107 protein-coding genes and 4 tRNA genes (1 of these 111 running past the window's edge) are annotated in these 115343 nt (G+C 39.9%); 53 read left to right on the forward strand and 58 right to left on the reverse strand.

Annotation, left to right across the window (positions count from 1 at the left end):
• The 11 genes from ACZ1GV_RS07295 to dnaQ form a co-directional block, all read right to left on the reverse strand.
• Positions 1 to 1032, reverse strand: the 5' portion of a protein-coding gene (locus tag ACZ1GV_RS07295; RefSeq protein ID WP_472673603.1) for a hypothetical protein. Its footprint begins 312 nt before the window's first position; only the first 1032 of its 1344 coding nucleotides appear in the window; it begins with the start codon at positions 1030 to 1032; its stop codon lies off the left edge, out of view.
• A gap of 16 nt (positions 1033 to 1048) precedes the next feature.
• Positions 1049 to 1894: an outer membrane lipoprotein-sorting protein gene (locus ACZ1GV_RS07300; protein WP_472673604.1), complete on the reverse strand. Its 846-nt coding sequence runs from the start codon at positions 1892 to 1894 to the stop codon at positions 1049 to 1051.
• Positions 1891 to 4452, reverse strand: a complete 2562-nt coding sequence (locus tag ACZ1GV_RS07305; protein WP_472673605.1) for an efflux RND transporter permease subunit — start codon at positions 4450 to 4452, stop codon at positions 1891 to 1893. The genes ACZ1GV_RS07300 and ACZ1GV_RS07305 overlap by 4 nt, the downstream gene beginning before the upstream one ends.
• Before the next feature lie 181 nt (positions 4453 to 4633).
• Positions 4634 to 5878: an amidohydrolase family protein gene (locus tag ACZ1GV_RS07310; RefSeq protein WP_472673606.1), complete on the reverse strand. Its 1245-nt coding sequence runs from the start codon at positions 5876 to 5878 to the stop codon at positions 4634 to 4636.
• Between the two features lie 10 nt (positions 5879 to 5888).
• Positions 5889 to 7268, reverse strand: coding sequence for an amidohydrolase (locus tag ACZ1GV_RS07315; RefSeq protein ID WP_472673607.1), 1380 nt, complete (start codon positions 7266 to 7268; stop codon positions 5889 to 5891).
• Between the two features lie 298 nt (positions 7269 to 7566).
• Positions 7567 to 7643 (reverse strand) — tRNA-Asp (locus ACZ1GV_RS07320).
• A 20-nt stretch (positions 7644 to 7663) separates the two neighbouring features.
• Positions 7664 to 7740: transfer RNA gene (locus ACZ1GV_RS07325), tRNA-Asp, on the reverse strand.
• 25 nt (positions 7741 to 7765) lie between these two features.
• Positions 7766 to 7842, reverse strand: a tRNA-Asp gene (locus ACZ1GV_RS07330).
• Between the two features lie 37 nt (positions 7843 to 7879).
• A tRNA-Asp gene (locus tag ACZ1GV_RS07335) sits at positions 7880 to 7956 on the reverse strand.
• A gap of 109 nt (positions 7957 to 8065) precedes the next feature.
• On the reverse strand, positions 8066 to 9481 hold the full coding sequence (locus ACZ1GV_RS07340; protein ID WP_472673608.1) for a TIGR03503 family protein: 1416 nt from the start codon (positions 9479 to 9481) through the stop codon (positions 8066 to 8068).
• A gap of 62 nt (positions 9482 to 9543) precedes the next feature.
• The gene (dnaQ, locus tag ACZ1GV_RS07345; RefSeq protein ID WP_472673609.1) at positions 9544 to 10254 is read right to left on the reverse strand and encodes a DNA polymerase III subunit epsilon; all 711 of its coding nucleotides are present in this window, start codon (positions 10252 to 10254) and stop codon (positions 9544 to 9546) included.
• Between the two features lie 82 nt (positions 10255 to 10336).
• Here dnaQ and rnhA point away from each other — a divergent pair, with 82 nt between their 5' ends.
• Complete coding sequence (gene rnhA, locus ACZ1GV_RS07350) at positions 10337 to 10798, forward strand: ribonuclease HI (RefSeq protein ID WP_472673610.1); 462 nt, start codon at positions 10337 to 10339, stop codon at positions 10796 to 10798.
• A gap of 117 nt (positions 10799 to 10915) precedes the next feature.
• Here rnhA and ACZ1GV_RS07355 read toward each other — a convergent pair whose 3' ends face one another.
• The 8 genes from ACZ1GV_RS07355 to ACZ1GV_RS07390 all read right to left on the reverse strand — a co-directional run bounded on the left by ACZ1GV_RS07355 (position 10916) and on the right by ACZ1GV_RS07390 (position 19318).
• A complete protein-coding gene (locus ACZ1GV_RS07355; RefSeq protein ID WP_472673611.1) occupies positions 10916 to 11776 on the reverse strand; it encodes a DMT family transporter in 861 nt (286 codons plus the stop codon).
• Between the two features lie 103 nt (positions 11777 to 11879).
• Positions 11880 to 13118 carry an ABC transporter permease gene (locus tag ACZ1GV_RS07360; protein WP_472673612.1) on the reverse strand — a complete coding sequence of 413 codons (1239 nt, stop codon included), beginning with the start codon at positions 13116 to 13118 and terminating at the stop codon, positions 11880 to 11882.
• Positions 13111 to 14301, reverse strand: coding sequence for an efflux RND transporter periplasmic adaptor subunit (locus tag ACZ1GV_RS07365; protein ID WP_472673613.1), 1191 nt, complete (start codon positions 14299 to 14301; stop codon positions 13111 to 13113). The genes ACZ1GV_RS07360 and ACZ1GV_RS07365 overlap by 8 nt, the downstream gene beginning before the upstream one ends.
• Complete coding sequence (locus ACZ1GV_RS07370) at positions 14301 to 15305, reverse strand: HlyD family secretion protein (RefSeq protein ID WP_472673614.1); 1005 nt, start codon at positions 15303 to 15305, stop codon at positions 14301 to 14303. Before ACZ1GV_RS07370 ends, ACZ1GV_RS07365 begins: the two co-directional genes overlap by 1 nt.
• A complete protein-coding gene (locus tag ACZ1GV_RS07375) occupies positions 15302 to 16261 on the reverse strand; it encodes an HlyD family secretion protein (RefSeq protein WP_472673615.1) in 960 nt (319 codons plus the stop codon). The genes ACZ1GV_RS07370 and ACZ1GV_RS07375 overlap by 4 nt, the downstream gene beginning before the upstream one ends.
• Positions 16254 to 16949, reverse strand: a complete 696-nt coding sequence (locus ACZ1GV_RS07380; protein WP_472673616.1) for an ABC transporter ATP-binding protein — start codon at positions 16947 to 16949, stop codon at positions 16254 to 16256. The genes ACZ1GV_RS07375 and ACZ1GV_RS07380 overlap by 8 nt, the downstream gene beginning before the upstream one ends.
• A gap of 65 nt (positions 16950 to 17014) precedes the next feature.
• The gene (locus ACZ1GV_RS07385) at positions 17015 to 17683 is read right to left on the reverse strand and encodes an SRPBCC family protein (protein ID WP_472673617.1); all 669 of its coding nucleotides are present in this window, start codon (positions 17681 to 17683) and stop codon (positions 17015 to 17017) included.
• A 114-nt stretch (positions 17684 to 17797) separates the two neighbouring features.
• The gene (locus ACZ1GV_RS07390) at positions 17798 to 19318 is read right to left on the reverse strand and encodes a fumarate hydratase (RefSeq protein ID WP_472673618.1); all 1521 of its coding nucleotides are present in this window, start codon (positions 19316 to 19318) and stop codon (positions 17798 to 17800) included.
• 227 nt (positions 19319 to 19545) lie between these two features.
• Here ACZ1GV_RS07390 and pabB point away from each other — a divergent pair, with 227 nt between their 5' ends.
• The 5 genes from pabB to ACZ1GV_RS07415 all read left to right on the forward strand — a co-directional run bounded on the left by pabB (position 19546) and on the right by ACZ1GV_RS07415 (position 24757).
• A complete protein-coding gene (pabB, locus tag ACZ1GV_RS07395) occupies positions 19546 to 20943 on the forward strand; it encodes an aminodeoxychorismate synthase component I (protein ID WP_472673619.1) in 1398 nt (465 codons plus the stop codon).
• Between the two features lie 22 nt (positions 20944 to 20965).
• Positions 20966 to 21562, forward strand: coding sequence for a CoA pyrophosphatase (locus tag ACZ1GV_RS07400; RefSeq protein WP_472673620.1), 597 nt, complete (start codon positions 20966 to 20968; stop codon positions 21560 to 21562).
• Positions 21563 to 21645: 83 nt separating this feature from the next.
• A complete protein-coding gene (locus tag ACZ1GV_RS07405) occupies positions 21646 to 23022 on the forward strand; it encodes an L-serine ammonia-lyase (RefSeq protein ID WP_472673621.1) in 1377 nt (458 codons plus the stop codon).
• 70 nt (positions 23023 to 23092) lie between these two features.
• On the forward strand, positions 23093 to 24292 hold the full coding sequence (locus tag ACZ1GV_RS07410) for an aminotransferase class V-fold PLP-dependent enzyme (protein WP_472673622.1): 1200 nt from the start codon (positions 23093 to 23095) through the stop codon (positions 24290 to 24292).
• Between the two features lie 15 nt (positions 24293 to 24307).
• Positions 24308 to 24757 carry a SufE family protein gene (locus tag ACZ1GV_RS07415; protein ID WP_472673623.1) on the forward strand — a complete coding sequence of 150 codons (450 nt, stop codon included), beginning with the start codon at positions 24308 to 24310 and terminating at the stop codon, positions 24755 to 24757.
• Here the strand turns inward: ACZ1GV_RS07415 and ACZ1GV_RS07420 are convergent.
• Complete coding sequence (locus ACZ1GV_RS07420; RefSeq protein WP_472673624.1) at positions 24725 to 25783, reverse strand: DUF3549 family protein; 1059 nt, start codon at positions 25781 to 25783, stop codon at positions 24725 to 24727. The two genes, ACZ1GV_RS07415 and ACZ1GV_RS07420, sit on opposite strands and share 33 nt — an antisense overlap.
• Before the next feature lie 93 nt (positions 25784 to 25876).
• Here ACZ1GV_RS07420 and truC point away from each other — a divergent pair, with 93 nt between their 5' ends.
• Together truC and ACZ1GV_RS07430 are read left to right on the forward strand one after the other, a co-directional pair.
• Entirely contained in the window at positions 25877 to 26626 is a 750-nt protein-coding gene (gene truC, locus ACZ1GV_RS07425) for a tRNA pseudouridine(65) synthase TruC (protein WP_472673625.1), read from the forward strand.
• A gap of 96 nt (positions 26627 to 26722) precedes the next feature.
• Positions 26723 to 27172 carry a flavodoxin domain-containing protein gene (locus ACZ1GV_RS07430; protein ID WP_472673626.1) on the forward strand — a complete coding sequence of 150 codons (450 nt, stop codon included), beginning with the start codon at positions 26723 to 26725 and terminating at the stop codon, positions 27170 to 27172.
• 77 nt (positions 27173 to 27249) lie between these two features.
• Here the strand turns inward: ACZ1GV_RS07430 and ACZ1GV_RS07435 are convergent, their stop codons facing one another.
• The 3 genes from ACZ1GV_RS07435 to topA form a co-directional block, all read right to left on the reverse strand.
• The gene (locus tag ACZ1GV_RS07435) at positions 27250 to 28539 is read right to left on the reverse strand and encodes an OmpP1/FadL family transporter (protein WP_472673627.1); all 1290 of its coding nucleotides are present in this window, start codon (positions 28537 to 28539) and stop codon (positions 27250 to 27252) included.
• 198 nt (positions 28540 to 28737) lie between these two features.
• A complete protein-coding gene (locus ACZ1GV_RS07440; protein ID WP_472673628.1) occupies positions 28738 to 29637 on the reverse strand; it encodes a LysR family transcriptional regulator in 900 nt (299 codons plus the stop codon).
• A gap of 137 nt (positions 29638 to 29774) precedes the next feature.
• Entirely contained in the window at positions 29775 to 32447 is a 2673-nt protein-coding gene (gene topA / locus ACZ1GV_RS07445; RefSeq protein ID WP_472673629.1) for a type I DNA topoisomerase, read from the reverse strand.
• A gap of 392 nt (positions 32448 to 32839) precedes the next feature.
• On the opposite strand from topA, the gene astB reads away from it, so the two are divergent.
• Entirely contained in the window at positions 32840 to 34186 is a 1347-nt protein-coding gene (astB, locus tag ACZ1GV_RS07450) for an N-succinylarginine dihydrolase (protein WP_472673630.1), read from the forward strand.
• Positions 34187 to 34279: 93 nt separating this feature from the next.
• Here astB and ACZ1GV_RS07455 read toward each other — a convergent pair whose 3' ends face one another.
• Positions 34280 to 37024 carry a hypothetical protein gene (locus ACZ1GV_RS07455; RefSeq protein WP_472673631.1) on the reverse strand — a complete coding sequence of 915 codons (2745 nt, stop codon included), beginning with the start codon at positions 37022 to 37024 and terminating at the stop codon, positions 34280 to 34282.
• A gap of 191 nt (positions 37025 to 37215) precedes the next feature.
• On the opposite strand from ACZ1GV_RS07455, the gene ACZ1GV_RS07460 reads away from it, so the two are divergent.
• A complete protein-coding gene (locus ACZ1GV_RS07460; protein ID WP_472673632.1) occupies positions 37216 to 38580 on the forward strand; it encodes a dicarboxylate/amino acid:cation symporter in 1365 nt (454 codons plus the stop codon).
• A gap of 108 nt (positions 38581 to 38688) precedes the next feature.
• On the opposite strand, the gene ACZ1GV_RS07465 is transcribed toward ACZ1GV_RS07460, so the two are convergent.
• Positions 38689 to 39081 (reverse strand): DUF3192 domain-containing protein, encoded by a 393-nt coding sequence (locus ACZ1GV_RS07465; RefSeq protein WP_472673633.1) that lies wholly within the window; start codon positions 39079 to 39081, stop codon positions 38689 to 38691.
• 157 nt (positions 39082 to 39238) lie between these two features.
• Here ACZ1GV_RS07465 and ACZ1GV_RS07470 point away from each other — a divergent pair, with 157 nt between their 5' ends.
• Positions 39239 to 39514: a hypothetical protein gene (locus tag ACZ1GV_RS07470; RefSeq protein ID WP_472673634.1), complete on the forward strand. Its 276-nt coding sequence runs from the start codon at positions 39239 to 39241 to the stop codon at positions 39512 to 39514.
• A gap of 66 nt (positions 39515 to 39580) precedes the next feature.
• On the opposite strand, the gene syd is transcribed toward ACZ1GV_RS07470, so the two are convergent.
• A complete protein-coding gene (syd, locus tag ACZ1GV_RS07475; RefSeq protein WP_472673635.1) occupies positions 39581 to 40135 on the reverse strand; it encodes a SecY-interacting protein in 555 nt (184 codons plus the stop codon).
• Positions 40136 to 40200: 65 nt separating this feature from the next.
• On the opposite strand from syd, the gene queF reads away from it, so the two are divergent.
• Together queF and ACZ1GV_RS07485 are read left to right on the forward strand one after the other, a co-directional pair.
• Entirely contained in the window at positions 40201 to 41049 is an 849-nt protein-coding gene (gene queF, locus ACZ1GV_RS07480; RefSeq protein ID WP_472673636.1) for an NADPH-dependent 7-cyano-7-deazaguanine reductase QueF, read from the forward strand.
• An 11-nt stretch (positions 41050 to 41060) separates the two neighbouring features.
• Positions 41061 to 41450, forward strand: a complete 390-nt coding sequence (locus ACZ1GV_RS07485) for a ribonuclease E inhibitor RraB (RefSeq protein ID WP_210559264.1) — start codon at positions 41061 to 41063, stop codon at positions 41448 to 41450.
• Between the two features lie 143 nt (positions 41451 to 41593).
• On the opposite strand, the gene ACZ1GV_RS07490 is transcribed toward ACZ1GV_RS07485, so the two are convergent.
• Positions 41594 to 43015, reverse strand: a complete 1422-nt coding sequence (locus ACZ1GV_RS07490; protein WP_210559263.1) for a sodium-dependent transporter — start codon at positions 43013 to 43015, stop codon at positions 41594 to 41596.
• 152 nt (positions 43016 to 43167) lie between these two features.
• Between ACZ1GV_RS07490 and ACZ1GV_RS07495 the strand changes: the two genes are divergently transcribed.
• Positions 43168 to 43467: a YciI family protein gene (locus ACZ1GV_RS07495; RefSeq protein ID WP_472673637.1), complete on the forward strand. Its 300-nt coding sequence runs from the start codon at positions 43168 to 43170 to the stop codon at positions 43465 to 43467.
• Between the two features lie 200 nt (positions 43468 to 43667).
• Entirely contained in the window at positions 43668 to 43919 is a 252-nt protein-coding gene (locus ACZ1GV_RS07500) for a hypothetical protein (RefSeq protein WP_472673638.1), read from the forward strand.
• Here the strand turns inward: ACZ1GV_RS07500 and ACZ1GV_RS07505 are convergent.
• Genes ACZ1GV_RS07505 through ACZ1GV_RS07515 form a run of 3 tightly spaced genes read right to left on the reverse strand, consistent with a single transcriptional unit; the run spans position 43909 to position 45600 of the window.
• On the reverse strand, positions 43909 to 44346 hold the full coding sequence (locus tag ACZ1GV_RS07505; protein ID WP_472673639.1) for a hypothetical protein: 438 nt from the start codon (positions 44344 to 44346) through the stop codon (positions 43909 to 43911). The two genes, ACZ1GV_RS07500 and ACZ1GV_RS07505, sit on opposite strands and share 11 nt — an antisense overlap.
• Positions 44347 to 44349: 3 nt before the next feature.
• Positions 44350 to 44583 (reverse strand): hypothetical protein, encoded by a 234-nt coding sequence (locus ACZ1GV_RS07510; RefSeq protein WP_472673640.1) that lies wholly within the window; start codon positions 44581 to 44583, stop codon positions 44350 to 44352.
• 3 nt (positions 44584 to 44586) lie between these two features.
• A complete protein-coding gene (locus ACZ1GV_RS07515; RefSeq protein WP_210559258.1) occupies positions 44587 to 45600 on the reverse strand; it encodes a nucleoid-associated protein in 1014 nt (337 codons plus the stop codon).
• A gap of 63 nt (positions 45601 to 45663) precedes the next feature.
• On the opposite strand from ACZ1GV_RS07515, the gene ACZ1GV_RS07520 reads away from it, so the two are divergent.
• Both ACZ1GV_RS07520 and ACZ1GV_RS07525 read left to right on the forward strand, forming a co-directional pair.
• Positions 45664 to 45888 carry a YejL family protein gene (locus ACZ1GV_RS07520; protein ID WP_210559257.1) on the forward strand — a complete coding sequence of 75 codons (225 nt, stop codon included), beginning with the start codon at positions 45664 to 45666 and terminating at the stop codon, positions 45886 to 45888.
• A gap of 30 nt (positions 45889 to 45918) precedes the next feature.
• Positions 45919 to 47388, forward strand: coding sequence for a DUF3413 domain-containing protein (locus ACZ1GV_RS07525; protein ID WP_472673641.1), 1470 nt, complete (start codon positions 45919 to 45921; stop codon positions 47386 to 47388).
• On the opposite strand, the gene nosR is transcribed toward ACZ1GV_RS07525, so the two are convergent.
• Positions 47385 to 48671 carry a response regulator c-di-GMP phosphodiesterase, NosR family gene (gene nosR / locus ACZ1GV_RS07530; RefSeq protein WP_472673642.1) on the reverse strand — a complete coding sequence of 429 codons (1287 nt, stop codon included), beginning with the start codon at positions 48669 to 48671 and terminating at the stop codon, positions 47385 to 47387. The two genes, ACZ1GV_RS07525 and nosR, sit on opposite strands and share 4 nt — an antisense overlap.
• 89 nt (positions 48672 to 48760) lie before the next feature.
• Here nosR and ACZ1GV_RS07535 point away from each other — a divergent pair, with 89 nt between their 5' ends.
• Entirely contained in the window at positions 48761 to 50299 is a 1539-nt protein-coding gene (locus ACZ1GV_RS07535; protein ID WP_472673643.1) for a sensor histidine kinase, read from the forward strand.
• Here the strand turns inward: ACZ1GV_RS07535 and acnA are convergent.
• The 14 genes from acnA to yceD form a co-directional block, all read right to left on the reverse strand.
• Complete coding sequence (acnA, locus tag ACZ1GV_RS07540) at positions 50268 to 52931, reverse strand: aconitate hydratase AcnA (protein ID WP_472673644.1); 2664 nt, start codon at positions 52929 to 52931, stop codon at positions 50268 to 50270. The two genes, ACZ1GV_RS07535 and acnA, sit on opposite strands and share 32 nt — an antisense overlap.
• Positions 52932 to 53066: 135 nt before the next feature.
• Positions 53067 to 53393 (reverse strand): PilZ domain-containing protein, encoded by a 327-nt coding sequence (locus tag ACZ1GV_RS07545; RefSeq protein ID WP_210559252.1) that lies wholly within the window; start codon positions 53391 to 53393, stop codon positions 53067 to 53069.
• A complete protein-coding gene (locus tag ACZ1GV_RS07550) occupies positions 53394 to 54290 on the reverse strand; it encodes a hypothetical protein (protein ID WP_472673645.1) in 897 nt (298 codons plus the stop codon).
• Positions 54290 to 54922: a dTMP kinase gene (gene tmk, locus ACZ1GV_RS07555; RefSeq protein WP_472673646.1), complete on the reverse strand. Its 633-nt coding sequence runs from the start codon at positions 54920 to 54922 to the stop codon at positions 54290 to 54292. Before tmk ends, ACZ1GV_RS07550 begins: the two co-directional genes overlap by 1 nt.
• Before the next feature lie 15 nt (positions 54923 to 54937).
• Positions 54938 to 55972, reverse strand: a complete 1035-nt coding sequence (gene mltG, locus ACZ1GV_RS07560) for an endolytic transglycosylase MltG (RefSeq protein WP_472673647.1) — start codon at positions 55970 to 55972, stop codon at positions 54938 to 54940.
• Positions 55965 to 56777, reverse strand: coding sequence for an aminodeoxychorismate lyase (gene pabC / locus ACZ1GV_RS07565; protein WP_472673648.1), 813 nt, complete (start codon positions 56775 to 56777; stop codon positions 55965 to 55967). Before pabC ends, mltG begins: the two co-directional genes overlap by 8 nt.
• A gap of 74 nt (positions 56778 to 56851) precedes the next feature.
• Entirely contained in the window at positions 56852 to 58090 is a 1239-nt protein-coding gene (gene fabF / locus ACZ1GV_RS07570; RefSeq protein ID WP_472673649.1) for a beta-ketoacyl-ACP synthase II, read from the reverse strand.
• Positions 58091 to 58184: 94 nt separating this feature from the next.
• Entirely contained in the window at positions 58185 to 58418 is a 234-nt protein-coding gene (gene acpP / locus ACZ1GV_RS07575; protein ID WP_210559246.1) for an acyl carrier protein, read from the reverse strand.
• 156 nt (positions 58419 to 58574) lie between these two features.
• Positions 58575 to 59318 carry a 3-oxoacyl-ACP reductase FabG gene (gene fabG / locus ACZ1GV_RS07580; protein ID WP_472673650.1) on the reverse strand — a complete coding sequence of 248 codons (744 nt, stop codon included), beginning with the start codon at positions 59316 to 59318 and terminating at the stop codon, positions 58575 to 58577.
• A gap of 15 nt (positions 59319 to 59333) precedes the next feature.
• The gene (gene fabD / locus ACZ1GV_RS07585; protein WP_472673651.1) at positions 59334 to 60260 is read right to left on the reverse strand and encodes an ACP S-malonyltransferase; all 927 of its coding nucleotides are present in this window, start codon (positions 60258 to 60260) and stop codon (positions 59334 to 59336) included.
• 28 nt (positions 60261 to 60288) lie between these two features.
• Entirely contained in the window at positions 60289 to 61251 is a 963-nt protein-coding gene (locus tag ACZ1GV_RS07590; protein WP_210559243.1) for a beta-ketoacyl-ACP synthase III, read from the reverse strand.
• Between the two features lie 34 nt (positions 61252 to 61285).
• Complete coding sequence (plsX, locus tag ACZ1GV_RS07595) at positions 61286 to 62311, reverse strand: phosphate acyltransferase PlsX (RefSeq protein ID WP_472673652.1); 1026 nt, start codon at positions 62309 to 62311, stop codon at positions 61286 to 61288.
• A gap of 19 nt (positions 62312 to 62330) precedes the next feature.
• Positions 62331 to 62495 carry a 50S ribosomal protein L32 gene (gene rpmF, locus ACZ1GV_RS07600; RefSeq protein ID WP_208832017.1) on the reverse strand — a complete coding sequence of 55 codons (165 nt, stop codon included), beginning with the start codon at positions 62493 to 62495 and terminating at the stop codon, positions 62331 to 62333.
• Positions 62496 to 62504: 9 nt separating this feature from the next.
• Positions 62505 to 63038 (reverse strand): 23S rRNA accumulation protein YceD, encoded by a 534-nt coding sequence (gene yceD, locus ACZ1GV_RS07605; protein ID WP_472673653.1) that lies wholly within the window; start codon positions 63036 to 63038, stop codon positions 62505 to 62507.
• Between the two features lie 135 nt (positions 63039 to 63173).
• Between yceD and ACZ1GV_RS07610 the strand changes: the two genes are divergently transcribed.
• Positions 63174 to 63785, forward strand: coding sequence for a Maf family protein (locus ACZ1GV_RS07610; RefSeq protein ID WP_472673654.1), 612 nt, complete (start codon positions 63174 to 63176; stop codon positions 63783 to 63785).
• Between the two features lie 60 nt (positions 63786 to 63845).
• Here ACZ1GV_RS07610 and rluC read toward each other — a convergent pair whose 3' ends face one another.
• Complete coding sequence (gene rluC, locus ACZ1GV_RS07615) at positions 63846 to 64817, reverse strand: 23S rRNA pseudouridine(955/2504/2580) synthase RluC (RefSeq protein WP_472675876.1); 972 nt, start codon at positions 64815 to 64817, stop codon at positions 63846 to 63848.
• Between the two features lie 540 nt (positions 64818 to 65357).
• On the opposite strand from rluC, the gene rne reads away from it, so the two are divergent.
• A complete protein-coding gene (gene rne, locus ACZ1GV_RS07620; protein WP_472673655.1) occupies positions 65358 to 68339 on the forward strand; it encodes a ribonuclease E in 2982 nt (993 codons plus the stop codon).
• 104 nt (positions 68340 to 68443) lie between these two features.
• Here rne and ACZ1GV_RS07625 read toward each other — a convergent pair whose 3' ends face one another.
• Together ACZ1GV_RS07625 and ACZ1GV_RS07630 are read right to left on the reverse strand one after the other, a co-directional pair.
• Positions 68444 to 69568, reverse strand: a complete 1125-nt coding sequence (locus ACZ1GV_RS07625) for a PilT/PilU family type 4a pilus ATPase (RefSeq protein WP_472673656.1) — start codon at positions 69566 to 69568, stop codon at positions 68444 to 68446.
• 9 nt (positions 69569 to 69577) lie between these two features.
• Positions 69578 to 70636, reverse strand: a complete 1059-nt coding sequence (locus ACZ1GV_RS07630; protein ID WP_210562309.1) for a type IV pilus twitching motility protein PilT — start codon at positions 70634 to 70636, stop codon at positions 69578 to 69580.
• 33 nt (positions 70637 to 70669) lie between these two features.
• Here ACZ1GV_RS07630 and ACZ1GV_RS07635 point away from each other — a divergent pair, with 33 nt between their 5' ends.
• Genes ACZ1GV_RS07635 through ACZ1GV_RS07650 form a run of 4 tightly spaced genes read left to right on the forward strand, consistent with a single transcriptional unit; the run spans position 70670 to position 73235 of the window.
• Positions 70670 to 71377 (forward strand): YggS family pyridoxal phosphate-dependent enzyme, encoded by a 708-nt coding sequence (locus ACZ1GV_RS07635; RefSeq protein WP_472673657.1) that lies wholly within the window; start codon positions 70670 to 70672, stop codon positions 71375 to 71377.
• A 24-nt stretch (positions 71378 to 71401) separates the two neighbouring features.
• Entirely contained in the window at positions 71402 to 72247 is an 846-nt protein-coding gene (proC, locus tag ACZ1GV_RS07640; protein WP_472673658.1) for a pyrroline-5-carboxylate reductase, read from the forward strand.
• A 1-nt stretch (position 72248) separates the two neighbouring features.
• A complete protein-coding gene (locus ACZ1GV_RS07645; RefSeq protein ID WP_472673659.1) occupies positions 72249 to 72791 on the forward strand; it encodes a YggT family protein in 543 nt (180 codons plus the stop codon).
• Positions 72792 to 72803: 12 nt separating this feature from the next.
• Positions 72804 to 73235 carry a DUF4426 domain-containing protein gene (locus ACZ1GV_RS07650; protein WP_472673660.1) on the forward strand — a complete coding sequence of 144 codons (432 nt, stop codon included), beginning with the start codon at positions 72804 to 72806 and terminating at the stop codon, positions 73233 to 73235.
• A 108-nt stretch (positions 73236 to 73343) separates the two neighbouring features.
• Here ACZ1GV_RS07650 and ACZ1GV_RS07655 read toward each other — a convergent pair whose 3' ends face one another.
• The gene (locus tag ACZ1GV_RS07655) at positions 73344 to 73574 is read right to left on the reverse strand and encodes a DUF2789 domain-containing protein (RefSeq protein ID WP_472673661.1); all 231 of its coding nucleotides are present in this window, start codon (positions 73572 to 73574) and stop codon (positions 73344 to 73346) included.
• A gap of 138 nt (positions 73575 to 73712) precedes the next feature.
• Between ACZ1GV_RS07655 and ACZ1GV_RS07660 the strand changes: the two genes are divergently transcribed.
• The 12 genes from ACZ1GV_RS07660 (at position 73713) to ACZ1GV_RS07715 (ending at position 83578) form a co-directional block, all read left to right on the forward strand.
• Entirely contained in the window at positions 73713 to 74348 is a 636-nt protein-coding gene (locus ACZ1GV_RS07660) for a GNAT family N-acetyltransferase (RefSeq protein ID WP_472673662.1), read from the forward strand.
• Positions 74349 to 74359: 11 nt separating this feature from the next.
• A complete protein-coding gene (locus tag ACZ1GV_RS07665; protein ID WP_472673663.1) occupies positions 74360 to 74686 on the forward strand; it encodes an Mpo1-like protein in 327 nt (108 codons plus the stop codon).
• Positions 74687 to 74766: 80 nt separating this feature from the next.
• The gene (gene rsfS / locus ACZ1GV_RS07670; RefSeq protein ID WP_472673664.1) at positions 74767 to 75087 is read left to right on the forward strand and encodes a ribosome silencing factor; all 321 of its coding nucleotides are present in this window, start codon (positions 74767 to 74769) and stop codon (positions 75085 to 75087) included.
• 15 nt (positions 75088 to 75102) lie between these two features.
• Complete coding sequence (gene rlmH, locus ACZ1GV_RS07675; RefSeq protein ID WP_210562301.1) at positions 75103 to 75573, forward strand: 23S rRNA (pseudouridine(1915)-N(3))-methyltransferase RlmH; 471 nt, start codon at positions 75103 to 75105, stop codon at positions 75571 to 75573.
• A 2-nt stretch (positions 75574 to 75575) separates the two neighbouring features.
• Complete coding sequence (mrdA, locus tag ACZ1GV_RS07680; RefSeq protein WP_472673665.1) at positions 75576 to 77519, forward strand: penicillin-binding protein 2; 1944 nt, start codon at positions 75576 to 75578, stop codon at positions 77517 to 77519.
• Positions 77506 to 78630 carry a rod shape-determining protein RodA gene (gene rodA / locus ACZ1GV_RS07685; RefSeq protein WP_472673666.1) on the forward strand — a complete coding sequence of 375 codons (1125 nt, stop codon included), beginning with the start codon at positions 77506 to 77508 and terminating at the stop codon, positions 78628 to 78630. Before mrdA ends, rodA begins: the two co-directional genes overlap by 14 nt.
• Before the next feature lies 1 nt (position 78631).
• Entirely contained in the window at positions 78632 to 79414 is a 783-nt protein-coding gene (locus ACZ1GV_RS07690; RefSeq protein ID WP_472673667.1) for a septal ring lytic transglycosylase RlpA family protein, read from the forward strand.
• A gap of 80 nt (positions 79415 to 79494) precedes the next feature.
• Positions 79495 to 80649 carry a serine hydrolase gene (locus tag ACZ1GV_RS07695; protein ID WP_210562298.1) on the forward strand — a complete coding sequence of 385 codons (1155 nt, stop codon included), beginning with the start codon at positions 79495 to 79497 and terminating at the stop codon, positions 80647 to 80649.
• A 51-nt stretch (positions 80650 to 80700) separates the two neighbouring features.
• Positions 80701 to 80973 carry a DUF493 family protein YbeD gene (ybeD, locus tag ACZ1GV_RS07700; RefSeq protein ID WP_210562297.1) on the forward strand — a complete coding sequence of 91 codons (273 nt, stop codon included), beginning with the start codon at positions 80701 to 80703 and terminating at the stop codon, positions 80971 to 80973.
• Positions 80974 to 80986: 13 nt separating this feature from the next.
• On the forward strand, positions 80987 to 81670 hold the full coding sequence (gene lipB, locus ACZ1GV_RS07705; protein ID WP_472673668.1) for a lipoyl(octanoyl) transferase LipB: 684 nt from the start codon (positions 80987 to 80989) through the stop codon (positions 81668 to 81670).
• Entirely contained in the window at positions 81667 to 82638 is a 972-nt protein-coding gene (gene lipA, locus ACZ1GV_RS07710) for a lipoyl synthase (protein WP_472673669.1), read from the forward strand. Before lipB ends, lipA begins: the two co-directional genes overlap by 4 nt.
• Before the next feature lies 1 nt (position 82639).
• Entirely contained in the window at positions 82640 to 83578 is a 939-nt protein-coding gene (locus ACZ1GV_RS07715) for a M14 family metallopeptidase (protein WP_472673670.1), read from the forward strand.
• Positions 83579 to 83662: 84 nt separating this feature from the next.
• Here ACZ1GV_RS07715 and ACZ1GV_RS07720 read toward each other — a convergent pair whose 3' ends face one another.
• On the reverse strand, positions 83663 to 85357 hold the full coding sequence (locus ACZ1GV_RS07720; RefSeq protein WP_472673671.1) for an NAD-dependent malic enzyme: 1695 nt from the start codon (positions 85355 to 85357) through the stop codon (positions 83663 to 83665).
• A 204-nt stretch (positions 85358 to 85561) separates the two neighbouring features.
• Positions 85562 to 87352 carry an alpha-amylase family glycosyl hydrolase gene (locus ACZ1GV_RS07725; protein ID WP_472673672.1) on the reverse strand — a complete coding sequence of 597 codons (1791 nt, stop codon included), beginning with the start codon at positions 87350 to 87352 and terminating at the stop codon, positions 85562 to 85564.
• Positions 87353 to 87594: 242 nt separating this feature from the next.
• On the opposite strand from ACZ1GV_RS07725, the gene hisF reads away from it, so the two are divergent.
• Positions 87595 to 88368 carry an imidazole glycerol phosphate synthase subunit HisF gene (gene hisF / locus ACZ1GV_RS07730; RefSeq protein WP_472673673.1) on the forward strand — a complete coding sequence of 258 codons (774 nt, stop codon included), beginning with the start codon at positions 87595 to 87597 and terminating at the stop codon, positions 88366 to 88368.
• Here the strand turns inward: hisF and ACZ1GV_RS07735 are convergent.
• Genes ACZ1GV_RS07735 through ACZ1GV_RS07745 form a run of 3 tightly spaced genes read right to left on the reverse strand, consistent with a single transcriptional unit; the run spans position 88365 to position 90704 of the window.
• A complete protein-coding gene (locus ACZ1GV_RS07735) occupies positions 88365 to 88610 on the reverse strand; it encodes a DUF6868 family protein (RefSeq protein WP_472673674.1) in 246 nt (81 codons plus the stop codon). The genes hisF and ACZ1GV_RS07735 overlap by 4 nt on opposite strands.
• A gap of 9 nt (positions 88611 to 88619) precedes the next feature.
• Positions 88620 to 89849, reverse strand: a complete 1230-nt coding sequence (locus tag ACZ1GV_RS07740; RefSeq protein ID WP_472673675.1) for a PQQ-dependent sugar dehydrogenase — start codon at positions 89847 to 89849, stop codon at positions 88620 to 88622.
• Between the two features lie 24 nt (positions 89850 to 89873).
• The gene (locus tag ACZ1GV_RS07745; RefSeq protein WP_472673676.1) at positions 89874 to 90704 is read right to left on the reverse strand and encodes a DUF3025 domain-containing protein; all 831 of its coding nucleotides are present in this window, start codon (positions 90702 to 90704) and stop codon (positions 89874 to 89876) included.
• A gap of 129 nt (positions 90705 to 90833) precedes the next feature.
• Between ACZ1GV_RS07745 and ACZ1GV_RS07750 the strand changes: the two genes are divergently transcribed.
• Together ACZ1GV_RS07750 and asnB are read left to right on the forward strand one after the other, a co-directional pair.
• Positions 90834 to 92450, forward strand: coding sequence for a M28 family metallopeptidase (locus ACZ1GV_RS07750; protein WP_472673677.1), 1617 nt, complete (start codon positions 90834 to 90836; stop codon positions 92448 to 92450).
• Positions 92451 to 92817: 367 nt separating this feature from the next.
• Positions 92818 to 94590: an asparagine synthase B gene (asnB, locus tag ACZ1GV_RS07755; RefSeq protein ID WP_472673678.1), complete on the forward strand. Its 1773-nt coding sequence runs from the start codon at positions 92818 to 92820 to the stop codon at positions 94588 to 94590.
• Positions 94591 to 94705: 115 nt separating this feature from the next.
• Here asnB and ACZ1GV_RS07760 read toward each other — a convergent pair whose 3' ends face one another.
• A complete protein-coding gene (locus ACZ1GV_RS07760; RefSeq protein ID WP_472673679.1) occupies positions 94706 to 95635 on the reverse strand; it encodes a patatin-like phospholipase family protein in 930 nt (309 codons plus the stop codon).
• 215 nt (positions 95636 to 95850) lie between these two features.
• Here ACZ1GV_RS07760 and ACZ1GV_RS07765 point away from each other — a divergent pair, with 215 nt between their 5' ends.
• Together ACZ1GV_RS07765 and ACZ1GV_RS07770 are read left to right on the forward strand one after the other, a co-directional pair.
• A complete protein-coding gene (locus ACZ1GV_RS07765) occupies positions 95851 to 97662 on the forward strand; it encodes a M1 family metallopeptidase (protein ID WP_472673680.1) in 1812 nt (603 codons plus the stop codon).
• On the forward strand, positions 97662 to 98087 hold the full coding sequence (locus tag ACZ1GV_RS07770; RefSeq protein ID WP_472673681.1) for an MAPEG family protein: 426 nt from the start codon (positions 97662 to 97664) through the stop codon (positions 98085 to 98087). Before ACZ1GV_RS07765 ends, ACZ1GV_RS07770 begins: the two co-directional genes overlap by 1 nt.
• Here ACZ1GV_RS07770 and ACZ1GV_RS07775 read toward each other — a convergent pair.
• On the reverse strand, positions 98046 to 99194 hold the full coding sequence (locus ACZ1GV_RS07775) for a CNNM domain-containing protein (RefSeq protein WP_472673682.1): 1149 nt from the start codon (positions 99192 to 99194) through the stop codon (positions 98046 to 98048). The genes ACZ1GV_RS07770 and ACZ1GV_RS07775 overlap by 42 nt on opposite strands.
• 101 nt (positions 99195 to 99295) lie before the next feature.
• Positions 99296 to 100480: an acetyl-CoA C-acyltransferase gene (locus ACZ1GV_RS07780; protein ID WP_472673683.1), complete on the reverse strand. Its 1185-nt coding sequence runs from the start codon at positions 100478 to 100480 to the stop codon at positions 99296 to 99298.
• Between the two features lie 216 nt (positions 100481 to 100696).
• Between ACZ1GV_RS07780 and ACZ1GV_RS07785 the strand changes: the two genes are divergently transcribed.
• The 9 genes from ACZ1GV_RS07785 to ACZ1GV_RS07825 all read left to right on the forward strand — a co-directional run bounded on the left by ACZ1GV_RS07785 (position 100697) and on the right by ACZ1GV_RS07825 (position 111339).
• Positions 100697 to 101107 (forward strand): MerR family transcriptional regulator, encoded by a 411-nt coding sequence (locus ACZ1GV_RS07785; RefSeq protein ID WP_472673684.1) that lies wholly within the window; start codon positions 100697 to 100699, stop codon positions 101105 to 101107.
• A gap of 145 nt (positions 101108 to 101252) precedes the next feature.
• A complete protein-coding gene (locus ACZ1GV_RS07790) occupies positions 101253 to 102422 on the forward strand; it encodes an isovaleryl-CoA dehydrogenase (RefSeq protein WP_472673685.1) in 1170 nt (389 codons plus the stop codon).
• Between the two features lie 121 nt (positions 102423 to 102543).
• Positions 102544 to 104154, forward strand: coding sequence for a carboxyl transferase domain-containing protein (locus ACZ1GV_RS07795; protein WP_472673686.1), 1611 nt, complete (start codon positions 102544 to 102546; stop codon positions 104152 to 104154).
• Between the two features lie 13 nt (positions 104155 to 104167).
• Entirely contained in the window at positions 104168 to 105049 is an 882-nt protein-coding gene (locus ACZ1GV_RS07800) for an enoyl-CoA hydratase/isomerase family protein (RefSeq protein ID WP_472673687.1), read from the forward strand.
• A gap of 11 nt (positions 105050 to 105060) precedes the next feature.
• A complete protein-coding gene (locus tag ACZ1GV_RS07805) occupies positions 105061 to 107070 on the forward strand; it encodes an acetyl/propionyl/methylcrotonyl-CoA carboxylase subunit alpha (RefSeq protein WP_472673688.1) in 2010 nt (669 codons plus the stop codon).
• 2 nt (positions 107071 to 107072) lie between these two features.
• Complete coding sequence (locus ACZ1GV_RS07810) at positions 107073 to 107984, forward strand: hydroxymethylglutaryl-CoA lyase (RefSeq protein WP_472673689.1); 912 nt, start codon at positions 107073 to 107075, stop codon at positions 107982 to 107984.
• A gap of 166 nt (positions 107985 to 108150) precedes the next feature.
• Positions 108151 to 108675, forward strand: coding sequence for a GNAT family N-acetyltransferase (locus ACZ1GV_RS07815; protein ID WP_472673690.1), 525 nt, complete (start codon positions 108151 to 108153; stop codon positions 108673 to 108675).
• Positions 108676 to 108690: 15 nt separating this feature from the next.
• Positions 108691 to 109959, forward strand: coding sequence for an MFS transporter (locus tag ACZ1GV_RS07820; protein WP_472673691.1), 1269 nt, complete (start codon positions 108691 to 108693; stop codon positions 109957 to 109959).
• 96 nt (positions 109960 to 110055) lie between these two features.
• Entirely contained in the window at positions 110056 to 111339 is a 1284-nt protein-coding gene (locus ACZ1GV_RS07825) for an ABC1 kinase family protein (RefSeq protein WP_472673692.1), read from the forward strand.
• Here the strand turns inward: ACZ1GV_RS07825 and ACZ1GV_RS07830 are convergent.
• Positions 111330 to 112292 (reverse strand): integron integrase, encoded by a 963-nt coding sequence (locus tag ACZ1GV_RS07830; RefSeq protein WP_472673693.1) that lies wholly within the window; start codon positions 112290 to 112292, stop codon positions 111330 to 111332. The two genes, ACZ1GV_RS07825 and ACZ1GV_RS07830, sit on opposite strands and share 10 nt — an antisense overlap.
• Positions 112293 to 112625: 333 nt before the next feature.
• Here ACZ1GV_RS07830 and ACZ1GV_RS07835 point away from each other — a divergent pair, with 333 nt between their 5' ends.
• From ACZ1GV_RS07835 to ACZ1GV_RS07845, 3 genes are all read left to right on the forward strand, one after another.
• On the forward strand, positions 112626 to 113003 hold the full coding sequence (locus ACZ1GV_RS07835) for a hypothetical protein (protein WP_472673694.1): 378 nt from the start codon (positions 112626 to 112628) through the stop codon (positions 113001 to 113003).
• An 88-nt stretch (positions 113004 to 113091) separates the two neighbouring features.
• Positions 113092 to 113448: a hypothetical protein gene (locus ACZ1GV_RS07840; protein ID WP_472673695.1), complete on the forward strand. Its 357-nt coding sequence runs from the start codon at positions 113092 to 113094 to the stop codon at positions 113446 to 113448.
• A 1345-nt stretch (positions 113449 to 114793) separates the two neighbouring features.
• Complete coding sequence (locus tag ACZ1GV_RS07845; protein ID WP_472673696.1) at positions 114794 to 115258, forward strand: hypothetical protein; 465 nt, start codon at positions 114794 to 114796, stop codon at positions 115256 to 115258.
• The last annotated feature ends 85 nt before the right edge of the window (positions 115259 to 115343 follow it).

Here is a 115343-nt window from a genome sequence, read left to right on the forward strand (position 1 = left end):
TTGAAACTGAACAGACCCGGTTAAATTCGAAATTAACTCTTGTTGATAGCCAATTAGAAGTTTATTTTGAGTATTCGGAATTAGCGGATTATCGCCAGATTGATCCGCCGTATTGTGATGCGCCACTTCAACATTTACTAAACCATCGAGCAAAGGCGCGATAACACTAGCACCTACTACATTTAATGCAGTAAAAGTAGGTTGAAAATCTTCCGTCATACTATTGGGGGATTTATCAAAACCTTTATACCCATAAAAGGCGTATTCTGTCGCGCCAACTTGTTTTTTTAGCCTAAATGCGTATTCAGGTTTATCTGGCGTATTGTCATTACTCACATCAAAACCTGGCGCTACATTAACACCACCATTTGCTTGTGCGGCCAATGGATTATAAAAAGAGAAAACGTCACCATTGATATAGCGATCTGGAGTGAACTGTGGCGTTATAACAATATCTATATTAGCGAACTGATAATAGCCTGATGCCTTAAAAGCAAATTGTGGCGCTTTTAAATATTCATCATCGCGACCAGAAAAAAAACTTTGCCAGTCTTTTGCAAACATATCATTAAGGAATAAATAATCGCCGGTTCCCCAGGTTAATATTTGTTGGCCGGCTTTAATATCCCAGTGTTCACTTATTTTTCCTTGCCAATTAAGCTCTCTAATTTGCATTCGCCACTTAGACTGAACGCCATCATAAAAAGCCTGACCTCGCATTTTTATTGCTGAGTTTGATAACTTATAGTCGGCTTGCCCTTGCACTCTAATATCTTGAAGTGTCGAGTCGGTATTAATAACAGGATCATTATTTAATCTTGTTCCCCACGCTAACTCCGCAAACATCACGACATTTGACCAGTTAGACTGTACTTTCTGTGCCCACGGATCATCGCCCCACTCGTCTCCCCAATCATCTTTGCTACCTGTTGTCGCATTGACACTCGCGGTTAGCAACAAAACAGTGCATAACCCTAGATGTAAAAACAGACTTTTACTTTGAGCAACAATATTGCGTGGCGCAAATTTCATATCAATATCTCACACTCTACTTTCTTAACCATTCGACAGGTGGCGTTTTTAGGCTACGTTCGGTAAATATGCTATCTGGTAATCCAATGTCATAGCTAATATTACGAAACTCCATCAAGGTGTAACCTCCCGCCTTCAAATCGGTAATTTTTGACTTAGTAACGGTAACGTGACCTGAAATTGTTTCTGTTTCTAACGTCTCCACGCTGCGGTATTTACTATTGTTTGAGTCATAAAAATCGATCAGCATAGGTAAGTAGGTCTGTTTATCAATTTCGATCTGGTAGTAGGCAAATTCCACTTCATTTGGCTGTTTAGGGATTGCCTTTAATATATATCGAGTATCATTTTGTGATACGAGCTCAAAGTTATCTGCTTTAGTTGAACGTCCTGACACATCCTCATAAAAAAAATGAGAACCAACAAATGATGTGCGCTTATCCCCAGCTGAAATTCGTTTTACTAGATCTAAACCAGGCAAGTACAGCCACCGATCGTCGTCTTCAGATATTTTGTTACGTTTCTCGACACGAAAAACCATGCCACTTACGTCGGCTGGGCGAGAGAAAAAAACAAGCATTTTTTGATCGCCACCATCTTCAACGTCTTTACGCAAAATAGTAAATTGACGGACTTGTCGACGATCTTGCTCATCAATAATCATCATTCTAGCCTGTGTCTTACCATCATTACCGGCGTAATAAGCGGCTAATTCAGCCTTGTTAATAATTTCTTGTGCGCTAATTACGTCTGAACTTTTAATAGCCTCTAATGCCTGCGTATTAAAGCTAAACGGCGCTTGTAGACCCAGTACTAACAAGCCTGTTACTACTGATAGAGAAAGTCGTTTTACATTATTCATGCTTTACCTCGGTTAATAAGAGTGAGTACAGCTGGTAATAATATTAATGTAACCAGAGCTGATACCGCCATTATGCTAGCCAAAAACACACCTACAGTGACATACGGAACTAATGGAGCAAATAGGAGTGGCGTAAACCCTAATGCTACTACCGCTGCATTCTTGGTGATTGCATTGGCCGGTTCGCCGAACATTATATTGATGGTATCTTTTATCGAACCCGTTTCTTTTAATGCACTTCTGGCGCGTTCTAAAAAGTGAATAGCAAAATCTACCGATAAACCTAACGTTAACGCTGATAATACGGCTATTGGCATATCATAATCTTTGCCTATCCAACCAATTAAGCCATAAATAAATGAAATAGTTATCGTCAGTGGCAACATAGCCAACACGCCGTAAACTACTGATCTAAACAATAAAACCATCATAATAAAGACAATAACAAAAGCACTGATTAAACTATCTAACATGCCCGTTACCATCTGCTCTTGCCACGCTACATTTAAGTAAGCCTTGCCAGCCCATCCCGTTGAAATATTTTCCGGTAGTGGATTAGATGCAATATAGCTATTCATTGACTCGATCACTGCTGTCATATGCTGATTGTCGCCACTTGTTAATTGTAACCAAATTAAGCTTTTTCGATAATCTGGCGTTACAAAGTGCCATAGGTCGCCTGGACGATGAGATGATTGATATTGAATTAATGTCTGTGCTACACCATTGGCCGAATTCGGTAGCTGATAATCTTTATTCTCTCCGCTACGCAACTCTCTATTCACCACTTTTACAATATCCGCAAGTGAGTTTGATTTTCCCACCAAACCGGTTGTTGATAAATGCGTTTGTAAGTCCTCTATATATTTGAGCACTTCAGGTGAGGTAAATCGTTTCGCCGACTGCTGAGCCGACTCTATTGTTTTTAATGTAGATTCTAAAAAGCGTACTTCGTCATCATTAGTTGTTTCAAAAAGTTTATCTTCAATTTTGTAGACTAATTGGCTTAATTTATCACTACTGTTTTTGTTAGAACGATCGTTCGCTAAAACGTCACCTAATGCCTCTTGGCTCCAATCTATTAAAGACTTAGGCAATGAAGCTTGATTGAATAGGCTCTCAACGGCAGGTAGTTCACTATTGTCTTCTAGTACAAAATAAGCATCGTATGTGCCTGCAAATTGTTCATTTAACGCTTTATCTGCAACTCGAATAGGATGATCCGCTTTAAACCATCGTACCGGATTATCATTTATTTGTATTTTACCTATACCAATAACAGACCAAACAAACACTAAACCAAAAATGACGATATGCAATAACTGACGTTTTTTCGCAACTTCACCAATGGCATGAACAAAGGCTGACAAACCGCTCTTATTTTCGAGACTATGTTGATGTGATTCTTGTAATTTTTTTAGCGACTCGGTAGACATCCGACTTATGTAAGCCGGAACGAACAAAATAGTAGTTACAAAAGCTAAAATAATGCCAAAGCCAATAAACGCACCGAACACTTGTACTGGCGGTATTGGTGTTAACATTAAAGATAAAAAGCCTACTGTTGACGTTACTGATGTAAAAAGCATAGGTCTAAATAATTCTTCAACAACTGTTTTTATTACTGCTTTTTTGTCTTGCCCGTCTTTATAGCGATCAGCAAACTCAGACATAATGTGCACCGAATCAACGACTGCAATTGGCATAAGAAATATTGCAATCATGGATGACATAATATGCACCGTGAAGCCCATACCAATTAACAAACCCATTGTTATAATTACAGTTGTCATAGCTACGACCATTGCCGCCGTAATAAACTTAAAGTTTCTAAACAATACAAACAATAAAATAAATATCGCGAGTCCAGCTAATGGCGCTGAAATACCCATTTGCACAAACATTTCATAGCCGAATCTATCTTCTGCGACAGGCAGTCCAGTTATATGCCACTGAGCCGTAGTATCAAAACCGTCGATGCTTTGTTGAATTTGCTGCGCAATTGCATAGCTTTTATTTTTGTCGGCAATAGGCACATAAATCGCGACGGCCTTACCATTTTCTGAAGCTAAGGTGTTGTTTAGTAAAGGCAGTTTTTTAATATTATCTAAAACTGCTTGGGAGGATTGTATATTTTCTGGCGCTTGATTCATTAACCATTCAAATCGTATTGCGCTCGCGCCAGAGGGTGTTAATTCTTGAGTAACATTATCTACAACTGATAATGACATCACATCTTTTGATATCACACCGTCTAACGTCATAATACTTTTTGTAAGCGATGCGATCTCATTAAGCGTCGCTGGATTAAAGACGCCGTTTTCTGTTTTCTCTACCGCTCCGATAACGATCGAGTCGTGCATTAAAAAGTCTGTTTTCGTTTGATTATGAAAAATTCTTGCTGCGTTATCCGCCGGTAACATATTCTCGGGATCAGTATCTATCTGGATAGATGGCATCTGCACAAGTGCAACAATGACAAATACCAGCATTAGAGCATAGATTTTTTTTGCATGATCTAAACTCAGCTGAATGGAAGAAGAAATAACGGATTTCATAAAGGTTTCTCATTTTCATATCACGAATACTATAGTCGACAATGCTATATTAGAAAAACCTAATATAAAAGAAAATACCTAGAATTAATATAACCAAAAGACATGTTCGATATAAAAATTTGGAATAAAAAAAGGCCAGCTTACTAGCTGACCTTAAAGTTAACCTAAGTACTTTTATAATTTACTTTATATAAGCACGTGGTTTTTTCTCGTTAGACATATAGCGATCACGTAATTTGTCTTGACGAGATTCGGTTGTTACTTGTTCACCGTCAATCCAAATATTTTCAACTTTTGTACTAATTTCAAACGGGTCGCCGCTCCACAGCACTAGGTTAGCTGGTTGCCCTTCAGCAACAACACCGCCCGGAATACCAAAAACGTCAGCAACGTTTTTAGTCACCGCATTTAATGCGCCTTCTCGTGATAAACCATTCGCTATTGCAACACCAGCGTCTGTGCGCAGGTTATAGCTTAAGTGTGTATCGGGCTGAGTTAGAATTAACTTTACACCGGCACGTTCTAATTCAGCTGCATTTTCTAACGATGCATTTAATGAATCAAAACTGCCGGGAAGGTTTGATAGACTTTCCATAATTACAGGAACACCCGCTTCAGCAATTTGATCTTTTACACGAACAGCGTCTTTGGCACCAGACAAAACAAGGTTTAAACCAAAGCGCTCTTTTAATTTAAGTAAATGAAGAATATCAGTTGCTCGCTCAACGTCAGCAATTAATGGCTTTGAACCATCTAGTAGTGAAGTTAAGATTTGTTCTTCTTTACTTGGAGCTTTGCTGTCTTTTTTATCATCGTCTTTCGACTTTTCTTTTGCTTTTTCTAGCTTATCCAGTTGGTCTTGTAAATCTTTCTCAAACGTTGCTAAGCTAGAAGCGCGTGATCCTCGACGTTCAGAGCCAAAATATGCCAGTGTTGCCGTGTTAGTATCAACGACACTGTCATACTCTCCAGAAAGGCTAGCAGTAAATAGCTGCCCAGCCCAAATCCCTTCACTGCCGCGAGGAGCAATAACGCTGTGAGTAATGCCGCCTTTGCGAGAGAACGGAATCAAGGTGCTATTTGGATTAAAGGCTAAAAATGGTTCAAATGTTATCCCGCCTTTTTTCGCCGACATGTCACGAGAAGCTGATACCGCATCTACCTCAACCAAGCCTAGCTGATTTAAAGAAGAAATGAACCCTGCCGTTAATATGCGACCTTGGCCATCAACTGTTGAGTCAACGTTTAATTCTGCTGGGTTAATTGATACGACTTTACCGTCTTCAATAACAACATTTGCGCCCGTCAGCACACCTTGCTCTGTGCCTGTGTATACTGTTGTATTGGTAATTGCTACTGAGTCCGCTAGCGTAGTAAAGCTTGCAGTTAAGGCAGCAAAAACTAATGATAATTTTAACTTTTTCATGATTATCTCCTTATTGCTGACCTAGTAAAAAGTCGCTCTTCGCTTTATAAGCATCGTCATTTGCGTCAAATACTTTAGCACCATCAACAAATACCTGTTCGGCCATCGCGTATGAGCTGAAAGGACTTTGATTCCAAATAACAACATCGCCGGCTTTGCCTTTTTCTAACGAGCCAGTTTTGCTTTCGATACCTAATGATTTAGCGGCATTGTAAGTTATCCACTTAATCGCATCTGCTTCGGTAAGCTCAAAACCATTTTCATTGGCTCGATACATTACTTTTGCAGCTTCTTGGTTAAGTCGCTGAATACTAGTTCCAGAGTCAGAGTGGACAATTGCACAAGAGTTTTTAAACGAATCAACCACCGCAACATTTTCTAATATCATGTCATATGCTTCCATCTTGAAGCCCCACCAGTCTGGCCACATTGCTGCACAGTTACCGTTCTCAGCCAACAAGTCACCAATTTTGTAAGCTTCAATTGCGTGGTGGAATGTGCCAGAGTGGTAATTAAACTCTTTACCAAGATCAATCATCATCGCCATTTCTTCTGCTTTATAGCAATGGTTATGAATTTTAATATCACCGTCTAATACACCTTTTAGCGTATCTAGTGTTAAGTCTCTAGCGGGCGCTTCTGGGTTTTTACCGGCTTCATAATCGCGATCATATTTTTCCCATGCACGTTTATACTCTTCGGCATCGGCCCAAGCTTGACGATATCCAGCCATGTTACCCATTCGAGTTGATGGAGAAATACTTTTGCTGCCATAAACACGCTTCGGGTTTTCACCACAAGCCATTTTTAAACCATATGGTGCGTCTGGGAATTTCATTCCTTGCATAGTGTGTGAAGGAACATTTTTTAAGGTAACACCTCGACCGCCTATTAAATTGGCAGAGCCTGGTAACAATTGAAGTGTTGTGATACCACCTGCACGTGCAGCTTCAAAACCTGGGTCTTGTGGCCACACTGAGTGTTCTGCCCAAACTTCTGCAGTAACTGGTGCTGTTGCTTCGTTACCATCACTATGCGACTCAACACTTGGCGATGGATATACCCCTAAATGTGAATGAACATCAATAATTCCAGGTGTTACCCATTTACCTTTGCCGTCGATAACGGTGGCACTGCCATGCTCTATATCAGCACCTACGGCAGAAATTTTACCGTCTACTAGTAATACATCTGAGTTTTCTAATAATTCACCTGTGCCGGTTAACACGGTCGCGCCTTTAATTAAGGTCGTCATTTGTGTCATCGGTTGGTAGGTACTTGGATATGGATTCGGATCGATTTCTACTTTCGGATCTTGTGCTTCAATGCCCGTACACCCGGCAAGAATAGCTGAAGCAATCAAGGTCGTACTAAATGCGATTTTACGCATGGCAGTTTCCTCTTGTTATTATTAAATCTAGTTATTTTTATACGTATAACATAATTAATAAATTGATGTAATGAAACAAGAAAAATACGTTCAGTGACGGGTTTTAGCTAACAAAAGTTAAATGTCACATTTAAGGATTTAAGGATTTAAGGATTTAAGGATTTAAGGATTTAAGGATTTAACATAAATTAAATGCTAAGGCATTTAGATAGATATTAAAATTTGAACTGTGGTTTATCAGAAAGTGGAGATGGGTTCTTTATTCGGGGCCAAATAAAGTTTATCGATTTCATCAAAGTGGCGGAACGGACGAGACTCGAACTCGCGACCCCCGGCGTGACAGGCCGGTATTCTAACCAACTGAACTACCGCTCCAGCCTTGATGACATTATAGATGGCGGAACGGACGAGACTCGAACTCGCGACCCCCGGCGTGACAGGCCGGTATTCTAACCAACTGAACTACCGCTCCAATCTATAACATTTTGTAAACTAAGTGGCGGAACGGACGAGACTCGAACTCGCGACCCCCGGCGTGACAGGCCGGTATTCTAACCAACTGAACTACCGCTCCAGCTTAGTTTACTTATTTAGCATTGCACAAGTGATGTTGGCGGAACGGACGAGACTCGAACTCGCGACCCCCGGCGTGACAGGCCGGTATTCTAACCAACTGAACTACCGCTCCGTTGCTTATCACTTGTTGTCAGCTTTGCTAAACAACGGCGCGAATATTAAAGTTTGAAATCACTACCGTCAACACCTTTTTGTAAAAAAGTGATTCTTTTGCTTAGTTTCTAATCATCCGGCAAAGAAAGGTCTAAAATATCATCAGAACCTTCTTGTTTTGGTGCTTTTTCACTCACCTTTTCTTTATTTTCTTTATCGCCTTTTTCCGCATCTTTTACTTTCTTTTTAAATTTTATTAATTTAAGTGGATTTGGAATTGAGTTTTTAAGAACGAAGATCCATATAAATAAGAAGCCGACAATTAAAATAACTAAATTAAGTATTACAATTAGCGCCACTGGCACTGGTTCCTCAACAGGCTCCTGGGGGAGCGAGTCGTTAGACTGGGTAGTCTCGGTTAGTATAGTTTCTGCGGTAGCTGCATTATCCTGTTCGCTACCCGCTCCGCTAGATTCTGCAACTATAGGGTCAGGTATTTCAGTAGCAAAAGTGAAAGATGGCGGCGACAGCACAAACTCTCGGCCCGATTTATCTACACCAAACACATCTGTCTTTACTTCAAACTGACCATAGTCCGCTTGAAACAAACTCAATTCTCGGCTTTGCTTTTCATTTAAATGGAACGTTTCAACATCGCCATTGGGATAAGTTATAGTTCCTTGAAAGACTAGTGAGTCATCATCAAGATAAGTTTCATCTGCTGCTATAGTAACGTAGTGATATTTTTTGTCGCCTTCAGCCTTTACAACGGAAAAGCTAATTGGCGAGGGTAAAACCGTAATATCCTCTTGAACTAATTCCCTAGTGAACAACTCAGCATTTGCTCTGAACTTCGGCGTCCATTGACCAACTTCACAGTGAAAGTCATATTGTACGGTAAATTCTCCATCTCGTGGTCGTTCATCTAAAACACGACCGTCATCGAAAAACTCCCCTAGTGTATATATGCCAGCACCAAAGTTTTCTAGGGTTGAATCATTAGTAGAGTACAAATATGCTCGTAGGCGAACAACATCGCGAAGCGCTGGATCTTTTATTAAGGCGCTCGCATTTGTAATATTTGCTTTGGCCTTAATCCGCTCAGTCTGGAAAACTGTCTTAGGTAGAGATTGAACAACAAGCTGTACGTCTGATAAGACTAGAATTTTACTGGTATCTTCTATTCGACCTAATGCTTGCCAAGGACCTGGCATAGGATTTTTTAGCCTGATTAAGTCGTAGCTAACATCGGCATGCCAGTCTACTTCGCCTGTCTCAGCTGCCGTTACATATATTTTAGAGCCATCCGGTCTAACCAATACAACGGGTGATGACCCGTGTTTTCGAAATAAAAGCAACAATAGCTCGTCAACTTCATAGTCAATTCTAAATCTATTATTTAATAGCTTTATTTGATTTTGCCCTTTGAAGTTTTTTAACATTTCTAGCATTGGTTGGGCTTCGGCCTTTAAGGGGTTAACAACCTTTGGTAGCGCAGCACCTGGCATAGCCGAAACGGTGTAGCTCAGCAAAAAAGTCAACATAAGAAGACATTTCACTTTTTGGAAAATGGACGAAAAGGTAAAGCCTATATGTCTAGTGTTTTTTAATGTTGAGACGTTCGCCACAATGGTGTACCACCTTCTTTTTCTATTATGTCTAACCTTGACTGATGTTCTTGTAATTCTGTGTCTGTAGCCTTTATTACCTTTAGGTGTCTAATCTCAGTCTGCACTGTACCGCTCGCATCAAACTGCTGAGCTTTTAATTGGTGTGCGAGATCCATGGCTACCTGACCACCAGTCATACGTAAATAAACATCAGCAAGTATCTCGGAGTCAAGCAATGCGCCATGTAACATTCGATGTGAGTTATCGATTTCATATCTTCTACATAATGCATCTAAACTGTTTTTTTGGCCTGGGTGCTTATCACGAGCCATTACAAGGGTATCGACTACTGCGCAAAATTCTGAAGTTTGTGTCCAGTCTTGCCACAAAATACCAAACTCATTATCCATATGCCCAATATCAAAAGGTGCATTATGAATAACTAACTCTGCGCCTCGAATATAATCAAAAAATTCATCGGCGATATCTCTGAACAAAGGTTTTCCTCTCAGAAACTCATTAGTAATGCCGTGGACACCTATGGCTTCATCTTCAATTTCACGTTGAGGGTCAATATAAACGTGAAAGTTATTTCCGGTTAATCGACGATTGACCATCTCGATACAACCGATTTCAATAATCCGATGCCCTGCTCTTGGGTCGATACCGGTCGTTTCTGTATCTAAAATAATTTGTCGTTTAGCCATGGTTTTCTATGTTCTATGCAAATGATACTTAGAGTATACTCTGTAATTAAAAATAAAATCACCCATTAGGATCAATGAGTTTATGAAATCCGTACAACTTTTTACAGACGGTTCTTGTCTAGGAAATCCAGGACCCGGCGGATACGGTGCGTTATTAATTTATAATGGCCATAAAAAAGAATTGAAACAAGGCTATAAAAACACGACCAACAACCGCATGGAATTACTTGCAGTTATCAAAGGTTTAGAAGCGTTAAGCCAGCCCTGTAAAATAGATATCACCACAGATAGTAACTATGTTAAAGACGGCATAACAAAGTGGATTAAAAACTGGAAGCGTAACGGCTGGAAAACAGCATCAAAGCAGCCCGTTAAAAATGTAGATTTGTGGAAAGCGTTGGACAACGCGGTTCAGAGTCACACTATTGCGTGGCATTGGGTAAAAGGCCATAGCGGACACACCGAAAATGAAATCGTCGATGACCTAGCAAGAGCCGCCGCTGAGTCTTCAGACTTGTTAGTGGATGAAGGGTTTGTCGGTTAAACGCATATAAGGGTAATGGCTACAATGGTATTAAGGAGCACAGCATTAAACACGTGCTCCAAACTTATGAAAAAACACAATTTTCTAAACAAGAACAATCATTGCTTCTAATCATACCTAACCAAGTTCTTGGTTTTTGCTCAAACTATTACTTACTACGGCACCAAGAACAATCAAGCTAGCCGCAATAACAATGGATAGTGTTAGGTCGCTAAAACCAAACAGAAACAAAGCGAGCGATGCAATAACCGGCGTACCAAAACTAAAAGAGGCAATCCAGGACTGGTTACCTTTTTTCATCCCTATGTCCCATAAATAGAAGGCACCACCTGTCGGTCCAATACCTATCAAAATAACCATTACCAGTTCAGTTGTAGTAAGATCCCAAACACCAGATTCAAATATTAAGTGGCAGGCCAGTGATATTATCGCCACTACTAATGCCACCCATGATATGTCTTCGACGTCACTTGCCGATTTAGATAAGAACCAAGAGTAATTGGCCCAAATAAGCGCGCACGCAGCTGCACAAAGATATCCGACTAAGGCTTGTTCTCTATTAGTTTGAGCTGTTTCCAAACCACCAGCAATCATTACAATAGTACCGGCAAAACCGATGACACCGCCTAGTATTGCAAAACGTTTATTACCTTTGCTGGCAACCATGACACCTAACATTAAAGGCCATAAATAAATTATTAGGGTTGCTTGAATTGGTGGCGCAAACCGAAGTGCCAGAAAGTAAAGAATATGAAAGCCAAATAAGCCTAAGACGCCAACGATCCATTGACTTTTGTTCAGAGAAGGCTTCTTCAATAGCGGCTCCTGATAAGTAAGCCGTTTAAAATAGACTAAGGATGCCGCAATTGAAAAACAGATAAATAATAACTGAAAAGGTGGAATACGATTAGTGAAAACACTTAACGCAGCTAACATACCCCACATAAAAATAGCTATAAAGCCTGCCAACGTCGCCATTTTCACTCCTAACAAAAAATAAGTGCGCATAGTAACGGATGTAAATTAAATTACTATGCTAAATTGAAATCGACCACAACTTTACTGCCGATTTCTCTTACATTTAGTCAGAATGTAGTGCCTCTATCGGATTTAGTCTCGAGGCTTTAATAGCAGGGAACGCACCAAACGACACGCCAACCAACATACAAATACCTAAAGACAATAAAATAGCGGATATAGACCAGGTTACCGCCCATTGGGAGTAAAAGCCGATAATTTCAGAGAGCAACAATCCAAACACGACACCAAGCACGCCCCCTAAAAAAGAAATCACAAAACTTTCGGTAATAAATTGCATTTTAATGTCTTGTTTTGTGGCACCAACGGCTCGCAACAACCCTATTTCTTTTGTCCTTTCTAAAACATTTGCCAACATAATATTCATGATGCCAATACCGCCAACAAGTAATGATATTCCGGCTACACATGCCATTACGATGTTAAAGATTTGTTGAGTTTGCTCTTGCTGGGCAAGTAGCTCTGATGGGATCAACAACTCGTAATCAACCACCCCACTATGACGTGTAGATAACAATTGTGAAATGGCCTTCGAAGCTAAAATTGGGCTATACGTCTTTTCAATGGAAACTTTAATTACATCGAGTTCACTGGCTAACTTGTCGGAGCTAAACTTTTTTAAACTAGTTGATAACGGGATAAAGATACGATTTCGATCGCCACCCAGCTTTACTCCTTGAAATTCGTCTTTGTTTAACTGCGGTGCTTGTAATACACCTATCACTTCTAACCAAACATGATTTAGCTTTAAAAGTTGCCCAACAGCTTGCTCATTTGGAAATAGTGTGTTTGCCACATCTGCACCAAGGACAGCGACTTGTGACACTTTTTTAATATCATTAACATCAATAACTCGGCCTTCACTAAGAGACAGGTTCGCTAACTGAAAGTATGTTTCATTTACTCCCACAGCTGCAGCATCAGACTTACCGTCTTGACTATATAAAGAGTGAGTTTCGATATATTTTTCAACCGTAAAACCAGTTACAAATGGCAAGGTTGCATTAATCGCAGCAACATCTGATATCGTCAAGCCGAGCGAATCTTGGCGAACTTCTTTTAATTCATCTGAGTTAAACTGTTTTCCTTGAATAATTAAATTGTTCACACCCATAGAGTCAATGAGTTTAAGTGCTTCTTTTTCTGCACCATCACCAATATTTAACATGGCGATTACGGCACCAACGCCAAATATCATGCCTAATAAAGTAAGTAATGTTCTTAATTTCTGTGACGCCAACTCCGCAATTGCATCAAGCATCAACACTTTAAACTTATCCATTTTTTTGACCCTCTGGAATACTTAGAGCAATTTCATCCCCTTCTGACAAACCTGATACAACTTCTACGAGATAGAGGTTTTTCACGCCGGTTTCTACTATTTGTTTGATAAAAGTATTTCCTTTTTTCAAGTAGACATAATTGTTGCCATCTTCGTTGTGAATCGCTTGAATGGGGGCCGCAACTAGGGCTGGGTAGTTTTCAACTTTAATACTTGCTTTCATTTTACGACCCGGTCTAAAGATTTCATCTCCAGCCTGTTCCAATTCAACGGTCACTTCAAAATACTTAACCGGACTTCCGCGCTCTATTGTTCGCGCAAAGCCGGATACTTCTATAATGGTTCCGCTAAAACCTCGTTCAGGCACTGCATCAAGCGTCATTTCTACCAGTTGACCTTTTGCTAATCCTATCGCTTCTTTTTCAAGAACAAATAAGCGAGCCTGCATCTTTTCTAAGTTAGGTATTTTGGCAATTGTTCGACCCGGAAAAACCGTATCACCAACATTAGAAGACTCCCCTCGCCAATTTTTTTCGAATACTAAAAGGCCATCAAAGGGAGCTCTAACCTCTAGTAATGCAAGGGCTTGTTGATGCTGTTTAAGCTTAGCGTTATGACCTTGCTTTCGAATATCTAGGACTTCAACGGCACTTTGGTTCTGCGATTGAATGCTGCCCTGCTTCCAGTCTAAAAACTCATCTTTTGCACTTAAGAAGTCGGTGTTTTCCATTGACTCTATGATTTCTAACTGAGAGTAAATACGTAAATCGTCGATAGTGAAACTCTTTGCAAAGTCAAACTCTTGACCAACGAGCTGCTTTTCTGCAGTGAGTTCAGTTTCCAATTGACTTTTCTCGGCAGACTTACGTAATACGTCTTTTTCTATGAGTGCGATATCCAGTTGTTCTTTCCTTGAGTCTATTGCGAGCTGTTCACCGTCAAACTTTGCAATAAGCTCCCCTTTTTTAACTTCTTTGTATTCCTCAGCTAACCAGGCAATTGTCATAGGTTGACGTCCTGGTAAGCTTATTTTCTTTGCTGACGCGGCTTCAAGTTCGCCGCTAGCAGGAACCACAACATCTAATTGTGATTTAACGACTTTGTAGGTGGGTACTGTGTCTTGTTGTTCTGAACAGCCAAAGTTAAGCATCGCCCACATCAGAATTCCAATTCGCCATTTCATCACACTTCTCCTTGTGTGCTAGTGCCTGATGTAAGTTCCACTTTTACTTTCATTCCTGGTCTCATGATTTTTGGATCAACACTTTCAATATCAATAATGACATCAAAAACTATTTTCGGGTTTCTATTTGATTTATTTTTATACGATTGGCCTAAGGTTGTAATTTTGCCCACAAATGGCAACTCGGGATAAGCATCCAACGTTATTTTTACTTCGTTACCAACTCGTACTTTAGTCGTATCAGGCTCATCAAACTGAGCTTGAATCGCGATTTTATCCAGTGATGGTATGGTTAATACTCGTCGCCCCTGCCAAATAGACTCACCGACGGCAGGCTTTTCACCATTTTGTTCAGTGACGTACATAACAATGCCGTCTTTTGGAGCCTTAACATTTAACAATGCTATTTCATCTTTGATTCGATTTACATCAAGAGTAAGTCGATTAATTTGGGCATCGGACACCTCTTGATTAACCACTTTACTCGCGTAATAGTTACTAAGGCGCTGTTCTGCTTGAGCTAATATCGCAGTGGCAATTTCATATTGCTTTATTTGTCGCTCTTTTTCTAATCGGGAACGCGACGCATCGACAATTTCCGCTTTGCGTTTTTCTTTATCGTGGTTCATTTGTGCTTCGGCTTTGGCGAGCTTTAAATCTTGAAGTTCTTGCTCTTGCATCAAGTCTGACTGTTCCCTTTCCTTAATAGCGGCATCAAGTTCACTCTGTTTGCTCATTAAGTCGTTACGTAACTGCATAGGGTCAAATCGAACCACAATATCGCCTCGTTTAACCTTGGTGTTCTCTTTAGCTAAGTACTGAATTTTGTATTGCCACATTCTAGAAACACTTGGCGGTGAAATAGTAGCTGAGTCGGTAGAGACTAAGGTTCCTGTTGCAGATAAAGAGTTAACAACGGTGTTGCTCGGTTCCTTTGTTTGTTGTGAGTCGCATGCAACCAATAAGAATGATGTAATAACCGCAGTAATAGTTAGTCGTTTCATTTGCCTTCCTCACCAACAACAACCTGAACACTCATGCCCGGCAATAGTTCTACTTCTGGCTGTTCATTAAAGCTAAGATATAAACGGTGATACGCGCTATTACTCCACATCTCTTTCTTTTCTGATTGGCTTGCTATAGAAGATATAACGCCTTGATATTTTTTATTAGGAAATGCATCAAGTTTTAAACTTGCCGTATCACCTTCGCTAATTTTATTCACGTCTATTTCATGAACCCAAGCTTGCACTCGATAGCTACCTTGCCCTTGTACCAACATTGCTTTCATCGACTGTTGTAACATCGAACCAGCGGTAATCTTCTCTCCGTTCCAAGGATGCATCATATGGGTAACTTGACCTGTAATTTGAGCAGTAACTGAAGCTCGCTCTAGTGTCTTTTCTTGAAAGGCTAAATTTTCGCGTATTTTAGTGATGGTAATGTTTTGTTTTACTAATTCTAGTTCTTGCTCTTTGATTTTAACGGCGAGGTTTTGTTCTGCGCGAATTTTGCCAAGCAGCGCACGCTCAAGATCAAGTTGGTATTTGCCTTTGTCATATTTGCTAACATCAGTAGACACAACAGAGGCGTTTATCTTAGCTTTTTCAACTTCTAAATTTGCAATTTTTAGTTGGCCTTCGGCATTAACCACAGCTTGCTGCAGATCTAACTTTTTCTTTTTTAGCACTAATTGCTCGGCGGCAAGACGTTCCTCACTTTGTTTAATTTGTGACTTAATCGATCCTGAGTCAAAAACAGCAATCAAATCACCTTCGTTTGCGATGGTTCCTTCCTCGTGCATCCATTGAATTTGAATTTGCCATCGGTCAGTTCTAGGTGCCGACACAATTTGTTTTTCTAGCGAAGCAATCTCTCCAGTAATTAATACCGGTTCAGCTAACAAGCCCTTCGGGAAGAACAAAGACGATAGTAAAATGATGATTAAACCTTTAGGCATTATTTATCTCTCCATCATTTGACTCAATACTTAACACTTGGCCGTCTTTCATTCTAACGACTCGCTGCGCATAAGCAGCAATATCATCTTCGTGAGTCACCATAACGATGGTTTGACCTTGCTTATGTAACTCGGTTAATAGCGACATGATTTCTTCTGACGTTTTGCTGTCTAGGTTGCCCGTAGGTTCATCGGCTAATATAACTGAGGGCTCATTAATAAGTGCTCGGGCAATGGCAACACGTTGACGCTGACCACCAGACATTTCAAATGGTTTATGAAACATTCTGTGTTCCAAACCAACTTTTTTTAATAGCGCTTTGGCTTTATCCGTTGCTTCTTCATCAGAGATATTGGAATAACGTGTGGGTAATTTAACATTTCCTACCGCGTCTAGTTTTGGTAATAAATGAAAGGTTTGAAAAATGAATCCTATGTGTTCATTACGAACTTTAGACAAATTTTCATCGCTCATGAGGGCAACGTTTTCACCGTTTAGATGATATTCGCCATGAGTAGGTGTATCTAAACAGCCAAGAATGTTCATTAGTGTTGATTTACCAGAACCAGAGCTGCCCATGAAGGCTACAAACTCATTTTCTTTAACTTCTAATGATACTCCGTTAAGTGCTTTTACTACTTCATCGCCATTACGAAATGACTTTTCTATATCGTTAATTTTTAGCATGACTTCCTGCTGTCAAAGATGACTTATCTTAGTAAGGCTAAGATATTACGCTATGATCACTAAGTCTACGAAGGTGGTCGCGTTTTCTTGTTAATCAGTTGTAACAAAGCGTTAATGTCTTGGCGTACTGACTTTTCGAGTCGAGTGTTGATCATTGATGGCGATACACTGCCACCAAACTCTGTATGCATATAAATAGAAAGTTGGGTTTGACGCACACTTATCGGCGAAAGAGTGTAGTCAATTGTTGACGTAGCTCTAACGAGATTGCCTTTCTGTATTAATTGTTCTAGTTTTCCCGAGTATGGCTTCAAGGATATTAAGACTTGGTTATTATATTTACTTTCATCAAAACTGTTTTCATTTGAGTCCAAAATTAATCCTGTATCTGTCGCCATCGCGCCTTTTACAACCACGTCAAAAATCAAGTCTCTGTCAGATAATGGCCAAGGCATATTAATGACGGTATACACGATTTGATGTCGCGTATCTAATTTGGCTAACACCTTTGACGATTTACATCTAAGTTGCCATTGCCAACATGTATTACCACCATGAAAAAACGGCAACACATTATGAATTGGAGCATCAATAGTTACAGTAGCTGAAACAGCTAGGAATTCTGAATTATGTGCTGGCTGTGTAACGACTTCTAAACTTTCCGTTTTTGCAGTAAAAGCAATAACCAGAATAACTAAATAAGCGAATAACCTTCCAAACAGCTTAATGTGCATACTTTGTACCCTGCCATAAACAAAAAGCCAGTCACATCGGGGTAACTGGCTTTTTTATTAGACATATCAACTTAACAATAAGATGTTAAAAGTAAGATTGTTTAAACATTTACGTTACTTTTTGTTCATCTCAGCAATTTTACCTTTCCACATCGCAGGGCCAGTCTCATGTACATTATTCCCCGTACTATCAACTGCCACAGATACAGGCATATCCTCTACTTCAAATTCGTATATTGCTTCCATTCCCAAGTCTTCAAACGCCACAACTCTCGACTTTTTAATCGCTTTTGAAACTAAATAGGCAGCGCCACCAACGGCCATTAAATAAACAGAACCGTGTTTCGCTATTGACTCAACAGTAGCTGGACCTCGTTCGGCCTTACCAATCATGCCCATTAAACCAGTTTCGCCTAACATAAGGTCGGTAAACTTATCCATTCGTGTCGCGGTAGTCGGTCCTGCAGGGCCAACGACTTCATTGCCAACAGCATCTACTGGGCCAACGTAATAGATAAATCTGCCATTAAAATCGACACCTTCAGGCAAACCTTCACCTTTATCCAGCATGTCTTTGATGCGCTTATGCGCCGCGTCTCGGCCCGTCAATATTTTTCCGCTTAGTAAAACTGTATCGCCCGCTTTCCACGTCGACACTTCTTCTTTCGTTATGTTATCTACATTAACTCGACGAACGTTTTTGCCCATTTCCCACGTAACTTCCGGCCAATCTTCTAATTTAGGAGGTGTAAGTTTTGCGGGGCCACTGCCGTCTAAATGAAAGTGCACGTGACGAGTTGCTGCACAATTCGGTATCATGACAACAGGCTTTGACGCGGCATGTGTTGGGCAAGATTTAACTTTAATATCAACAACGGTTGTTAATCCACCAAGACCTTGGGCACCGATACCTAAATCATTCACTGCTTTTAATAGGTCTAAACGTAATTGCTCGTCTGACGTTTCCGCACCTTTTTCGATAAGATCTTGAATATCAACTGGATCCATTAAGGATTCTTTAGCCATAACTGCTGCTTTTTCTGCAGTACCGCCAATACCTATTCCTAACATACCTGGTGGACACCAGCCAGCACCCATCGTCGGTAAGGTTTTAGTAACCCATTCAACAATATCGTCAGACGGGTTTAACATTACCATTTTTGATTTATTTTCAGAGCCGCCACCTTTGGCCGCGATCATAACTTCGATACCTGCACCTGGCACCATTTCAACGTGCACAACCGAAGGCGTATTATCTTTTGTATTTTTTCGTGCGCCGTTTGGATCAGCTACAATTGATGCTCTTAACGGATTTTCTGGGTTCAAATACGCACGACGAGTGCCTTCATCAACCATCTCCTGCACTGTCATGTCGGTTTTGTCCCATTGCACAGCCATACCGATTTTTACAAAGCAAGTTACGATTCCAGTATCTTGACAGATAGGACGACGTCCTTCTGCAGACATTCTGGAATTAATTAAAATTTGAGCCATCGCATCTTTAGCAGCTGGATTCTGTTCTTTGTGGTAAGCCTTTTCAACAGCTTGAACATAATCAAGTGGATGGTAATAAGACATGTACTGCAATGAGTCTGCAATACTATCGATTAAGTCTTGTTGGCGAATAACCGTCATAGCGACCTCTAATTATTTTGATATGATTTTGTAAACAAAACGTATTGTTTATTGTCGTCGAGTTTGGCAAAGATTCAATAATTGATCATGATTACTGAAAATTAATATTGATAATGATACTCTTCTGGCCCATTGAAACCAACAAATAAACCAGCAATTTTTAAGTTAACTGTATAATTTTGTTGGCCTATAGTTTAATTGAATTCTAAATAAGTTAATCAAACCTAATGTCGCATTCTCTTTTTCGAAAAAATTTACTTTTGTCTGAGCCTGACTTTCAGCAACTGTTGTCTAGGCTACAACAAAAGCCTTCGTTTATTATTCTGGACAGCGCCAATGCTGAAAAAGGAGCAAAAGCATTTAGTTTGTGTGCTTGGCAACCAAAGGTATTGTTTAAGACTTTCGGTAATACAACTACGATAATTAATCAAAATGGAATATCAAAATCATCTCTAGAGGACCCGTTTGAGCTGATCAACCAAGAGCTAGAGAAGCTGACTGTTGATAGCTCAGAGTATTTACCGTTTTGTGGTGGCGCATTGGGTTATTGGGGTTACGAATTAGGTGGCCGCTTTGAAACTATGCCACAGCCAAAACCTCATGATATTACCTTACCGGATATGTTTGTTGGGATTTACCACAGCGGCATTATATTTAACCACAGCAATGACCAAATTGAGTTTTTTAGTCAATCACAAACAGCCAATAAAGACTTTGCAGAGCTGCAGGAGTTAATTGCTGATATTGCGTCAACAAAGTCGAAAACCAAAATAGAAGCAAGATTTGAATTAACCAGTCCTTGGTTATCAAATATGACGTATGCTGATTATCAACAAAAATTCGTCAAGGTTAAGTCATATTTAACATCTGGTGATTGTTATCAAATTAACCTAGCACAACGTTTTGACGCCAATTATAGTGGCTGTGAATGGCAAGCATATTTAGCACTTAGAGCGTCAAACAAAGCGCCTTTTTCAAGTTTTATTCGATTAGAGGAAGGAGCTGTGCTTAGTCTATCTCCAGAACGTTTTTTGCAGGTCAAAAACCGGGAAGTTGAAACTAAGCCAATTAAAGGCACCCGCCCTCGCAGTAATAATCACTTGCTAGACGAACAAATGTCGATGGACTTAGCAACGGCAGAAAAAGACCGTGCAGAAAACTTGATGATTGTTGATTTGTTACGAAACGATATTGCCAAAGTGTCCAAGCCTGGCACAGTTAAAGTACCTAAAATATTTGAGATTGAAAGTTACCCCGCTGTACATCATTTGGTGAGTACCATAACCTCTACACTAAAAGACTCTGCCAGTTCTTTAGACTTGTTACGTGGAGCGTTTCCTGGTGGCTCTATAACTGGTGCACCAAAGATAAGTGCAATGCGAATCATCCATGAACTCGAACCGCACCCGAGGAGTGTTTACTGTGGCTCGGTAGGCTATATCCGACCAAACGGCGATATGGATACTAATATAACCATTAGAACACTAGTCTGTAACAACAATAAGATATATTGTTGGGCTGGAGGTGGCTTAGTTGCTGATTCTGTCTGTGAAGATGAGTATCAAGAAACATTAGACAAAGTAAATAAAATATTGCCTATTCTCAATAACCTCAAGAACGATTGATTGATAAACGACTAGCAATAAGGTGAATGACAGAAAAATGAGCCCTGAAGAGTTCGCATCTCGCTTATGTTTACGTCCTTTTGAACAAAAGTACGAAGCCGACTATGGTCGATTTGGCCCTGCCGAACCATTAAAAAGAGCGGCGGTGTTAATTCCCGTTATAGAGCGAGCGCAAGGATTACATATCCTACTTACTCAACGTGCAAATCATTTGCGAAACCATCCCGGGCAAATTAGTTTTCCCGGCGGAAAACACGACGAAGCAGATGACACACTGAAAGATACTGCGATTCGAGAAAGTGAAGAAGAAATAGGCTTAGACACTCGAAAAATTCAACCATTAGGTTGGTTACCCGAACTTCATACAGTCAGTCATTTTACTATGTCACCCTTAGTTGCTTTGGTAGATGGAAAACAAGAGTTTGTTGCAAATGAAGGAGAAGTTAGTGATATTTTTGAAATACCGCTTTCGTACCTTTTACAGCGTAAGCATCAATTTTATTTGACACCAAACTGGCAGGGCAAGCCTCATAAAATTCACTTTATACGTTATGAGAACAAGCTTATCTGGGGTGCAACCGCTGCAATCTTACAAAAACTTATCCGCCATATCGAATAAGTTATTCTCATGTGTCGGATGGTGTGAATAATAACAAACTGAGTTACAATCTATTTATCGTTTTCTAAAAATAGAAAAATAAAATGTTAAGTGTTTTTGATATGTTCAGTATCGGCATCGGGCCGAGCAGTTCACATACCGTTGGGCCTATGCGCGCAGCAAAAGAATTTGCCGATTTATTAAAAGAACAAGGTGTGCTTGAAAAAGTAACAAGCATACAAACAGAGTTATTTGGCTCTTTAGGTCAAACTGGAATTGGCCATGGCTCTGGTAAAGCTGTTATTTTAGGTCTTCTTGGTGATGAGCCAGAAAGCATTGACCCAGATACTGTCGCGACAAAGTTAGCTAACATTGAATCGAGTCAAGCCTTGCTTTTGCTAGGCCAACAAACTATCGAGTTTCCTAGCAAAAATGCCATTATTTTTCATCGACGGAAAACATTACCATTGCATTCAAACGGTATGACATTAACGGCTAAAAGTGGCAACAGCATCATATTAAGTCAGACGTATTATTCCATTGGTGGTGGTTTTATTGTTAAACATGAAGACTTTGAACTTCAAAAAGAAACCGCGCAACAGCAAGTCGAATCTCAACCCGTACCTTACCCTTTTTCAACAGGTGCAGAACTGCTAGAAATGTGTCAACGTGATGGCGTTAGCATTCCTGGCTTAATGATGGCCAATGAGAAAGTTTGGCTTGATGAAAAGGTTGTCCGCAAGCAACTGGTTGAACTATGGAACGTAATGGAAGCCTGCATCGATCGCGGTATTCGTACTGAAGGCATATTACCTGGAGGCTTAAAGGTACGCCGTCGAGCTCCGGCTTTGCACAGAAAACTATCTAGCGAACAATCGAACGATCCGTTAACCGTTATGGACTGGGTAAACCTTTTTGCGCTCGCTGTAAATGAAGAAAATGCCGATGGTGGTCGTGTCGTAACTGCGCCAACAAACGGCGCTGCCGGCATTATTCCGGCTGTACTAATGTATTACCATAAATTTGTTAAACCTTTAAACGAAGACTTAATTGTCCGTTATTTATTAACAGCAGGTGCGATTGGCATCTTATACAAAAAGAATGCTTCGATATCAGGTGCTGAAGTAGGTTGTCAGGGAGAAGTTGGCGTAGCTTGTTCAATGGCCGCCGGCGCATTAGCCGAAATTCAAGGCGCCAGCGTTGAACAAGTTGAAAATGCAGCAGAAATTGGTATGGAACATAATTTAGGTTTAACGTGCGATCCAGTTGGTGGATTGGTGCAAGTGCCGTGTATTGAACGTAATGCGATGGGTTCAATCAAAGCCATTAATGCAGCTCGTTTAGCACTTCGTGGTAGTGGTGGACAGAAAGTATCGCTCGATAAAGTCATCAAAACCATGTGGGATACCGGTAACGATATGAAATCCAAATACAAAGAAACCGCCAGAGGTGGTTTAGCTGTTAATATAATCGAGTGTTAATTTTTACGCCCTTCTAAAATTCGGGTAAACTAGGTTCATCTTAGTTTGCCCTTTTTTATGTCTGTTATTTATGAGCCTAAAGAAACATTTTCCTTTTTTTGCAAACAACCCAGATTTGATTTATTTGGACAGTGCTGCCACAACTCAAAAGCCGAAATCTGTTATCGACGCAATGTCAGTTTTTTATGGCTGCAATAACGTCAATGTGCACCGAGGCTCCTACCAGGCTGCTAAAAATACCACGGCTCAATATGAACAGGCTCGAAGTGCGGTTGCAAATTTTATTGGTGCTGTCTCCCCATCTAACATAGTTTGGACTAAAGGTACTACTGACTCTATCAATTTAGTCGCTCAAAGCTGGGCAATGCACCACCTTATGCCTGGCGATGGGATTGTGGTGTTGGCATCTGAACATCACGCCAATTTTGTGCCATGGCAACAATTGGCTATGCAAAAACAGCTTAATTTACACATTATTGAATTAACACCTGGCGGACAAATAGATTTACTGCAGTACCAAGAAGTATTATTAACAAAACCAAAACTTGTTGCTGTTCAACACGTATCAAACGCACTAGGAAGTATTTACCCAGTAGCGAAAATAGTTGAGTTAGCAAATGAAATTGGTGCGACGACCCTAGTTGATGGCGCACAGGCTGTTGCCCATCTACCAATTGATGTGAGCGTATTAAACTGTGATTTTTATGCCTTTTCGGGTCATAAACTTTATGGTCCAACAGGAATTGGCGTTTTATATATTGCCGAACGTAAAAAATCTGAAATGCGCCCAGTAGAGTTTGGCGGTGAAATGATCACCCATGTATCAAGGGATAAAACGTGGTTTAGACCAGTCCCTGCACTACTGGAAACTGGCACCCCGAATATTGCTGGTGTAATTGGCCTTAACGCCGCTCTAGACTTTGTGAATAGCAAGCTTTATCAAGTTCAACATAACCATATTAACGAGTTATATGAAGCGCTCCTTAACGAACTAAAGTCAATCGATAACATAACGCTTTATGGTGATACCAGTGCCAATGTTGGGGTTGTTTCATTTAGCTTACGCGATGAATCAGTCGCAGATGTCGGTATGCTTCTAGATCAACAACAAATTGCAGTTCGTTGTGGCCACCATTGCGCAATGCCACTCATGCAGGCGCTCGGTATAGACGGTACAATCCGAGTGTCATTGGGTGTTTATAATGAACTAAATGACGTAAACCAGTTCGTACAAGCCCTTAAAAGCACCATAGAATTATTAGATATATAAAACAAGTAGAGCAATATGAACCAAGCAATAGCGGACTTTTCAAACTCATTTACCTTGAACGACGCCTCAGTATTATCACTAATGGACAAAGAACATGGCTGGCAAAATAAGTACCGACGCATAATGTTGATGGGTAAAGAGTTACCGGCGTTTGATGAAACGCTTAAGGGAGAGGAAAACCAAGTTGCAGGCTGTGAAAGTCAGGTTTGGTTAGTTGCCTCCTGGCACCAAGATAGACTTATGGTAGCAGCCAGTTCAGACGCTAAAATAGTAAAAGGTTTAGTCGCTATTGTGCTCGCTGCGTTTAATGGTAAATCTCATCACCAAGTACTAGAGTTTGATATGCCGTCTTATCTTGATCAGCTAGGCCTAATGGACCAGTTAAGTCCATCAAGAGGCAACGGCATCAAAGCAATTATTAATCGTATTTTATCATTGGCCGAACAGGGTCCCAATCGCTCTTGATACTGAAGCTGAGCGAGACGGATCTCTAAGTAAACTTAACACACATTTTCGCGTCTCTGGTATTGCAACTAAGTCTGCAAATATACCGGCAAACAATTGTTGATTGGTGTGTTGAGATATTTTATCAAAATACAGATGACGCAGTGAGTCGTCAGTCAAATAACTCCAAAAGCGACCCGCTATTATCAAGTATAACGACTCCTCATTTAGCTCGTCTGATGAAAGTAAAAAAGCTAATTGTTGCTGAACTAATGCCTTAGACTCACTTCCTGCCATACATCGTAATAAATGGAATACTTCTTCGTGGTCTGATGTTTCAAGCGCCAACTTTTGCTGCTCTATCAATTTTTCCGTTAATTTAATACCAATTTGAGAATGCTCCAACGTCGCGCCTAGAACGCTCAGTATTTGAACTGACAATTGGTCTAAATTATTGATCAGCGCTACATCATTTTGATTTTCATTTATACGAGCGGAAAAGTCAGCAATGCCCTGAACCGTCAACTCTTGCCACTTATCAATACTAATCTGATTAGTGAAATAAGCTTGAACATGCTCGTAATACATAGATGCAGGCTGTTTTAAGACAACTTTAATGGTCGCATTAAACGCTGCCTGCCTATTTTGATCCGGTGTAAATGAATAGGGATGGTTATCTAACTTATCCGAGTCGGTAGCACCAACAATTGCTGATCCTAACTCTTTAATAACAATAGAGATAAAATGATCTCTTTGTTGCATTTTTAGTAAACCTAACTCATCAACCTCAAATTGAAGAAACCAAATGAAAGGATTTTTCATGCCACTTTGTTTTGACTCTTTTTGATCCCAAAACAATATGGCAAATCTCGCTTTTTGCTGAAGAGGAAATGGATACGGCTTTTCACCATTCTCAATCGCGGCAAAGTCACTTTTACTAATCGACTGGATACGACGCCCCATATCAAAAACACGCCAATTGGCGTCAGCCTTAAGCATTAAGTCGGCAATTGTTGGGACTGGATTATTTGAGCTCGCGGACGACATTAGTTTTCCTTTTAATTATTTAGCCTGGCAATTATAGGGGCTTGCGACGTTAAGTGGTATCCTTAGCATAAAATATTCATTGAATAGTTAATAATGCGTAATATAGTTTTTGATCAAGCCCCAGAGATTTCTATTCTTTATCAAGATAATGATTTAGTTGCTATTAATAAGCCGTCAGGTTTACTTGTACATCGAAGCGAAATCGACAAACGTGAGACATTGTTTGCACTTCAGCTCACTCGTGATCTCATTGGTCAACACGTTTTTCCAATCCACCGCCTAGACCGACCCACGTCAGGCGTGCTTGTTTTTGCATTAAGCAGTGAAATTGCGGCGACCATGAGTAAAGCCTTTGCTAACGACGAAATACAAAAGACTTACTTGGCTATGGTTCGTGGTCACACACAAGAGCAAATTACAATTGACTATGCTCTATCACGTATCTTTGACAAAATAGCAGATAAAAACCGAGCAACCGATCTAGCTCCACAAGAAGCATTGACCTATTTAAAAACGATTGCCACAGCAGAACTACCCTTTCCATCTGGACGCTATGAAAAAAGTCGTTACTCTTTGGTGGAGCTGAACCCTAAATCGGGGCGTAAACATCAATTACGCCGACACATGGCACATATAAGACACCCGATTATAGGCGATACTAACCACGGTGACGGAAAGCAAAATAAATCTGCTCGTGAGCATTTAGCGCTCAACAGGCTTGCATTACATGCAGCTAGTATTAGCTTTGTACATCCGACTACAAAACAGTGTATCAGTATACATGCACCTCTTGATGAGGCTTTAACCAAGGTTTTTAAACAATGTCGGTGGCCGACAACATAAATTTCGGTACAATGTTTTACCTCAGTTCGTTTAACTATTGTCCGTTTAACTATTTTAGCTAACATGGCTGTTATCAAAGTTTAGGAGATTCACATCATGGCTCGAGTTGCATTAATTATGGGGAGCGTTTACGGCGCCGCGCAAGAACTGTCAAATACAGTTCAAAAAGCACTGCATGATGCTGGGCATACAACCGTTTACAATAGTTCTGCACTAGTTACCGATATTCATGATGTTGACGCTTGTCTAGTCATAACCTCGACAACAGGGCAAGGCGACCTACCCTCAAATTTGGAAAATTTTTACTTTTCAGCTCGTGACACCATGCCAATGCAGCAACAAAAACCATTTGGTGTGATTGCGCTGGGTGACTCAAGTTACCCTACTTTTTGCGGTGCAGGCGAGAAAATGGAAGAGCTATTTTATGAGTTACAAGGCATTGCGCCAGTACCGATGTTGAAAATAGACGCATGTGAAACTTTGGAGCCTGAAACTAAAGCCTTGCCATGGTTAAAGGACTGGATGAAAAGCTTACCAACTGTATAAGTGTAAAAACAAAAGAGTTAAACCACTTTGCTGCGATGCAAAATGATTTAGCTCTTTATTCAATTTAAAACTCGTTTTTAAAACGCATAGTTTATTTGTGCTGATAAAATAGTTGCAGAAGCACTTTGTGTCGCTTCTAATGTCGATGTTAACGGACCAAACGCTGTTTGTTCATTTACTCGAGCATCTTTACCATAAACTTTAACAATACCAGCATCGATAGTTAGTGAGTCGTTCAACGTGTAGCTTGCGCCCGCACTCAACCAACGTCTATCAGTATCTGGAATACCGATACTTCTGTGCTCATCTGAAACAGCACCTTCATCATAGGCAACACCGGTTCGTAAAACCCATTGTGCATTCAGAATATACGTTGCCCCTAAACTGTACTTTTTAGCGTTATGAAATTGCTCTTCTTTTAACAATACATCAACACCGTTTTCTAAATTGGCTTCAAGTACGTCAAAGCTGCTCCATCCAAACCAGTTGATACTAGCTTGGAAAGAAAGTTGTTCTGATACTTTTTGGTTTATTGCTAGCTCTGCAAGCGCAGGTAAATCAATGTCTACTGATCCAGCTTGATTATATGCAGCAACCACATCAGATTTGAAATCGCCCGATAGTGATAGCCCAACTTCTGAGCGGTAACTAAGTCCAATTGTAGTGTTTGGCGTAGGCAACCAGTATGCACCTATGTTCCAACCAAACGACCAGTCATCACCCTGTACTTTAGCAATAGAAGCTAATGGCGGTACAATACCACCAATTGCGCCAGATATAACAGTCGGAACCGAGGTACTAAGTTCAGCTTCGCTGTAAACTGCGTTTAAGCCCAGTCCTAGGCTAACTGTGTCAGACAGGCGGTAAGCGACTGTAGGATTTAGGTTAACGGACTTTATTTCAGCTCGGTCGCCAAAATGTAAAGCCGTGAAACTGTCGTCATAGTCTGATGCCAAGCCATAGTTACTATACATGCCAAGACCAATAGACCACTGATCGTTTAATGGACGAGCATAAAAGGCTGCTGGAATAAAAGCACTGCCAGCAACGTCATTTTGATCCGCTTCTAACGTCAAGTTTTGCCCTTGGTTAGTAAGCGTCACAGAACCTTTAGAGCTAATGCCTGGATCAACATAGCTTAAAAATAGACTCGCAGTTGCAGTATCAAACTGGGTAATGGCCGCAGGGTTTGAATACAGTACCGTTGCATTTTCAGCCAAAGCTGCTTGCCCTGCAAATGCTCTACCTAAACCATTCGCACTGTGCTCATTTAAGTAAAAACCAGCAGCCGTTGCAGCTTCTGACATGAATAATGCGCTTAAAGATAAGGCGATAATAGATTTAGCCGGTATTTGATTTTTTTTCATTGAGTTTATAAACCCTTTTACGTTGAATTTGACCTGGCGCTTTCGCATTGGTGTCGAAATTAAGATAGCGGAGTTTAAAGGCGCATGAGTCTGAGGTGTAATTAAGTTTTTTGACACCCCTAGCAAAGAAATGTCATTAGTCGCAGTAATTTCCATCTAAATGCGACTAATTTAGTCAATCTGAATTAAAAACAGACTTTAAGACGTTTCAACGGGCGACATGTACTGAGAAAATAAGCCAATGACTTCTTGTATCGCTGGAGCAAGACTGCGTTCAGGTTTCACTAAACAGCGGCACTCCCAAATCAAGTCTGACTCTAACTCAAGCTTAACTAGCTGTTCTGAGAGAAATTCATTTCTAAATAGAACTTCTGGACCAGAAGTAACATAATCAGAGTTTAATACTACTCGCTTGGCTATATCGTAACTTTCACAAGCAATAGAAGGCGTAAAGTCACGATCCTTTATCAATAAAGAAGCTTTAAAACTTAAGTTTTTAGGGATGCTTGGAGAAATATTTCTATATTCCATCAATTCACTTAAATGAACCTTTTTATGGCTACTCAAAGCATGACCGCTTCGAACAACACCCACAAAACGGTTGCTATATTTTAATGGCGCTAAACAATTTGTCGGAACGTCCTCTTCGCCAAATGTTCCAATAACTATATCTAACCTGCCATTCAGTAGGTTTTCTAGTAACGCCTCTGATGACAGGGTCACGGTTGAGATTTTAAAATTATATTCGTGCTCTACAAAATCTAGTAACACTTTCGGCAAAATGTCTTGCTCTACTATTGGCCCGACACCAATAGAAATCATATCGCCTTTTAAATTAGCCATTAATTCAAGCTCGCGTTCCAACTGAGCTAATTGTGAAGTCAGTGTTTGGCTACGGTGAGTTAATAGTTTTGCTGCCTCTGTCGGCACCATACCGCCAGTATCTCGATAAAATAAAGCCATCTTAAGCTTTTGTTCGAGTCGACTAATACGTTTACTTAATGTTGGCTGAGATATGTGAAGTAGCTCGGCGGCTTTGGTGATACTGCCTACTTGGCTAACAACTTGTACTAAATGAATATCACTAATATCGATCATGGATGGTTAAACTTATTTTTAGCAGGAGCTATTTTAGTTTTTTACTTACGAAAAGACCCTCAATAGAGTGACTTACTACTGAGGGCCTTTAAATTTTTCATACTGAGCTACATAAACTTAGTTATATACACTTAGCACTATTTGGCTTTACTTTTAGCTTTAGGTTTTGCCTTTGCTTTTGCTTTTGGTTTTTTACGACCATCATCGACAGTCCACTCACCATCAGTAAACCATGCAGCCCAACCTGTTGCTTTGCCCTTATCGTCTTCAGTCATAACGTACTGTTGTTTAGTCTTACGACTAAATCGAACTTTAGACTTATTACCATCTGGGTCTTGCGCTGGCGCGTCTGCCAAATAGTAAAACTTAGGACTAATTCTATCTCTAAATCGCTGTAACTCTTCAACAAATGGTGCTCTAGTCTCTCTCGATTTAGGGAAAGTAGATGCAGCCATGAAAAGACCAGCAGCTCCGTCACGTAATACAAAATAACCGTCGGACTTTTCACACGGCAATTCTGGAAGGTGAGTAGGATCTTCTTTTGGTGGCGCAGCTTCGCCATTTTTCAACAGCTTACGAGTGTTTTTACACTCAGAGTTAGTACAACCAAAGTATTTACCAAAACGACCAGATTTAAGCTCCATGTCTGATTGACACTTATCACATTCGATTAGAGGGCCATCATAGCCTTTAAGCTTAAACTCACCTTTTTCAACAACAAACCCTTCACAAACAGGATTATTACCACAAATATGAATCTTGCGTTTTTCATCAATTAAGTAACTGTCCATGGCCGTAGCACATACTGGACAACGTTTCATGTGACGCAATGCTTCTGCTTCTTGCTCTTCACTAGTGACATTTTCAGCTTCATCACCAGAAGTAAGATTCATGGTATTTGTACAGCGCTCTTTAGGCGGTAAAGCATAACCTGAACAGCCAAGAAATACGCCCGTGCTTGCTGTACGAATATTCATATTTCGTCCGCACTTTCCACACTCGATATCAGTTTCAATTGGTGTATTTTGGCGCATTCCGCCTTCGTCTGACTCTCTAGATGCTACTTCTAAGTTACCTTTAAACTCTTCATAAAAGCTGTCTAGTAATGCTTTCCACTCTAAGTCGCCATGAGCGACTTCATCTAAACGACCTTCCATTCGGGCTGTGAAGTCATAATTGAGGAGGTCAGTGAAATTTTCTACCAAGCGGTCAGTAACAATCTCACCCATCTTTTCTGCATAAAAGCGTCGACTCTCTAAACGAACATACCCTCGGTCTTGAATAGTACCTATAATGGATGCATACGTTGATGGTCGGCCTATACCACGTTTTTCAAGTTCTTTTACAAGACTAGCCTCGGAGAATCTGGCCACTGGCTTAGTGAAGTGTTGTTTTGGTAACAACTCATTTAGATTTAGGTTGTCGCCTACTTTAACATCTGGAAGTTCAATATTATCGTCGTTAACTTTTTTAATTGCTGGCTGAACTCTTGTCCAACCGTCAAATTTTAGAACTCGGCCTTTAGCTCTAAGTTCAAAATCACCTGCACTTACAGTGACATTTGTCACGTCATATTCTGCAGGAACCATTTGACAAGCGACAAACTGATTCCAAATCAGCTCATAAAGGCGCACAGCATCGCGCTCCATGCCATCTAGCTTATCTGCGGTTAATCCTACGTTCGAAGGTCGAATCGCTTCGTGGGCCTCTTGAGCGCCATCTTTACTGCCATACATCATTGGTGATGTTGGCAAGTATTTTTCACCAAACTCACTTTGAATGAACATACGACACGCGCCCACTGCTTCTGAACTTAGGTTCGTCGAATCTGTACGCATGTAAGTAATGTGACCGGCTTCATATAGACGCTGTGCCATCATCATCGTTTTTTTAACGCCAAAGCTTAGTCGAGTACTCGCTGCTTGTTGTAAAGTCGATGTGATAAACGGTGCAGACGGCTTGCTTTTCGAAGGTTTATCTTCTCGGTTACTAACAGTAAATGTCTGCGCTTTTATATCTTCTAAAACAGCATCCATCTGTGCTTTATTAACAGGCTTGAATGTTTTGCCCTGTTGCTTGGCAACTTCAAGCATGATGTTTTGACGGTCAGCTGTACTTGTGTCTGCATGCAAACGCCAAAACTCTTCAGGGATAAACGCTTTGATTTCTCTCTCACGTTCAACAACTAAGCGAACCGCAACAGACTGAACTCGCCCGGCTGATAGTCCTCGAGCAATTTTTTTCCATAGCAATGGCGATACCATAAAGCCAACAACACGATCTAGAAAACGTCTCGCTTGTTGTGCATTAACGCGGTCAATGTTTAGTTCACCTGGCTTTGAGAATGCTTGTTGGATCGCACTCTTGGTTATTTCGTTAAATACAACTCGTTTAAATTTATCGTCGCTACCACCAATAATTTCCCTCAGGTGCCATGCTATTGCTTCCCCTTCACGGTCCAAATCGGTTGCAAGATATATTTGATCTGCATCTTTCGCTAATTTTTTTAATTCGGTTACGACTTTTTCTTTGCCTGGCAATATCTGATACTTGGCTGCCCACCCTTTTTCAGGATTGATACCCATTCGGCCAACTAAAGCTTCTTTATCTTTTTTTGCTTTTAACGCCGCTTTTTCTTCAACAGATAACCCTTTAGTGGAAGTTCGTTCTGCTGCCTTTTTAGGCCCACCAGACGTAGGTAAATCACGAATATGACCAACGCTCGACTTAACAACAAAATCCTTACCCAAGTATTTATTGATTGTTTTTGCTTTTGCTGGTGACTCTACTATTACCAGAGATTTTCCCATAATTCCTCAATCGCTTATAAAACTTGTCCGCCGCTTAATTTTAAAGCCACGGTAGCGTTTTTAGTTTATTTGCGTAGTTATACTAACTTATAAGATATATATGCGATTCTATTCGACTTCAAGCACAAATCGCTATCAATTTCTGTCTTTAACTTAGATTTTTTCACTTAACTGCGTATAATATAAACGTTTTACAGCGTCTTATGCGCAATGTTTATAAGTGTTTCAGCGTTTTTTGAGGTTTATAAAATTTCGCTCAATAAATTTATAAAATTATTTTCCGCCACGCTGAAGCTCGATAAAGCGAAATAATCAGCTTTAATTATAAAAATAATAATTTTTTTTCTGAATAAAAATCTATTTGGAACTAAATATTAAGGAGTGTTGATTTAATGAAGTATTTTGAAGCAAATTTTGATGGTTTAGTTGGCCCTACACATAACTATGCCGGACTGTCAGTCGGCAATGTCGCCTCCTTATCAAATGCAAAAGATGTATCAAACCCAAAATCTGCAGCTAAGCAAGGCCTACAAAAGATGAAAGCTTTGCACGACATGGGACTCAAACAAGGCGTTTTAGCACCGCAAGAACGTCCAGACATGAATGCTTTACGTCGTCTTGGCTTTACGGGTTCTGATGCAAATATTCTTCAACAAGCAAAAAAACATGCTCCACAAATTTTACGAGCTGTGTATTCAGCATCAAGTATGTGGACTGCGAATGCAGCAACGGTATCACCTAGCTCTGACACAGCTGATAAAAAAGTACACTTCACGCCAGCAAACTTAACAAACAAATTTCATCGTTCACTTGAGCCGGAAACAAGTGGCCGAATTTTACAAGCAATGTTTGCGAACGAATCTCACTTCGCACACCATCGTCATCTGCCTGATAATGATCACTTTGGTGATGAAGGTGCCGCAAACCACACTCGTTTTTGTGATAGTTACGGTGAAGGTGGTATAGAGATGTTTGTTTACGGTCGTTACGCTTTTGATCACAACAAGCCAGCACCGGTTAAATACCCAGCTCGTCATACGTTTGAGGCTTGTACTGCTGTTTCTCGTTTGCATCAACTAGATGACTCAGGTGTTGTTTATGTGCAACAGAATCCAGATGTTATTGATCAAGGCGTGTTTCACAACGATGTTATTGCGGTAGGTAATCAAAACGTATTGTTCTATCACGAACAAGCTTTTTTAGATACCGAGCAAAAGTTAGCTGAATTGAATGCTAAGTACTCTGCAAAAAACAAAAAAGATATGCATTTTGTAAAAGTTGGCTCTGATCAAGTTACTGTTGACGAGGCCGTTAAAACTTATTTGTTTAATACTCAGTTAGTCGATATTGGTAATAACGAAATGGCTATTATTGCGCCGATGGAATGTAAAGAAAGCTCTGCGGTTTCTGCTTATCTTGAACAGCTAGTTAGTCAAAACACGCCTATTAAAAAAGTACATTTTTTTGACGTTAAGCAAAGTATGAGAAATGGCGGTGGTCCTGCTTGTCTAAGACTTCGAGTAGCGCTTAGTGAGCAAGAGTTAGCAGCAACAAACCAACATGTCTTAATGTCAGATCAGTTATTCACTACATTAAATACGTGGGTGGATAAGCACTACCGTGATGAGTTGTCAGAAAACGACTTAATCGATCCAAGCTTAGTTATGGAATCTAGAACAGCGTTAGATGAGCTAACACAGATCTTAAACTTAGGTTCGGTTTACGACTTCCAACGATAACCGGTTAAAACTGCGTTGCGAATAGCTAATATCTAGCTAATAAAAAAGGAGGCTATTGCCTCCTTTTTTGTAATTAATCTCATACTTTAAGATTTAGTTTGTCGTGTTGCAGTTCGTATCAGTACCGTAGTTATGTCTGATTGGTGGGAACTTTTCATCAGAGACATCATCTTGCAGTATTGGTAATGTAAAACGCAGTGTACGAGTGTGTTCAGTACCAGCCATTTTAGCCTCAACTGCAAATTCAATATCAACCCAAGCGGCATAAGATTGGGCATAGATTAATGAAATCATCGTTGCACCATTCTCGTCTGTAACAAAGTCACCTAACGTTCTGACTATATTACCTGGGTCTAACACTCCATTGCCATTGGTATCTTCGTTAAAGCCCTCTCCATCAACTTGAACATCTAACACACCATCACGGTCAATATCTTCACTTGGGCAAGTGACAGAGCGTAACGATACCCATTTAATAAACGAGTCGTCCTCTGGGTCAATTTCTTGAACCCAAAAACCTTTTGCATAATGTGTAGAAATGGCTGAAATACTTAACTCTACGCCTGAGATAGGATTTCCATTTACGTCGGTAACATAAACCGGAACGTCATATTGGTACTCTTGATCGGTTGGTTCACCGACAGCATTTCCTAAACCAGCGGTAATAAATAGTTCTCTCTCTGCCACTGTCACTTTAACGCTGTCTGAGACACACTCTTTAGCATTAACGGTACAAGCATATGTATCATCAAGGCTATCATTATTACCATTAGTATTTCTTGTATTAGAACAGTTACTTGCAGCGCCAGTCGTATCTGTACAAGCTGCTATTGCTACGCCATCGCGAGATGACACAGTACTAGAACTATATACGGTCGTTGCTAATCCATTACTGTCAGTTACATTAGTGGCAGGGAAAATAGCGCCACCACTTACGTCATATAATTGGAAATTAACCGGCCTGTTTTTAACTAAGTTACCGTCTATATCTCGGACAACCGCGCTAATTGTTGATTGCTGACCGTTCGGACCAATTGAAAATGGAGAAGCTTGTAGCGTAATTTGATGTGCAGTTTCTGCTACAAACTCAAACTCATAGGTTGCTGAAAGCCCCGGCGCTTTAGCCGTTAATATTGCTGGTCCAGCATTAGATGATACTAACATTACCTCTACATTACCGTCCGCATCGGTCGATACTACATTAGTAATAGGCGTCGCCGTTGAAGTATCTGCTCCTTTAGCAAATATTTGGCCTCGCGTTGTGGAGAACAAAACATCTCCGACAAATGGACTACCATCTTTTTCCCAAACTAGTTTAAATACTCCACCTTGAATCATTGGCACTTCAGCTGTGGTGACTATACTATCGTTTACTTTTAGCTCTTCAATAACGAAAGTATCAGGAGATACTGATATATTAAAGTCACTACTTTCACCTAACGCTGATGCAACAATAGTGTCTGTTCCGCTGGTTGTTGCATTAAACTTAAACTGTGCACTACCGGTGGCATCCGTTTCAACATACGATAAGCCGTTTGAACTATCTATTGGTAATACCGAACCACTCATATCCGTTAGCTCATTACCACTCTCACTTTCCAGATAAACTCTTGTTTGAGCAATACCAACACCATCAGAGTTAAGTAATACAGCACTGAAAACTGCAGCATTTCCAGTAACAATTGAGTCATTGCCGTTAATTTTAATTGTTGTACCAGTAACTGAAATACTTACTGTATCTGATTTGTCACCCACAATAGCTGTTACTTCGATAGCTCGTGTTTGCGGTGCGTTTAGCGTATCTAATACTGCAATTGCTTTACCATCGGCACCTGTAGTCGCTTGATTGACACGTATACCACCAGAAGTTGTAACGAATGAAACCGTCACACCTTCCATTAAATTGTTGTTTTCGTCTTTTACTAGGCCAATTAGATTAACCAATTGCGCACCCGACGAAGCCATTTGGAATGCGTCAGAAAGTAACTCAACAGTACCAATATCTTTTGCAACCTCTTGGTCACCGTCACCTGCCGCGTTAAACACAACATATGCAACAACTTCATCGTTGTAGATAACATTTAATTTACCGGCGCCACTCACGTCTGTTGCTTCTAGAGTTAAAGATGCGTACCCGTCGGCATTTGTCGCAACGCCTCCATTATCAACACTTAAATTTAACAACTCAGTAGAACGCTCATCAAGTTCGACATAAACGATTTCACGAGGAATGGGTTGTAAATTTTCGTCGTTTAGTTGAATAACAATGCGTCCCGGCTGTGCTGATGAAATCGTTGTAATAGTAGACCCAGTTAAATTCGGATATTCAGCGACTGTAGTAGAACTAGGGACTAGATATGCGGTGTGGTTAGAAGTACTCGTCGTGTCACCGAGTGAAGTGTAATTAGTAATTATTTCATCTAACGAGCCTGTGCTAGTAGAGACAGTTACCGTGCCTGTTCCCGCTGCAACGCCACCGGTTAACTGAGTAGTTGCTTGGCCGTTAGAATTTGTTGTTGCCTGAGTGACACTTAATGAAGCTAATGACGCATCACTATTGGCGAAGTTGATAATTGCTCCCTCAACACTCTCATCGTTGAGCGTTAGGGTTGCTGTAATTGTTATTACATCGCCAAAATCAAACGAGCTACTTGAAGTGCCATCCGTGTTTGTATACACAACTGCTAATTTGTAGACATCATTCCCTGAATTTGTTCCTGTTCCGCCAGTGGATGAACCATCTGACAAAGTGCCATCACCACCACAAGCGACAATGAACAATGAAAATAAACCAACTATAAAGCTTTTAAATGAGCCTTTAAATAGCGCTGGTAACATGTAACCTCTCCCTATTATTTTATGCAACTACAGCATTCTCTTTTGCTAAGTTAATAAATATCAATTTATTACACAAACGTTTTCTACTTTTTTTTAGTTTTTATTACCTCAAACGCTGTCCAAGGTGAAATTAATTAAATTTTGTGGTTATATTGTCGCAAAATTGAAACTTAAAAATAAGAATAAGACGAATGACAACTCAACAGGATAATAAAAAAATGGGGTTAACCGCGCGAATACTAATCGGTATGTTTGCCGGCATCGCGGTTGGTATTTTTTTTCAAGTACTGTTTGGCAGCGAAGGAGACTTTAAAATCCCGCTCGGTTTTGCTGAACTCTCTATTAAAGATTTTTTTGTAGAAGGCGTATTTAAAGTCGGTGGCGCAATATTTGTCGCTAGTTTAAAAATGATCGTCGTCCCATTAGTGTTTGTTTCACTAGTGGTTGGCACGTGCAGTTTAAACGATACATCTAAACTTGCCCGCTTAGGTGGTAAATCAATCGCACTATATTTATTTACTACGGCCATTGCCATTACCTTAGCTATTGTTGCTGCATTAGTAATTGCACCTGGTGAGGGAGTTAATATGGCGACCGACGCAAACTATGCTGCAAAAGAAGCACCTGGGTTTGCGCAAGTGCTAATTAACATGTTCCCTACCAATCCAATTGCATCGATGGCAAATGGCAACATGCTTCAAGTTATTGTTTTTGCACTACTGTTTGGTGTTTCAATGGCCCTTGCCGGTAAACCAGGTGAGCGTTTAGCTGCTATATTTGTTGATATTAATGCAGTCATTATGCGCCTAGTAGTAATCCTAATGAATCTAGCGCCATACGGCGTATTTTGTTTACTCGCAAAACTTATGACAACAATGGATTTTGCCATTATCGCTAATTTGGGTAAGTACTTCCTTCTTGTTATCGCTGTTTTACTTATTCATGGCTTAGTGGTTTATGGCGTGCTATTAAAGTCGCTTACCGGACTCAACCCTGTAATGTTTTATAGAAAAATGCGAGATGCCGCTCTTTTTGCATTTAGTACGTCAAGTTCAGGTGCAACGTTACCCGTAACGATGGAAACCGCGACAAAAAAACTGGGTGTCAAAAATTCTATCGCTTCATTCACTTTGCCTATGGGCGCTACTTTAAACATGGATGGCACTGCGATAATGCAGGGCGTTGCGACTGTTTTCATTGCACAGATTTTCGCCGTTGATCTAACTATTGGCGATTATTTAATGGTGGTACTAACTGCGACACTTGCTTCAATAGGTACAGCAGCTGTTCCTGGTGTTGGCTTGGTAATGTTGGCAATGGTATTACAACAAGTTGGTCTGCCGGTTGAAGGTATTGCATTAATTTTAGGTGTTGACCGCCTATTAGATATGACACGAACAGCGGTGAATGTGACTGGCGATTGTATGGTAAGCTGTGTTGTAGCCACCTCAGAAAATGAATTTGATTACGATAAGTTCAACGATCCTAATGCTGGCATTGCTAGTGAAGAAGTTGATTTTCATCATATAAATAGCTCTAGCACTGAGAAAAGTTAAGTCTTTACTACCTTCCATAAAAAAGCCCTTATACGTCTATAAACGTCTAAGGGCTTTTTTGTCGGCCTATACAAAGGCGTCAATTAATAAATTTATATTACGTAAAGGCTACAGCCTTTCATACGCTTTCTGTCCAAATCCAACTAACGAACCATCTTTAAATATTAATGGCGTACATTCATCTTTTGTCGTCTCTCCATCAGAGTGCTTATGACGAGTTCTATAGAATATAACTTGAACCGACTTGCCTTCTGACTCAAAAGCTTCGTTAAACTTAGGCGTTCCCATTATGCCTCGCACCTTTTCGTATTTATCGCCAATTTGTAAACTTGCTATTTTGTCATTATTAACACGTTGCTCTTCTTTCCAGTGAGAGTCAGAATTAGACTTTGAACTTATCCAATCGGCGTCGTGACCATCGTCTGATGCAACAATGATACAACCAGTCATTGAGAGAGCTAATGGCAAAGCGATTAGAAGTTTATAAGCCGAATTTTTCATAATTATTATTCCTTTCTTTTGATTCAAGTTGTTATAATTTACACTCTTAATACAAATTTAATTCCAAGTTTTAAGTCTTTGTAATATAAGGGTTTTGTAAAAACCCCAATAATTGATTTGTAAATTTGACCACTAAATTAGTCTATGAGACCAATTAATGAATACAAATGAGATTGTCGATATCTGTAAACAACTCGTTGCCGAAGGAAAACAACCCTCTGTAGCGTTAGTGAAACCGAGAATGCGCGGACCTAAACAGTTACCTAACATTATTGCTGGGATAAAGCTGTATAACTCAGATCCTAATATGAAAGTTCAAGCTAAAGATACTGAGGAAACGCCAGTTAATTCGCGCTCGGTAGAGGAAAGAATATCAATCTTAGAGAGGCAAGTTCAGTTACTTACTGATGAATTAAAAAAGCTCACTAAATAGTGAGCTAAACTCTGAATATCTTATTTATTAAAATAAGAGTTTAAGACGCAAGTGTAATCTTTTTTCTTATTTTATAACGCTACATTCACTCAAAAAGCTCACTAAATCTGCCGCTAACACCTCATGAGGCTCTTTTCCTACATACTCTAGACAGACTTCGCCAGTGTCATTATTAACAACTAAGTTCAGGTCTTCTTGGTCTGTTAAACCAAAAAACAAAGTTGGCGTTTGTTTTAATTTTTGTTTCATTAACAGGTGCCCCACCAAGTTTTGTTGGAGCCTTTCAAAGTCATCTAACGACCAAGCCTGTAACATCTGAAACTCGCCTTTAACATGACCCATGTTTAAGTTGTCTGAAAAATACGTGGTAAAAAGCGAACTATACTGGGGGTCTATAGTAATATTAAAAGCCTCACCTACATTATCGAAGCTTAATTCACTCTCTATGTGTTGAGATTGCAAAACCGGTTTCCATATCAAACGTTCATTTTGTTCTTGAACGCACGGTGACGGCCAATCTGGATCCTGTTCAACCGTTAAATAACCATTCTTTTCACTTAAGTTGGTCCACTCTGTCACTAAATTAACTAATACTTGTTTTAAATCGGGGTTTTTAGACATTAAACCTTCACTTTTAATGGTTGGCATTTACAATATAGAGCATGTAAATATATAGATTTTTGATCATGACAGCAAAATATAATGATAGCGAAGTATTAGGAAAATTGTCATTAGGGAAAGTGACTGAATATGCAAGCACATACGATGCAACTTTATTGCAGGGTGTGCCACGTAGCTTAAACAGAAATGACTTAGAACTTGGTGAGGAACTACCATTTAAAGGCGTTGACTTATGGACAGGTTACGAAGTCAGTTGGCTGAATAATAAAGGTAAGCCCGTTGTCGCTATCGCAGAGTTTTATGTTCCCATTAACAGTGAAAACTTAATTGAAAGTAAATCTTTTAAGCTTTATTTAAATAGCTTCAATCAAACTCGTTTTAACGACTGGGCTTCGGTCACTGAAACAATGCAGTCTGACCTTTCAAAGTGCGCTGGTAAACCTGTTGAAGTAAATTTATTTGATATAAAAGAAGTGGAGCATTTTCAGATACATGCGCTTCCAGGTGAAAACATTGATGACCTTGATATAGAAGTGGAAAGTTATGAGTTTGATACATCACTTTTAAAATGTAGCTCAGATGAGATTGTTGTTTCAGAAACCTTAAATAGTCATTTGCTAAAGTCAAATTGCTTAATTACAAATCAACCTGATTGGGCAAGTCTTGTTATTGAGTATACTGGACGCAAGATTGATCACGAGTCCATGCTTCGGTATTTAATATCGTTTAGAATGCACAACGAGTTTCATGAACAGTGTGTAGAGCGAATTTTTACTGACATTATGGCACTTTGTTCACCGCAAGAGTTGAGCGTTTATGCTCGCTATACTCGCCGTGGTGGCCTAGACATCAATCCGTTCCGCTCAAGCAAATACGATAAGATACCTTTTGTAACTCGAATAAACCGACAATAAGTAGATTAATAATGAATTTTCCTAACGATGAAACTGGCCAGATATTAAAAGAGATGGCTGATGCAGGTTTTGATTTTACTCCAGAGTATGTAGTTGATTTTTTTGCCCTCTTCCACAAAGAAGAAGATGCGGACAAAGTAGCCAAGATCTTTTTACGTAGGATGGATGAACAAGAACCAATCGTAAAAGTTGAAAGCCGCAATTACGATCATGGTGGAGAAGCTAGTGATGCAATCGAGTTACAAGTGTCAAAAGTTTTACTTGTTAATCACGAGACGATTAGCGAATTTGAAAAAGACTACAAACGTATTGCCGAAAAACATAGTGGTTACTCCGATGGCTGGGGAGTTTATATGGGTGATGAAGACTACGATGATGAAGAGGATAGCTACGTAGAATAAATAGCTACGTAGAATAGATAGCCACATAGAATAAACAGCTACGTTAAAGCCTTAAGAATTAATCGCAACTGCTCACCAGACATAAAAAAACCGCTATCGAAGCGGTTTTTTTTATTTAGAACTAACAAGTGTATTTTACAAATTTAGAATAGTAAATTCACTGCAAAGAACTTCATTGCTACTGTATTAATAAAAATCACAGCTAGTACAAGTGGAATGATGGTGGATAACGCAAAATCGCTATACTTCAATAGGAACTGATGTTTCCCCGGCTCGGCGCCTTCCATTAACTCGTTATTAAAATTAGCTTTTTTCCAGCGATGCGACACAAACAGACATATTAACAAACCGTTTAACGGCAATATAGTGTCGTAAAACACATCGTATATCACATCAAATAGCGACTTATCAGCACCAGCATAACTTACAAACTTAGTGAAAAACTCTGACATACCAAAAGACATAGAAGCAAACACGCTTAACAATACAACCATAACCGCTAGAGTCGATAGAGACTTTTTACGAGAATAGTTTTTCTCTCCCATAATCGCAGAGTTTGGTACTTCAATAATAGATACTAGTGACGTTATAGCTGCGAAGAATACAAGCAAGAAAAACAGTGACGCTATAGCGCTCGCGCCAAAGTAGCCGATATCGGTTTGTAAAGATAAGAAGATTTTAGGAAGTAGAACAAAAATCAAAGAAATAGACGACTCTGATAACTCAGAAGGGTCAACCTGAGGGTCAAAGCTAAATATCGCTGGCATTATTAATAAACCAGCAACAAACGCAACACCAGTGTCAGTTAGAGCAACCAACTTTGATGAGTCAGCAATATCCTGTTTTTTACTCATGTAAGAACCATAAGTAACCAAAATACCCATACCTAGTGATAACGAAAAGAAGGCTTGAGACAAAGCACCGCTAACAACACTTGCGGTTATTTTACTAAAGTCAGGTAATACGTAAAAGGACACTCCAGCTAGCGCATTGTCTAACGTTAAGACATAAATAACGAGTAGTATAAGTAATAAGAATAACGACGGCATCAATACTTTTGCAGCCTTTTCAATTCCCTCTTTTACACCGCTCATTAAAATAAAGCCTGTTATTGCCGCTACAACCGCCATGTAAATAAATAATTGTGAGCCAGTAACAAAGCTCTCAAATGTTGCAGGGTTTGCTAATAACTCTAAGTCACCAGTAACTGCACCAAATAAGTAACCAAATATCCATACGGTAATTACCAGATAAAACACGCCAATCATAAACGGAGTAATAACCCCTAACCAGCCTGCGATTTTCCACTTGCTGTCATTGTCAGACAATTTTGAATAGGCCCCTAGAGGATCTTTATTCGTGTGTCGACCAACGGCCATTTCAGCCATCATGACTGGCAAACATATAATGATGACAAATAACGCATAAATAAATAAAAATGCACCCCCGCCATTTTTTGCTGCCGCAACAGGGAAGCCAACCAGGTTACCAATACCAACAGCAGATCCAGCTGCTGCTAATATAAATCCGAGCTTTGACGAAAAATGCTCTCTATCCGCACTCATACAAACTACCTTTATTATAATTATTTTTAATTGTTTATACCTCATGCTATCAAGTAATTAACATACTGTCTTCCCATTCAACTTGATTTTTCCGTCAATTAAAGCAAGATCCGCCAAATTATTTTACTAAACTTATAATTAGGGACACTAAAATGTATTACATGATCTATTCTGAAGATGTACAGGATTCTCTTTCCACGCGGTTAGCTACAAGAGAAAAGCACTTAGCACGATTAGTTAAACTTAAAGAACAAGGTCGTTTATTGGTTGCCGGCCCACTACCAGCAATTGACAGTGAAAACCCGGGCGAGGCTGGTTTTACAGGCTCACTAGTAATTGCAGAGTTCGATTCACTAAAGGACGCTGAAAAATGGGCTAGTTTAGATCCGTATATTGAAGCTGGTGTTTATGCAAAATCAACGGTAAAACCATACAAAAAAGTTTTACCTTAATTAAAAGATATAAAGGTATTAGATTGTTCATTCGACTTGTTCAGGTATTAATCTTGTTGCCCTTGGCGTTTTCTTTTTCAGCGAACGCCAATTTTTTCTATAACTCTAAAGAAATTGATAATTGTAAAAAAAAGCATAAAAGCCCTATGGACTATAGCTTGTGCCTCGACGCAGCATATGTGCAAGTAGAAAGAGAGCTTATGACTTGGGAAACAAACGTCGAGATAATTCTAAGAGATTTAAATAAAGCAGAAACTGGCAATGATCCAGTCGCCTTATATAAATCATCAGTTAGACTTTTTGAGAAATATAAAAAAGCGACGTGTAAATGGCAATACATTTCTATGTTACCTGATGTTACGGCTTCAATTTCACTGGCAAAAGAGTGTGAAATTTACATGACTAAAGATCGTATAGAAAAATTAAAGGAATTAAGCGAACTTAATTTTTAGCGTCATTATCTTTATCCATTAATAAATCAGCTTCCGACCTTAACTTCGCTTTAGTGCGAATATTGGCAAATGGGTCCGCAGCCTCTTGTGCTTTATTTGTTTTTTTACTCGCTGCAGGCGGTGTTTGTTTTTGAAATTTTCTTAAAAAGCTTAGATTTTCGTGCCCAATTTCAGCCTTTTTTGAAAAACGCGAAAACAAATAAAAATACGAAGCCGTAACTGTTATGTAGGCAATCCATTTCAAAATAAACGAAGTAGCAATAAAATCCTGTCCGTCATTTGACGTTGCTACATAGTCTAAATAATCTTTATGAATCAAAGAAACCAACAGTAGTGCAAGCAAGTAGCCTAATGTTGTTAATAATTGCGCTTTGTATTTTTTCCAAATTGTAATTAAAAAAGTCCATCGGACTACATGTTGAAACATAAACTAGCTCCAAAGCGATAACCCAAGTAGAGATGCCAGCACAAGAAGCCCTTTCTCTTTAGCACTGCCATAGATTTTGTCTTCTTCTTCTTTCACTAGAATCTCTAATTGAGCTTCATTAAAATCACTTGGTGTTTTCCCAGCCAGCATAATGCGAGTTTCAGCTTTTTTTATTGCCTTTTCTCGCACTTTTTCAGCTACTTTTTTCTTAAGGTTCAGTGATTCTTTTACGTTCATTGTTTACTCTAAGCCAAACTCATTTAGTAATACCGCTTTTAAGGAAGCTGGCACACCTTTAATAGTAAGCTCATCTCGTTGAGGGTTATAATTTACTCTATCACCTAATAGGATTCGATCAAAGGATACTGATACCCCCTGCCCACTTCCAGACAGTTTAACCAATTTTCTAACGGTACTTTTATCTAAAGTTACATTATCGTCAAATGAGTAATCTTGCTGGCTAATAAAGTCTTTAAATTCATTATCTGCTGACATTGATAACGTATCATTTAACTCAGCTAGTCGAGCATCTTCTCCACTCGCAATGCGTTCGTTACAATATTCAAAGACTTTTTCTCGAGTTTCAGCTTTTTCATTTGGGTCCATCGTTTCCGATGACATGAAGTCATCAATAGCCGATAAAAGCTCTTTACTTTGCGACTTAGCGTTAATCGTCTCTGTACACCCTAATAGGTCCATAAAAAAGTCATTAACTTGTCTACCGGCACGACCTTTAATAAACGATATCGTTTTTAAATCATCCGCACTGTGCAACAAACTACTCACGTCAATTCGGGCGGCTAATTGAATCTTATTAATGTCTAAATGACGTTCACGTTTAATACCAAATTCATTGTCTACCGAGAAATGATCAGTCAAATTAACAACACCAACCATCACGTAGCGAGTCGCAACATACTCATAATCGATTAATAACAAATAGCCAGTTTCTTCAAACTCATATTTCTCTAACTCGGCTTGAAAAATTTTAAGCACTTCTTTTGACAGGTGGTCAAAAGGCAGTTCTTTGCCCAGATAGCTTTGCAAGCGATGAGAGAATGCGGTATTTTTTTCTTCTGAAAACGCCGCGTAACTTTTACTTGGTTTTGCGTTGTAAATGTTGTGAAGTTGCTCTACAAAAGTGAAAGCCTTGGTTAAGCTTTCGTCGGCCATTACTGCCCATTTAGTTGAAAACTCTGTTTCAGCCTGCTTTTCGTAAAATGCGATAGAAAATTGATTTACTGCTAATGACATGTGTTTTCCTAGTCACCTAATGTGTTAAGATTCGCACTTCGAACCATTAATAAAGATATCGTTATGCCAATCATATCAAAATACTCAAACGATGAGATTAATAATTTAGTTGAAGAATTATTACAAGTTGTACAAAAAAACAAAGTTTCTGTAGATTTAGCTCTAATTGCGCTCGGTAATACTGTTAGTAATGTAATTGACGACAACGTCAAACCTGATGTAAAACAACAAATAGCTAAAAGTTTTGCTGATGCTTTGTTAAATTCATTAAGTGCACCAAAGCATTAATGTAACAAGCAAGGGACTGATTTAAAATCAATGGTAATAAAACTTAAAGATCAATGGGAAACCGAACAACCATTTAACCTTCTATCTTGGGGTCACTGGTTTACATTTGCTAATCTATTTTTAGCTTTGGTATTTTCATTTTTCTACATTGTTGAACATAGCCTACCAGTCACTCTTTCTGGTTGGCTTTATTTTGTCACCACTTGGCTAGGGCATTTTGCGTTCCTGTCGTTAAGTTGTTTCATTATTACCATATTTCCCGTTATTATTTTGTTTCCATACAAACGTCATATTCGCGGAGTTTCTGCCGTTATGGCGTCTTTTTTCCAACTCTATTTGTTCCTAGATGTGCTTGCCTACAGAGGTTTAGGTTACCACTTAACTTCTAGCTCATTTAATCAAATTAGTGAAGTAGAAGATGTATATGTGGGCATTATGGGCGATAGTTACTTTGTTATGGTATTAGCAGTATATGTGTTGATACTTGGCTATCAATTTTTTGCAAGCAACTACACTTGGAAGAAAATTCACGTATTACAGAACTTTTCAAAAAGATATGTAATTGCTGGAACTTTAATCGCTAGTTTCTTCTTTAGCCATCTTATGCACATATGGGCAGATGCTACTCTTAATACAGATATTGCAAAGCAAGGTTCAATGTTTCCAGCGCACTATCCATTAACAGCCAAAACACTATTAGCCCGATACGATCTGCTAGATTTAGAGAAATATAACGACTCAAAATCAAATAGAGCATTGGTAAACAATAGTATCTACAAAGTATCTGATACTAAACCAGTGCAATGTGATGTGACTGCTAGTCCTAATTTGCAGGTGTTTTTGTTACCTCAAAACAATAAATTGCAAGTTGAGAAGTGGTTATCAACAAATAACATTAACTACCAAGCAACAAATCAACTTTCTATTCCTAAAGACTTAAACATCTTGTTGTTCAATTTTACAACAGGATTACCTGGGTTATATGAGTCTGCGGAAATGGACTTAAAAGTGAATAGTCACATTGATTCAAGTAAAATATCTGTTGAACTATCGAGTGCAAATTTTGACGAAACATCTGGTTACCGAGACTTAGCCGCTAAAAAGATATATGTCTTTTACGATACTAGTAAAAAAGATATCTTTTACCGAACTAATGCATTATTGGTAGGTTTTGATAGAGCTCCCGATATGGCGTTTAGCCCGCAAAATCTAGTGGCAAGTTACCTTAACGATGTCCTGCTTTGTCCAGACTATGTTGCTAACAACCTAGTTGACGTGCCACTTAGCGAAATTAACTTAAATAATATCACCACTAACTTTTCTGAAGAGCATTTTTACTTTGTTTACAAAGACAATGCGATACTGTTCAAAAAAGGTCAGTTAATAAAAAATACAGCCTACTCCACAGATAAAAAAGTGAACGACTCCGTTGATATATATGTATTGCAACGCGCCGCTGATAATCTTACAAAACGACGCGTCAAAACAGAATTAAATTAATAGATAAAAATGGTTAGAAAACAGTCGTTATCTTTTTCGTAATTAACTAATTTAGCAATAGCCGTTTCTGTTAGGGTCGTATCCTTTGTTAACATAATACCACCGGTTTTATTTTTGACATCGTCCGACACTATCATCCCAGGCTCTAGTTTATTTGTCGCGACACAATAGTCGGCGTCTAACTCCTCAATATCAGGAATTCGAGTTAGCAAATCTAAATACTGATCCACTATTTTATAATCATACAGTTTGCCGCGTTGTTCCTTCAGTTGAAACGCAGCTCTATCTGGAGACAGTTTATTACCGTCTTTATGACCAAGCAGTAGGTAATCATAATCACTCACCACTTTTAAAATTCTAGACCCTAAGGGTATTTCATCTTTCTTTAAATTATCTGGGTAACCGGAGCCATCATAGTTTTCGTACTGATGTTTTATATTTTCAGCAACTTCTTTAAAGTTTGGCAACTTACTGAGTATTTTAGCTCCGTCTACAGCATGCTTTTTAAATGCAAGATTTTCTTCAGTCGTACGTTCAAACTCCACTGTTTTAAGTAACTTATCGGTAATTGCGACCTTACCAACTTCATGCAGGAGTCCAGTCAAATAGATATTAATTGATTCCGCCCTACTCAAACCAAGTTCTTCAGCCAATACTTTTCCGTGCGCAGCTACGCGCTTACTGTGACCATTTTCGTGACCTGCTCGGTCTTCAATTATTAAGCTGACCATATCGAGAATTTGGCGAAAGAAGCGTCTTTGTTTCATAGTCGAGCGTTTAAGCATCGCCGCTTTATGGTTTAGTTCTTTCGTACGAGCTGCGACTTTTTCTTCTAACTTTGCATTAGCCTCTTTCAACTCTGTATTGACCGCTACTAATTTCCCTGACAGTTCCGTATTTTGAGCTTTGAGCGTGTAGCGGCCTATCGCATTTTTTAAAAGTGCTTTTAAATTGTCGTTGTTCCAAGGCTTGCAAACGTAATTAAAAATATCGCCTTCGTTAATAGCTTTTACTGTACTGTCAATGTCTGCATAGCCGCTTAATAAAATTCTAATTGAATCTGGAGATATCTCTTTTGCCTTGGATAAAAAAGTTGCCCCATCCATATTGGGCATCTTCATATCGGAGATGACGATGGCATATTCATTTTCTTCTAGCGCTTCAAGTGCCAACTCGCCATTTACGAATGTATCTACAACATAATCTTTGCGAAATAGTCGCTTTAGCGAGTTTAATATTTCAACTTCATCATCTAGTAATAATATTTTGTACTTTTCTGACATAAAACGCCTATATTTAATCAATAAAGTCTGTAAAAACGTACTATTCTTAAACTATAGCTCACTTTTCAAGGAACTACAGATAGTTAAATATGGCTGACGAAATACAAAATCGCATTGATGCACTCGAAAAAGCACTAGAACGAGAGAAAGCGGCCAGAAAAATGGCCGAAACCCTTTTGGAACAAAGATCTAGGGAAATATTCGAGTCAAATCAAAGCCTTAAAAACCAAGCAAGTGAAGCGAAGTTGCAGCAGTTACAACTGTCTTTCTTTACCGGGTTGTCGGCTGATATATGGAACGCAGATTCTGTAAATGCGACGGTTCAAGTATATCTTCGTCGGGCCAGTGAGTTCTTGGATAATGCTCAATGTATATTTTTCCAACTTCGTCAAAAGTCTCCAAATAATCAATGGACATTAGCCTCAGTAATGGAACTTGAACAGCCATCTAAAAATAAGAGTGGTGCTAAAAGCGACAAGCGAACCGAAATAAACGAACAATCTTCAGAGATCAGAGATTTGGTAAAAGTTTTTAACTTTGGAACCATATTAGATTCGGTGGAAGGCTCTGGTGGTGAAAGTACATTATTGCCTATGAATGCTTTAATTGATAACGAAAGTAGCTTTGAGTACGCTTATTTGGTCCCTTTGTTTCACATTAAAAATAATCGAGGCTTCGCTTGTTTTGTTTATTCAGATTCGACTCAAATAGACATCCTGAAACTGCAATCAGTAGAGTCTTCTCGTTCTATGCTAGCGGTTGCAGTACAACGACAAATGGCAACCGTTAATCTTGGTAACCGATTTAAAGAATTAGAAAAAACCTATAAAAAACTCGATGATACACAACGCCAACTTATTCAATCTGAACGCATGGCATCTATAGGACAACTAGCCGCTGGTGTTGCACATGAGATTAACAACCCTATTGGTTTTGTGATCAGCAATTATGAAACTTTAGCGGAATATATTGCGGTATTAAATACACTGTTAGATCTCATTGTTGAGGCGAAAACCGACTCCAGTGCATTAAATAAGGTGGAGGCTTTATGGAAAGAAGAAGATGTAGATTTTATTCGCACTGATGTTAATGACCTAATTGTAGCGTCCAAAGGTGGTTTAAAACGTGTTCAAGACATTGTTGCCGGACTGAAATCATTTTCACATAGTGATAGTAAGAGTTATGAAACAATTAGCTTAAATGACTGCATAGAAGACTCTATTCAGTTAGTTTGGAATGAACTTAAATATAATTGTGAAGTTGAGAAACACCTTGACGTAGTGAGCAATATAAAAGGCAATTTTGGTCAAATTGAACAAGTTATAGTAAATATGTTAATTAACGCGAAACATGCAATGGAAGACGGTGGCACTATCACGGTTTCTACCGAACAAGAACAAGACCAAGTCATAGTGAAAATTTCCGATACTGGAACCGGTATTAGCCCAGAGAATCTTGAAAAACTCTTTACTCCCTTCTTCACCACTAAAGCTGTTGGGGTAGGAACTGGCCTTGGACTATCCATTTCTTATGGGATACTCCAAGACCACGGCGCAAACATTTCAGTTGATAGCCAACTAGGTCAGGGCACTACTTTTACGATGAGCTTTCCAGCATATTACGAATAACATAAGATAAAATTCCACCATTTGAAAAGTAATCAAACTCATTAGCTGTGTCTATTCTAACGTCAAACTGAATCGTTTTTTTACTACCCTCACTCTCGACTGTCACATCCACTTGTTTTTGACCAGCATCAACAGATGGCACCGAAAACAACTCTTTGCCAGTTAAACCATGAGATTCTGCACTTTCTCCCGATTTAAACTGAAGTGGTAAAATCCCCATTCCAATTAAATTAGAACGGTGAATACGTTCATAACTTTCTGCCATTACGACTTTAATCCCGAGCAAAGCAGGCCCTTTAGCCGCCCAATCTCGACTTGAGCCAGTGCCATATTCTTTACCAGCAATTACCAAAGTATCAACGCCCTCTTGTTTATACTTCATTGCAGCATCGAATATAGACATTTGCTCGTCTGAAGGGTAATGCGTCGTAGCACTACCCTTAGTTCCTGGCGCTAACTGATTTTGTAATCGCACATTTGCAAATGTGCCTCGCATCATTACCTCATGATTACCACGACGAGACCCATATGAATTGAAATCGCTCTTCTCAACTCCTTGCTCCTGCAAGTATTTCGCGGCAGGACTATCAATCGCAATTGATCCTGCAGGTGAGATATGATCGGTAGTAATGCTATCTTCAACTTTCACCAAGCAGCGAGCTTCGACTATTGGTTTAATATCACTTGATGTTGCACCCATCCCCTCAAAAAACGGAGGTTGCTTTATATAAGTTGATTCTGGCCAGCTATAGATAGTTTCATCACCAGAAGATAAAGAGTTCCACGTCTCATCACCATTAAATACATCAGCATATTTTTCAGTAAAAATGGATCGAGAAATAGATGCTGCAACGACCTCTTTAATTTCTTGATCTGACGGCCATAAGTCTTTCAGGTAAACATCATTTCCTTGGCTATCTTTACAAAGTGGCGAATTTGCCACGTCTATATTCATATTGCCGGCTATTGCATATGCGACAACTAACGGTGGAGAAGCTAAGTAATTAGCAGCGATATCAGCATGAATACGACCTTCAAAGTTTCTATTGCCTGATAAAACCGAGGTTACAGACAAATTATTATCTCTTATTGCCTTACCAATCTCGTCTGGCAATGGCCCAGAATTACCGATACAGGTTGTACATCCATAACCCACTAAGTTAAAACCTAATGCTTCCAAGTCATCCATTAAGCCGGCATTTTCCAGGTATTGCGTCACCACTTGTGAACCAGGAGCTAAAGAGGTTTTCACCCACGGCTTAGACTTAATTCCAAGTTTAGCCGCATTTCGTGCTAACAGGCCAGCTGCAACTAGCACTGACGGATTCGAAGTATTGGTGCAACTGGTTATGGCGGCTATTACTACAGAACCATTTTTTAATTCAAACTCATTATCATTGTAAGTGACCATCACATCAGATTTGTTAGTCGCGGTCGCGTTTAAAGCGCCCCACTCCTTGTATTGCTCCGCAGCTTCGCTTAATGCAATACGGTCTTGTGGACGTTTAGGGCCAGCAATGCTTGGCCTTACTGTCGATAAATCAAAGTCGATTTGTTCATGATATTCAGCCTCAACCGTTGAAGTATCATGCCAAATACCTAATTGTTTTGCGTACTTCTCAACTCGTTCGATGTCTTGTTCAGACCGCCCAGTTAAGTGCAGATAATTAAGGGATTCTTTGTCGAGGGGAAAAATACCGCAGGTAGCTCCATACTCTGGAGCCATGTTTGCGATTGTTGCTCTGTCAGCGAGTGACAAGTGCTCTAAGCCTTCACCATAAAACTCTACAAATTTACCAACAACGCCATGCGCTCTAAGTTGTTCTGTAATTGTTAGGACTAAGTCTGTTGCTGTGACGCCAGGATTTAGCTTTCCTGAAAGTTTAAAACCAACTATTTTTGGAATTAGCATAGTGACAGGCTGACCAAGCATCGCTGCTTCTGCTTCGATACCACCAACACCCCAGCCTAAAATTCCTAGACCGTTAATCATGGTAGTATGTGAATCAGTTCCAACCAAAGTATCTGGATATGCCCATTCCTCGCCGTCAAACTGGCCATCAAACACACATCGCGCCAAGTACTCAAGATTAACTTGGTGGACTATACCGCGCCCTGGAGGCACAACTTTAAAGTTATCAAAGGCTGATTGACCCCATTTTAAAAACTGGTAGCGCTCTTTATTTCGTTGAACTTCAATATCAGTATTCTTTTTAAATGCGTCGTCAGACGCAAAATAGTCAACCATGACAGAATGATCGATAACCAGCTCTACCGGATTAAATGGGTTAATTTTGTTGGCGTCTCCGCCCAGTGTTGACATGGCGTCGCGCATTGCGGCTAAATCTACAATTGCTGGTACACCAGTGAAATCTTGCAACACCACTCTTGCTGGAACGAATGATATTTCCTGTTCCTTACTTGAAGTTACGTCCCACTCAGCTAATGCCTTAATATCTTGTTCTTGGACAAAGGGCTTTTCTTCATGGCGAAGTAAATTTTCTAAAAGAATTTTAGCGGCGTAAGGCAATCTGGTAAGGTTGTATTTAGACTCAAGCTTTTCAAAGCTAATGCAATTGAGGGTTTTGTTACTGAGTTGCAGCTTTGCAACTGACTTCCACTGTGTAGACATAATAGCTCCCATTATTCATAAATATTTGAATTTATATGACTTGCTCTTATACCTTACTAAGGGTAGAAGTGATTCAGATCAACCTCAAGATAAAACTTTTTATTAGTTACTCTGTAAACACACCTTTGTGACTTATCACATTGTATAGGTTGGTTCCGGTAAATTAATCATGGTACCGAGCAGTTTCTCTATTTTAACTTGTAATCTGTTTTCAGTATTATTTAGTAAAACACCAACTCCTGGAGGATTTACATTTTGAGCGCCCTGTGGCGTTACCCAAATAACTTCAGCATCAAACAACTCTGGTTCGAGTGCGTCTGGTAAAGTTAAAATGACAGATGCCGTCTCACCTAATTTTACTGGTAAATTTGTTTTAATAAACAAGCCACCTCCTTTAACAAAAGGCATGTAACATCTAAATAACTCTTTTGTATCTTCGATTTCTGCGACTAGACGATTCATTTACTTAATCCACGATTCCAAGTTTTCTATCATCGCAACAAATGCGACTTCCCTATTCTGCCCTTTAATATTTTTTTGAGCAAAATTAAATTTTGTTAATATTTTCAAGGCTTGCTCCGCATTATCAGAATAACCAGCAAGTAACATCTGTCGACATCTGCGCTCACACAGATAAACAAAAAATTCTGTTAATGATATATCTTTTTGAACAATGGCAATCAACTGATTGGCACTTGATTGATTTTTTAACCAAGCCATAAACAAGCTAAATACGTTCATATAAGGAGCTTGATTTGGTTCGTCTTGCCAGTGACTTACTAAACTCTCATTACCATTTGCGAACCCTATTAAATAGTCTGGAACAGAAGAATACTTTTCCTTCAACTGACTATTTGAAAGGACTGGATGTTTTAACACTTGGCAGCGACTGACGATTGTTGGCAATAACTTTTTTGCACTGCTATTGATTAAAAACAAGTAGCTGTTTTGTGTTGGCTCTTCTAATGTTTTTAAAAGTGCATTTGCCGCGTTTTCTGTCATGTTTTGAGCATGAACAATGGATACAATCTGACCGTTAGCGATCTGTGGGGTTTTATTTAGCCATTCACTAATCGCTCTAATTTCGTCAATGCCTATCGATTGGGATTGGCCGTCTATCACCTTGAAGTCTGGATGACTGCCCGCTTGATATAATTTACAGCTTTTACATTGTTGACACGATTGTAGCTTTGGAACGCTAGATCGCTCACATAAAAACATACTATAAAGGTGGTTAAGTTGTTGTTGCGTTGAATTCGAATCTTGCGTTTCCACTGTGTAGGCATGTGCAAGCTTACCCGAGCTGGCTAACGTTATAACCTGCTCAACAACACTTAATTCTTTTCCAGTGCCTGACATCACAACTCTGTATTCTCTAACCAATGCGTTAAGTTTTGATATAAATCTTTTTGCACTTGCTCTAGTGAGTTTTCGGCATTAATTATAATGACCTTTGGGTTGGACTTTGCTAAGTCTAAATAGACTTTTCGAGTTCGCTCAAAAAAAGACATATCCATGCGTTCGATTCTATCTAGTTCGCCTCTTTTGGCCGCTCGTGCGAGACCAACCTTAGGGTCAATATCCATTAACAAGGTAAGATCGGGATGAAAGTCTTTTAACACAGCGTTTCTAATAGGCAGTAGCAGTGTATCAGGCAGCTGACGTCCGCCACCTTGGTATGCCAATGATGACATATCATGCCTGTCTCCAATAACCCATTGCCCTTTGGCCAAAGCTGGCTTTATAACATTTTCAATCAGCTGAATGCGGCTAGCATACATCAACAAAAGCTCTGCCTCTGCAGTTAAATGCTCTTCTGTTTCCGCTTTTACAATCTCTCGCATTTTTTCAGCTAATGGCGTTCCACCAGGCTCTCTAGTACAAATAAATTCTATACCTTTGGACGACAACAATGATTGTATTTGTGACATTGCAGTTGACTTACCAGCACCTTCAAGTCCTTCAACAACAATAAATTTTCCAGCTTTCATCAAATTCCTTTAACTCTATTCTTTATTTTTGAGTTTCTGTATCGCTAAATATGAGCGTACTGCTTTATTATGCTCTGCTAACGTTTTACTAAATACGTGACCACCACTTCCTGAAGCAACAAAATACAGAAAATCAGTTTGCTCTGGTTGTGCGGCGGCTAAAAGCGAACCTAAACTTGGGTTTGCAATTGGTGTTGGAGGTAACCCGTTAATCCTATATGTATTGTAAGGTGTTTTTTGTTTTAAATGAACGCGTTTTATATCACCATCATATTCTTGCCAAATTCCGTAGATCACAGTTGGGTCCGTTTGTAATCGCATACCTTTATCGAGCCTATTGTAAAATACCGAGGCAATTGCACCACGTTCTGACGCTACAGCTGACTCTTTTTCAATGATTGACGCTAACTTTAACAGTTCATATGGTGTTTTAAATCTAAAAACTCGACGCTGCGACCAAACTTGTTCTATCCGCTCTTGTTGTTTTTTAACGGCTCTTTTTAACAAGTCGGTAATTTTTGTATCCGCTTCAACAAAATAGGTATCTGGAGCTAAAAAGCCTTCTGGTGTGTCAGATTTCAAACCAATAGAGTTTGCTAACCCTTGCAAGTCTAAATCTCTAATATCATTGCTTAAAAAGTCAACGTCCGCGAGCTTATCTAATACTTGATAAATGTTTTCACCATCAACAATAGTAAAAGCAAACTGATGAACTTCTCCTTTGCTAAACATTTGTACTATTTGAGAAACTGAATCAGTGCCGTCAAGCTTGTATGTACCTGATTTAATATTGTCAAAACTTGTATCTAATTTAGACATGACTTTCAAAGGTATGCACGACTCTAACCAATTCAATTGTGTAAACTGACGACAAACTTTATTTATTGATGCCCCTTTTTCCACTTTAAAAAAAGTGGGCTCTGGAATTTTTAACGGTTTTTCTAATTGGGTTTGCAACCATGTAAAAGCTGTAAGCATGGCTATGGACAAAATAAATAATGTAGTGATCAATATTTTAAGTTTTGACCAACGCTTAGAGAAATTAGTCATGAAAAACCTCGGCATGGATTTTAGTGCTGGGCGCCAATTGCAACTTTTTATTTGCTAGTTGACTCACAGGTACTATTCCTAATATCGAATTACAGATGAACATAGCCTCTGCATTTTCAATTAGCTTTTGTTCGGTTATCGTATCTTCTTGGATGAATGGCATTTTTGTTAAGATTTTTTCTCTAACAATGCCAGCGATTCCACAATCGTTTAATGATGGTGTATGCCAACGCTTACCATCAAACCAAAATAAATTAGCCTTTGCAGTTTCTATTACATGCCCGTTTATATCAGCGACAATACCATCGGTTAACATCTTGTCGTTTAGTTCACAGCTGATCAATGCTTGTTCAAGTCGATTTCCGTGTTTAAGTCCCGCTAAACTTGGATTGATGCCAAGTTTTGTGTCCAAAATATTTAACTCAACCGGCGCTTTAAGTTTAGCGAAATCTTCTAATTGTGTTGAGGTTGTTGTTATAAAAACATAAGGAGTCATATCATTTGACACCTGATAACCACGGACGCTAGTACCCCGGCTAATTTGAATTTTTATAATGCCGTTTTTAACTTGTTGTGCATGAGTCGAAGCAAGTTCCGATAGTTTTTGCCAGTTAATATTCGCAACTTTTAAGCGCTCATTAGCAACTTGCAAACGCTTTAGGTGTAGAGGCCAATCTAATATGCGCCCCAGTTCAACTTTTGTAGTTGTAAAGTGACCATCACCAAATAAAAAGCTTCTTTGTTCAAACCAGTCCTTGCTACAGTCGGTTAGATTTAAGTTATCGTTGTAACAATTAAAGGTCATAAAAAAAGCCCAATGAAATCATTGAGCTTTTGTATCAAATTTTCGCCTTAAATTCACCTGTCAGTGAACTAAAACTACACTTTTTTGAATATTAACGTTCCGTTAGTGCCACCAAAACCAAAAGAATTACACAAAGCGTAATCCATTTTTACATCACGCGCGCCGTCCGCAACGTAATCTAAATCACAACCTTCATCTGGGTTGTCTAAATTAATTGTCGGGTGAACTTTTTGATCAATTAAACTCATCACTGTGATAATTGATTCTACGGCCCCTGCCGCACCGAGCAAATGCCCTATCATAGACTTTGACGACGATACAAGCACTGTACTTGCCGAAGGACCAAACACCGTTTTTACCGCTTGTGTTTCAGCCTTGTCACCTGCGGGAGTTGACGTACCGTGTGCGTTAATATAGCCGACTTGAGAAGCGTCTATTCCTGCATCATTTAAAGCATTTTGCATTGAACGAGCGGCTCCGTTGCCATCTTCTGGAGGTGAGGTCATGTGGTAAGCATCGCCACTCATTCCAAAGCCAACTAACTCTGCATATATTTTTGCGCCACGAGCAACAGCATGGTCATAATCTTCAAGGACCATCATACCTGCACCATCACCTAATAAAAATCCATCTCTGTCTTTGTCCCAAGGTCGGCTCGCTTTCGTTGGCTCCTCATTACGAGTCGATAGTGCTCGTGCTGCACCAAAACCGCCGATACCAAGCTCTGTAGACGCTTTTTCTGCACCACCGGCTACCATAACGTCTGCATCACCGTAAGCAATCATGCGCGCGGCGTGGCCAATATTATGAACACCCGATGTGCAAGCCGTTGTGATTGATATATTTGGTCCTTTTAAACCAAACATAATTGAGAGTTGGCCTGCAATCATATTAATAATTGTCGATGGTACAAAAAATGGAGAGAGTTTTCTTGGTCCATTGTGGACCAGTTTTGCATGATTTTCTTCGATTAAGCCTAAACCGCCAATACCTGAGCCTATCGCGGCACCAATTCGATCAGCATTATCATCGTTTATTTCTATACCAGAGTCTTTTATCGCTTGAATAGCTGCCACAATGCCGTATTGAATAAATAAGTCCATTTTTTTGGCATCTTTGCGGGGAATATATTCGGACAAGTCTATGTCTTTGACCATAGCGGCGAATTTAGTACCGAACTGTTCTGTATCAAAATGAGTTATCAACTCTGCGCCGCTCTTACCCGCTAGCAAGCTTTTCCATGTGCTATCAACGTCATTGCCTACTGGTGATAACATTCCCATACCCGTCACTACTACTCTGCGCTTTGTCACTTGTATTCTCCGATTACCCTGTACTTCTGTATCTTTATTATATTTTTCATATAAAAAAAGGCAGCGTAGGCTGCCCTTCTTTTAAAAACAAATCTTATTCAGCGTGAGCTTTGATGTAATCAATTGCTGATTGAACTGTTGTGATTTTTTCAGCTTCTTCGTCAGGAATTTCAGTATCAAATTCTTCTTCAAGCGCCATTACTAATTCAACAGTGTCAAGAGAATCTGCACCAAGATCATCTACGAAAGAAGATTCAGCTTTTACTTCTTCTTCTTTAACGCCTAGTTGCTCTACTACGATCTTAGCTACGCGATCTTCTATGCTCATGTTATTTTCCTTTTTTCTTTTTAAGTAATTTTTTAATTTGTCGTAGTGTAAATACACTCATCGACGTGTTCAAGTTATTATTTAATATCTGGCGGTGGTCGAACCTCATTAGTAGATTCGAGTAAGTTAACGTCAAAATGTCTGCAAGATCGACGTTTATACCATATACATACCGCCATTTACGTGAATAGTTTCGCCTGATATATAACCAGCTTCATCGCTGGCCAAAAAAGCAACAGTAGCTGCAATCTCTTTTGGGTCACCTAAACGTTCTGCTGGTACTTGATCTGCAATTGCTTTGCGTTGTGAATCATCCAAAGCTTTTGTCATATCAGTATCGATAAAACCTGGCGCTACTACATTTACTGTAATACCACGAGAGGCGATCTCTTTTGCTAACGATTTAGAAAAACCAATCACACCCGCTTTAGCTGCCGCATAATTTGCTTGACCTGCATTTCCCATCGTACCAACGACTGAACCAATATTGATGATTCGACCATGGCGTTTTTTCATCATAGGTCGCATTACAGCTTTGCTAAGTCGAAAGATTGACGTTAAGTTTGTATCGATAATATCGGCCCATTCATCGTCTTTCATTCGCATTAACAAATTATCGCGAGTAATACCGGCATTGTTTACTAATACGTCTACATCTCCGAAATCTGCCTTAATAGCTGCCAACGTCTCAGTAATAGAATCTGGGTTCGTAACATTTAATGCGTAACCTTTACCATTTGTCCCTAAGTACTCCGAGATATTTTGTGCGCCACTTTCCGATGTAGCAGTACCAGCAACCTTTGCACCTTGCGCTACCAAAGTTTCGGCAACGGCTTTACCTATTCCACGAGAAGCACCTGTAACAAGTACTACTTTGCCTTCTAAGCTAAATAAAGACATATTTTTTCCCTTTTATTATTCAGCAACAGCTGCTGCTAGTGTTGCCGTATCATTCGCGGCACTATAATTAATCGATTTCTCAATACGTTTACCTAGCCCTGTTAAGACTTTACCAGGACCAAATTCGATAACGTTAGAAACGCCTAGCTTATGACATTGCTGAATCGTTTCAGTCCATCGAACTGGGCTATATAGCTGTTTGACTAATGCCAATTTAATGTCTTCACCGCTATTCGGCATTGCTACGTCTACATTATTTATCACTGGTATGACAGGCGTATTAAATTTTAATTGTTCTAAATCAGCAGCCAATTTATCAGCTGCTGGTTTCATTAACTCACAGTGTGATGGTACCGAGACAGGCAGCGGTAACGCTCGCTTTGCACCAAGCTCTTTAGCTAATACCATAGCTCGTTCAACTGCCGCTTTTTCACCTGCAATGACTATTTGACCAGGAGAGTTATAATTAACAGGTGCCACCACATCGCCTTGTGCACTGTCTGTACAAGCTTTACTCACTAGGTCATCATCTAGACCTATAATAGCCGCCATTGCACCAGTGCCGGCTGGCACTGCCTGTTGCATATATTGACCACGCTTTTGCACTAACAAAACAGCATCTGCTAAAGAAATTACTTCAGCACATACAAGTGCAGAGTACTCTCCTAAACTATGACCGGCTAAATATGCAGGAAGTTCGCCACCTTTGGCAATATAATCGCGCCAAATGGCAACTGAGCATGTTAATAATGCAGGTTGAGTAAATTCTGTCTTGTTGAGTTGCTCGCTACTGTCTTCAGATACTAATGCCCACATATCATAACCAAGTGCATCTGAGGCCTCTTTAAATGTATTTTTTACAACAGCAGACGCTTCATATAATTCAGATAACATCCCTACGCTTTGTGAACCTTGCCCAGGAAATACAATTGCTTTTGTCATTTTATTTGATCTCTTTACGGATTTATTATTAGTATTTTATTAGCGCAGAGGCCCAAGTAAAACCTGCGCCAAATGCATTTAATAATAGCGTTTGTCCACGTTTAATACGGCCATCTCGAATTGCTTCGTCTAACGCAGTAGGAACAGTTGCTGCGGATGTATTGCCATATTTATCTAGGTTTATTACAACTTGATCCATACTCATATCAAGCTTTTTGGCAACAGCTGAGATAATTCGCATGTTAGCTTGATGAGGTATTAACCAATCAATGTCAGACTTCTCTGCCTTATTTAGTTTTAAGGTTGTTTCGACAACTTCAGATAGCTTAGTCACTGCAACTTTAAATACCTGATTACCTTCCATATGGCCCCAAGCTTCGTGCACAGACTCTTCCTTGCCTCTTACAGGCATCTCAGCTTTTAACAATTCAGACGCATTGCCATCAGCATGAATATGAGTAGATAAAATACCAGGTTCTTCGGTCGCTTCAATAATAACGGCTCCGGCACCATCGCCAAATAACACAATTGTTTTTCTGTCCGTTGGGCTCATAAGGTGACTTAAACAATCGGCACCAATAATTAATGCTTTTTTGGCTGTACCCGCTTTTATGTAAGTATCTCCAATACTTAATGCGTAACAAAAGCCAGAACATGCAGCCGCTACATCAAAAGCAGGAACGCCAGAAGGAATACCAAGATCTCGTTGAACTTCACAACCTGCAGATGGAAATGCTCGAGCATGACTTGTTGTGCCAACAATAACTAAGTCAATTTCAGAAGCGTCAATACCTGCCATTTCTAATGCTTTTTTAGCGGCTTTGGTGGACATACTAGATACCGTATCGGTCTCATCCATAATCCGGCGTTCTTTAATGCCAGTTCTTTCTGTGATCCAATCGTCACTTGTCTCTACCATTTTCTCTAAGTCTTTATTAGAGCGAATTTGCGAAGGAAAATAGCTACCCGTGCCGATAATTTTTGAAAACATGAAACCTCTCAGTTTGTCTTTTAGACTAATTCATTTAGTCATCGGCTTTTAACATCACCTCAACTTTGTCCTTAATTTTAGCTGGAACTTGACGTTGAGACTCTTTAATTGCCTCTTTAATTGCACTGTAGAAGGCTTTTGAAGAGGCATTGCCATGACTTTTGACAACAATTCCGCGCAATCCTATCAGACTAGCGCCGTTGTAGTGGTCGGGGTTCATCTTTGAAAAGAGTTTTCTTATACCGGGCATGAGTATGCCAATCATGATTTTGCTGAAAAATGAGCTTTCACTCATTGCTCGCAATTTAGAGATAATAAGCTTTGCAACGCCTTCAATTGTTTTTAATGCAACGTTTCCTACAAAACCATCGCATACAATGACGTCCGCTTTCCCTGCAAATATATCATTCCCTTCAGCAAAACCTACATAGTTGATGTGTTCACACTGCATTAACTTTTCAGCAGTGTGTTTTAAGTGCTCTGCACCTTTTATGTCTTCTTCACCTACGTTCAATAAAGCGATACGAGGATTATCGATACCTTCCACTTCTTTTGCCATAACAGCTCCCATTACGGCAAACTGGAATAACGTGTCAGAACAATGGTGAATATTGGCACCTAAGTCTAATAACAATACTTTATCGTCTTCGTATGTGGGCAATGCACTAATTAGCGCTGGGCGTTTAATTGAAGGTAATGTTTTTAATACATATCTCGCAATCGCCAATAAAGCTCCGGTATTGCCCGCTGAGACGCAAGCATCTGCTTTTTTTTCGTTTACTAACTCGAGTGCTTTTCTCATGGATGAGTTAGGTTTTTTGCGTAAAGCAAGGTCGGGTCTTTCGTCTTGATTAACAACTTGTTCACAATGAACAACGGACAGTCGAGGATGGCCTAATACGTTTTGCTTTGATAGTGCGCTATGAATGCTTTGTGAATGACCACAGAGATAAAGATGCAAATAGGGGTAATCTTCTACAGCTTTAATGGCTGCAGGAATAGTAGATCGGGGGCCATAATCGCCCCCCATCATATCAAGCGCGATGTGGATATCACGCATATTAAGTCTAGGCTAAGCCTTACTTAATTTTACGGCCTTTGTAGTAGCCGTCTGCTGTCATGTGATGACGACGGTGAGTTTCACCAGTCGTTTGATCTACAGACAAATTTTCGATAGTTAATGCATCATGTGAACGACGCATGCCACGTCTAGCACGGGACTTCTTACTTTTTTGAACCGCCATTGCCGTCTCCTAGTTTTTAAGTTTTTTTAATACTTCAAACGGGTTAGGTTTTTCCTGCACCGTTGCTTCTGGCGCTAACTCACCAAAAGTCATGCTCTTGTTACCAAGTTCACAGTCTTCTGGTTCATGCATTGCTACAATAGGCAGCGCCAACATTAATTCGTCTTCAACTAAATGAACAAGGCTAATAGCGCCAAATTCGTCTAATTCAATTTCATCATATGCTTCTGGTATTGGATCTTCACTTTCTTTAGCCGCATTACGTATAGGCGTATAAACGAAGTCAGCTGTTACCTCTGTCTCCAGTCCTTTACCACAACGTTGACATGTTAGCTCTAAGCTAGCAGTCGCACTACCTTGAATGACAACTAAATTCTGAGGATCAACTCCACATTCAATAGATACATCCACGTGATCTGTTAATACTTCCGCCACTTCGTTTAGACGTGACAGATTACCCTTGACGATTATACCGTCATAGGTCATTCGTTTTAACGCAGCTTTCGCTGGCTCGATCGAGAGAGGAATTTTTACCGTTTGCATAGGGCGCGCATATTATAGTGAAGGGAACTTAGAGTCAAAAGAAAATGACCTTATTCCTTTAAAAAATAGAAATTAGCCGTATAAAATAGCGTATATTTAGTTAACCGCTTTGAAACAGATTAAAAAAGAATCATTATGAGTAATAAAGAAACGCGTACAATTATTTTAGGCTCCACCTCTCCGTTTAGAAAAGAAATCCTGTCAAAATTAAATCTCTCATTCTTAACTGACAAACCTGAAGTGGATGAAACGCCACTAAATAATGAAACACCAGAAGAATTAGTTGCAAGACTGGCTTTGTTAAAAGCACAAGCAGTCGCGAGTCGACACAAAGATTCTATTGTTATTGGCTCAGATCAAGTCGCCGTATTTAATGATGAAATTCTTGGAAAGCCACATACCCATGAAAATGCCATTGCTCAGTTAACTAAATTTTCGGGTCAAACTGTGACATTTTTAACAGGCTTAACGGTTATTGATACAAACTCTGGTATTACAAACACAATAGTAGAACCTTTTAAAGTATCGTTTAAAAATTTAACGGCAGAGATGATTGAGTTCTATTTACGTGCAGAAACGCCTTATAACTGCGCAGGCAGCTTTAAAAGTGAAGCGTTAGGAATTTGTTTATTTGATAAGCTACAAGGAGATGATCCAAATTCGCTCGTTGGCCTACCATTAATTAAATTAGTTTCGTTATTAGATAAAATTGATTATTCAGTTCTTAAAGAACAGAGCAAATCATAAAAGAAAGCAACAAAGCAACATTACCTACTGTCGGTTAATGTTGCTTTGTTATTTTAATCGCTACATTTCCATTGCCTGTTCACCAAGCTTTTGTAAAACCTTCTCTAATTCAGGCTGAAGAGGTGCTTCAAAACGCATGGTCGTTTCTGATAATGGATGAAAAAATGAAATCTCTTTGGCATGCAAGAATAAACGGTTTAAGCCTACGTCTTTCATAGACTTATCAAATTCTCTGTCGCCGTATTTATCATCACATGCAATCATATGTCCTTGACATGCCGTGTGCACACGAATTTGATGAGTTCGTCCTGTCTGAGGACGCGCTTCAACCAAACTACAGTCTTTAAAATTACTTAATACTGAAAATAAGGTACATGACTTTTTACCTTCTTCTCGATCTACTATGACTAATCGCTCTCCCGATTTAGTGGTAATTTTTTTCAACGGTTCTTGAACTGACTTTTGTTTTTCTGACCAATGTCCTTTAACCAAAGCCCAATAAACCTTGTTCATGGTTTTAATTCTTAACTGCTCATGTAGGGAAACTAAAACAGAACGTTTTTTAGCGATCAGTAAAATACCTGATGTGTCTCTATCGAGGCGATGAACTAATTCCATCATTTTTTCTTTTGGACGTAAGGCTCTAAGCCCTTCTATAACACCAAAGCTAACACCGCTACCGCCATGAACGGCAATGCCAGACGGCTTGTTCATAACTATTAAAGATTTGTCTTCAAATATGATGGCTTTTTCTAATGCTTGCACCGAACTTAACCCAGCAGAGATGCCTTCACTTTCTTCTTTGACTCGCACCGGTGGTACGCGAACTATATCGCCAAGTTGAAGTTTATACGTTTGTTTAATACGCCCTTTATTAACACGCACTTCGCCTTTGCGAAGAATCTTATAAATTACGCTTTTAGGGCACCCTTTTAACAAGGTGATCAAAAAGTTATCTATGCGTTGTCCCTCATGAACATCATCGATTTCAATTTGTTGCACTTTCGGGAAATTTATCGCTTTTTCTGACATAGTCTTTGATTCACTCACAAATATAATAATTTTATTCAACTAATCGCTTAATTTCAGTTGCTATAATCCACTTTCACGTCGATAATAGCTCTGCTTATAAAGCAACTGATTGAACTGCCTCACGTAATGAACGTAAGAGTCATGTAACGGAGCAGGGTTTGAGGCCGCGATGATATCAGAATTAGACGAGTATGTTTATCTTTCATTTTTAACAAACATACCGAATAACGAACACCAGACCTCAAACCTCCACGCCACTTAAGTAAGGTAATGCGAGTAACATATTGCCCTCTTCTTTAACCGTTCAGACCAGTCAAATCGAGGCGTCTATTTAACCAGTGCCACCATTCCCGTTAAGTTTACGATAATGGCACAGACAGAATTCTAAAAATTTGGAATTGATAAACCTTTAATTACAGTCGTGATGATTGCAATTTGACAGACAACTAGTTGAGAAACTACACAGTGTCGAGGTGTATTCAAAAGTGCATCGAAAATAAAGTGGAATGTGGCCTACTACTAAAAAGAAGAGCTACATACATGAAACGCATGTTAATTAATGCCACGCAACAAGAAGAAATGCGTGTTGCGTTGGTTGATGGCCAACGTTTGTATGATCTAGACATAGAAAGTCCAGGTCATGAACAAAAGAAAGCCAACATCTATAAAGGTACTATTACTCGAGTTGAGCCAAGCTTAGAAGCGGCTTTTGTTGATTATGGTGCCGACCGACATGGCTTTTTGCCATTAAAAGAAATTGCCCGCAATTATTTCCCTTCAGACTACAAATTTAGTGGTCGCCCAAACATCAAAGAAGTTGTTAAAGAAGGTCAAGAAGTAATCATTCAGATTGATAAAGAAGAGCGCGGCCAAAAAGGCGCAGCTTTAACTACTTTTATCAGTGTCGCTGGTAGCTACTTAGTACTTATGCCTAATAACCCTCGTGCCGGCGGTATTTCACGTCGCATTGAAGGCGATGAGCGTACGCAACTTAAAGCAGCGTTAAGTAAGCTTGAATTACCAAAAGGCATGGGCTTAATCGTACGTACTGCAGGTGTTGGTAAATCTTATGAAGAGTTAGAATACGATTTACGTGCCCTACTTCTTCATTGGGATGCTATTCAACAAGCCGCTGATAGCCGACCTGCTCCGTTCTTAATTCACCAAGAAAGCAACGTTGTATTTCGTGCCATTCGTGATTATTTAAAACGCGATGTTGGTGAAATCATTATTGATAACCAAAATGTTTTTAATGAAGCCAAAAGTCACATTGAACTATTCCGCCCAGACTTCCTAGAGCGTGTAAAACTTTACCAAAGCGAAGTCCCTCTATTTACGCACTATCAAATTGAGTCGCAGATTGAATCTGCTTTCCAACGCGAAGTTCGTTTGCCATCAGGTGGTTCAATTGTAATTGACCCTACTGAAGCATTAGTTTCAATTGACATTAACTCGTCAAAAGCAACTAAAGGTAGTGACATTGAAGAAACTGCTTTAAATACTAACCTAGAAGCCGCTGAAGAAATTGCTCGCCAATTACGTCTTCGCGACTTGGGCGGTCTTTTAGTTATTGATTTTATCGATATGACACCACCTAAACATCAACGTGATGTTGAGAACCGTTTAAAAGACAGCGTAAAACAAGACAGAGCTCGTGTTCAAATAGGTAAGATAAGTCGTTTTGGTTTACTTGAGATGTCTCGTCAGCGTTTACGCCCTTCACTAGGAGATGCAAGTCAACACACTTGTCCTCGATGTGACGGTCAAGGCACAATTCGTTCTAACGAATCTTTAGCTCTTTCTATCCTTCGTTTAATTGAAGAAGAAGCGATTAAAGAAAACACAGCTCAAATTCAAGCTCAAGTTCCAGTTGTTGTTTCGTCTTACTTGCTAAATGAGAAACGTGATGCGGTTCGTCACATTGAGAAAAACAATAACGTCAGCGTTGTTATTATTCCTAATATTCATTTAGAAACACCACACTATGAAGTATTGCGTGTACGTGTAGACGAAGAACTTGCTGACACCAGCTTCAAAATGGTCAAACAGCCTGAACAAAGTGATTTTGTAAAAGAAATCGTTGTGCCTATGAAAAAAGAGATTGAGCAACCTGTATTAAAAGGTTTTGCAACTCCTGCGGCTCCTGCACCAGTAGCTCCAGCACCACAGGTTTCAGCGCCAGCCGAAAGTAAAGTAAAAGGTCCGAGCTTATTTGCAAAGATTGCCAAGTTTGTAAGCGACTTATTTTCATCAGATGATTCGGATAACAAGAAGTCTGATAAAAAGAAATCACAAAACAAAGGTAAACACGACCGTAACGATAAAAATGATCGTAACGGCAACCGTCGTAACAATAATAAAAATCGAAATCGAAATACTCGTAATCGTCCACAAGATAAAGACAAAACAAAAGATGTTGACTCTCGTAACGACCGTGTAGAAAGCAATGATGACAAGCGAGCGGATAACAAACGTCCAAAGACTAAAAACCCTCGCAACCAATCTCGCAAAAAGGTTGAAAACAACGAAAAGACAAGTAGTGAACAAACTTCTCAAGCACCTGCGCCAAAAGAAGAAAAGCTTCAAGAACGTCGTAAGCGTCGTAACAATCGCAAAAAGGTTCGTATTGAGAAAACGGAAGACAATACAAAAGTAGCGAATACCGCAGATACTGCAGTGGTAAACGAGAATGTAGAAGCTGTGTCAGTTGTCAATAATGCGGTAGAGCCTCAACAAGCTAAAGTAGAAACATCTGTCAAAAATGTTAATACGGCGGTTGAAGCTACAGTTAGCGAAGATGCCGTTATTGAGACCAATAACGAAAGTCAGAGCAAAGCTACTAAACCAGTTGTTAAAGTGCGTAAAAAGCCGTTATCAACATCGAGCACCAAAAATGAGTCGCGTAGAAGTGCAGTAAAATCAAAAGTAGCGCCTTCTGAGACTCAAGCCTCTGACGAGAACTCGTCTGTAACTTCTGCTGATGACGTTGTTAACAATAATGTTCAGTTATCACAACCAGTCGAAGACCAAAAGACAGATGAAGCTGTGGCTGAAACTTCAAAAACTGAAGCAGTTATAGTTGATAATTCAATTGACGATGCTGTTGAATCATCCTCTGAGAAGTCTGAGGTGAAAGACGAACAAGAAGTTTCTGTTGATACTCCAGTTGAAAGTTCGGTTGAAACTAACAAACCAAACGTTAACTCGGAAAAAGAAGCGGATGAAGTGGTAGAGAGTCGTTATCCTGCTACAGACACTGAGTTTGAAGAAAATCATACTCATCCTGCACCTGTAGAACAGACTGTTGATAAAGTATTGCACGAGCCAGCTAGCCTAACACCTGTATACAAGGGAACAGCTAGTGCCCCTATGACTAAGCCTGCTCCGGCAAGCAAAACGGAAGGTCCTACGCCATCTGTAATGCCGACTGAGAACCGTGCTAAAGTTGTCGTATCGGCAAGAACTGCAGGCGCGTCTGCTGCAACTAGTTCAGCAACATCTGCTACACAAAAAACACTCTAGCTTAAAGCATGGCCTATTAATTTAGGCCAGCGACCCTAAGCTTTAGGTACAAAAAAACCGAGATGATTATCTCGGTTTTTTATTTTGGTATCTAACTCATTAAGTTAATCGTCTTTTTGAATGCCATCGACGGTAACACCTTGAAGGAAACCTGAACCGGTTTGCTCATTATTCCTTAATTTTATCATTAAGCGTAGGTCATTTGGCGAATCTGCATGGTGCAATGCATCGGCATAACTAATTCGAGACTCTTGGTAAAGGTTAAACAGCGCCTGATCAAAAGTTTGCATACCAAACTCTTTTGATTTCGCCATCACTTCTTTAATGCCTGAGATGTCGCCTTTCTTAATTAGTTCACCTACCATAGGCGAGTTCAGTAAGACTTCAATTGCAGCCACTCGTCCCATTCCATCACTCGTTTGAATAAGTTGCTGGGCAACAATCGCCTTTAAATTTAGCGCTAAGTCATATTTAAGCTTATCGTGCTTTTCTTTTGGTACCAAATGCATAATGCGATCTATTGCTTGGTTCGCGTTGTTCGCGTGCAAAGTAGCAACACACAAATGACCAGTTTCCGCAAAGGATAAAGCGTACTCCATGATTTCTTGCGATCGAATCTCACCGATCAGAATAACATCTGGCGCTTGTCGTAATGAACTCTTTAACGCCGACTCAAAAGAAGGTGTATCAATACCAACTTCACGTTGCGTTATCATGCATCGTTTATGTTCATGAACAAATTCGATTGGATCTTCTATTGTTAAGATATGTCCTTTGGAATTACGATTTCGGTATCCTAATAAGGCTGCCAAACTAGTTGACTTACCGGTGCCAGTACCACCAACGAACAATACAAGGCCACGTTTTGCCATAATGACGTCTTTTAACGCCGCTGGTAAACCAAGCTCATCTACATCAGGAATGTTAGTCACAATTCGGCGAACGACCATGCCGACATTATCTCTTTGCCAAAAGGCTGAAACACGAAAACGTCCTGCATCGTTTGCTACGGCAAAATTACATTCTTTTTCAGTATCAAATTCATTTTGTTGTTTATCTGACATACAACTACGAACGAGTCGTTCTGCTTCAGACTCAGATAAAGCATCATGATCCAATGGTGTTAATTCACCATTAATCTTTGCACTTATGGGTAGTCCAGCTGTAATAAAAAGGTCTGACGCTTTTTCCGCCACCATTTTATTAAATATTTGCTCCATCGACTCCATATTTTACTCCTAGAATCCGCCGCCAAACCCTTGGCTGAATAAATTTTTATCATGAGCTTTTGCTTGAGCGTGCTCTCTACTCACCAAACCTCTATTCATCAGGTTCAATAAACATTGATCCATAGTTTGCATGCCGTGCGCTGCACCCGTTTGAATCGATGAATACATCTGCGCGACCTTATCTTCTCGGATAAGGTTACGAATCGCTGGAATACCAATCATAATTTCATGGGCCGCAACTCGACCACCACCGGTTTTTTTACAAAGTGTTTGCGAGATTACCGCTCTTAACGACTCAGATAACATAGAACGAACCATGTCTTTTTCATCGCCAGGGAATACGTCGACAATACGGTCGATAGTTTTTGGTGCAGAGGTTGTATGTAGTGTGCCGAAAACCAAGTGGCCGGTTTCCGCCGCTGTCATTGCCAGTCTGATAGTTTCTAAATCTCGTAGCTCACCAACAAGGATAACGTCTGGATCCTCACGAAGAGCAGAACGTAAGGCGTTACTAAAGCTAAGTGTATCTCTATGCACTTCTCGCTGACTAATCAAACTTTGCTTATTTTGATGCACAAATTCGATTGGATCCTCGATGGTCAATATGTGGTCGTGGCGCTGAGTATTGATGTAATCAATCATTGCCGCTAGCGTGGTTGACTTACCCGATCCCGTTGGACCAGTAACTAAAACAAGCCCTCGAGGGTTTTCCGCTATATCTTTAAAAATATCAGGGGCGCCAATATCTTCAAGACTTAATACTTCTGATGGGATAGTCCTAAATACGGCTGCTGCGCCTCTATCCATGTTAAATGCATTAACACGAAAACGAGCGAGGTCAGGAACTGCAAAAGAAAAATCCGTTTCTAAGTTTTCTTCGTACTCTTTACGCTGTTTATCATTCATAATATCGTAAATAAGCGATTGTACTTCTCTAGCATCTAGTGCCGGTATGTTTACTCGTCTGACGTCACCGTCGACTCGTATCATTGGAGGAGTACCTGCTGAAAGGTGTAAATCTGAAGCATTATGTTGCACACTAAAGGCAAGTAATTCAGTAATATCCATATGGCTAACCTATTAAATAACTAAGACAAATTTATGTCCGAAAATAACGTTAACATTACCATAGCAAATCGGCTGGCAACTGCCCACGATAAAATGACGATTGCACTACAAAAAGCCGACCGACAGGTCAACGACGTTTCTCTGATTGCGGTTAGTAAAACGATGTCTTTTGATAAAGTTCAACAAGCCTATGACGCTGGCCAGAGAAAATTTGGAGAGAACTACGCACAAGAGCTGCAAGAAAAAGCGCAGCAACTGCAGTCGCTTCCGGGTATTGAGTGGCACTTTATTGGCCCAATTCAAAGTAATAAAACGGCCATTGTTGCACAACATGCTCACTGGGTAGATAGTATCGACCGGATTAAGATTGCTAAACGACTTGAGCAGCATTGCCAAGCACTGGGGAAAAAACTAAATATTTTAGTGCAAGTTAATATTTCACAATCGCCATCTAAAGCAGGAATACCGTTACAAGACGTTGATAGCTTTATCGATGAGCTACGCGAGTTTAAATCATTAACTGTTCGAGGTTTAATGGCAATCCCAGATGCTTATGAAGACAAAAGTATACAAAATAGAGAGTTTCAAGCACTACACACTTGTTTTTTACAGTTGCAGCATAAACATATAAGCATAGATACGTTATCCTTAGGCATGACCGCTGATATGGAAGATGCTATATTATTTGGCAGTACCATGATTCGTTTGGGCACCGCTATTTTTGGCCCTAGGGTAAGTTAAATCAATAATAACTATGGGATTTTAATGACTCAAAATACAAATATTACATATGCATTTATCGGCGCGGGCAACATGTCAGGCGCTATCATTGGTGGTATGGTTAACAGTGGCGTTTCACCATCACAAATAATTGCTACAAATAGAACCGAACAAAAACAACAAGCGCTAAAAGCAAAATTTGGCATAAAAACAGAGTTAAACAACCAACAAGCAATCCAACAGGCCGACGTTATTATTCTTGGCGTAAAACCACAAATGATGGCAGATGTATTGAGTGATCTTGTCGAAGGTGGTGCAGACTTTTCGGGCAAGTTAGTAATTACAGTAGCTGCGGGTTTATTAGTGAAGCGTTACACCGATATTATTGGCAATGTTAGGTTTATTCGTTGTATGCCTAATACCCCATCATTAGTTGGTCATGGAGTTTCTGGTTTATATTTAGGTTCTGACGTAAACAAGTATGACGCTTCTGTACGAGAGCAAGATAAACAAATAGCCACTGAGTTGTTTGAGCATGTTGGTGCCGCTGTATGGTTAAAATCTGAAGCTGAAATTGATCAGCTTGCGGCTGTATCAGGATCTGGACCTGCCTACTTTTTTGCATTTATGGAAGCGATGGCAAATAAAGCAAAAGCTTTTGGGTTTAGCGATGACGTTGCAAACATTATGGTACAAGAAACAGCTATAGGTGCCGCAAAGATGACATTCAACAAAGACAAGAGTTTTGCTGAGCTACGAGAAAATGTAACATCACCTGGGGGCTCTACCGCTGCTGCCCTAAACGTATTTAACGATAAAAAATTACAAGCTATTGTTGATGAAGCGCTTGACGCTGCAGTAACAAGAGCACAAGAGATGAGTCAACTATAATATGCAAGCTACTCAGTTTTTAATTAACACCTTATTTGACCTGTATTTAATGGTCGCGATTTTACGAGTGTGGTTACAACTCGTCCGTGCTGATTTTTATAATCCGGTGAGTCAGTTTATTGTTAAAGCGACCAATCCTGTTTTGATCCCTCTAAGGCGCGTGATCCCTGGTATTGGTGGCGTTGACTGGGCCGGCGTATTGCTGGTTTTTATCGTTGCATTTGCAAAAGTAACCACGTTACAACTTGTTTTTGGTGAGTCTTTTCCGTGGATTGGTTTGCTCATAGCGTCATTAATATCAGTTGTAAAAGAGGTATTTAGCCTATTATTCTGGGTCACTATTATCAGAGCGATATTGAGTTGGATTAGTCAGGGTTACAACCCTATTGAGGCATTGTTGCATCAACTCACGGAACCGCTACTTGCACCAGTTAGAAAAATCATTCCTCCGTTAGGCGGTTTAGATCTCAGTCTATTAGTGTTTTTAATTGGCTTACAATTCTTGCAATTACTTTTTAATGACTTATTAACTCGACTTTTATAACTGGAGAATAGCGTGCAAAAAACACTACTTACTTTACTAGTTCTGGTTGCCACCCTTCTGTTTTCTGGATTATCTATGGCAGAGCAAAAAATCACCAAAGGTAATTGGGATATACACTATATTGCGTTTCCTAGTGCCTTTATTAAGCCAGAGACGGCAAGAAGCTACCAACTCGAACGTAGTCGATATATGGCGCTTATTAACATCTCGGTGTTGGAAACTAGCTCACAACAAGCGCAAAACGTTAGTCTTACTGGAACGGCTAGAAACTTACTAGGGCAAACGACGCAATTAGATTTTAAAAAGGTTGAGGAAGGTGAGTCTATTTATTACTTGGCTCAACTAAAATACAGCAACGAAGAGATATTTAATTTTTCGATTGATGTACAACGTGGTAATCGAACTGAAAACATCAAATTCAAACAGAAGTTTTACGTCGACTAAATAGACGTTTATTTTATAGGTTAATTAAAAAGGAGCGTGAACCGCTCCTTTTTTTACATCTAATAAAACTGCCCAAATAACCTAGAGTTTGTCTTCACCTGGTTCTTTTTACTTCCGCAGCATTGCATCTAGTTGATCAACAATTTCGCTCCAATCACCATCCGATTCGAGCGAGTCTCTTAAAAATGACGCTTGCGATGCATTCCAAAATGAAGCCTCGTCAATGGTCACATCATCTGGAATATTGTGTTCTTTAACAAAATGGTAAATACCACTTCGTGTACCATCTAAACCTAATTGTTCAAATAAACCCGATATCGAATGTTGAGACATATCCATACAAAACCCCTTATTTCAAATAAAAGTATTTAATATAAAAGTAGTGCTTTAAGTGTTAACACGCAAAATATTCTTGGCTAATATAAAAGATATTGCTAAGTTGGTTAAAATAACAACAACAAAGAGTATTTAACGCCAATGAGTACAACTGCCCAACTAAGTGAAGATAATTCAATTAAAGCTATTTTGCTTTCCGCGGAAGATATTAATTTAGCGGCGTCGTTATTATATGTTGCCTATCACGAAGACCCTGTTTTTAAAGAAATCTTCGATGGCGACAAACCAGACTACGACAAGCGTCTTAGAAATGCGATTCGCGAAGAGCTTGGTGCTTTTTGGCAAACTCAACAGCCTATGATCGGCCTATTTTCTGGAGAACATTTACTAGGCGTAGCATGTTTAATTGAACCTCAACGAGAGCTAGAGCCTGAACGCTTTTGGCATTGGCGTTTAAAAATGATGCTACACGCTGGATATTTAAGCACCCAAAACATGATAGAAAAGGAAAAACGTGTGGCAGCAGCTATTCCTCATGAACACTATCATTTGTTAACTTTCATAGCGATTCACCCTGACCATCAACACCATGGTCTAGGCCAATATTTAGTAAAAGCAGTTGATTCAATAGTTAATGAAAGTGAGATTAGTGAAGGCGTTGCAATTTTTGTTACAAAAGAAAAAAATAAACCTTTATTTGATGGCGATAACTATCAGGCGTTAACAGATATTCAAATTGGTAATGTATCTGGTACATTGATGTTCAGACAAAAATAATAGAAATTCACATGCAAAAAATCACAACATTTAAAGCGTTTTACCCGTACTATTTATCAGAACATTTACATCCCGTGTGCAGAGGGTTGCATTATATTGGCAGTTTATCGGTTGTCGCCGTTGCAATTTACGCCCTATTAACCAGCCAATACCTATATCTACTATTATTACCTTTTCTAGGTTATGGTTTTGCTTGGGTCGGTCATTTTTTTATTGAAAAAAATAGGCCTGCAACATTTGATTATCCGATGTATAGCTTAGCCGCAGACTGGGTGATGTTAAAAGACTTTTTAACCGGACAACTAGACAAAAAACTAAAACTACACGATTTAGATTAGTCGTGTAAGCGCTGTACTAAAAGTACTTACACAGGTAGAATGGTCGTCCAAAATTTTTCCTTCTGAGAGTAAAAAGCGTTTTGCAAAATAAACAAATATTAGATTTCGTATTAGACAAGATAGACGATTTAAAAGCCAAAGATGTAATGACGTTTGATGTAAAAGAAACATCATCAATTACAGATTACATGGTTGTTTGTTCTGGTACTTCAAAAAAACACGTCCAGTCAATTGCCGACCACGTTTTATTAGAAGCTAAACAAACTGACAACCCTGCACTGGGCCAAGAAGGCATGCAAGAAGGTGAATGGGTTTTAGTTGATATGGGCCCAGTAGTTTTACATGTTATGCAGGATGCGACTCGAGATTTTTATCAACTAGAGAAGCTTTGGCAGAAATAGAGTAGTTAATCCGCTATGAAAATACAATTGGTCGCCGTAGGCAACAAAATGCCGGACTGGATAACTGCAGGTTTTCAGGAGTATCAACGCCGATTCCCAAGGGACTGCTCATTTGAGCTAATCGAAATCAGTCCAGGAAAACGTGGCAAGAATGCCGATATAGCGCGTATTCTTGATATTGAAGGCGAAAAAATGTTAGCGGCGGTGCCCAAGTCTAATCGTATTGTTACACTTGAAGTTACCGGTAAGCCATGGACTACGCATGATTTATCGAAACAGCTGTCTAGCTGGCAAATGGATGGCCGGGACGTTAGTTTACTTGTTGGTGGTCCCGAAGGATTAGCCCCCGCTTGTATTGAACGCTCTGAACAAAAGTGGTCACTGTCAGCATTGACGTTACCTCATCCATTAGTGCGCGTTGTAGTAGCAGAAAGTTTATATCGGGCTTGGAGCTTGAATAATAATCACCCCTACCATCGCGAATAACTATGCGCAGAAACTCCTATCGAATTCAAGATCATACCGCCGAAGCAATACTATTTGCTAGACGTGCAATTGTGGCTTTAATTGCGGTAGCCATTTTGATGGGAGTTCTGATTGCCAACCTCTATTATTTACAAATTCAAAAATACCAAACCTACCAAACTCGCTCTAACGATAATCGTATTAAAGTCCAACCAGTGCCCCCAAATCGCGGTGTCATCCGCGACATAAATGGAAAAATACTTGCAGCCAATGAGCCTAGCTTTTCGCTGGAAATTGTTCCTGAATCGGTTAAAGACATGGACTGGACTTTAAGCGAACTGCAAAAGATAGCACATATCCCTGATGAACAAGTTGAACACTTTAAGCGAGTAATAAAGTATCAACGTCGCTTTAAAAGTATTCCGATAAAAACAAAACTGACTGAGCAAGAGGTTGCTGAATTCTCGGTAAAACAGCACCTTTTTCCGGGCGTCTCAATAGAGGCTCGTTTAAACCGACACTATCCTTATGCAGACGCTATGACACATGTTTTGGGATATGTAGGCAAAATTAATAAACGCGACTTAAATAGATTAGAAGCGACTGAACAACTGCAAAACTACGCCGCAACACGCAGTATAGGCAAGCTAGGTCTAGAACGCTTTTATGAAAAAGAATTGCATGGCACAACAGGAAGTGAAGAAGTAGAGGTAAACCATCGTAGTCGCGTATTAAGACAACTTAGTATAGAACCTCCAAAACCAGGCACCGACTTACATTTAGCGATAGCTGTTGAAATGCAAGAACAAGCAAGAAAGTCACTAGGTAATAACCGTGGTGCTGTTGTGGCGATGGATCCACGAGATGGCGCTATTTTGGCTCTGTATTCAAACCCTAGCTACGACCCTAACTTATTTGTTACTGGCATATCACAAAAAGACTATTCGGTTATCTTAAACTCAAAAGATAAACCAATGCTCAACAGAACAACACAAGGTCAGTACCCGCCTGCCTCAACCATTAAAATGCAATTAGCGTTATTAGGGCTACATAAAAACTTAGTCACCTCTTCAACAACGGTTTGGGATCCCGGCTATTGGCGTTTTCCTAACGTTGAAACACAACGTAACTTTCGTGACTGGAAAGTTGGCGGACATGGCTGGGTTGATTTAGAAACGGCCATCAAACAATCCTGCGATATTTATTTTTACGACTTAGCTTACCGATTGGGTATAGATGAAATAAGCCCATTTATATCAAGGTTTGGTTTTGGTGATTATACCGGCATTGATATTCAGGAAGAGTACCGGGCAACAATGCCATCAAGAGAATGGAAACGAGAAAAGGTAAGGCAACCTTGGTACCAGGGCGACACTATCTCAGTCGGAATAGGTCAAGGCTACTGGACTGCGACTCCGATTCAGCTGGCAATGGCAACTTCAGTCTTGGTTAACAAAGGGGAAGTCATAGAACCGAAAGTGGTAAGCGCTATTAATATCGATGGTAAATTAGAGCCAACGCCTATTAGAAAACGACCAAAAATTGAAATTAGCAACCCAAAACATTGGGACACCATTTTAGACACTATGTACGAGACTGTTAATGCCTCAGATGGCACTGGACGTGGTGCGTTTGCCGGTGCCGTGTATACGGCTGCTGGAAAAACAGGAACAGCCCAATTATTTAGTCTAGGTGAGGATGAAGAGTACGACGAAAAGAAGGTTAGCGAACGCAGACGTGATAACGCTATGTTTGTTGGTTATGCTCCTTATGACGATCCAACCATAGTAATTGTGGTTGCTGTTGAAAATGCCGGAGGTGGCGGTGCAAATGCAGCTCCCGTTGCCCGTGAAATGATGGATATGTATTTTGCACTTGGTGTCGCAAACAAAAGAACTATCTCTAGTGAAGTCATAAATATAAGTAATGAAGTAGCAGTGACGGAAGAGGAGAATGCCGGTGGCTAAAACAGAAAACGAGCGCAGACGAAGTTCATTATTCTTTAGATTCCATATCGATTTACCATTGCTTGCTGGTATTTTAACACTAATGACAATCAGCCTTTTTGTTGTTTACAGTGCAGGTAGCCAAAATATGGATATGGTAGTCAGACAGATGATCCGTATGGGTTTAGGCTTGTTTGTCATGTTATTAGTTGCGCAGATATCGCCGTTTACTTATCAAAAGTGGGCCCCGCATATTTTTGCAGCAGGTATCGTTTTGTTAGTTGCTGTGCTGCTTGTTGGCGATATGGGCAAAGGCGCACAACGGTGGCTAAATTTAGGAATAATTAAATTTCAACCTTCAGAAGTAATGAAATTGTCTTTACCTATGATGATGGCTTGGTTCCTCAGTAAATATACTCTTCCTCCAAGTTTAAAAAATACCGCATGGGGCTTTATTATCATCGCCACTCCTACTCTTTTAATCGCTAAGCAACCTGACTTGGGAACATCATTATTAGTTGCAAGTAGTGGCTTTTTTGTAATGTTTTTAGCCGGACTAAGTATTAGAGTTCTTTTGGGTCTGGCAATATCTATAAGTGCATTTTTACCCATTTTGTGGTTTTACTTAATGCATGGTTACCAAAAACAAAGAGTGTTAACCTTTTTAAACCCAGAGAGCGACCCATTGGGATCTGGTTATCACATCATTCAATCAAAAATCGCAATTGGCTCTGGTGGTACAGACGGTAAAGGATGGCTTCAAGGAACTCAGTCACAGCTTGAGTTTTTACCGGAACGTCATACTGACTTTATTTTTTCTGTTTTTAGCGAGGAATTTGGTTTTCTTGGCGTGTTACTTCTGCTTGCGGTTTATGCATTTATTATTCTACGAGGAATGCAAATCGCATCACGTGCTCAAGAAGCGTTTACAAAATTATTAGCGGGTAGTTTAACCCTAACTTTTTTCGTGTATTTATTTGTAAATATAGGCATGGTGTCGGGGCTGCTACCTGTCGTTGGTGTGCCACTCCCTCTCGTAAGTTATGGCGGCACATCAATAGTGACATTGATGGCAAGCTTCGGTATTTTAATGGCTATTGGTACAAACAAACGTTTATTAGCGAGCACATAAAATGAATAAAATGCAGTTGCTAACAGGATCACTAGCAATAGTTATCGGCTCATTAATATTGCAAGGTTGCGCCCCTTCAGGAAGGTACGCAGATAAGCATGATAGTGCTCCTGTGCGCCCACCCACTCTTACGGAACAACAAGACCCAGAAGTTGTTCACGAGCCTGTAGGTCGAGGTAACCTGCCCTATAAGGTTTTCGGTAAGCACTATACCCCAATGAAAGAGCGCAAGCCGTTTACACAACGAGGAACGGCCTCTTGGTATGGTAAAAAGTTTCATGGCCACCTTACGTCAAATGGTGAAGTATATAATATGTTTAGCATGTCAGCTGCGCATAAAACATTGCCATTACCTAGTTATGTAAAAGTAACCAATTTAGCTAATAATAAATCTGCCATTGTTCGTGTAAATGATCGCGGTCCATTCCATCAAGATAGAATAATTGACTTATCCTATGCGGCGGCGTTTAAAATTGGCGTTTATGATAATGGTACGGCAGACGTTAAAGTTGAATTAATTCTGCCAGATCAGGAACCTTTTATTACCGAAAATAGTCTATATCAGGTCGCGCTTACTGGCTTTAAAAACGAATTAGAGGCGAAGGAGTCGTTAAAGGGTTTAACGCTAATGTTAAACCATGATGCCACCTTGTTTGAGCAAGATAAGGAACATAAGGTTATATTTGGTCCGTTTAAAGATAAACTGATGGCTGACGACCTAGTACAAAAAATTAAACAGTTTGGATATCAAACCGTAAATCTAGAGAGCGTATTAGCGCCATAAACTGGACACTTACCGTCCGTACATGGATAATACCGCCCTTAATTTTCTTTCTTTCAGCAATAAAAAATGAATGGAACACAATGAATAAATTTTTAATTTCTTTGGTTAGTATTTCGTCCCTCGCTCTATCGTATTTTGCAGAGGCTAAAGTACTTGTACCTAACCCACCGTCGGTTAATGCAAAAGCCTACATTTTAATGGATTTTGATACGGGTAAAGTGTTGGCAGAGAGCAATGCTGATGAGCTTCTCAACCCAGCAAGCTTAACCAAAATGATGACGAGCTACGTTATTGGTAAAGAAATCCAAAAAGGCAACATTGCGCTAACCGATATGGTAACTGTTAGCCGTAACGCTTGGGCAAAAAACTTTCCTGAGTCTTCAAAAATGTTTATCGAAGTTGGCAAAGAAGTGTCTGTTGCTGATTTAAATCGTGGCATTATTATTCAATCAGGTAACGACGCTTGTGTAGCCATGGCCGAGCATATAGCTGGTAGTGAAGAACAATTTGCACAACTTATGAATTTGTATGGTGCCGATATTGGCTTAACTGATTCTAATTTTGTAAATAGCCATGGTTTAACGGCAGATGGTCACTTATCAACAGCGCGTGATATGGCAAAAATTGGTATTGCATTAATTCGTGACGTACCTGAAGAGTATGCGATTTATAAAGAGAAAGATTTCACTTACAACAATATTTCGCAAATCAATCGTAACAGCTTGTTGTGGGACAAAAGTTTGAATGTCGATGGCATCAAAACGGGTCACACCGACGCTGCAGGATACTCACTTGTTGCTTCTGCGACGGAAGGTGGTATGCGTTTAATCTCGGTCGTAATGGGTGCAGATAGCCAGCGTGGACGTAAAGTAGAAAGTAAAAAGTTACTTAATTATGGCTTCCGATTTTTCGAAACACTTACCGCATATGAAGCCGGCACTGAGTTTGCTAAACAACGAATTTATATGGGCGATAAAGACCAAGTTCGTTTAGGCATCAATCAGAGCACGCCGATTACTATTCCTCGCGGTTACCGTGAAAAACTAAAAGCGTCGTTTACACTTGATAAACCACTAGAAGCCCCTATTAACAAGGGCGAAGTTGTTGGCACTTTAACACTAAAAATCGAAGATGATGTTGTAACAACGTATCCGCTAGTTGCACTTGATCAAGTAAACGAAGGTGGTTTGTTCAAAAGAGTAACTGACTACTTCCGCAAAAAATTTGAACTATAAATATATTATTGAGTAATAAGTCTAGGGAAGGCTTTTTTAAAGGGTTATATAATGACAGTAAAAGATACAAAATTTGACGAACTTTTAGACTTCCCTTGTCACCAAACTTTTAAGGTTATGGGTGTTGCTCACGAAGAGTTAACAATAAAAATTGTTGAAGTGCTTCAAGAAATTGCGCCAGGTGACTTTGTCCCAAAAGAAAAGCCAAGTAGCAAGGGTAACTACAAGTCAGTGTCGATTAGCGTAAAAGTAGAAAGTAAAGAGCATATGGAATTAGTATACAACGAGCTGGGCAACATTGATCTTGTCCGGGTCGTTCTGTAATTAGAAAACCTTTATGTCTAACTTAAACAATCACATCGTTATTCGACAGGTTGATACTGGTGATTACCAAAATATTTGGCAATCTATGCAGTCGTTTACAGATAATCGTGACGACTCAGTAATTGATGAGCTTTGGATTGTTGAGCACAATCCTGTGTTTACCCAGGGTCAAGCCGGTAAAGAAGAACATTTATTAAATACCGGTGACATTCCTGTCGTTAAAGTCGACCGTGGTGGCCAAGTTACCTATCACGGACCGGGGCAACTTGTGGTGTACCTATTGATTAACTTACGTCGAAAAAAACTTGGCGTGCGTGATCTTGTCACCATCATTGAACAGGCCATTGTTGACACTCTTGACGAGTTTGGTATTCAAGCTTATGCAAAAAAAGACGCACCCGGTGTGTATATTGATGAAAAAAAAGTAGCATCACTTGGACTTAGGGTTCGACGTGGATGTAGTTTTCATGGTCTTGCATTAAATGTAGACATGGACTTAACACCGTTTTTAAGAATTAACCCGTGTGGGTATGCCGGATTGGAGATGGTACAAACCAGTCAGGTAAGTGGTCCAAAAACTATTCAAGAAGCTGCAACGCCGTTAACTGAAAAATTGGCAATTGCGCTTGGCGCTTCTAACATTGACTATCAGCAAGGTTTACCAGACTTAATGCTGACAGAAAAGAGAGCAGTATGACAACCGTTAAAACATCTAAGTTAGCCGCAGGCGTAAAATTGCGCGATGCTGAAAAAATGGCGTTAATCCCTGTAAAAATAATGCCTTCTGAACGTGACACTATGTTACGTAAACCAGACTGGTTAAAAATTCGTTTGCCAAAATCTAGTGAAAAGATTGATAACATAAAAAAGGCGATGCGTAGCCAAGGATTAAGTTCTGTATGTGAAGAGGCATCATGCCCAAACCTTCCTGAGTGCTTTAATCACGGTACAGCAACGTTTATGATTTTAGGCGATATTTGTACACGTCGTTGTCCTTTTTGCGATGTTGCTCATGGCCGACCATTACCACCAAGTGCCCAAGAACCAGAGAAATTAGCATTAACCATAAAAGAAATGGGTCTTAAATACGTTGTTATTACTTCGGTTGACCGTGACGATTTACGTGATGGCGGTGCACAACACTTTGCAGACTGCGTAAAAGCTATTCGAGCTCATAATCCTGGTATTAAAGTTGAAATTCTAGTACCTGACTTCCGTGGCCGCATGGATACAGCGCTTGAAATCTTATCGACTGCGCCACCAGATGTATTTAATCATAACCTAGAAACAGCACCTCGACTTTATCGACTGGCGCGTCCAGGTGCGAATTATAAGTGGTCATTGGACTTATTAAAGCGCTTTAAGGAAATGCACCCTGAAGTTGATACTAAGTCTGGTCTTATGGTTGGATTAGGTGAAACGAACGACGAAATCATTGCCGTATTAAAAGATCTTCGTGAGCACAATGTAGATATGTTGACTATTGGTCAATATCTACAGCCAAGTAAACATCACTTACCTGTAGAACGTTATGTGCCACCAGTGGAATTTGATATTTTCAAAAAAGAAGCTGATGAATTAGGTTTCAAACATGCTGCTTCTGGGCCATTTGTACGTTCTAGTTATCATGCAGACAAACAAGCCGCTGGAGAGGAAGTTAAGTAATATGACTGACCAAGTTTACCCAATCGGCACGCCTGGTAAAAAATGGGGCGATGCAGAAAAACATCAATGGTTAGCTAAGCAATTAGTTAAACGTTCATATCAGGAGCACGTTGTTGCTAAGTTGGCAAACTTGCCGGCACAGTTTGAGTCGCAGGAATACGGTTACCTAAAGTACGCAGACTTACCTGTTGTAAAAGATGCTGATAATTATCCGTTATTTATTATAAAAACCGTTCGTTGGAGTGATGAATTACCAACGGTTTTGATCACGGGTGGTGTGCATGGTTATGAAACCAGCGGTGTTCAAGGGGCGCTAAGGTTTGCTCTTGCTCACGCAGAACAATATCAAACAAAGTACAACTTTATAATTGCTCCTTGTATCAGTCCTTGGGGTTACGAGACGATAAACCGTTGGAACCCGCTTGCCGTCGATCCAAATCGCTCATTCTTTGAAGGGTCTAAAGCACAAGAGGCGACGTTGTTAATGCAATATTTAAAGCACAACAACATTAACCCTATTTGTCATATCGATTTACATGAAACCACAGATACAGACAATTCAGAGTTCCGCCCTGCATTATCTGCACGAGACAATATTGAGCAAAAGAACTGGAATATTCCAGATGGCTTTTATCTTGTTGCTGATTCTCAAAATCCGCAGCCAGCATTTCAAGAAGCGATTATTAAATCCGTTGAAAAAGTGACTCATATTGCCCCTGCTGATGAGACGGGTTGCTTAATTGGGGCACCGTTGCAGCAGTTTGGTGTTATTGAATACGATGCTAGACCATTAGGTTTATGCATGGGTATGACAGATGCCGAATATAAAACAACAACCGAAGTTTACCCTGATAGCCCGCGAGTTGATGACGAAAATTGTATTATGGCTCAAGTGGCTGTGATCACAGGAGCGTTAGATTTTATTTCTGGCTCAAATTAGATTTAGATTTAGAACATGTAATAAAAAAGGTCTGCAAAAGCAGACCTTTTTTATTACGTTAACGCTAACACAGTACCGCGCTCACTACGCACTTACTCGCTTGTAAGGGCGATATTCTGGTGTCCAAAAGTTTTTCTCTATTCTTTGATGGATCTCTTCATCGGTAATAGACAATGCATGGCCTTGCTCAATAGCAACTTTAGCCACATTAAACGCAATCTCTTTACTTAATCTTGGCAAGTCTACCAATTCTGGTAATAAAGCACCCTCTCCTTCATTAACCAGCGGAGAATTTTGCGCCAATGTTTCACTCGACGCCATAATCATTTCATCAGAAATAATTCTCGCACCTACTGCTAGTACACCTAAACCAATGCCTGGGAAAATGTATGCGTTGTTACATTGCGCTATTTCAAAAGAACGACCATTAAAATCAATAACTTTAAATGGACTACCGGTAGCGATTATAGCGTTGCCGTTTGTCCACTCTATTACATCTTTTGGATGTGCTTCAATTTGTTTAATTGGATTGCTTAATGGAAAAATAATTGGCTGAGAGTCATGCTTGTGCATTGTTTTTATCGCTTGCTCAGTGAATAACCCTGGAACACCTGACACACCTATAAGTATTCCCGGCTTGGCGTTTTCCATCACCTCAACAAGTGTTGGGTAGTCACCCGCAATATTCCATTCCTCATAATCACGAGACTCTTGAGCAAGAGCTTGTTGAAAATCTCGAAGATTGCTCATGCCGTTTGTTACTAAACCAAAACGGTCGATCATGAACACTTTCTTACGCGCTTCAGAGTCAGTCAAACCTTCTGCAACCATTTGCATAATGACTTGCTCAGCAATACCACAACCTGCAGAGCCCGCACCAACAAAAGTCACGTTTTGTTCAGATAACTTTTGATCTTTTTTACGACAAGCCGCTAATAATGTTCCCACAGTAACAGCTGCTGTGCCCTGGATATCATCATTAAAACAACACACTTTATCTCTATATCGCTTTAATAAAGGCATCGCATTTGGTTGGGCAAAATCTTCAAACTGAATCATCACACCAGGCCAGCGCTTTTGTGCAGCGGTTATAAATTTATCTACAAACGCATCGTACTCATACTGGCTAATACGTTCATGTCGTTCACCCATATACATAGGATCATTAAGCAGTTTAGGGTTATTAGTACCAACATCTAAAGTAATCGGCATGGTATACGCAGGGCTAATACCGCCACATGCTGTATAAAGTGATAATTTTCCTATTGGAATGCCCATTCCACCGATACCTTGATCGCCTAGACCTAAAATTCTCTCACCGTCGGTTACTACGATAACTTTTACTTTTTGCTTAGTCGCATTGCGTAAAATATCGTCCATTTGGTCTCGTTCAGTATACGAAATAAATAAACCACGATTACTACGGTAGATATCCGAGAACTTTTCACAGGCATCACCAACCGTTGGTGTGTATATGATCGGCATCATTTCGGCAATATGCTGATTTACCAACTTAAAAAATAAAGTTTCGTTACTATCTTGAATTGCTCGTAAATAGATATGTTTGTTAATTGGCTCTTGGAAGCTAGAGTACTGTAAATAGGCTCGTTCAACTTGCTCCTCGATTGACTCATAACGAGGTGGCAATAACCCCATTAAATTAAAGTTAGTGCGCTCTAACTTTGAAAATGCGGTACCTTTGTTTAGGAGTGGCGTTTCGATTAATGCAGGTCCTGCATAGTGAATATATAACGGACTTTTTTCAGCTTTTTGGTTCATATAGATCCCGAAAGAATGTGGGTCGGATGTTTTTGATTTACACCATATTTTACGTGCAATTATAGTCAATTGTTAAAGCATAGTAGAGGATTAACTAAAAGTTAAGGTACTGGTAATACCTGTTAAATAGGGTTTTTACTCATTTGTGCAGAAATAAGACAAAAGTGCGGCAAACACCGCACTTTAATAACCGTTAATCTAAGGTTAGATAGTTTTGATAATTACAAAACTCAACGGGGCCAATTCAAACTCATTTTTCAGTTGGTTTGTTTCACCATATACAACTTCAAGATCTGCAGCATTAGGCGCTTTAAATTTTTTCACTGATTTTGCCGAATTATAAATCACCGTATAACTTGGATGACCGTTAAGCTCCCTAGTAAATGCAAAAATACCAGGCTCGTCATTATACTCAACGACCTTTTGGATTCCTTTTCTTAGTACTTCATGGCCGTGATAAACCTCGGCAAATTCCGCCAGCTTTTTATATATTGGGTGGGTCACGTCAAAATTGTCGTCGGCTGTGGTTTTATCCGTACCATACAAATTATTGTCATTATAATCTGGTGTAAGCGATGGCATCATATCTTCTCGAGCACCTCTATCGCCGCCATCACCTGTAAAACCCTGTTCATCGCCATAATATAAAACTGGAATGCCGCGGGCAAAGTACATTAATGAATTTGATAACAAGAAACGTTTAATTTTTTCTTGTTCGCTAGCCTCTGGTAAAGATTGATCGAGCGTATAAGCTAACCTACCGACATCATGGTTACTGACAAAATTCATTAAGTAGTCAGCGCTACTGTTATGATCATTGTAAAGCGTATCGTATGAAAACAGGTCGTTTAGATTATCAGTGCCTTTTTCATAAGCAAAAACGTCTTTAGTACGGTATTGAAATGCAAAATCCAACACCGACGGGATATCACCTTCAGTCGTAAATTTACTTAGTTCTTGCGGGTCACCTGAATAGACTTCACCAAAAACAAAAAATTCAGGAATGCCTTGCGTTTTAGCATGCTCAATTATTGCTGGTGTAAACTGTTGCCAGAATTCCATATTAACGTGTTTTACGGTATCAATGCGAAAACCGTCTGGTTTAAACTCGCTAATAATGTTGTTAAATATTTCCGTCATGCCTTTTACGACTTCTGGGTTATCAGTATCGACATCATCCAGCCCCATAAAGTCGCCATAGATTGAGTTTTCACCCTGCCAGGTACTGTCACCCTGATTATGGTAATATTTTGGATCGTTTAACCATGCTGGCGTTTTTAGGTTTTCATGGCCTTTAGGTATAAATGGGGTGTAACCTTTTCCTGCAGCTTTATCGGCAAGAGAAACGTACTCACATAACTGTTTTGATGTACTAAATAACGGTTTCCCATCGCCATGACACTCCTGATATTTAATAACATCGGCGGTATGGTTGGTAATTATGTCAAAAAACACCTTCATATTTTTATCATGTGCGGCATCAATAAACTCTTTTAAATCTGCATTAGTGCCCAGATGTGGGTCTATTTCAGTAAAGTCTAGTGGCCAATATCCATGATAACCTGAAGAGTCACCTTGTACCGCTTGATTCCTAAGGATAGGCGTAAGCCAAATTGCCGATATGCCTAGACCTTTTAAATAGTCTAAGCGTTTTGTTAAACCTTTAATGTCTCCACCGTGGTAATGAGCGTTACTGGTTTTATCAAATCCACCAGCGCTTTCTGGTATCGTTTTGGAGCCATTATCATTGGAGCTATCGCCGTTATCAAACCTATCTGGCATCACAAAATAGAAAACGTCATCTCGAACATCACGGGTCAAATAATGCTCACTAAATTTAGGATTGCTTGACGCTAATGTTGTAGTTTTGATATTGGCGAGGTTATTACTATTGCCGTCTGACTCTCCAGATTGGCCACAAGCCGAAAGAACAAGACTGGAAAGAAGAGTCAAGCCAACTATGGCTGGCTTAGTATAGAGCTGCTTTGCTTTCATTATTATTGAGTTCCAAAAAGGTAACGATAGGGATATAACATAACGAAACTAATGATAATTTAGAATTAAAAACGAGCAATGTGACCATGACTACGTATGCACCTAGTCATTATTCATACAGAAACTTAGATATTCTCGTCAATCTGCAGAAATTAACCTATGGATAGGTCTACAATCACCATCACAATGTAGATATACTCTTTGCCCAATTAAGTAATTAACATCATGCATGAGTATTCGATATGTTAGCAAAACGCATAATTCCCTGTTTAGACGTAAAAGACGGAAAAGTTGTCAAAGGCGTTCAGTTTAGAAATCATGAAACAATTGGCGATATAGTGCCGCTGGCTGAACGATATGCTCAAGAAGGTGCCGATGAGTTGGTTTTTTACGATATTACAGCATCGAGCGATGTTCGTGTTGTTGATAAAAGCTGGGTCAGCCGAATTGCTCAGGTTATCGATATTCCGTTTTGTGTTGCAGGTGGAATTAAAACGGTTGAACAAGCCGGTGAAATTCTATCCATGGGCGCAGATAAAATCTCAATAAATAGTCCAGCACTACTAAACCCAGAACTTATTACGGAACTACACGATACTTACGGACAACAATGTGTTGTTGTTGGTATTGACTCTTATTACAACGAAAAAACTGGTGAATATGAAGTTTATCAGTTTACTGGTGACGAAAGTCGCACACAAAACTCAGGACGTAAAACGATTGATTGGGTTAAAGAAGTTCAGGAGCGAGGTGCTGGTGAAATTGTACTTAACTGCATGAATCAAGATGGTGTTCGCCAAGGTTATGATCTAAAACAACTAGAACTAGTCCGTGAGCACTGCAAGGTACCATTAATCGCGTCGGGTGGCGCGGGCGAAATGGTACATTTTAAAGACGCTTATCAACTAGCCAATGTAGACGGTGCTTTAGCCGCGTCGGTGTTCCATAAAAAGATAATTGATATTAGTGATCTTAAAGAATACCTAAGCGACGCAGGAATTTCTATCCGCAGTTAATAACCCATTATTTTCAAAGAAAAATACGGGGCAAGTGTAAAAACAAATAATAATATTTTATATTGCCCCAATACAGTTAAATACATAGGTTTCAAAACCGACTTCTCAATACCAAATAGTCTTTTGTGTATCGAAAATACAAAATCGTCAAACAACGTAATAAATATAAATGCCAACGTTAATGCGCTAACGTGAAATATCGACATCCAGCCAAATAACGTGGTGATCTCTTGCATGCTCATAATCTATCCTTATTGTTTTGATAGCCGAACTAATTTTCCTGAGTCTGTAACGATTAATAGCCGACCTTGTTCATCTTCAACAATGTCGCGTAGTCGCTCTTTTAAATTTTTTAAATACGTGCGCTCAGACAATAATTCTAATCCACTGTGGCTTTTTGAGTCATTTGACTCTGATTTATTTTCATCTGTATTTCTTAGCGCTACCACTCGCATTTCTTGATACTTCAACGCTGTATTAATAAGTTTATTTTGGAATTCAGGAAACTCAGAACCTGAGTAAACTAATAATGATCCTGGCGCGATAGACGGCGTCCAATTAACTAATGGAGACTCTAATCCTGACATGGTTTTATGTGGCGTTATTTCTAGACCTGAATAATCAATTCCATAGGTTATTTTTGGCCAACCATAATTTAATTTAGGCTTTATGATGTTGATTTCATCGCCACCTTTTGGGCCGTGCTCATTTGAAAACAACAACTTTCTATCTTTATCGTAAAATAAACCCTGTGGATTTCTGTGACCAATGGAGTAAATTTCAGGTAACGCCCCTTCCATTTTTATATACGGGTTATCACTTGGTACTTCACCATTATCTTTCAAGCGAATGATCTTACCTAAATGAGAGTCCAGCTTTTGGGCATCATCCATATAAGAATAACCGTCACCGACTCCAAACACTAAAGTACTGTCTGGTAGAAAGGCCATTCGGCCGGCAAAATGATACGTCGCTGCCTTTTGCGGCGTCGCTCTAAATAATATTTCAATGTTTTCGAACGTAAATGAGGCTGTCTTGGATTTTTGTGAAATATTTAGTTTTGCTCTTGCTAACGTGGTGCCGTTCGAAAATTTGTGGCCTGATGCAAACGTAAAATATACCCATTGATTTTCCGCGTAGTCAGGGTGAGCAATAACATCCAACATCCCTCCTTGGCCACTTTCATAAACACTATCGCTAAACTGTCTATTCGCGGCGGACATTATACCTGTTGCATTATTCCATAAACGCACGTCACCGTTTCGCTCAGTGATTAAAAATAACTCTGATGATAGATGAGCGATACCCCAAGGCTTATGTAAACCTTCGAATAGCGTTGTTGCATTAAGCTTAACATTTACTGCAGGCAGGCTATCGAACGCAACCTGGTTGTTTGCAACCGCTTGATTTTGCCATATAGTGAATGCCAATAAGAAAACCACAAAGAGTTTCATCAATTTCCGTTGCGCCGACATTTCCATTTCTTTTTCCTTTTGTCTAATACGTTAGGCTTTATTATCAGCCTTAGGCCTAAAATATTCGGTATTATCATAAAAAGTTAATGATTCGTTTTCTTCATGCCAGCCAGGCACTCCTAACAAGGGTAATGGCGACATTTGGGTATTGTCTTTTAAAACGCCTTCTTTAATTCTAGTCGCTAATCGCTCATCAAGCAGTCTGTATTGAACATTTTTTGGTAGCGCCAATATTTCGGCACTGCTATCAATGACAAGCCATTTGCCCGTCAGTCCAATAAATGGTTTAGTCAGCATTTCATAATTAGCATGTCCAAATTGATAAACGGCAATCCCATCATCATTTGCTTGGTGCCATTTATCTCTAAGTTCAATAAAAGCGGTATTCCAATCGTGCGATTTCAGAGCCGCCAGTAAGGCTTGGTTTTTGGTCACTAACACTACACCGCATTCGTCAAATAAAGTGAGCGCATTTCTTAGCTTAGATCGTTCTTGAGAGTCTGATGATTGAATGTCTTTATAATGTAACTCATTAATGAGTGCTTTTGTCTTAGGAAACAAACTCCAAACAAGAGCACCAAAAATGTCGTGCCAACTCTCTTTTCTCGTAGGCACTTGACCTGTTTCGTATATAAACGTTTCGTACTCAACGGCGTTATAATCTTTACTGGCGGCCTGCTCAACAAAACGGATAACTTTGCCATTATTATTTTCAACTTCATAAGGTAATAACGAATCGAGGGCTGCACAACTTGGCCACTGAAACCAGTCGTCAAACGCTGCAACATGATTAATATCAGCAAAGCAACCTTGGTCTGCAAATTCTGTGGTCCAGTGGGTAAAGCTAGAAAACTTTTTCATTTCGTTTCAAATCCCATATAAACAGATAACAAAACGACTCGAAAATCGAATCGTTCTAGAATATAGTCGTAATATTACTGCCATGATAACGCAGCTAAGCATTTGTTTTAATTTAAAAGGGAAATAATAATGATAAAAAAGATCGCCGCCCTATCTTTGTTGGCAATACAACCTGCCATTGCCGCGGATAACGACTTTGATAAAGCCTATCAATCTATTAGTGAAGCTGATTTAAAAGTTCATGTAAAAGAAATTGCCGATGATAAATATATGGGCCGTTTACCAACAGGTCCTGGTGAAAAACTTTTACTAGACTACCTAACCAAACAATTTACTTCGTATGGCTTTATGCCAGGAAATGGTGATAGCTTTTTGCAACCGGTTGACCTAGTTGAAATTACCGCTTCGGAAGATCAGGTGTTAACCATTGGTGGAAAAGAGTATACCTATCGAAAAGATATGGTTATGGGGACTAGCCGCACTAGTGAATTTGAAGAAATAAAAGACTCTGAACTGGTTTTTGTTGGTTACGGCATTAATGCGCCTGAGTACAACTGGAACGACTACGCTGGTTTGGACATGAAAGGCAAAACGGCTGTAATTTTGGTTAACGATCCGGGATATGAGTCAGGTGACGATAGTAAATTCCAAGGAACAACAATGACCTACTATGGTCGTTGGACATACAAATATGAAGAAGCAAGTCGCCAAGGCGCTGCAGGCGCTATCATTATTCACGAAACCGCGCCAGCTTCCTACCCTTGGAGTGTGGTTGAAAATTCTTGGACCGGGCCACAATATGGCTTATTTAAAGCCGATGGCAACAAAGAACGCATTAATGTTGAGGGATGGATTCAAGCAAACGTTGCTAAAGAGCTATTTGCGAAAGCTGGTTTAGACTTTGCCGCATTAAAAAAACAAGCCATGCAAAAGCCTACCAATGTTGACTTGGGTGATCTTACGGCCTCAGTAAAAGTAAACTCAAAAGTAAAACCTTCAAAAAGTTATAATTTTATTGCAACGCTACCAGGAACTAAACGCCCAGATGAACATGTTATCTATACCGCACATTGGGATCACATCGGCGTAGATAAAAGCAAGAAAGGCGACCAGATTTATAATGGCGCGCATGACAATGCAACCGGTATTGGTGGTGTACTAGAAATTGCACAAGCTTTTTCAATGTTAGAAACCAAGCCAGAACGTTCTGTTACCATTTTAGCGGTAACCGCTGAAGAACAAGGCTTATTAGGCTCTAAGTACTACGCGCAAAACCCTATTATTCCTCTGACTAAAACTGTCGCAAACATCAATATGGATAGTTTAAACGTTTTGGGCAAAGTGAAAGAAATCAACGTGCAAGGTAAAGGTAAGTCCGACATGGACAATTACTTAGCAAACGCAGTTAAAAAACAGAACCGAGTATTAGTTGAAGGTGAAAACCCATCAGCAGGTTATTATTATCGTTCTGATCACTTTAACTTTGCAAAAGTTGGTATTCCAGCTCTTTACGCAGGCGGTGGTGTGACGCCTGTTGATGAAAAGACAGCGGAGTATCGTAAAAAAATGAGCCTTATTGTACGTGGTTGTTACCACCAGCCTTGTGATAAATATCGCGAAAGTTGGGACTTATCCGGCGCACAACAAGACGTGCAATTATTTTTTGATGTTGGTTATCAGATTTCAAATAATAACAAATGGCCAAATTGGTCAAAAGGCGCTGAATTTAAACGCCCAGCAAAATAACTTGATGCGAAAGTCTCCTTTTTTGCATTTATTAGTTAAGGCAGCCTAGGCTGCCTTTTTTGTTGTCCGTTCAGCAGAATTTTTTCCATCCAAATTAAGAACAAAATTTGATCACACGGCTTTTCCCTAAGGTTATTTGAATAGAAAGTGTACAAATTTGATACAAACTTTAAAATTCTGGCGATAAGCTCAAATCTTTTCTTGTCTTCATTTTTTAACCGTGGCAGTCTGAAATCAGAGCCAAATTTAAAGTAGTTGCTCTAAATACAAAAAAGTTAAATAAGTAGCAAGATTCGTTTTGTCGCGCCGACTTACAGACGTCTCTTGTGTGAATTTCGATTAATAATTAAATGGAGTGAACTCACTAATGTGTTCAATTTTCGGTATTTTAGACATCAAGACTGATGTCTCAGCGTTACGCCCTAAGGCGATAGAATTATCAGGAATGTTAAGACACCGTGGACCAGATTGGTCTGGTGTATGGAGCAATAATAATGCGATATTAGTCCATGAACGTTTGGCTATCGTAGATTTAGAGAATGGCGCGCAACCTCTAATAAATAATAATCGAAATCACATCTTAGCCGTAAATGGTGAAATATATAATCACAAGCAGTTAGAAGCTGCGTTAACTACTGACTATCAATTCCAAACTCAATCGGATTGTGAAGTTATTCTTGCGTTATATCAGCAAGAAGGTGTTCAGTTTATTGACCAGTTAAAAGGTATGTTTGCATTTGCCTTGTTTGATGAAAGTGACGGCAGCTATCTAATAGCTCGAGATCACTTGGGTATAATACCTCTGTACTATGGTTATGACGTGCATGGTCAATTGTATGTCGCTTCTGAAATGAAAGCCTTAGTTCCGGTTTGTAAAACGGTCAGCGAGTTTCCTCCGGGTCACTATTTATCATCAAAAGAACAAGACGACGTACCATCGGATCACACATCTATTAGTGAATCTGGTCTTAAATTTACTCGTTACTATAATCGCGATTGGCGCGACTATGAGACAGTAAAAGATGCCGGCGGTGATGCTAAGCTAGTTCATGATGCGCTTACCGAAGCAGTTCGTACTCATATGATGTCCGATGTTCCTTATGGCGTTCTTTTATCTGGTGGTTTGGACTCTTCGGTTATTGCAGCGGTTGCGCAGAAGTTCGCCAAAAAGCGAATTGAAGACGAAGGTCAAAGTAAAGCTTGGTGGCCACAGTTACATAGTTTTGCAGTAGGCTTAAAAGGTGCCCCTGATTTAATTGCCGCTAAAAAAGTTGCTGATCATATAGGCACTATCCATCATGAGCTTCATTACACGGTTCAAGAAGGTATTGATGCAATCCGTGACGTTATCTATTTCTTAGAAACGTATGACGTAACTACGATTCGTGCGTCTACACCTATGTATCTTATGGCAAGAAAAATAAAAGCCATGGGCATAAAAATGGTGTTATCAGGAGAAGGAGCTGACGAAGTATTTGGCGGTTACCTATATTTCCATAAAGCGCCAAACGCCAAAGAGTTTCATGAAGAAACGGTACGTAAGCTAGATCGCCTCCACATGTTCGATTGTGCTCGTGCCAACAAATCTATGTCTGCATGGGGCGTAGAAGCTCGAGTTCCGTTTTTAGATAAGGCCTTTTTAGATACGGCTATGTCGATGAACCCAGCTCTAAAAATGTGTGGTAAGAATGCAGAACGTTTAGAAACCGGTGCGCCAGGTTTTGGCCGCGCAGGTATAAAAATGGAAAAACACATAGTTCGTGAAGCTTTCGCAGATTATCTTCCTGACGATGTATTATGGCGCCAAAAAGAACAGTTCTCTGATGGTGTTGGTTACAATTGGATAGACTCATTAGTTGAACAAGCAGAATCTCAGGTCACTGACCAAATGATGGCAAGTGCCGAGTTTAGATTTCCGCATAACACACCACAAACGAAAGAAGCATACTTCTATAGAACTATTTTTGAACAGCATTTCCCTCTCGACTCCGCGGCTGAATGTGTTCCAGGTGGTAAATCAGTGGCATGCTCTACCCCTGAGGCATTGGCATGGGATGAAAAGTTCAGCCAAAATGCAGACCCGTCTGGGCGCGCTATGTTTGATGTTCATGAGCAAGGCTACACAGATAAGTCTGCCTGATAAGTCTGTCAGCTAAGCTGTCGTTGTTAAACGTACATTAATAAAAAGTAAAAAAGCCTGAATGAGTTCTATTCGGGCTTTTTTAATGCGCTTATTAACACCGCCATCTCGGTTGTTAACTGTGCAGTCGTTTTGTGTTTTTGGGATTAAGCAAGTTGTGTTGAATTAAAAAGTCATGCCCAGCTTTTAAGCCCATTTTATAGTCTGCAATCAACGCTTCTTTGGTACTTCCCAACACTTTGCTTTGTAGCGGACGAGCCGGTGTTACTTCTATTACATTTACGCCTTCAGGCGGATTTTGAATCACTGATTGAGCTTTTGCATACGACGCTTCATGTACATCTAAGATTTTATAAACTTGCGGTGTTCTGTTACGAGTACAAAAAATAGGTTTGGCACGCTTTAACACCTCACCAATAGCAGTTTCGGCTGTTTTGGAAGTCCGAATTACCACGGCTTTATTGGCCCCTAAATGTATTGCCTCTTCAATTGGAATAGGTGCACTTACGCCGCCATCGACCAAAGGCTCTTTGTTTAATGTCACTCCTCTGCGATACAAAAAAGGAATTGCACTGGATGCTTTTAACGCTGGGATCCAACCTATTTTATTCGGATCCAATAACGCTGTTTCCATGCTACTTGCTTTGGTTGATGAAAAGAACAGTTTTCTGTTTTTTGCTTTACGCGCCGCTGTTTCTGTATCTAGTTGGTATGCTGAGTCTTCTACTTGGTTAAAGTACCAATCAAGATCCATAACGTGTTTGCCTTTGAATGCACTCCATACGTTAAAAAACTCATCACTGTTTGTTAAATCTGAAATAGCGCTATAAGCATAACCAAATTGGTGACTCATAAAACTAGCAATATTTTGGGCGCCAGCTGAGGTTCCTACCAATATTTCAAAGGGATTAAAGTTAGATAATAACCAGCTATCTAATACACCTGCGGTAAACACGCCACGCTGACCGCCACCCTCAGCGACGAGCGCTAGGCCTTCTTGTGGTTCTGTCATGTTTACTTGTGAATAATCTGTATCGCCAATCATTGTTAACCCCTTTAGTTTAGAGTTTCTATAATAAAGCATGGGGATGATTCACAAAATTTCAAATTTCTGATATCAATGTTAAGAAAAATAGAACGTCGAAATTTATGCTTAACATTCTCAAACGGTATTTCATCGCAAATTGAATAACTTATATCGATTTATTCACTTTGTTTTGTTAAGAATAGAATTACTAATTTAAAGTAAAAGGAATGACAATGCGGTTATCTTCGCTAAACAATAAACTAATTTCGCGTAAAACGTTGGTTAGTCTGGCTCTTGGTTCTCTTCTAGCAGCTTGTTCCTCCACTGAACAAAAAATCAATTCATCAGACGGTGCGTCCCAGCTAAAAAATTCTGTTGAGGCCACAAGTGACTATTCTAAAAAAAGCGGTGGTATAGCTCCAGAGCGGCAACAAGGTTTATCGATGTCATATGCTGAATTGCGCTTTACTATTTTTCCAGACCAAAAGTCGATTTCAGTGGCAACAAAATTAACGTTAAATACCGCAAAACAAACCTCACAAATCTCAGTTGATTTAGACCGCGTTTTTAACATAAATCAAATTAGCGTCAACGGCCAATTATTAGACCCCAAACAATACTCCAACACGATGGGTGAATTAAAGATTGACCTACCTACTCCTGTAAGTGGCGACTTTGAATTAGCTATTAATTACAACGGAAAACCAAGAGAAGCTATAAGAGCACCGTGGGATGGCGGTTTTGATTGGAAAAAAACACGTGAAGGTGAACATTGGATTGCAACCGCGGTTCAAGGTGAAGGTTGTGATCTTTTTTGGCCGTGCATTGATCAACCATATGGCGAGGTGGAGAAAATGGATATCCACATTACTGTGCCAAAGGATTTAGTCGCAGCCTCAAATGGAGTATTACAAAGCATAACAGAACAAGACGACTTAAAAACTTTTCACTGGCAGACCTCTTCTTTGCACAACACTTATGCTATCGCGTTAAATGTTGGTCCATATGGTTTAATTGAAGATAATTATAAAAGTGTTTTTGGGAATACAATTCCTGTTGCTTTTTACCATCTAAAAGAAAACGAGCCTAAATCAAAAATTTTGTTTGAAGAAATCGCTCCTATGCTAGATTTTTTTGAAACTGTCATCGGCCCTTATCCATTTGGAAGCGAAAAAATGGGCGTGGTCGAAACACCACACTTAGGTATGGAGCATCAAACAATCAATGCCTACGGCAATAATTATCGTAAGGATGAGTTTGGCTACGACTGGTTATTGCAACATGAATTTGCTCACGAGTGGTTTGGTAATCAATTAACAAACAACAATTGGGATCACATGTGGTTGCACGAAGGGTTTGGCTCTTACATGCAACCTCTATATACTCAATATTTGCACGGCGACATGGCCTACAAAGCGCATCTATTTAAACAACGTAAGAGTCTTATTAATAAGTTTCCAATTGTCTCTAATAAACCTCTAGCGGTAGAAGAGGTCTATAACCGACAGGTTGGTCCAGGCAATGATATTTATGCAAAAGGTTCGCTAGTCTTGCATTCTTTACGTGAATTGATTGGTGATGAGGCATTCTTTGCCGCAACTCGCCAACTTGTTTATGGCACTCGTACTCCTGAACCTGGCAATTTTGCCCCTCGTTTTTCAGATACCAATGAGTTTATTAGTATTGTAAATGAAATTACCGGTGACAATTTACAATGGTTTTTTGATGTTTATATCTATCAAGCGGCGCTTCCTAAGCTAAATATCGTTAGAAATGATAAAAAAATGACACTTAATTGGATTATCGAGAACAATCGTCCATTTCCTATACCGCTCGAACTCAGTATTAATGGTAAGCTACAAACGCTTATCTTAGATGAGCCTAAAACCATTGAGGTTCGCCGCAAGGATGTTGTTATTGTCGACCCAAATAGCAAAATATTACGTCATCAAGATAATATTGAGCGCTACAAGTCATATCTTGAGGAGCAGCGCTTAATTAAAATGACGAAACAGAATAAAAAATTAGTAGAGGCGGAGAAGTAATGTTGTTTTATCCTATGTTTGCCATGTTTATGCTGATATTCGCAATTGGTATAGTGACGGCGCGAGCTCGATTTGGGCATATTAAAAGTAAAGAAGTTAGTCCTAAATATTTTCTATTGATGCAGGGCGATAACATCCCAGAAGCGGTACTAAAAACCGGCCGCTGTTTTAGCAACCAGTTCGAGTTTCCGTTATTGTTTTTTGTTGTGTGCCTAGCTTACATGGTGCTTGGCTTAGACACATTAACAGGATGTATTGCAGCATGGACGTTTGTAGCATTTAGAGCCATCCATGCTTTTGTCTTTCTGACGAGCAACAACCTTATAAAACGAATGCTTAGCTTTTGGGCTGGCGTATTTGCAGTCGTTGTTATGTGGATTGACCTATTTATTCTTGTCAGTGCTGGCAGTGGGCTCAATCACTAAGGTTTGATTATTATCACCCGTATCGAGCGTAGTCTGTTCATCTAGACTCATATCAACGGGTGGAATATCTAGGAGGTCTGGATCGCTATTAAGTTCAGACCACCTTTTTAAATTTTCAGTCTCTTCATCGCTACTACTGTCTTTTTCATCAAAGATATGTACCTGCAATAAAGATTCAAGTAAATCCTCTAGCGTAACTATACCTTTAACTTCGCCATACTCATCAATGATCAAGCTCATGTGAGTACGTTTAGTTAACATATTGGTAAATAGGCTCGGTAAACTCATGTTTTCGGAAACAACATATAAAGGTTTGGTTAATTTACCAATTCGATAATTTGGCTTAACCCTTACGTTTGCTAAAATAGCATCGCTTTTAAACACATAACCGATAATGTCATCTGGGTCTTTGTCAAAAACTAATACTCTAGAGAAAGGACTTGAGCCGTGTTGTTTACAAAATTCTTCTACCGACAACTCTTTTGATACGCGAAATAACTTATTGCGTGGCGTAATGATGTTGCGAATTGGCGTGTGCCTAAACTTCATCAAGCCTTTAATAATTTCAGATTCTTGTTGATGTAAAGCGCCTACCTGCGAACCAAACATGGCCATTGCTTCGATTTCAGCACGAACATGTTTGTTGTCATCTTCTTGTTTGCTAAATAACGTTGTAATTTGGTCTGACAACCACACAAACGGCTTCAACAAGCGCACCATTACGACAAGCACTAACGACACCACAGGCGCTAGCGTACGCCAATGGTTTGCGCCTAGGGTTTTTGGAATAATTTCCGATAAAACTAATACCAGAAGAGTCATCACCGCGGATGCAATACCTATTGCGGCGTCGCCATAAATAGCAGCCGCTTGTGCACCAACTCCTGCAGCACCGGCAGTGTGAGCAACGGTGTTTAACGTTAAAATTGCCGCTAATGGCTGATCAACTCTCGCTTTTAATTTCTCGATGCGGGTGCCCACCACTGGATTTTTATCCATATAGGCTCTTGTATAACTTGGCGTAATACTTAATAAAACAGCCTCTAGTACACTACACAAAAACGATATCCCTATCGCCACAATTCCATAAATTAGTAATAACGTCACGACGTTGCTTTTCCTTATTAATTTAAAATCGGCAACAAAAAAGGCTACTCACGCAGCCTTTTCAAAACACTTCACCCCGTATATACGAGCATAGTTTAACTTTAGAGCATTTCTACTGTAATTGCTGTTGCTTCACCACCACCAATACATAATGACGCTAAGCCTTTTTTCAAGCCTTTATTTTGTAAAGCATGCAATAAAGTAACAATAATTCGCGCACCCGAGGCACCTAAAGGATGACCAAGTGCACATGCACCACCATGCACATTCACTTTTTCCGCTGGCAAAGACATTTCTTTCATTGCGGCCATTGTAACCATTGCAAAGGCTTCATTAATTTCAAATAAGTCAACGTCAGATGTGCTCCAACCGGCCTTCTCTAATGCACTTTCCATGGCACCGATTGGCGCTGTTGTGAACTTTTCAGGCTCAATAGAATTTGTTGCATGACTCACTACTTTTGCCAAAGGCGTTAATCCACGTTTTTGCGCTTCTGACATTTTCATCATTACTAGTGCTGCAGCACCGTCACTGATAGACGATGAATTAGCAGCCGTAATAGTGCCATCTTTTGCAAACGCAGGGCGAAGTGTTGGGATTTTATCAATTCGAGCAGCGCCTGGTTGTTCGTCAACAGAAACAGTAACGTCACCTTTGCGAGTTGAGTAAGTCACTGGTGCAATTTCATTATCAAAACGACCTGACGCAATCGCTTCTTGAGCGCGAGTTAGGGAACGAATTGCGTACTCATCCAACGATTCACGAGTAAATTTAAATTCGTTGGCAGTATCTTGAGCAAAACACCCCATAGCTTTACCTTGATATGCATCTTCAAGACCATCTAAAAACATGTGGTCCATTGCTTTACCATGACCCATACGCATACCACCACGCGCATTTGGTAACATATATGGTGCATTTGTCATGCTTTCAAATCCGCCAACAACGGCAACATTTATTGAACCCGCTTGAATAAAGTCATTGGCCATCATTGCGGCTTTCATGCCAGAGCCACATACTTTGTTGATTGTGGTTGCACCTGCCGATAGTTGTACACCGGCTTTAATGGCTGCTTGACGTGCTGGTGCTTGACCTAAGCCAGCAGGTAAAACACAACCCATAATAACTTCATCAATATCAGTTCCTGTTATGCCTGCACTTTCAATGGCTGATTTTATGGCGACAGCGCCTAACTCAGGTGCCGATACTGAAGACAAAGAACCTTGGAAACCACCTAACGGCGTACGTTTAGCGGATACGATTACTACTGGATCATGATTTGACATTTTATAACCTCTTAATATTTTTATGGCCGCATCTTACGCCGGAATAAATTTATTGCCAAATATCAGCACTCTGAACTAAACGTAAACAATGGCACAAAAAATTTACATTTTTAAATAATCACGGTTAATTTGAACAAAATGTTACCCAACACCAAGGTTTACGTTAACGTAAACTTACCCTACACTAAGACGCTAAATTAACGACTAGGTACAATAATGGCGGCGACACAATCTCAAACATCGCATACTCAAGACACCCTCACCTACACTATTGGTGAGCTGGCCAAAGAGTTTGATATTACCACTCGTAGTATTCGGTTTTATGAAGATGCGGAATTATTGTCACCAGCTAGAAATGGCCAGACTCGAGTATACAGCGCCAAAGATCGCACCCGCTTAAAGTTAGTTTTGCGCGGTAAACGTCTTGGCTTTTCATTGCAGGAAACGAAAACCATTTTTGAGTTGTACGACAATGAAGATACCGAAGAAAAACAATTACACATAATGTTGGAGTTAATCGAAGAAAAGAAACAACGATTAATTCAGCAGCAAAAGGATATTGCTGACGTACTGGCTGATTTATCAGAATTAGAAAGCGGCTGTAAAGATTCATTAGCTAAACTGTAAGCATTCATGTAGCTAAAACGTTAACTACAAGCTGAAGTTTAGAAAGTTCCAAGCCGGTGACGATATTAAAAGTTTCGTTATTGGCAAAATAATAAAAATTAAAATTTAAATTAAATATCAAATTCAACAGAAAAAGAGACCTATTATGATCAGTTCATTTTCATCACTAAACTTCAACCTTGGCGAAACCGTAGACATGATCCGCGACACGGTAAACGCCTTTGCTCGCGACGAAATTGCGCCTCGCGCTGAACAAATAGATATCGATAACGAATTCCCTAAAGATTTATGGCGTAAATTTGGTGAGCTAGGTTTATTAGGTATGACAGTTGAAGAGCAATACGGTGGCTCAAACTTAGGTTATTTAGAGCACGTAGTTGCCATGCAAGAAATTAGTCGTGCGTCTGCCGCAGTTGGCTTAAGTTACGGTGCAATGTCTAACTTGTGCCTAAACCAGCTAAGCAAAAACGGTTCACATGAGCAAAAATTAAAATATCTTCCTAAACTTTGTTCTGGCGAACACGTAGGTGCATTGGCTATGTCTGAGCCTAATGCTGGCTCTGACGTTGTAAGCATGAAACTTAAAGCTGAGAAAAAAGGCGATAAGTACATTCTTAACGGCAACAAAATGTGGATCACAAATGGTCCAGACGCTGATGTTTACGTTATTTACGCAAAAACAGATGTAACCGCGGGCTCAAAAGGCATTACCGCTTTTATTGTAGAGCGTGACTATCCTGGTTTCTCTCGTCACCAGAAACTAGATAAATTAGGTATGCGCGGTTCAAATACTTGCGAATTAGTATTTGAAGATTGTGAAGTGCCTGCAGAAAACATTTTAGGCCATGAAAATAAAGGCGTTCGTGTACTTATGTCTGGCTTAGATTATGAGCGTGTGGTGTTATCTGGTGGTCCACTAGGCATCATGGATGCGTGTATGGATATTGTTGTTCCTTATGTTCATGACCGCAAACAGTTTGGCCAATCGATAGGTGAATTCCAATTAGTACAAGGCAAAGTTGCAGACATGTATACCGGTATGCAAGCTGCTAAGTCTTATGTATATGCAGTGGCACAAGCCTGTGACCGTGGTGAAACAACTCGTAAAGATGCAGCTGCGGTAATTTTGTACTCTGCTGAATTAGCCACCAAAATGGCACTTGATGCGATTCAACTACTAGGCGGTAACGGTTACATTAACGAATTCCCAACTGGACGTTTATTACGTGATGCTAAGTTGTATGAAATTGGTGCTGGCACCTCAGAAATTCGTCGTATGCTTATTGGTCGAGAGTTGTTTAACGAATCAAAATAATCCGATTATTTAAATAATAAAAATTATATAAATAGCGAAATTTAATTATCGAGAAAGAGGAATCAGCGTTACCGCTCTCCTCTTTTGTTGTTCTGACTAACTCGAAGATGAAGATAAAATTATGGCTAAGATCACAAGTAAGGTAAATCCTCGCTCGCAAGAATTTTTGGACAAACAAAATGCCATGCAGGCTGTTGTTGATGATGTTCAGCAAAATGTAAATAAAATTAAATTAGGTGGTGGTGAGAAGTCTAAAGCTCGCCATGAATCACGCGGAAAACTTTTTGTTCGTGACCGCATTGAAAAGCTAATCGACCCTGGCTCAGCCTTTTTAGAAGTCGGTCAATTTGCTGGTTTTGATGTGTACGATGACTACACTCCTTGTGCGGGTGTTGTGGCCGGCATAGGCCGAGTATCTGGTGTTGAGTGCATGATCATTGGTAACGACGCTACAGTAAAAGGCGGCACTTACTATCCACTTACCGTTAAAAAACATTTGCGCGCTCAAGAAATAGCAGAGCGTTGTCACCTACCATGTATTTACTTAGTTGACTCAGGTGGTGCCAACCTTCCTCAGCAAGACGATGTATTCCCAGACAAAAATCACTTTGGTCGTATTTTCTTTAATCAAGCCAATATGTCAGCCAAAGGCATTCCACAAATAGCCGTGGTTATGGGCCTATGTACTGCCGGTGGTGCTTATGTACCGGCTATGGCTGATGAAAGTATTATCGTAAAAGAACAAGGCACTATTTTCTTAGCTGGTCCTCCCCTAGTTAAAGCGGCAACGGGCGAAGAAGTATCTGCTGAAGAACTGGGCGGCGCAGACGTACATTGTAAAATTTCAGGTGTGGCGGATCATTACGCACAAAATGACGAGCACGCGTTGCAAATTGCGCGAAGCTGTATTGCCAGAACCAACCGCAATAAAAACCTTCAAGTCCTTGATACAAAGCCTTCAGAAGAGCCACTTTACGATGCCAAAGAGCTTTATGGCATTGTAGGTACCGACTTGAAAAAACCATTTGATGTTAAAGAAGTTATCGCTCGTATCGTTGACGGCTCTGACTTTGATGAATTTAAACAACATTACGGTTCAACATTAGTGTGTGGTTTTGCCCGCATTTTTGGTAACCCTGTTGGTATTGTTGCGAACAACGGCATCCTGTTTTCTGAATCTGCTGAAAAAGGCGCTCACTTTATTGAATTGTGTTCACAGCGCAAAATACCTCTATTGTTCTTACAAAACATTACTGGCTTTATGGTTGGTAAAAAATATGAACATCAAGGCATTGCTAAACACGGTGCAAAAATGGTGATGGCGGTGTCTTGTGCAAAAGTGCCTAAATTCACCGTATTGATTGGTGGCTCTTATGGTGCCGGTAACTACGGCATGTGTGGTCGCGCTTATGACCCAACGATGATGTGGATGTGGCCAAATTCTCGTATTTCAGTTATGGGTGGCGAACAAGCTGCAGGCGTAATGGCACAAGTAACCAAAGACGGTATGGCTCGTCGTGGTGAAACGTGGACTGACGAGCAGGAAGCGGAATTTAAAAAGCCAATTGCAGATCAGTACGAAAAACAAGGTCATCCTTATTATGCATCTGGCCGATTATGGGACGATGGCATTATTGACCCTGCACAAACTCGTATGACCGTTGGTTTAGCTTTATCAGCGTCATTAAATGCACCAATTGAGGACACTAAATTTGGTGTCTTTAGAATGTAATTGGAGCCTAATTATGAGTTCAAACCAAGTAGACAACACACTTTTAAATTCAGAACAGTCTGAATCTCCAGTGCTTGTTGGTATTGACGAGCGTGGTGTTGCGACCGTTACGTTAAATCGCCCGGCAAAACATAATGCCTTTGACGATGCAGTTATTAGTGACTTAACTAACGCCTTTAAAGCCATTGAACAAAATCCAGAAGTAAGAGTATTAGTGCTTGCTTCTAACGGCAAAAGCTTTAGTGCTGGTGCTGACTTGGCATGGATGAAGCGTATGGCAGGTTATTCATATGAAGAGAACTTGCAAGACGCAAAAGCCTTAGCGGAAATGCTGCGCGTGCTTAATTTCATGCCTATTCCAACTATTGCAAAAGTACAAGGTGCCGCCTTTGGTGGTGCAGTTGGCTTAGTGGCTTGTTGTGATATGGCCGTTGCGTCAGACCGAGCTAGTTTTTGTTTAAGTGAAGTCAAACTAGGATTAATTCCAGCAACGATTAGTCCGTATGTGGTTGATGCTATTGGCGCTCGCGCGTCACGTCGTTATTTTCAAACGGCGGAACGTTTTTCGGCAGAAGCGGCAAAACAACTTAATTTGGTGAGCGACGTTACCTCATTAGAGCAATTGGACGACCAAGTAGAAGCTATGATTGGCGCGTTATTAGCCAATGGTCCCGTTGCGATGCAAGCCGCAAAACAGTTAGTTTTTGATGTGCAAAACTTTGATGCTAGTTCTAAAGGCTTAGATGAAGATTCAAAGCCTTGTGCTCTAATCAATGATACTAGCGAGCGAATTGCTGCTATAAGAGTATCGGAAGAGGGACAAGAAGGCTTGACGGCATTTTTTGAAAAACGCAGCGCAAACTGGTTAACGAATACTCTGTCAGATAAGGGTTAATGGAATTTCTTATGTTTAATAAAATTTTAATAGCAAACCGAGGCGAAATCGCCTGTCGTGTTATCGAAACGGCGCATAAAATGGGTATTCGTTGTGTGGCTGTTTACTCTGAAGCCGACGCGGATTCTCGTCATGTCAGTATGGCAGACGAAGCCTTCTTAATTGGCCCGGCACCAAGTAAAGATTCATACTTAAAATACGAAACCATTATTGACGTTGCCAAAAAGTCTGGCGCGCAAGCTATTCATCCTGGTTATGGATTTTTATCTGAAAACTCTTTATTTGCCCAAGCCTGTGTAGACAATGATATTGTTTTTATTGGACCTCCAATTGGCGCCATTGAAGCCATGGGCTCAAAAAGTGCCGCTAAGATCATCATGGAAAAAGCCAATGTACCATTAGTGCCTGGTTATCATGGCGACAATCAAGACCCGGAATTCCTAAAAGCTGAATCTGCAAAAATTGGCTACCCGCAACTGTTAAAAGCCGCTTACGGTGGCGGTGGTAAAGGGATGCGTATTGTTGAAAATGAAAAAGAATTTGATGATGCCCTCGCCTCAGCAAAACGTGAAGCCATAAATGGTTTTGGCAACGACAAAATGCTTATTGAGCGTTATTTAACAAAACCTCGCCACGTTGAAATACAAGTATTCTGTGACCAACATGGCAATGGCGTTTATTTAGCAGAACGCGACTGCTCTGTGCAACGTCGTCACCAAAAAGTGATTGAAGAAGCGCCAGCACCTGGTTTACCAACAGAAATACGCATCGCTATGGGTGAAGCTGCTGTTAGAGCCGCGCAAGCAATTGATTACGAAGGGGCCGGTACGGTTGAATTCCTATATGACGTAGACGGGTCTTTCTACTTCATGGAAATGAATACACGTTTGCAAGTTGAACACCCTGTAACTGAAATGATCACAGGTCAAGATTTAGTTCAATGGCAGTTACAAATTGCTTCAGGTGAATCACTGCCGATATCGCAACAAGACGTAACGGTTAATGGTCACGCTTTTGAAGTACGTATTTATGCTGAAGATCCAGACAACGACTTTTTACCAGCAACGGGTCATCTTCATTATTTACGTCAGCCTGAGCAAAATCGTCACGTTCGAGTTGATACGGGCGTTCGTGAGAACGACGAAGTGTCGACCTTTTACGACCCAATGATTGCTAAGCTAATTGTGTGGGATGAAAATCGTGAACGCGCCTTACAACGTATGTTGCGCGCTTTAGATGACTACCGAATCGCCGGTGTTACTACAAACTTAGCGTTTTTAGCAAGCCTACTTGAGCACAAGTCCTTCCAAGACGCTGACTTAGACACCAACTTTATTACTAAACACAACGATGACTTGTTTGTTTCTAAAACAAAAAACCAAGAACAGTCCTTAGCGTTAGCAGCCTTGTATCAATTATTAAAACAGGCCAACGACAATGCGACCCTTGCTGAGACATCGAGTGATCCATTCTCTCCTTGGCATGGATTTACCGGTTGGAAAGTCAACGAAGCCCAGCAGTTTACCGTGAAGTTAACCGATGAGTCTGGTGAAACATATGTGATATCAGCAGAACAAATTGGTGATGCTTATGCAATGAGCGTAGGTAATACCGATAGCAAATTGGTTGTCACTGGTACCCTAAATAACGATGAATTAGTGGCCTCTATTGATGGTCATCAAATTAACGTCACCATTGCTGACTTTGATAATAAACTGACGGTATTTAACAACAAAGATATTACAACATTTACTAAAGACGTACCTGTTGACTATGCCAATGCCGAGCTAGAGCAAGGTGGTGGTTTAACGGCACCTATGAACGGCACCTTGGTTGACGTTATGGTGAGTGCGGGTGATAAGGTTACAGCAGAGCAAAACCTGATCATCATGGAAGCCATGAAAATGGAGTACACTATTAAAGCGCCAAAAGATGGCGTGGTGAAAGAAGTATTTTTTGCTCCAGGTGATTTAGTTGCTGATGGCGCTGAGTTGCTTGCCATAGAATACGAGGAAGAGTAACCATGACTATTGTGATGAGTAATAGTTTTCCTGAGTCAGTAAAAATTGTTGAAGTTGGCCCAAGAGACGGGCTGCAAAATGAAGTGCCAGTGAGCATTGAAGATAAAGTCACGTTAATTAATGAGTTATCTGAAACGGGTTTAAGCGTTATTGAAGCAGGTTCATTTGTGTCACCTAAATGGGTGCCGCAAATGGCGGGCTCTGCAGAAATATATAGCATGATTAATCAAGTTGACGGAATCAACTACCCTGCTCTCACGCCTAACATGAAAGGTTATGAGGCTGCGGTAGCCGCAGGCGTTAAAGAAGTGGCTATTTTTGGTGCGGCAAGCGAAGCGTTTAGTCAAAAGAATATCAATTGTTCTATTGAAGAGAGCTTAGCCCGTTTTCAACCAATAATGGAACGCGCTGAACAAGATGGTATTCGCGTTCGTGGTTACGTTTCTTGTGTGCTTGGCTGTCCTTATGAAGGTGAAGTGGACGTCGTAAAAGTTGTCGAGGTTGCTCGTACACTATATGAAATGGGTTGTTATGAAATTTCACTGGGCGATACCATAGGTGTCGGAACGCCAGAAAAAGCAAAGCTGATGTTAGCTTCGGTTGCTCAAGCGGTGCCGATGGAGTGTTTAGCAATCCACTTTCATGATACTTACGGACAAGCATTGGCAAACATATATGCCTGTTTAGAGTTGGGCGTTAGCGTTATAGACTCTGCTGTGGCCGGGTTAGGCGGTTGTCCTTATGCTAAAGGTGCATCTGGCAACGTAGCCTCTGAAGACGTGGTATATATGCTTAACGGCCTTGGAATTGAACACGGAGTTGACTTGGCTAAATTAGCAAAAGCTGGCAAAACCATATGTACAGCACTTGGTAAGCCAGGAAATTCAAAAGTCGCGGCAGCTATTTTAAGTTAACGGCCAGGTTCAAAACGCCCATTAATATTCAGACATACTCTTTTCTAAGCCCATCTTACGTGGGCTTTACTTTATCTAATTGTACAGATTAGAAAAATACGCTGTTATTTATTTACCTTTTCGCTATATTCTAAGCATCTCACTTAAACTTCAAAAAGAGTGCTTTATGCAGCTTAAAACCGAAAGGTTGATCATCCGTGAACTTACTATCGACGATGCTCCTTTTATAAAAACGCTCTTAAATACTGAAGGGTTTAAGCAAAATATTGCTGACCGAGGTGTCGATACCATCGAAAAAGCGCAAAAAGAAATTATCGATCGTTACTCAACTGGCTACCCCAACTTTGGCTTCTTTGCTGTTTATTTAAAAAGCACAAATCAACCCATTGGTGGTGTCACTTTGATTGATCGTGATCAATTGGAATTCCCCGACCTTGGTTACGCCTTCTTACCAGAATTTGAAGGACAAGGTTACGCACTTGAGTCCAGCATAAAGCTCAGAGATTGGGCGGTAGAAAACGGTCACCCAACATTGTGCGCAATCGTTCAAGAAGACAACACACCGTCCATTAGACTACTGCAACGCTTAGACTTTAAAGCAAAAGGCACAAAAGATTTAACTGATCCGGATGAAACGTTATTGTATTTTGAGTACACACACTGCCCTTTGAATACGAACACGGCCCTTTGATGAAAGACGTAATTTATGCAAAGTGATATTTCTATTCAGCGTTTAAAACAGTTTCCACCACTTATGTGGATTTTGCTATTTGGCTCTTTTATTACCCGTGGCAGCTTTTATATGGTGTGGCCATTTCTAGCGGTGATTTTGTATGAAAAATTTGGCTTATCGGCAACTGAAGTGGGATTGATATTATCTGGTTCTGCTGTTGTGTCTGTTGTTACCACCTTTATTGGCAGTGCACTTTCAGACAAATTGGGCCGACATTTAATGATGTATGGTACGGGTATTCTTTACATCATCTCTTTTGCTTTACTGGCTGAGGCAAACAGTATTAACAGCTTTGTTATTGTCATTACACTCTGCTCAATAGCTACCGCTTTGTGGCGTCCATTAACCTCTGCGCTGATAGGCGATATTATTAAAGACAGCCAAACTCGAGAGTTAGCAATGCAAGCTATGTATTTTATTGTCAATGTTGGTTGTGCTATCGGCCCTATTGCTGGGGTGTTTTTGGGTTTAACGGGAGAGCAATCGAGTTTTTATATCACCACCTACGCCTTCTTGTTGCTGTTAGTTTTACTTTTTATTGGTTTTAGAGGTCAAAAGCGTTTAGAGGAAGCGGATAAGATTGGCAATGTGGATGTTGCCTTAATAGTCTGCAAAGACTCACCTGATACTAGCTTTAAAACGACTTTATCAATCCTCAAACAAGATAAGATGTTTCAGTGTTTAATCTTAGCAAATGTACTTTGTATGTTTATTTATGCACAAATGGATAGCTCTCTCGTACAGTACTTAACTCGTGCCAAGGTTCCAGATTTACTTGAGTTGATCTCGTCAATTATATTTACCAATGCGTTAGTTATTATTAGTTGCCAGTTTATATTGCTTAAAATTATGGCCAAACAAAGCCTAGTTACTCGCGTAAAGATTGGTTTGCTGTTATTAGCTGCATCTCAATTTTGGATAGCTTTTAATCCTCTTTCACTTTTCTGGGGTTTTATTGGCGCAACTGTGGTGATGAGCCTTGCTGAGGCTATTTTATTCCCGACGATGAATGTACATATTGATCGAATTGCGCCATCTCACTTGCGTGGGGCTTACTTTGGCGCTGCGTCAATTTATGATTTTGGTTACGCTCTTGCACCGCTTTGTGGCGGTATTATTTTAGATTTGTTTGGTGGCTTCTGGTTGTATATCTTTGTAGGGGTGCTCACGTTTGGTGTCATTTATTTATATCATATTTTAGAAACGTTGCCTCGACCACGATTTATTGCCGTTGAAAATTGATCCGGGTTTCGCCTTATTTCGTTTTGCTCTATGGTTTGCAGACAATAAATAAATTTAGGAGGCACTATTTCTAAGCTAAAAGTACCAGGTCAAAAAGTGCCAAGCTCGCGTATAGCGAGGCTTTCTAAATTTGGTGGGTTAGCCGCACGTATTGCTGGCAATATGCTAGTAGATGGCGTTAAACAAATTGGCCGCGGTGAGAAACCTAATCGTCAAGACCTCCTACTAACGCCAAATAATGTTGAACAGTTTGCCAATAAACTCGCCAATTTAAGAGGCGCAGCAATGAAATTAGGTCAAATGATTTCAATGGACGCCGGTGAGTTGTTGTCTCCAGAACTTAGTGCATTATTAGCTCGTTTACGAGCCGACGCCGAGCCAATGCCACATAAACAATTAGTACATTTATTAAAAACTAGTTGGGGCGAGCATTGGTTGGATAGCTTTAGTCATTTTGACTTGCGCCCTTTCGCTGCAGCTTCTATTGGCCAGGTTCACAAAGCGACATTAGCAAACGGTCAAGCCTTAGCCGTAAAGGTGCAATACCCTGGTGTTCGCCAATCGATTGAAAGTGATGTAGATAATGTTGCTAGATTACTTAAAATGTCACGTTTAATACCTCCGCACATAGACATTACAGCTTTGCTTGAGGCAACTAAACAACAGCTTCAAAACGAAGCCGATTACCAACTTGAAGCTACCCATGTAGAGACCTTTCAGCGTCATCTGTTAGATACGCCTTTTAATACACCGTATGTCCACAGATCATTGTCCAATACTGATATTCTAGTTATGGACTATGTTGATGGAATTGCTATTGAACAAACCACTACTTTGCCTCAACTCGAGCGCGATAAAATAGTAAGTGATTTGCTTGATTTAATGCTAAAAGAGCTGTTTTCTTTTAAGTTAATGCAAACCGATCCTAATTTTGCGAATTATGTTTATGATAAAAACAGTAAACGTATTGGCTTGCTCGATTTCGGGGCAACCAGAAAGATTCCTTCGAACACAAGTAACGGCTATTTAGCGCTTATTAAAGCGGGTATAGATCAAGATAGCGAGTCGGCGGTTATTGCCGCAAAACAAATTGGCTTTTTTGACGATACTATCCAGCCCGAATACCTCAACGAAGTGATGAACATATTCGACTTAGCATGTGAACCACTTCGACGTGATGAAGACTACGACTTTGCCAGCAGTAATTTGGCGACTCGCGTTCGGGACGTTGCGCTGAACATTAAAAATTTCCAGTCTGAGTGGCACACACCACCAGTCGATGCACTTTTTATTCACCGTAAAATTGGCGGACTATATTTATTAGCGAGCAACCTAAAGGCCAAGGTAAATGTCCGTCAACTTATACAGCCTTACTTGTGATCAAGTGGGCTTATAGCACCAGATTGATGTTGACCGATAACATGAGTATAAATTTGCGTTGTTCGCACATCTGAATGACCCAGCAGTTCTTGTACCGTTCTTATGTCAGTTCCTGCTAATAACATTTGAGTGGCAAAGCTATGTCTAAATGTATGTGCTGTAACATGCTTACGAATTCCGGTTTCATTGACGGCTGTGCGCAATACTTTCGCTAAACTTGACCAATGAATGTGATGGCGACAAATATATCCGTCATATGGATGAATACAGCGGACTTTCGAAGGAAACAAGTATTGCCACTTCAGCGCCTTAATCGCTGAGGGGTACTTTCGGGCAAGACTCTGAGGAAGGCTTGTTCTGCCCTCACCTTCAATAAGGTCTTTTTCATGTATGTCGGCTACTTTTTTTATTTGCCTCTCAATATCCGGAACTAATGCCTTAGGCAGTAGTGTTACCCTGTCCTTTGCTCCCTTACCTCGAAATACAAATACAGAATTACCACCAAAATCAATATCTTTGACTCTAAGTGATAACAATTCAGCTTTCCTGAGACCACACCCATATAACATAGCAAACATCAGCGAATATGGTGGTCTCATTACTGAAATCAAACTCATCGCTTCGTCGTTGGTCAACACTGTTGGTACTCTTCGTGGCTTTCTTGCTCTAACCGCTTCATCTAACAGAGTTAATTCACGATCAAAAATATGCTTATACATAAAAACAATAGAGCAAAGCGCTAAATTTTGAGTTGCAGCGGTCACTTTTCTTTCTAACGCCAAATGCGTTAAAAACTCCGTTACCTCTTGCTCACCCATGTCCTTCGGATGACGCTTATTTTGAAACAAAATAAAACGCTTAATCCAAAGCAAATAAGTTTTTTCGGTTTGCAGGCTGTAATGCCTTGTGCGAAGTACTGCTCTAATACTCTCTAAAAAAGGAGACTGTCCCATATTCCACCCCACTGTGTTAATAACCAGTGTTAATGAAATTTACCAAGTTGCAAACAAAACTAGACCGCACTTTCAGTTACTGCACACTCTACATAACTACACAAAACTCAAATCCAAAAGCATAAACCTATGATTTAATGCACATTTACTCTTTTTCTTAAGGCCGGACTTAACATGAAGTACAGGTAATTACCGCTTTGAATCCTGTACCGTTTAACTTTCAAATATAACGCTTTGATCTCGGGGTAGTTTTATGCAATTATTTGCTAATCAATAAAGTGCAGGTTACTTAGACCTGTACATAATATGCTGTTATATAACAAGGAGAGTTTTGTGAATAATTTCAATATTTTTAAAGTAATGTCGTTTGTTTTAGTTTTTTCTATATCAGGGTGCAGCTCAGTTTCAAGTGAATTATCAAGTCAAATTTCGACTGATGTAATTAACGCATATGGGAAATTAGATAAACTAGATAAAATGTTTGATATCGATAAAGCAAGAGTAAATGTATTAAGCGAGACCAAAGCACATATGATCTGGTCCAAAATGAGGATAGCCTCTACCGATATGGGGGTTACAAGCGAAAATCAAAAAATCACTTTAATCTGGGAGTTACTTGATGGTAAGTGGCAAATTACTTCTAAAAGTATCAAGACCAAAAGCGATCCGATGAAATTGTCATATAACAAGCCATTAAAGCAGGACAAATAACAGTTGGCTATTTGCTCCTTCGTCGCTTATTTTAGCCAACTATCATTTGCCTCTTAATGGGGCGTTATAAGTACAAGGAAATTAGTTTATGTGGCAAAACTTAAGTACATTTCAAAAGACATTATTCATTATACTAATATCACTATTCGTACCATTTGCTCCTGAGCTTATCTTTATTGCGGATGTTGGCGGTATAGAGTTGGTCTTTAGTTTTCTAGTTCTATATTACAAACCTTTCTTACTTAGAATGCAGGCTTTGTATAACAACGTAAAGTCTGAGGCTGAGTTTTGTGTAACCACCTTTAAGTCCAGTGCATTTTATCAGCCTAAAGTATTTGCTACTCAAGCTGTATTCAGTTGTGTGGCCTTAATTCTTACTGGTTCCGTTTTATATGCTTCTATTTTCTATATGCCTGCACTAATGTTAAATGGAATTCTGGTGTAGTGTACTTATAACAAGTGCCTCAATTCGCTCTCAAGCTCGCTCGGACAATTAACATGGGCTATTGTCGCTGCGCTCAATATTTTAGCCCATTAGTAATTGCCGCTTAGGCAGGCGTTAAGCGCCCTTCTGTTCTTCTGTGCAATGTGTGTCATTGAAGTTATTAGTTCAAACTGGACGTGGGGACAGTTATATCAAGTGTATTTTTAGTGTACGCTTGAGCGATACGCAACACATGCGAAGCTAGCTTCAACTTGTTGCTTTGATGCACAAGCATCTATCTAAAATTTTAATCCATATGGCAGATTTTGTGTCCGTATGTTTGTGTTTGTACTGCAACGTCTTTTTTACAATCGTTGCATCAGTGACCATCTTAATCACAGTGTACGAAACGAACATCACCACCGAGTAACAGGTTAGTAAAAGCGCTTAACAAGCCTCTGAACCCAGACTCGCCAAAGCTGTCATGCTATTTGCTGGGCAAATCGCTCGCCAGCAATTGGCTCACTGGTTAGCGGAGCGTTAAGCGCCCTACTGTTCTTCTGTGCAATGCGTGTAATTGAAGTGGTTAGTTCAAACTGGACGTAGGGACAGTTATATCAAGTGTATTTTTAGTGTACGCTTGAGCGATACGCAACACATGCGAAGCTAGCTTCAACTTGTTGCTTTGATGCACAAGCATCTATTTAAATTTTAATCCATATGACAGATTTTGTGTCCGTATGTTTGTGTTTGCACTGCAACCTCTTTTTTACAATCGTTGCATCAGTGACCATGTTAGTGACAGTGTACGAAACGAACATCACCACCGAGTAACAGGTTAGTAAAAGCGCTTAACAAGCCTCTGAACTCAGACTCGCCAAAGCTGTCATGCTATTTGCTGGGCAAATCGCTCGCCAGCAATTGGCTCACTGGTTAGCGGAGCGTTAAGCGCCCTACTGTTCTTCTGTGCAATGCGTGTAATTGAAGTGGTTAGTTCAAACTGGACGTAGGGACAGTTATATCAAGTGTATTTTTAGTGTACGCTTGAGCGATACGCAACACATGCGAAGCTAGCTTCAACTTGTTGCTTTGATGCACAAGCATCTATTTAAATTTTAATCCATATGACAGATTTTGTGTCCGTATGTTTGTGTTTGCACTGCAACCTCTTTTTTACAATCGTTGCATCAGTGACCATGTTAGTGACAGTGTACGAAACGAACATCACCACCGAGTAACAGGTTAGTAAAAGCGCTTAACAAGCCTCTGAACTCAGACTCGCCAAAGCTGTCATGCTATTTGCTGGGCAAATCGCTCGCCAGCAATTGGCTCACTGGTTAGCGGAGCGTTATATTCTCAGGATTCTATGAAGTATCTTTACACAACATTATTTCTTTTCGTGCTTTGCAGTCTAAACGCATATGCCTGCAGCCCTAGCTATCAAAGTAATTTTCAAATTGATGCTGACGACAATGTTGAATGGAGTGAACACTTATACCCACCTGAGATTAAAAACATAAATGTTACTCGCGGTAAACCACCTTGCTACTTTGGAACAATAATAATAGAAGTTTCTTTGCCGAAAAACAGCCATTATAAAATCTCTGAGATTGGATTCTATTTCGCTCAAGACGCTACTAATTCGCTAACATCAATATTTCCGAACTCCCCTTTGATCGCAAAAACATCTGCAACAGGGAAGCACTTTATTGAGTTTCAATGGTACGATCAGAAGTACAGCGCAAAATTGAATCACCCTTTTTATCTGGTAACTGTTTTAAAAGATTCAAGAATTAGCGTAATGAGTAAAAAATCGATTATTATTAATTAGCTTTTTCGAATATAACAAGTGCCTCAATTCGCTCACAAGCTCGCTCGGACAATTAACTATGGGCTATTGTCGCTGCGCTCAACAT

This window comes from Psychrosphaera sp. HA2-10 (genome assembly GCF_055693745.1).

Bases quoted from the DNA above. Each gene is read 5' to 3' on its own strand.
- ACZ1GV_RS07300 (WP_472673604.1), bottom strand. From the start codon at position 1,894: ATGAATAATGTAAAACGACTTTCTCTATCAGTAGTAACAGGCTTGTTA.
- ACZ1GV_RS07305 (WP_472673605.1), bottom strand. From the start codon at position 4,452: ATGAAATCCGTTATTTCTTCTTCCATTCAGCTGAGTTTAGATCATGCA.
- ACZ1GV_RS07310 (WP_472673606.1), bottom strand. From the start codon at position 5,878: ATGAAAAAGTTAAAATTATCATTAGTTTTTGCTGCCTTAACTGCAAGC.
- ACZ1GV_RS07315 (WP_472673607.1), bottom strand. From the start codon at position 7,268: ATGCGTAAAATCGCATTTAGTACGACCTTGATTGCTTCAGCTATTCTT.
- ACZ1GV_RS07340 (WP_472673608.1), bottom strand. From the start codon at position 9,481: ATGTTGACTTTTTTGCTGAGCTACACCGTTTCGGCTATGCCAGGTGCT.
- dnaQ (WP_472673609.1), bottom strand. From the start codon at position 10,254: ATGGCTAAACGACAAATTATTTTAGATACAGAAACGACCGGTATCGAC.
- rnhA (WP_472673610.1), top strand. From the start codon at position 10,337: ATGAAATCCGTACAACTTTTTACAGACGGTTCTTGTCTAGGAAATCCA.
- ACZ1GV_RS07355 (WP_472673611.1), bottom strand. From the start codon at position 11,776: ATGGCGACGTTGGCAGGCTTTATAGCTATTTTTATGTGGGGTATGTTA.
- ACZ1GV_RS07360 (WP_472673612.1), bottom strand. From the start codon at position 13,118: ATGGATAAGTTTAAAGTGTTGATGCTTGATGCAATTGCGGAGTTGGCG.
- ACZ1GV_RS07365 (WP_472673613.1), bottom strand. From the start codon at position 14,301: ATGAAATGGCGAATTGGAATTCTGATGTGGGCGATGCTTAACTTTGGC.
- ACZ1GV_RS07370 (WP_472673614.1), bottom strand. From the start codon at position 15,305: ATGAAACGACTAACTATTACTGCGGTTATTACATCATTCTTATTGGTT.
- ACZ1GV_RS07375 (WP_472673615.1), bottom strand. From the start codon at position 16,261: ATGCCTAAAGGTTTAATCATCATTTTACTATCGTCTTTGTTCTTCCCG.
- ACZ1GV_RS07380 (WP_472673616.1), bottom strand. From the start codon at position 16,949: ATGCTAAAAATTAACGATATAGAAAAGTCATTTCGTAATGGCGATGAA.
- ACZ1GV_RS07385 (WP_472673617.1), bottom strand. From the start codon at position 17,683: ATGCACATTAAGCTGTTTGGAAGGTTATTCGCTTATTTAGTTATTCTG.
- ACZ1GV_RS07390 (WP_472673618.1), bottom strand. From the start codon at position 19,318: ATGACGGTTATTCGCCAACAAGACTTAATCGATAGTATTGCAGACTCA.
- pabB (WP_472673619.1), top strand. From the start codon at position 19,546: ATGTCGCATTCTCTTTTTCGAAAAAATTTACTTTTGTCTGAGCCTGAC.
- ACZ1GV_RS07405 (WP_472673621.1), top strand. From the start codon at position 21,646: ATGTTAAGTGTTTTTGATATGTTCAGTATCGGCATCGGGCCGAGCAGT.
- ACZ1GV_RS07410 (WP_472673622.1), top strand. From the start codon at position 23,093: ATGAGCCTAAAGAAACATTTTCCTTTTTTTGCAAACAACCCAGATTTG.
- ACZ1GV_RS07415 (WP_472673623.1), top strand. From the start codon at position 24,308: ATGAACCAAGCAATAGCGGACTTTTCAAACTCATTTACCTTGAACGAC.
- ACZ1GV_RS07420 (WP_472673624.1), bottom strand. From the start codon at position 25,783: ATGTCGTCCGCGAGCTCAAATAATCCAGTCCCAACAATTGCCGACTTA.
- truC (WP_472673625.1), top strand. From the start codon at position 25,877: ATGCGTAATATAGTTTTTGATCAAGCCCCAGAGATTTCTATTCTTTAT.
- ACZ1GV_RS07430 (WP_472673626.1), top strand. From the start codon at position 26,723: ATGGCTCGAGTTGCATTAATTATGGGGAGCGTTTACGGCGCCGCGCAA.
- ACZ1GV_RS07435 (WP_472673627.1), bottom strand. From the start codon at position 28,539: ATGAAAAAAAATCAAATACCGGCTAAATCTATTATCGCCTTATCTTTA.
- ACZ1GV_RS07440 (WP_472673628.1), bottom strand. From the start codon at position 29,637: ATGATCGATATTAGTGATATTCATTTAGTACAAGTTGTTAGCCAAGTA.
- topA (WP_472673629.1), bottom strand. From the start codon at position 32,447: ATGGGAAAATCTCTGGTAATAGTAGAGTCACCAGCAAAAGCAAAAACA.
- astB (WP_472673630.1), top strand. From the start codon at position 32,840: ATGAAGTATTTTGAAGCAAATTTTGATGGTTTAGTTGGCCCTACACAT.
- ACZ1GV_RS07455 (WP_472673631.1), bottom strand. From the start codon at position 37,024: ATGTTACCAGCGCTATTTAAAGGCTCATTTAAAAGCTTTATAGTTGGT.
- ACZ1GV_RS07460 (WP_472673632.1), top strand. From the start codon at position 37,216: ATGACAACTCAACAGGATAATAAAAAAATGGGGTTAACCGCGCGAATA.
- ACZ1GV_RS07465 (WP_472673633.1), bottom strand. From the start codon at position 39,081: ATGAAAAATTCGGCTTATAAACTTCTAATCGCTTTGCCATTAGCTCTC.
- ACZ1GV_RS07470 (WP_472673634.1), top strand. From the start codon at position 39,239: ATGAATACAAATGAGATTGTCGATATCTGTAAACAACTCGTTGCCGAA.
- syd (WP_472673635.1), bottom strand. From the start codon at position 40,135: ATGTCTAAAAACCCCGATTTAAAACAAGTATTAGTTAATTTAGTGACA.
- queF (WP_472673636.1), top strand. From the start codon at position 40,201: ATGACAGCAAAATATAATGATAGCGAAGTATTAGGAAAATTGTCATTA.
- ACZ1GV_RS07485 (WP_210559264.1), top strand. From the start codon at position 41,061: ATGAATTTTCCTAACGATGAAACTGGCCAGATATTAAAAGAGATGGCT.
- ACZ1GV_RS07490 (WP_210559263.1), bottom strand. From the start codon at position 43,015: ATGAGTGCGGATAGAGAGCATTTTTCGTCAAAGCTCGGATTTATATTA.
- ACZ1GV_RS07495 (WP_472673637.1), top strand. From the start codon at position 43,168: ATGTATTACATGATCTATTCTGAAGATGTACAGGATTCTCTTTCCACG.
- ACZ1GV_RS07500 (WP_472673638.1), top strand. From the start codon at position 43,668: ATGACTTGGGAAACAAACGTCGAGATAATTCTAAGAGATTTAAATAAA.
- ACZ1GV_RS07505 (WP_472673639.1), bottom strand. From the start codon at position 44,346: ATGTTTCAACATGTAGTCCGATGGACTTTTTTAATTACAATTTGGAAA.
- ACZ1GV_RS07510 (WP_472673640.1), bottom strand. From the start codon at position 44,583: ATGAACGTAAAAGAATCACTGAACCTTAAGAAAAAAGTAGCTGAAAAA.
- ACZ1GV_RS07515 (WP_210559258.1), bottom strand. From the start codon at position 45,600: ATGTCATTAGCAGTAAATCAATTTTCTATCGCATTTTACGAAAAGCAG.
- ACZ1GV_RS07520 (WP_210559257.1), top strand. From the start codon at position 45,664: ATGCCAATCATATCAAAATACTCAAACGATGAGATTAATAATTTAGTT.
- ACZ1GV_RS07525 (WP_472673641.1), top strand. From the start codon at position 45,919: ATGGTAATAAAACTTAAAGATCAATGGGAAACCGAACAACCATTTAAC.
- nosR (WP_472673642.1), bottom strand. From the start codon at position 48,671: ATGTCAGAAAAGTACAAAATATTATTACTAGATGATGAAGTTGAAATA.
- ACZ1GV_RS07535 (WP_472673643.1), top strand. From the start codon at position 48,761: ATGGCTGACGAAATACAAAATCGCATTGATGCACTCGAAAAAGCACTA.
- acnA (WP_472673644.1), bottom strand. From the start codon at position 52,931: ATGTCTACACAGTGGAAGTCAGTTGCAAAGCTGCAACTCAGTAACAAA.
- ACZ1GV_RS07545 (WP_210559252.1), bottom strand. From the start codon at position 53,393: ATGAATCGTCTAGTCGCAGAAATCGAAGATACAAAAGAGTTATTTAGA.
- ACZ1GV_RS07550 (WP_472673645.1), bottom strand. From the start codon at position 54,290: ATGTCAGGCACTGGAAAAGAATTAAGTGTTGTTGAGCAGGTTATAACG.
- tmk (WP_472673646.1), bottom strand. From the start codon at position 54,922: ATGAAAGCTGGAAAATTTATTGTTGTTGAAGGACTTGAAGGTGCTGGT.
- mltG (WP_472673647.1), bottom strand. From the start codon at position 55,972: ATGACTAATTTCTCTAAGCGTTGGTCAAAACTTAAAATATTGATCACT.
- pabC (WP_472673648.1), bottom strand. From the start codon at position 56,777: ATGACCTTTAATTGTTACAACGATAACTTAAATCTAACCGACTGTAGC.
- acpP (WP_210559246.1), bottom strand. From the start codon at position 58,418: ATGAGCATAGAAGATCGCGTAGCTAAGATCGTAGTAGAGCAACTAGGC.
- fabG (WP_472673650.1), bottom strand. From the start codon at position 59,318: ATGTCTTTATTTAGCTTAGAAGGCAAAGTAGTACTTGTTACAGGTGCT.
- fabD (WP_472673651.1), bottom strand. From the start codon at position 60,260: ATGACAAAAGCAATTGTATTTCCTGGGCAAGGTTCACAAAGCGTAGGG.
- ACZ1GV_RS07590 (WP_210559243.1), bottom strand. From the start codon at position 61,251: ATGTTTTCAAAAATTATCGGCACGGGTAGCTATTTTCCTTCGCAAATT.
- plsX (WP_472673652.1), bottom strand. From the start codon at position 62,311: ATGCGTGATATCCACATCGCGCTTGATATGATGGGGGGCGATTATGGC.
- rpmF (WP_208832017.1), bottom strand. From the start codon at position 62,495: ATGGCGGTTCAAAAAAGTAAGAAGTCCCGTGCTAGACGTGGCATGCGT.
- yceD (WP_472673653.1), bottom strand. From the start codon at position 63,038: ATGCAAACGGTAAAAATTCCTCTCTCGATCGAGCCAGCGAAAGCTGCG.
- ACZ1GV_RS07610 (WP_472673654.1), top strand. From the start codon at position 63,174: ATGAGTAATAAAGAAACGCGTACAATTATTTTAGGCTCCACCTCTCCG.
- rluC (WP_472675876.1), bottom strand. From the start codon at position 64,817: ATGTCAGAAAAAGCGATAAATTTCCCGAAAGTGCAACAAATTGAAATC.
- rne (WP_472673655.1), top strand. From the start codon at position 65,358: ATGAAACGCATGTTAATTAATGCCACGCAACAAGAAGAAATGCGTGTT.
- ACZ1GV_RS07625 (WP_472673656.1), bottom strand. From the start codon at position 69,568: ATGGAGTCGATGGAGCAAATATTTAATAAAATGGTGGCGGAAAAAGCG.
- ACZ1GV_RS07630 (WP_210562309.1), bottom strand. From the start codon at position 70,636: ATGGATATTACTGAATTACTTGCCTTTAGTGTGCAACATAATGCTTCA.
- ACZ1GV_RS07635 (WP_472673657.1), top strand. From the start codon at position 70,670: ATGTCCGAAAATAACGTTAACATTACCATAGCAAATCGGCTGGCAACT.
- proC (WP_472673658.1), top strand. From the start codon at position 71,402: ATGACTCAAAATACAAATATTACATATGCATTTATCGGCGCGGGCAAC.
- ACZ1GV_RS07645 (WP_472673659.1), top strand. From the start codon at position 72,249: ATGCAAGCTACTCAGTTTTTAATTAACACCTTATTTGACCTGTATTTA.
- ACZ1GV_RS07655 (WP_472673661.1), bottom strand. From the start codon at position 73,574: ATGGATATGTCTCAACATTCGATATCGGGTTTATTTGAACAATTAGGT.
- ACZ1GV_RS07660 (WP_472673662.1), top strand. From the start codon at position 73,713: ATGAGTACAACTGCCCAACTAAGTGAAGATAATTCAATTAAAGCTATT.
- ACZ1GV_RS07665 (WP_472673663.1), top strand. From the start codon at position 74,360: ATGCAAAAAATCACAACATTTAAAGCGTTTTACCCGTACTATTTATCA.
- rlmH (WP_210562301.1), top strand. From the start codon at position 75,103: ATGAAAATACAATTGGTCGCCGTAGGCAACAAAATGCCGGACTGGATA.
- mrdA (WP_472673665.1), top strand. From the start codon at position 75,576: ATGCGCAGAAACTCCTATCGAATTCAAGATCATACCGCCGAAGCAATA.
- rodA (WP_472673666.1), top strand. From the start codon at position 77,506: ATGCCGGTGGCTAAAACAGAAAACGAGCGCAGACGAAGTTCATTATTC.
- ACZ1GV_RS07690 (WP_472673667.1), top strand. From the start codon at position 78,632: ATGAATAAAATGCAGTTGCTAACAGGATCACTAGCAATAGTTATCGGC.
- ACZ1GV_RS07695 (WP_210562298.1), top strand. From the start codon at position 79,495: ATGAATAAATTTTTAATTTCTTTGGTTAGTATTTCGTCCCTCGCTCTA.
- ybeD (WP_210562297.1), top strand. From the start codon at position 80,701: ATGACAGTAAAAGATACAAAATTTGACGAACTTTTAGACTTCCCTTGT.
- lipB (WP_472673668.1), top strand. From the start codon at position 80,987: ATGTCTAACTTAAACAATCACATCGTTATTCGACAGGTTGATACTGGT.
- lipA (WP_472673669.1), top strand. From the start codon at position 81,667: ATGACAACCGTTAAAACATCTAAGTTAGCCGCAGGCGTAAAATTGCGC.
- ACZ1GV_RS07715 (WP_472673670.1), top strand. From the start codon at position 82,640: ATGACTGACCAAGTTTACCCAATCGGCACGCCTGGTAAAAAATGGGGC.
- ACZ1GV_RS07720 (WP_472673671.1), bottom strand. From the start codon at position 85,357: ATGAACCAAAAAGCTGAAAAAAGTCCGTTATATATTCACTATGCAGGA.
- ACZ1GV_RS07725 (WP_472673672.1), bottom strand. From the start codon at position 87,352: ATGAAAGCAAAGCAGCTCTATACTAAGCCAGCCATAGTTGGCTTGACT.
- hisF (WP_472673673.1), top strand. From the start codon at position 87,595: ATGTTAGCAAAACGCATAATTCCCTGTTTAGACGTAAAAGACGGAAAA.
- ACZ1GV_RS07735 (WP_472673674.1), bottom strand. From the start codon at position 88,610: ATGAGCATGCAAGAGATCACCACGTTATTTGGCTGGATGTCGATATTT.
- ACZ1GV_RS07740 (WP_472673675.1), bottom strand. From the start codon at position 89,849: ATGGAAATGTCGGCGCAACGGAAATTGATGAAACTCTTTGTGGTTTTC.
- ACZ1GV_RS07745 (WP_472673676.1), bottom strand. From the start codon at position 90,704: ATGAAAAAGTTTTCTAGCTTTACCCACTGGACCACAGAATTTGCAGAC.
- ACZ1GV_RS07750 (WP_472673677.1), top strand. From the start codon at position 90,834: ATGATAAAAAAGATCGCCGCCCTATCTTTGTTGGCAATACAACCTGCC.
- asnB (WP_472673678.1), top strand. From the start codon at position 92,818: ATGTGTTCAATTTTCGGTATTTTAGACATCAAGACTGATGTCTCAGCG.
- ACZ1GV_RS07760 (WP_472673679.1), bottom strand. From the start codon at position 95,635: ATGATTGGCGATACAGATTATTCACAAGTAAACATGACAGAACCACAA.
- ACZ1GV_RS07765 (WP_472673680.1), top strand. From the start codon at position 95,851: ATGCGGTTATCTTCGCTAAACAATAAACTAATTTCGCGTAAAACGTTG.
- ACZ1GV_RS07770 (WP_472673681.1), top strand. From the start codon at position 97,662: ATGTTGTTTTATCCTATGTTTGCCATGTTTATGCTGATATTCGCAATT.
- ACZ1GV_RS07780 (WP_472673683.1), bottom strand. From the start codon at position 100,480: ATGTCAAATCATGATCCAGTAGTAATCGTATCCGCTAAACGTACGCCG.
- ACZ1GV_RS07785 (WP_472673684.1), top strand. From the start codon at position 100,697: ATGGCGGCGACACAATCTCAAACATCGCATACTCAAGACACCCTCACC.
- ACZ1GV_RS07790 (WP_472673685.1), top strand. From the start codon at position 101,253: ATGATCAGTTCATTTTCATCACTAAACTTCAACCTTGGCGAAACCGTA.
- ACZ1GV_RS07795 (WP_472673686.1), top strand. From the start codon at position 102,544: ATGGCTAAGATCACAAGTAAGGTAAATCCTCGCTCGCAAGAATTTTTG.
- ACZ1GV_RS07800 (WP_472673687.1), top strand. From the start codon at position 104,168: ATGAGTTCAAACCAAGTAGACAACACACTTTTAAATTCAGAACAGTCT.
- ACZ1GV_RS07805 (WP_472673688.1), top strand. From the start codon at position 105,061: ATGTTTAATAAAATTTTAATAGCAAACCGAGGCGAAATCGCCTGTCGT.
- ACZ1GV_RS07810 (WP_472673689.1), top strand. From the start codon at position 107,073: ATGACTATTGTGATGAGTAATAGTTTTCCTGAGTCAGTAAAAATTGTT.
- ACZ1GV_RS07815 (WP_472673690.1), top strand. From the start codon at position 108,151: ATGCAGCTTAAAACCGAAAGGTTGATCATCCGTGAACTTACTATCGAC.
- ACZ1GV_RS07820 (WP_472673691.1), top strand. From the start codon at position 108,691: ATGCAAAGTGATATTTCTATTCAGCGTTTAAAACAGTTTCCACCACTT.
- ACZ1GV_RS07830 (WP_472673693.1), bottom strand. From the start codon at position 112,292: ATGGGACAGTCTCCTTTTTTAGAGAGTATTAGAGCAGTACTTCGCACA.
- ACZ1GV_RS07840 (WP_472673695.1), top strand. From the start codon at position 113,092: ATGTGGCAAAACTTAAGTACATTTCAAAAGACATTATTCATTATACTA.
- ACZ1GV_RS07845 (WP_472673696.1), top strand. From the start codon at position 114,794: ATGAAGTATCTTTACACAACATTATTTCTTTTCGTGCTTTGCAGTCTA.